Origin of the sequence: Aeromonas sp. 604443 (assembly GCF_049170315.1) — a bacterium.
Classification (GTDB): Bacteria; Pseudomonadota; Gammaproteobacteria; order Enterobacterales; family Aeromonadaceae; genus Aeromonas; species Aeromonas veronii_A.
In genome coordinates this window covers 1-111807 of record NZ_JAAKMI010000008.1, presented here as the reverse complement: position 1 = coordinate 111807, position 111807 = coordinate 1, and the positions used below count along the sequence as shown (strand labels likewise).

General features: G+C 59.2%; 112 protein-coding genes and 2 tRNA genes (1 of these 114 only partly in view). 64 read left to right on the top strand and 50 right to left on the bottom strand.

The window, feature by feature from the left end; genetic code table 11:
* The 3 genes from G5380_RS12830 to G5380_RS12820 form a co-directional block, all read right to left on the bottom strand.
* Positions 1 to 148 carry the start of a LysR family transcriptional regulator gene (locus G5380_RS12830; protein ID WP_216952117.1) on the bottom strand. It extends 785 nt beyond the left edge of the window, so only the first 148 of its 933 coding nucleotides appear in the window; it begins with the start codon at positions 146 to 148; its stop codon lies off the left edge, out of view.
* Positions 149 to 214: 66 nt separating this feature from the next.
* Positions 215 to 1411 carry an aromatic amino acid transaminase gene (locus G5380_RS12825; RefSeq protein WP_033114017.1) on the bottom strand — a complete coding sequence of 399 codons (1197 nt, stop codon included), beginning with the start codon at positions 1409 to 1411 and terminating at the stop codon, positions 215 to 217.
* A 170-nt stretch (positions 1412 to 1581) separates the two neighbouring features.
* Positions 1582 to 1857 (bottom strand): metal/formaldehyde-sensitive transcriptional repressor, encoded by a 276-nt coding sequence (locus G5380_RS12820; RefSeq protein WP_005343089.1) that lies wholly within the window; start codon positions 1855 to 1857, stop codon positions 1582 to 1584.
* 71 nt (positions 1858 to 1928) lie between these two features.
* Here G5380_RS12820 and dmeF point away from each other — a divergent pair, with 71 nt between their 5' ends.
* Entirely contained in the window at positions 1929 to 2888 is a 960-nt protein-coding gene (gene dmeF, locus G5380_RS12815; protein ID WP_227341451.1) for a CDF family Co(II)/Ni(II) efflux transporter DmeF, read from the top strand.
* Between the two features lie 160 nt (positions 2889 to 3048).
* Here the strand turns inward: dmeF and G5380_RS12810 are convergent, their stop codons facing one another.
* The 7 genes from G5380_RS12810 to lpxL form a co-directional block, all read right to left on the bottom strand.
* On the bottom strand, positions 3049 to 3297 hold the full coding sequence (locus G5380_RS12810) for a hypothetical protein (RefSeq protein ID WP_266135317.1): 249 nt from the start codon (positions 3295 to 3297) through the stop codon (positions 3049 to 3051).
* A gap of 66 nt (positions 3298 to 3363) precedes the next feature.
* Entirely contained in the window at positions 3364 to 3936 is a 573-nt protein-coding gene (locus tag G5380_RS12805; RefSeq protein WP_421209310.1) for a DNA-J related domain-containing protein, read from the bottom strand.
* The gene (locus tag G5380_RS12800) at positions 3933 to 5720 is read right to left on the bottom strand and encodes a cation:proton antiporter (RefSeq protein WP_421209311.1); all 1788 of its coding nucleotides are present in this window, start codon (positions 5718 to 5720) and stop codon (positions 3933 to 3935) included. The genes G5380_RS12805 and G5380_RS12800 overlap by 4 nt, the downstream gene beginning before the upstream one ends.
* A gap of 190 nt (positions 5721 to 5910) precedes the next feature.
* A complete protein-coding gene (locus G5380_RS12795; RefSeq protein WP_005335907.1) occupies positions 5911 to 6432 on the bottom strand; it encodes an MltR family transcriptional regulator in 522 nt (173 codons plus the stop codon).
* 133 nt (positions 6433 to 6565) lie between these two features.
* Positions 6566 to 7711, bottom strand: a complete 1146-nt coding sequence (locus G5380_RS12790; protein ID WP_216950116.1) for a mannitol-1-phosphate 5-dehydrogenase — start codon at positions 7709 to 7711, stop codon at positions 6566 to 6568.
* A 37-nt stretch (positions 7712 to 7748) separates the two neighbouring features.
* Entirely contained in the window at positions 7749 to 9671 is a 1923-nt protein-coding gene (locus G5380_RS12785) for a PTS mannitol transporter subunit IICBA (protein ID WP_421209313.1), read from the bottom strand.
* A gap of 629 nt (positions 9672 to 10300) precedes the next feature.
* A complete protein-coding gene (gene lpxL, locus G5380_RS12780) occupies positions 10301 to 11224 on the bottom strand; it encodes an LpxL/LpxP family Kdo(2)-lipid IV(A) lauroyl/palmitoleoyl acyltransferase (protein WP_421209315.1) in 924 nt (307 codons plus the stop codon).
* A gap of 204 nt (positions 11225 to 11428) precedes the next feature.
* On the opposite strand from lpxL, the gene hldE reads away from it, so the two are divergent.
* Positions 11429 to 12856 carry a bifunctional D-glycero-beta-D-manno-heptose-7-phosphate kinase/D-glycero-beta-D-manno-heptose 1-phosphate adenylyltransferase HldE gene (hldE, locus tag G5380_RS12775; RefSeq protein ID WP_421311331.1) on the top strand — a complete coding sequence of 476 codons (1428 nt, stop codon included), beginning with the start codon at positions 11429 to 11431 and terminating at the stop codon, positions 12854 to 12856.
* A 116-nt stretch (positions 12857 to 12972) separates the two neighbouring features.
* Here the strand turns inward: hldE and tolC are convergent, their stop codons facing one another.
* A complete protein-coding gene (gene tolC / locus G5380_RS12770) occupies positions 12973 to 14295 on the bottom strand; it encodes an outer membrane channel protein TolC (protein ID WP_216952108.1) in 1323 nt (440 codons plus the stop codon).
* A 304-nt stretch (positions 14296 to 14599) separates the two neighbouring features.
* Between tolC and nudF the strand changes: the two genes are divergently transcribed.
* The 11 genes from nudF to parC all read left to right on the top strand — a co-directional run bounded on the left by nudF (position 14600) and on the right by parC (position 25827).
* On the top strand, positions 14600 to 15241 hold the full coding sequence (nudF, locus tag G5380_RS12765; RefSeq protein WP_421311329.1) for an ADP-ribose diphosphatase: 642 nt from the start codon (positions 14600 to 14602) through the stop codon (positions 15239 to 15241).
* Positions 15204 to 15692, top strand: coding sequence for a DUF1249 domain-containing protein (locus G5380_RS12760; RefSeq protein ID WP_196783449.1), 489 nt, complete (start codon positions 15204 to 15206; stop codon positions 15690 to 15692). Before nudF ends, G5380_RS12760 begins: the two co-directional genes overlap by 38 nt.
* Before the next feature lie 22 nt (positions 15693 to 15714).
* Positions 15715 to 16533 carry a 3',5'-cyclic-AMP phosphodiesterase gene (gene cpdA / locus G5380_RS12755; protein WP_041202814.1) on the top strand — a complete coding sequence of 273 codons (819 nt, stop codon included), beginning with the start codon at positions 15715 to 15717 and terminating at the stop codon, positions 16531 to 16533.
* A 12-nt stretch (positions 16534 to 16545) separates the two neighbouring features.
* Positions 16546 to 17133: a YqiA/YcfP family alpha/beta fold hydrolase gene (locus G5380_RS12750; protein ID WP_421209317.1), complete on the top strand. Its 588-nt coding sequence runs from the start codon at positions 16546 to 16548 to the stop codon at positions 17131 to 17133.
* A 2-nt stretch (positions 17134 to 17135) separates the two neighbouring features.
* Positions 17136 to 17759, top strand: a complete 624-nt coding sequence (locus G5380_RS12745; protein WP_421209318.1) for an NUDIX hydrolase — start codon at positions 17136 to 17138, stop codon at positions 17757 to 17759.
* Between the two features lie 36 nt (positions 17760 to 17795).
* Positions 17796 to 18197 (top strand): GFA family protein, encoded by a 402-nt coding sequence (locus G5380_RS12740; protein ID WP_421209320.1) that lies wholly within the window; start codon positions 17796 to 17798, stop codon positions 18195 to 18197.
* A 113-nt stretch (positions 18198 to 18310) separates the two neighbouring features.
* Complete coding sequence (locus G5380_RS12735; protein WP_033113020.1) at positions 18311 to 18553, top strand: DUF1656 domain-containing protein; 243 nt, start codon at positions 18311 to 18313, stop codon at positions 18551 to 18553.
* Positions 18546 to 19412: an HlyD family secretion protein gene (locus G5380_RS12730; protein WP_215802040.1), complete on the top strand. Its 867-nt coding sequence runs from the start codon at positions 18546 to 18548 to the stop codon at positions 19410 to 19412. The genes G5380_RS12735 and G5380_RS12730 overlap by 8 nt, the downstream gene beginning before the upstream one ends.
* Position 19413: 1 nt before the next feature.
* Complete coding sequence (locus tag G5380_RS12725; RefSeq protein ID WP_421311326.1) at positions 19414 to 21423, top strand: FUSC family protein; 2010 nt, start codon at positions 19414 to 19416, stop codon at positions 21421 to 21423.
* 115 nt (positions 21424 to 21538) lie between these two features.
* Positions 21539 to 23449, top strand: a complete 1911-nt coding sequence (parE, locus tag G5380_RS12720; protein WP_421192158.1) for a DNA topoisomerase IV subunit B — start codon at positions 21539 to 21541, stop codon at positions 23447 to 23449.
* Between the two features lie 83 nt (positions 23450 to 23532).
* Positions 23533 to 25827 carry a DNA topoisomerase IV subunit A gene (parC, locus tag G5380_RS12715; RefSeq protein ID WP_421206162.1) on the top strand — a complete coding sequence of 765 codons (2295 nt, stop codon included), beginning with the start codon at positions 23533 to 23535 and terminating at the stop codon, positions 25825 to 25827.
* Positions 25828 to 25886: 59 nt separating this feature from the next.
* Here parC and G5380_RS12710 read toward each other — a convergent pair whose 3' ends face one another.
* The 6 genes from G5380_RS12710 to G5380_RS12685 all read right to left on the bottom strand — a co-directional run bounded on the left by G5380_RS12710 (position 25887) and on the right by G5380_RS12685 (position 32381).
* Positions 25887 to 26312 (bottom strand): hypothetical protein, encoded by a 426-nt coding sequence (locus tag G5380_RS12710; RefSeq protein ID WP_143182601.1) that lies wholly within the window; start codon positions 26310 to 26312, stop codon positions 25887 to 25889.
* A gap of 1513 nt (positions 26313 to 27825) precedes the next feature.
* Complete coding sequence (locus G5380_RS12705; RefSeq protein WP_421352790.1) at positions 27826 to 29313, bottom strand: peptide MFS transporter; 1488 nt, start codon at positions 29311 to 29313, stop codon at positions 27826 to 27828.
* Positions 29314 to 29837: 524 nt separating this feature from the next.
* Entirely contained in the window at positions 29838 to 30740 is a 903-nt protein-coding gene (gene atcC, locus G5380_RS12700) for a cold adaptation protein AtcC (protein ID WP_270819166.1), read from the bottom strand.
* Positions 30741 to 30751: 11 nt separating this feature from the next.
* On the bottom strand, positions 30752 to 31519 hold the full coding sequence (gene atcB, locus G5380_RS12695; RefSeq protein ID WP_005335887.1) for a cold adaptation protein AtcB: 768 nt from the start codon (positions 31517 to 31519) through the stop codon (positions 30752 to 30754).
* Positions 31520 to 31531: 12 nt separating this feature from the next.
* Positions 31532 to 32074: a cold adaptation protein AtcA gene (gene atcA, locus G5380_RS12690; protein ID WP_421209331.1), complete on the bottom strand. Its 543-nt coding sequence runs from the start codon at positions 32072 to 32074 to the stop codon at positions 31532 to 31534.
* Positions 32075 to 32096: 22 nt separating this feature from the next.
* A complete protein-coding gene (locus tag G5380_RS12685; protein ID WP_005343121.1) occupies positions 32097 to 32381 on the bottom strand; it encodes a DnaJ domain-containing protein in 285 nt (94 codons plus the stop codon).
* Positions 32382 to 32665: 284 nt separating this feature from the next.
* Here G5380_RS12685 and G5380_RS12680 point away from each other — a divergent pair, with 284 nt between their 5' ends.
* Positions 32666 to 33094 carry an EF-hand domain-containing protein gene (locus G5380_RS12680; RefSeq protein WP_421209333.1) on the top strand — a complete coding sequence of 143 codons (429 nt, stop codon included), beginning with the start codon at positions 32666 to 32668 and terminating at the stop codon, positions 33092 to 33094.
* A gap of 137 nt (positions 33095 to 33231) precedes the next feature.
* On the opposite strand, the gene G5380_RS12675 is transcribed toward G5380_RS12680, so the two are convergent.
* Both G5380_RS12675 and G5380_RS12670 read right to left on the bottom strand, forming a co-directional pair.
* The gene (locus G5380_RS12675) at positions 33232 to 33975 is read right to left on the bottom strand and encodes a DsbA family protein (RefSeq protein WP_216952101.1); all 744 of its coding nucleotides are present in this window, start codon (positions 33973 to 33975) and stop codon (positions 33232 to 33234) included.
* A 218-nt stretch (positions 33976 to 34193) separates the two neighbouring features.
* Entirely contained in the window at positions 34194 to 34571 is a 378-nt protein-coding gene (locus G5380_RS12670; protein WP_421209335.1) for a hypothetical protein, read from the bottom strand.
* A gap of 185 nt (positions 34572 to 34756) precedes the next feature.
* Here G5380_RS12670 and G5380_RS12665 point away from each other — a divergent pair, with 185 nt between their 5' ends.
* The 4 genes from G5380_RS12665 (at position 34757) to pspG (ending at position 36831) form a co-directional block, all read left to right on the top strand.
* Positions 34757 to 35485, top strand: a complete 729-nt coding sequence (locus tag G5380_RS12665; protein ID WP_005335875.1) for a 1-acylglycerol-3-phosphate O-acyltransferase — start codon at positions 34757 to 34759, stop codon at positions 35483 to 35485.
* Positions 35486 to 35695: 210 nt separating this feature from the next.
* A complete protein-coding gene (gene pspA, locus G5380_RS12660) occupies positions 35696 to 36358 on the top strand; it encodes a phage shock protein PspA (RefSeq protein WP_421209337.1) in 663 nt (220 codons plus the stop codon).
* A gap of 2 nt (positions 36359 to 36360) precedes the next feature.
* Positions 36361 to 36567, top strand: a complete 207-nt coding sequence (locus tag G5380_RS12655; RefSeq protein WP_124241612.1) for a PspC domain-containing protein — start codon at positions 36361 to 36363, stop codon at positions 36565 to 36567.
* 45 nt (positions 36568 to 36612) lie between these two features.
* Positions 36613 to 36831 carry an envelope stress response protein PspG gene (pspG, locus tag G5380_RS12650; protein ID WP_216952098.1) on the top strand — a complete coding sequence of 73 codons (219 nt, stop codon included), beginning with the start codon at positions 36613 to 36615 and terminating at the stop codon, positions 36829 to 36831.
* 79 nt (positions 36832 to 36910) lie between these two features.
* Here pspG and G5380_RS12645 read toward each other — a convergent pair whose 3' ends face one another.
* Complete coding sequence (locus G5380_RS12645) at positions 36911 to 37255, bottom strand: GIY-YIG nuclease family protein (RefSeq protein WP_216952097.1); 345 nt, start codon at positions 37253 to 37255, stop codon at positions 36911 to 36913.
* A 45-nt stretch (positions 37256 to 37300) separates the two neighbouring features.
* Between G5380_RS12645 and G5380_RS12640 the strand changes: the two genes are divergently transcribed.
* Positions 37301 to 38035 carry a substrate-binding periplasmic protein gene (locus G5380_RS12640; RefSeq protein WP_421172392.1) on the top strand — a complete coding sequence of 245 codons (735 nt, stop codon included), beginning with the start codon at positions 37301 to 37303 and terminating at the stop codon, positions 38033 to 38035.
* Here the strand turns inward: G5380_RS12640 and rarD are convergent.
* Entirely contained in the window at positions 38017 to 38907 is an 891-nt protein-coding gene (rarD, locus tag G5380_RS12635; protein WP_421295731.1) for an EamA family transporter RarD, read from the bottom strand. The genes G5380_RS12640 and rarD overlap by 19 nt on opposite strands.
* Before the next feature lie 99 nt (positions 38908 to 39006).
* On the opposite strand from rarD, the gene G5380_RS12630 reads away from it, so the two are divergent.
* On the top strand, positions 39007 to 39594 hold the full coding sequence (locus tag G5380_RS12630) for a uracil-DNA glycosylase family protein (protein WP_421254343.1): 588 nt from the start codon (positions 39007 to 39009) through the stop codon (positions 39592 to 39594).
* A 3-nt stretch (positions 39595 to 39597) separates the two neighbouring features.
* Here the strand turns inward: G5380_RS12630 and G5380_RS12625 are convergent, their stop codons facing one another.
* The gene (locus G5380_RS12625) at positions 39598 to 40455 is read right to left on the bottom strand and encodes a DMT family transporter (RefSeq protein WP_421352789.1); all 858 of its coding nucleotides are present in this window, start codon (positions 40453 to 40455) and stop codon (positions 39598 to 39600) included.
* A gap of 91 nt (positions 40456 to 40546) precedes the next feature.
* Here G5380_RS12625 and G5380_RS12620 point away from each other — a divergent pair, with 91 nt between their 5' ends.
* Positions 40547 to 41437, top strand: coding sequence for a LysR substrate-binding domain-containing protein (locus G5380_RS12620; RefSeq protein WP_040067029.1), 891 nt, complete (start codon positions 40547 to 40549; stop codon positions 41435 to 41437).
* Between the two features lie 7 nt (positions 41438 to 41444).
* Here G5380_RS12620 and znuB read toward each other — a convergent pair whose 3' ends face one another.
* Positions 41445 to 42224, bottom strand: a complete 780-nt coding sequence (gene znuB / locus G5380_RS12615; protein ID WP_421209339.1) for a zinc ABC transporter permease subunit ZnuB — start codon at positions 42222 to 42224, stop codon at positions 41445 to 41447.
* 21 nt (positions 42225 to 42245) lie between these two features.
* The gene (znuC, locus tag G5380_RS12610) at positions 42246 to 43022 is read right to left on the bottom strand and encodes a zinc ABC transporter ATP-binding protein ZnuC (protein ID WP_421209341.1); all 777 of its coding nucleotides are present in this window, start codon (positions 43020 to 43022) and stop codon (positions 42246 to 42248) included.
* 93 nt (positions 43023 to 43115) lie between these two features.
* Here znuC and znuA point away from each other — a divergent pair, with 93 nt between their 5' ends.
* Entirely contained in the window at positions 43116 to 44048 is a 933-nt protein-coding gene (gene znuA / locus G5380_RS12605; protein ID WP_421252202.1) for a zinc ABC transporter substrate-binding protein ZnuA, read from the top strand.
* A gap of 67 nt (positions 44049 to 44115) precedes the next feature.
* Entirely contained in the window at positions 44116 to 44790 is a 675-nt protein-coding gene (locus G5380_RS12600) for a transglutaminase-like cysteine peptidase (protein ID WP_042052461.1), read from the top strand.
* Here G5380_RS12600 and G5380_RS12595 read toward each other — a convergent pair.
* Positions 44785 to 45726, bottom strand: a complete 942-nt coding sequence (locus G5380_RS12595; protein WP_421206171.1) for a TAXI family TRAP transporter solute-binding subunit — start codon at positions 45724 to 45726, stop codon at positions 44785 to 44787. The two genes, G5380_RS12600 and G5380_RS12595, sit on opposite strands and share 6 nt — an antisense overlap.
* Positions 45723 to 47021: a LapD/MoxY N-terminal periplasmic domain-containing protein gene (locus G5380_RS12590; protein WP_421209345.1), complete on the bottom strand. Its 1299-nt coding sequence runs from the start codon at positions 47019 to 47021 to the stop codon at positions 45723 to 45725. The genes G5380_RS12595 and G5380_RS12590 overlap by 4 nt, the downstream gene beginning before the upstream one ends.
* 260 nt (positions 47022 to 47281) lie before the next feature.
* Between G5380_RS12590 and mepM the strand changes: the two genes are divergently transcribed.
* The gene (mepM, locus tag G5380_RS12585; RefSeq protein WP_421209347.1) at positions 47282 to 48619 is read left to right on the top strand and encodes a murein DD-endopeptidase MepM; all 1338 of its coding nucleotides are present in this window, start codon (positions 47282 to 47284) and stop codon (positions 48617 to 48619) included.
* 72 nt (positions 48620 to 48691) lie between these two features.
* On the opposite strand, the gene G5380_RS12580 is transcribed toward mepM, so the two are convergent.
* Positions 48692 to 49636 carry a D-2-hydroxyacid dehydrogenase gene (locus G5380_RS12580; protein WP_266135387.1) on the bottom strand — a complete coding sequence of 315 codons (945 nt, stop codon included), beginning with the start codon at positions 49634 to 49636 and terminating at the stop codon, positions 48692 to 48694.
* Between the two features lie 162 nt (positions 49637 to 49798).
* Between G5380_RS12580 and G5380_RS12575 the strand changes: the two genes are divergently transcribed.
* A complete protein-coding gene (locus tag G5380_RS12575; RefSeq protein WP_216952088.1) occupies positions 49799 to 50380 on the top strand; it encodes a YjaG family protein in 582 nt (193 codons plus the stop codon).
* 71 nt (positions 50381 to 50451) lie between these two features.
* Here the strand turns inward: G5380_RS12575 and G5380_RS12570 are convergent, their stop codons facing one another.
* On the bottom strand, positions 50452 to 50931 hold the full coding sequence (locus tag G5380_RS12570; RefSeq protein WP_216952087.1) for a MarR family winged helix-turn-helix transcriptional regulator: 480 nt from the start codon (positions 50929 to 50931) through the stop codon (positions 50452 to 50454).
* 163 nt (positions 50932 to 51094) lie between these two features.
* On the opposite strand from G5380_RS12570, the gene G5380_RS12565 reads away from it, so the two are divergent.
* A complete protein-coding gene (locus G5380_RS12565) occupies positions 51095 to 51622 on the top strand; it encodes a hypothetical protein (protein WP_069526903.1) in 528 nt (175 codons plus the stop codon).
* Positions 51623 to 51631: 9 nt separating this feature from the next.
* The gene (locus tag G5380_RS12560; RefSeq protein WP_421209349.1) at positions 51632 to 53230 is read left to right on the top strand and encodes a BCCT family transporter; all 1599 of its coding nucleotides are present in this window, start codon (positions 51632 to 51634) and stop codon (positions 53228 to 53230) included.
* Between the two features lie 118 nt (positions 53231 to 53348).
* On the opposite strand, the gene G5380_RS12555 is transcribed toward G5380_RS12560, so the two are convergent.
* The gene (locus G5380_RS12555; protein WP_421348257.1) at positions 53349 to 54587 is read right to left on the bottom strand and encodes a multifunctional CCA addition/repair protein; all 1239 of its coding nucleotides are present in this window, start codon (positions 54585 to 54587) and stop codon (positions 53349 to 53351) included.
* A 231-nt stretch (positions 54588 to 54818) separates the two neighbouring features.
* Here G5380_RS12555 and mutY point away from each other — a divergent pair, with 231 nt between their 5' ends.
* From mutY to mltC, 3 genes are all read left to right on the top strand, one after another.
* Positions 54819 to 55871 (top strand): A/G-specific adenine glycosylase, encoded by a 1053-nt coding sequence (gene mutY, locus G5380_RS12550; RefSeq protein ID WP_421209352.1) that lies wholly within the window; start codon positions 54819 to 54821, stop codon positions 55869 to 55871.
* Between the two features lie 8 nt (positions 55872 to 55879).
* The gene (locus tag G5380_RS12545) at positions 55880 to 56152 is read left to right on the top strand and encodes an oxidative damage protection protein (RefSeq protein ID WP_005335828.1); all 273 of its coding nucleotides are present in this window, start codon (positions 55880 to 55882) and stop codon (positions 56150 to 56152) included.
* Positions 56153 to 56269: 117 nt separating this feature from the next.
* Positions 56270 to 57373, top strand: coding sequence for a membrane-bound lytic murein transglycosylase MltC (mltC, locus tag G5380_RS12540; RefSeq protein WP_042052484.1), 1104 nt, complete (start codon positions 56270 to 56272; stop codon positions 57371 to 57373).
* Positions 57374 to 57458: 85 nt separating this feature from the next.
* On the opposite strand, the gene G5380_RS12535 is transcribed toward mltC, so the two are convergent.
* Complete coding sequence (locus G5380_RS12535) at positions 57459 to 57845, bottom strand: YgiW/YdeI family stress tolerance OB fold protein (RefSeq protein WP_075113210.1); 387 nt, start codon at positions 57843 to 57845, stop codon at positions 57459 to 57461.
* A gap of 253 nt (positions 57846 to 58098) precedes the next feature.
* On the opposite strand from G5380_RS12535, the gene G5380_RS12530 reads away from it, so the two are divergent.
* Positions 58099 to 59136 (top strand): SGNH/GDSL hydrolase family protein, encoded by a 1038-nt coding sequence (locus tag G5380_RS12530; RefSeq protein WP_263085376.1) that lies wholly within the window; start codon positions 58099 to 58101, stop codon positions 59134 to 59136.
* Positions 59137 to 59402: 266 nt separating this feature from the next.
* The gene (gene ompA / locus G5380_RS12525) at positions 59403 to 60440 is read left to right on the top strand and encodes a porin OmpA (RefSeq protein ID WP_227341426.1); all 1038 of its coding nucleotides are present in this window, start codon (positions 59403 to 59405) and stop codon (positions 60438 to 60440) included.
* Between the two features lie 130 nt (positions 60441 to 60570).
* Here the strand turns inward: ompA and G5380_RS12520 are convergent, their stop codons facing one another.
* The gene (locus tag G5380_RS12520; protein WP_005343157.1) at positions 60571 to 61593 is read right to left on the bottom strand and encodes a GGDEF domain-containing protein; all 1023 of its coding nucleotides are present in this window, start codon (positions 61591 to 61593) and stop codon (positions 60571 to 60573) included.
* Positions 61594 to 61727: 134 nt separating this feature from the next.
* On the opposite strand from G5380_RS12520, the gene rnr reads away from it, so the two are divergent.
* From rnr to G5380_RS12500, 4 genes are read left to right on the top strand one after another with little or no spacing between them, the layout of a single operon-like run.
* Complete coding sequence (gene rnr / locus G5380_RS12515) at positions 61728 to 64127, top strand: ribonuclease R (RefSeq protein ID WP_421206179.1); 2400 nt, start codon at positions 61728 to 61730, stop codon at positions 64125 to 64127.
* Entirely contained in the window at positions 64124 to 64873 is a 750-nt protein-coding gene (gene rlmB / locus G5380_RS12510) for a 23S rRNA (guanosine(2251)-2'-O)-methyltransferase RlmB (RefSeq protein ID WP_421209354.1), read from the top strand. The genes rnr and rlmB overlap by 4 nt, the downstream gene beginning before the upstream one ends.
* Before the next feature lie 2 nt (positions 64874 to 64875).
* Positions 64876 to 65448, top strand: a complete 573-nt coding sequence (locus tag G5380_RS12505; RefSeq protein WP_266135397.1) for a Crp/Fnr family transcriptional regulator — start codon at positions 64876 to 64878, stop codon at positions 65446 to 65448.
* Between the two features lie 56 nt (positions 65449 to 65504).
* The gene (locus tag G5380_RS12500; protein WP_266135398.1) at positions 65505 to 65960 is read left to right on the top strand and encodes a GNAT family N-acetyltransferase; all 456 of its coding nucleotides are present in this window, start codon (positions 65505 to 65507) and stop codon (positions 65958 to 65960) included.
* Between the two features lie 72 nt (positions 65961 to 66032).
* Here G5380_RS12500 and srmB read toward each other — a convergent pair whose 3' ends face one another.
* Complete coding sequence (gene srmB / locus G5380_RS12495) at positions 66033 to 67256, bottom strand: ATP-dependent RNA helicase SrmB (RefSeq protein WP_421352788.1); 1224 nt, start codon at positions 67254 to 67256, stop codon at positions 66033 to 66035.
* A 119-nt stretch (positions 67257 to 67375) separates the two neighbouring features.
* On the opposite strand from srmB, the gene G5380_RS12490 reads away from it, so the two are divergent.
* The 3 genes from G5380_RS12490 (at position 67376) to brnQ (G5380_RS12480) (ending at position 71286) form a co-directional block, all read left to right on the top strand.
* Positions 67376 to 68086 carry a tRNA1(Val) (adenine(37)-N6)-methyltransferase gene (locus tag G5380_RS12490; RefSeq protein ID WP_266135399.1) on the top strand — a complete coding sequence of 237 codons (711 nt, stop codon included), beginning with the start codon at positions 67376 to 67378 and terminating at the stop codon, positions 68084 to 68086.
* Positions 68087 to 68277: 191 nt separating this feature from the next.
* Complete coding sequence (gene brnQ / locus G5380_RS12485; RefSeq protein WP_266135400.1) at positions 68278 to 69582, top strand: branched-chain amino acid transport system II carrier protein; 1305 nt, start codon at positions 68278 to 68280, stop codon at positions 69580 to 69582.
* Positions 69583 to 70008: 426 nt separating this feature from the next.
* Entirely contained in the window at positions 70009 to 71286 is a 1278-nt protein-coding gene (gene brnQ / locus G5380_RS12480; RefSeq protein ID WP_235699320.1) for a branched-chain amino acid transport system II carrier protein, read from the top strand.
* Between the two features lie 73 nt (positions 71287 to 71359).
* Here brnQ (G5380_RS12480) and G5380_RS12475 read toward each other — a convergent pair whose 3' ends face one another.
* The 3 genes from G5380_RS12475 to zur are packed head-to-tail and all read right to left on the bottom strand — an operon-like array spanning position 71360 to position 72504.
* Positions 71360 to 71590, bottom strand: coding sequence for a hypothetical protein (locus tag G5380_RS12475; protein ID WP_160882368.1), 231 nt, complete (start codon positions 71588 to 71590; stop codon positions 71360 to 71362).
* A gap of 4 nt (positions 71591 to 71594) precedes the next feature.
* The gene (locus G5380_RS12470) at positions 71595 to 72056 is read right to left on the bottom strand and encodes a chemotaxis protein CheX (RefSeq protein ID WP_005343179.1); all 462 of its coding nucleotides are present in this window, start codon (positions 72054 to 72056) and stop codon (positions 71595 to 71597) included.
* Complete coding sequence (gene zur, locus G5380_RS12465; RefSeq protein WP_160882369.1) at positions 72046 to 72504, bottom strand: zinc uptake transcriptional repressor Zur; 459 nt, start codon at positions 72502 to 72504, stop codon at positions 72046 to 72048. The genes G5380_RS12470 and zur overlap by 11 nt, the downstream gene beginning before the upstream one ends.
* A 137-nt stretch (positions 72505 to 72641) precedes the next feature.
* On the opposite strand from zur, the gene dusA reads away from it, so the two are divergent.
* Positions 72642 to 73628, top strand: a complete 987-nt coding sequence (dusA, locus tag G5380_RS12460) for a tRNA dihydrouridine(20/20a) synthase DusA (RefSeq protein WP_088868451.1) — start codon at positions 72642 to 72644, stop codon at positions 73626 to 73628.
* Between the two features lie 69 nt (positions 73629 to 73697).
* Here dusA and G5380_RS12455 read toward each other — a convergent pair whose 3' ends face one another.
* Positions 73698 to 74012, bottom strand: a complete 315-nt coding sequence (locus G5380_RS12455; RefSeq protein ID WP_421206183.1) for a hypothetical protein — start codon at positions 74010 to 74012, stop codon at positions 73698 to 73700.
* Positions 74013 to 74130: 118 nt separating this feature from the next.
* Positions 74131 to 75735 (bottom strand): peptide ABC transporter substrate-binding protein, encoded by a 1605-nt coding sequence (locus G5380_RS12450; protein WP_421209356.1) that lies wholly within the window; start codon positions 75733 to 75735, stop codon positions 74131 to 74133.
* A 184-nt stretch (positions 75736 to 75919) separates the two neighbouring features.
* Here G5380_RS12450 and G5380_RS12445 point away from each other — a divergent pair, with 184 nt between their 5' ends.
* On the top strand, positions 75920 to 76627 hold the full coding sequence (locus G5380_RS12445) for a ParB-like protein (RefSeq protein WP_421352787.1): 708 nt from the start codon (positions 75920 to 75922) through the stop codon (positions 76625 to 76627).
* A 94-nt stretch (positions 76628 to 76721) separates the two neighbouring features.
* On the opposite strand, the gene G5380_RS12440 is transcribed toward G5380_RS12445, so the two are convergent.
* Positions 76722 to 77381, bottom strand: coding sequence for a CatB-related O-acetyltransferase (locus G5380_RS12440; RefSeq protein ID WP_421352786.1), 660 nt, complete (start codon positions 77379 to 77381; stop codon positions 76722 to 76724).
* A gap of 288 nt (positions 77382 to 77669) precedes the next feature.
* On the opposite strand from G5380_RS12440, the gene G5380_RS12435 reads away from it, so the two are divergent.
* Positions 77670 to 78098, top strand: a complete 429-nt coding sequence (locus tag G5380_RS12435; RefSeq protein WP_005335785.1) for a DUF2753 family protein — start codon at positions 77670 to 77672, stop codon at positions 78096 to 78098.
* A gap of 18 nt (positions 78099 to 78116) precedes the next feature.
* Here G5380_RS12435 and G5380_RS12430 read toward each other — a convergent pair whose 3' ends face one another.
* Positions 78117 to 78866 carry an enoyl-CoA hydratase-related protein gene (locus G5380_RS12430; protein ID WP_058059692.1) on the bottom strand — a complete coding sequence of 250 codons (750 nt, stop codon included), beginning with the start codon at positions 78864 to 78866 and terminating at the stop codon, positions 78117 to 78119.
* Between the two features lie 90 nt (positions 78867 to 78956).
* On the opposite strand from G5380_RS12430, the gene G5380_RS12425 reads away from it, so the two are divergent.
* The 3 genes from G5380_RS12425 to G5380_RS12415 all read left to right on the top strand — a co-directional run bounded on the left by G5380_RS12425 (position 78957) and on the right by G5380_RS12415 (position 80846).
* Positions 78957 to 79406 (top strand): copper chaperone PCu(A)C, encoded by a 450-nt coding sequence (locus G5380_RS12425; RefSeq protein ID WP_058059691.1) that lies wholly within the window; start codon positions 78957 to 78959, stop codon positions 79404 to 79406.
* A 95-nt stretch (positions 79407 to 79501) separates the two neighbouring features.
* Positions 79502 to 80134 carry a TIGR04219 family outer membrane beta-barrel protein gene (locus G5380_RS12420; RefSeq protein ID WP_058059690.1) on the top strand — a complete coding sequence of 211 codons (633 nt, stop codon included), beginning with the start codon at positions 79502 to 79504 and terminating at the stop codon, positions 80132 to 80134.
* A 31-nt stretch (positions 80135 to 80165) separates the two neighbouring features.
* Positions 80166 to 80846, top strand: coding sequence for an SDR family oxidoreductase (locus G5380_RS12415; RefSeq protein WP_042052437.1), 681 nt, complete (start codon positions 80166 to 80168; stop codon positions 80844 to 80846).
* 90 nt (positions 80847 to 80936) lie between these two features.
* Here the strand turns inward: G5380_RS12415 and G5380_RS12410 are convergent, their stop codons facing one another.
* Complete coding sequence (locus tag G5380_RS12410) at positions 80937 to 82661, bottom strand: proline--tRNA ligase (RefSeq protein ID WP_075116001.1); 1725 nt, start codon at positions 82659 to 82661, stop codon at positions 80937 to 80939.
* A 274-nt stretch (positions 82662 to 82935) separates the two neighbouring features.
* Here G5380_RS12410 and rlmD point away from each other — a divergent pair, with 274 nt between their 5' ends.
* A complete protein-coding gene (rlmD, locus tag G5380_RS12405) occupies positions 82936 to 84288 on the top strand; it encodes a 23S rRNA (uracil(1939)-C(5))-methyltransferase RlmD (RefSeq protein WP_421312960.1) in 1353 nt (450 codons plus the stop codon).
* Between the two features lie 79 nt (positions 84289 to 84367).
* On the opposite strand, the gene G5380_RS12400 is transcribed toward rlmD, so the two are convergent.
* From G5380_RS12400 to G5380_RS12390, 3 genes are read right to left on the bottom strand one after another with little or no spacing between them, the layout of a single operon-like run.
* The gene (locus G5380_RS12400; protein ID WP_042052434.1) at positions 84368 to 84934 is read right to left on the bottom strand and encodes a PqiC family protein; all 567 of its coding nucleotides are present in this window, start codon (positions 84932 to 84934) and stop codon (positions 84368 to 84370) included.
* The gene (gene pqiB / locus G5380_RS12395; RefSeq protein WP_005335774.1) at positions 84931 to 86580 is read right to left on the bottom strand and encodes an intermembrane transport protein PqiB; all 1650 of its coding nucleotides are present in this window, start codon (positions 86578 to 86580) and stop codon (positions 84931 to 84933) included. The genes G5380_RS12400 and pqiB overlap by 4 nt, the downstream gene beginning before the upstream one ends.
* A complete protein-coding gene (locus G5380_RS12390; RefSeq protein ID WP_421352785.1) occupies positions 86573 to 87844 on the bottom strand; it encodes a PqiA/YebS family transporter subunit in 1272 nt (423 codons plus the stop codon). Before G5380_RS12390 ends, pqiB begins: the two co-directional genes overlap by 8 nt.
* A 176-nt stretch (positions 87845 to 88020) precedes the next feature.
* Between G5380_RS12390 and hfq the strand changes: the two genes are divergently transcribed.
* Entirely contained in the window at positions 88021 to 88380 is a 360-nt protein-coding gene (gene hfq / locus G5380_RS12385) for an RNA chaperone Hfq (protein ID WP_005335772.1), read from the top strand.
* Positions 88381 to 88512: 132 nt separating this feature from the next.
* Here the strand turns inward: hfq and G5380_RS12380 are convergent, their stop codons facing one another.
* From G5380_RS12380 to G5380_RS12355, 6 genes are all read right to left on the bottom strand, one after another.
* Complete coding sequence (locus G5380_RS12380) at positions 88513 to 89103, bottom strand: HAD family hydrolase (RefSeq protein WP_216952070.1); 591 nt, start codon at positions 89101 to 89103, stop codon at positions 88513 to 88515.
* 65 nt (positions 89104 to 89168) lie between these two features.
* On the bottom strand, positions 89169 to 90272 hold the full coding sequence (locus G5380_RS12375) for an EAL and HDOD domain-containing protein (protein ID WP_216952069.1): 1104 nt from the start codon (positions 90270 to 90272) through the stop codon (positions 89169 to 89171).
* Positions 90273 to 90276: 4 nt separating this feature from the next.
* Complete coding sequence (locus G5380_RS12370; RefSeq protein WP_227274451.1) at positions 90277 to 91917, bottom strand: sensor domain-containing diguanylate cyclase; 1641 nt, start codon at positions 91915 to 91917, stop codon at positions 90277 to 90279.
* A gap of 253 nt (positions 91918 to 92170) precedes the next feature.
* Positions 92171 to 94186: an exoribonuclease II gene (locus G5380_RS12365; RefSeq protein ID WP_421209376.1), complete on the bottom strand. Its 2016-nt coding sequence runs from the start codon at positions 94184 to 94186 to the stop codon at positions 92171 to 92173.
* Positions 94187 to 94272: 86 nt separating this feature from the next.
* Positions 94273 to 95172: a LysR family transcriptional regulator ArgP gene (locus tag G5380_RS12360; RefSeq protein ID WP_266135412.1), complete on the bottom strand. Its 900-nt coding sequence runs from the start codon at positions 95170 to 95172 to the stop codon at positions 94273 to 94275.
* A 199-nt stretch (positions 95173 to 95371) separates the two neighbouring features.
* Positions 95372 to 96022 (bottom strand): acyl-homoserine-lactone synthase, encoded by a 651-nt coding sequence (locus tag G5380_RS12355; protein ID WP_266135413.1) that lies wholly within the window; start codon positions 96020 to 96022, stop codon positions 95372 to 95374.
* Positions 96023 to 96084: 62 nt separating this feature from the next.
* Here G5380_RS12355 and G5380_RS12350 point away from each other — a divergent pair, with 62 nt between their 5' ends.
* The gene (locus tag G5380_RS12350) at positions 96085 to 96867 is read left to right on the top strand and encodes a LuxR family transcriptional regulator (RefSeq protein ID WP_216952064.1); all 783 of its coding nucleotides are present in this window, start codon (positions 96085 to 96087) and stop codon (positions 96865 to 96867) included.
* Between the two features lie 194 nt (positions 96868 to 97061).
* A complete protein-coding gene (gene lysE, locus G5380_RS12345; RefSeq protein ID WP_421209378.1) occupies positions 97062 to 97673 on the top strand; it encodes an L-lysine exporter in 612 nt (203 codons plus the stop codon).
* An 82-nt stretch (positions 97674 to 97755) separates the two neighbouring features.
* On the opposite strand, the gene G5380_RS12340 is transcribed toward lysE, so the two are convergent.
* Entirely contained in the window at positions 97756 to 99765 is a 2010-nt protein-coding gene (locus tag G5380_RS12340; protein WP_421352784.1) for a methyl-accepting chemotaxis protein, read from the bottom strand.
* Positions 99766 to 100026: 261 nt separating this feature from the next.
* Here G5380_RS12340 and ruvA point away from each other — a divergent pair, with 261 nt between their 5' ends.
* The 15 genes from ruvA (at position 100027) to G5380_RS12265 (ending at position 111807) form a co-directional block, all read left to right on the top strand.
* Positions 100027 to 100641: a Holliday junction branch migration protein RuvA gene (gene ruvA, locus G5380_RS12335; RefSeq protein WP_216952061.1), complete on the top strand. Its 615-nt coding sequence runs from the start codon at positions 100027 to 100029 to the stop codon at positions 100639 to 100641.
* Positions 100642 to 100649: 8 nt separating this feature from the next.
* Positions 100650 to 101660 (top strand): Holliday junction branch migration DNA helicase RuvB, encoded by a 1011-nt coding sequence (ruvB, locus tag G5380_RS12330; protein WP_005335744.1) that lies wholly within the window; start codon positions 100650 to 100652, stop codon positions 101658 to 101660.
* A gap of 935 nt (positions 101661 to 102595) precedes the next feature.
* The gene (locus G5380_RS12325; protein ID WP_005335743.1) at positions 102596 to 104152 is read left to right on the top strand and encodes a cytochrome ubiquinol oxidase subunit I; all 1557 of its coding nucleotides are present in this window, start codon (positions 102596 to 102598) and stop codon (positions 104150 to 104152) included.
* 11 nt (positions 104153 to 104163) lie between these two features.
* Positions 104164 to 105300, top strand: coding sequence for a cytochrome d ubiquinol oxidase subunit II (gene cydB / locus G5380_RS12320; protein ID WP_005335741.1), 1137 nt, complete (start codon positions 104164 to 104166; stop codon positions 105298 to 105300).
* A 14-nt stretch (positions 105301 to 105314) separates the two neighbouring features.
* Positions 105315 to 105431, top strand: coding sequence for a cytochrome bd-I oxidase subunit CydX (gene cydX, locus G5380_RS12315; RefSeq protein ID WP_005304933.1), 117 nt, complete (start codon positions 105315 to 105317; stop codon positions 105429 to 105431).
* Complete coding sequence (locus tag G5380_RS12310; RefSeq protein WP_041202810.1) at positions 105418 to 105729, top strand: cyd operon YbgE family protein; 312 nt, start codon at positions 105418 to 105420, stop codon at positions 105727 to 105729. The genes cydX and G5380_RS12310 overlap by 14 nt, the downstream gene beginning before the upstream one ends.
* A gap of 105 nt (positions 105730 to 105834) precedes the next feature.
* Positions 105835 to 106242: a tol-pal system-associated acyl-CoA thioesterase gene (gene ybgC, locus G5380_RS12305; RefSeq protein WP_005343212.1), complete on the top strand. Its 408-nt coding sequence runs from the start codon at positions 105835 to 105837 to the stop codon at positions 106240 to 106242.
* A gap of 1 nt (position 106243) precedes the next feature.
* Positions 106244 to 106921 (top strand): protein TolQ, encoded by a 678-nt coding sequence (gene tolQ / locus G5380_RS12300; protein ID WP_216954450.1) that lies wholly within the window; start codon positions 106244 to 106246, stop codon positions 106919 to 106921.
* Positions 106921 to 107367 carry a protein TolR gene (gene tolR, locus G5380_RS12295; RefSeq protein WP_005335733.1) on the top strand — a complete coding sequence of 149 codons (447 nt, stop codon included), beginning with the start codon at positions 106921 to 106923 and terminating at the stop codon, positions 107365 to 107367. Before tolQ ends, tolR begins: the two co-directional genes overlap by 1 nt.
* A 5-nt stretch (positions 107368 to 107372) precedes the next feature.
* Positions 107373 to 108503 (top strand): cell envelope integrity protein TolA, encoded by a 1131-nt coding sequence (gene tolA / locus G5380_RS12290; protein ID WP_216979490.1) that lies wholly within the window; start codon positions 107373 to 107375, stop codon positions 108501 to 108503.
* Positions 108504 to 108598: 95 nt separating this feature from the next.
* Entirely contained in the window at positions 108599 to 109924 is a 1326-nt protein-coding gene (gene tolB, locus G5380_RS12285; RefSeq protein WP_216952059.1) for a Tol-Pal system beta propeller repeat protein TolB, read from the top strand.
* 49 nt (positions 109925 to 109973) lie between these two features.
* Complete coding sequence (gene pal / locus G5380_RS12280) at positions 109974 to 110498, top strand: peptidoglycan-associated lipoprotein Pal (RefSeq protein ID WP_005313284.1); 525 nt, start codon at positions 109974 to 109976, stop codon at positions 110496 to 110498.
* A 158-nt stretch (positions 110499 to 110656) separates the two neighbouring features.
* On the top strand, positions 110657 to 111454 hold the full coding sequence (gene ybgF, locus G5380_RS12275) for a tol-pal system protein YbgF (RefSeq protein WP_216952058.1): 798 nt from the start codon (positions 110657 to 110659) through the stop codon (positions 111452 to 111454).
* Between the two features lie 174 nt (positions 111455 to 111628).
* Positions 111629 to 111704: transfer RNA gene (locus G5380_RS12270), tRNA-Lys, on the top strand.
* 31 nt (positions 111705 to 111735) lie between these two features.
* Positions 111736 to 111807 (top strand) — tRNA-Val (locus G5380_RS12265).

Here is a 111807-nt window from a genome sequence, read left to right as displayed (position 1 = left end):
GACCCCGCAGCTGGTTGAGGGTCTTGCTAACGGTGGAAGGCGTGGTGCAGAGCCGCTCGGCGGTGCGGGTGACGCTCTGGTTGTCGAGCAGCAGATGCAGGGTGACCAGATGGCGACCTCCCAGCCGAGAGAGTGCGATCAGATCCATAAGTACTCCACAAGCGAAGGGAAGAGACAAGACAAGAAAGCCCCGCCAAAGCGGGGCTGATGCGGATTAGCCCTTGAGCACCGCCGCCATGGCGTCAGCCACATAGTCGACGTTGCGGCTATTGAGGCCCGCCACGCACATGCGACCGGATCGCACCAGATAGACGGCGAACTCCTCGCGCAGCCTGTCCACCTGCTCCGGGGTGAAGCCGGTGTAGCTGAACATGCCGCGCTGGTTGATGAAGTAGCTGAAGTCGCGGCCCGGCACCTTGGCGCTCAGCACCTCGAACAGCTTCTGGCGCATGGCCTTGATGCGGGTGCGCATCTCGGTCACTTCGTCGACCCACATGGCGTGCAGCTCGGGCTGGCTCATCACAGCCGCGGTGATCTGGCCACCGTGGGTGGGCGGGCTTGAGTAGTTGCGACGCACGGTGGCCTTCATCTGACCCAGTACGCGGCTGGCTTCTTCGGCATCCTTGCAGATGACCGACAGGCCGCCGCACCGCTCGCCGTAGAAGGAGAGGTTCTTGGAAAAGGAGTTGCTGACGAAGAAGCTTACGCCGGCGGCCACCATGGCGCGAATGGCGTAGGCATCCTCTTCCAGCCCGTCGCCGAAGCCCTGATAGGCGATATCCATAAAGGGGATCAGGTTCTTCTCGACCACCAGCGCGATCACCCGATCCCACTGGGCACGGGAGAGATCCACCCCGGTCGGGTTGTGGCAGCAGGGGTGCAGCAGCACGATGCTCTTGGCCGGCAGGGTACTCAGGCAGTCGATCATCGCATCAAACTGCACGCCGCCAGTGGCCGCATCGTAGTAGGGGTAGTCGTGCACCTTGATGCCGGCGCCTTCGAACATCGCCTTGTGGTTATCCCAGGTGGGATTGCTGACCCACACCTCGGAGGTCGGGAAGTAGCGCTTGAGCAGATCGGCGCCGATCTTCAGAGCGCCGGAGCCGCCGATGGTCTGGATGGTGGCGATACGTCCCGCCTTGACCGCTTCATGGTCGGCACCAAACAGCAGGTGTTGCACTGCGGTGCGGTAGTTGGCGGCGCCTTCCATCGGCTGGTAGGGGCGCGGGGCAGGGGCGGCCGCGCGCTGGGCTTCGGCCTGCTGCACCGACGGCAGCAGCGGAATGCGCCCCTGCTCGTCGTAATAGAGGCCGATCCCCAGGTTCACCTTCTGCTCGCGGGTGTCTTTGTGGAAGGTCTCGACTAGCGTCAGGATGGGGTCGCCAGCATAGGCATCGACGTGTTCAAACATGGGGGATCCTTGAAATTGACTGTCCAGTAAAACCGGCTGTCAGCCGGGCTGGACATCATGGCGCAAAGCTGGCGGTGGCTCAAGCCCGAAAGGGACGGGGGCTGGCGGGCAGACGCCACACAGCCGTAAACGGAATGATGCGGGGTCGCCCGCAGCCTCATTCACCGGTCCTACTTCAGATAGGATCGCAATACCCGCACTACTTGATCCAGATCTTCCAGCCGCTCGGCCGGGGTCGCCTCTTCGGCACCCAGATGCTCACGCATGTGCCCTTCCAGCACCTCCAGCATCAGGCCGTTGACGGCACCGCGAATGGCCGCGATCTGCTGCAAAATGGCGGCGCAGTCGCTCTCCTGCTCCAGCGCGTGCTCCAGCGCACCGGCCTGTCCCTTGATGCGACGTACCCGTGCCAGCAGCTTCTTTTTACCGTGAATGGTGTGTGACATGCAGGATCCTCTCGATCAATAAAACTATACTGGGGTATAGTATATTGCATTGTCGTCCTCAGGAGAAATCCATGTCATCCCTTGCCTCATCCCACTGCCACCAACCCGTCGTCCACGAAGGGAATCCGCTGGCCGAACAGAAGACTCGCTGGGCCGTGCTGCTGACCGTCATCATGATGGTGGCGGAGATCGGCGGCGGCTGGTTCTACAACTCCATGGCGCTGCTGGCCGATGGCTGGCACATGAGTTCCCACGCGCTGGCGCTCGGCCTCTCGGTGCTGGCCTACCGCGCCGCCCGCCACTTTGCCCGCGACCACAGATTCAGCTTCGGCACCTGGAAGATCGAGGTGCTGGGTGGCTTCACCAGCGCTCTCCTGCTGGTGGGGGTGGCCGGGCTGATGCTGTTCGAGTCGGTGTTCAGGCTGCTCGATCCCAGCCCGATCCACTATCAACAGGCGATCGCCATCGCGCTGGTGGGGCTGCTGGTGAATCTGGCCTGTGCCTGGCTGCTCAAGGATGATCACGGCCATCATCACCACGGCCATGGGCATGACCACCATCATGGGCATCACGACCACGATCATCATGACCATGACGATCACCACGGCCATCAGGATCTCAACCTGCGTGCCGCCTATATCCACGTGCTGGCGGATGCGGCCACTTCCGTGCTGGCGATCCTGGCACTGGTGGGGGGCATGCTGTGGGGGGCCGACTGGCTGGATCCCCTGATGGGCATAGTGGGGGCCGTACTGGTGGCGGTGTGGGCCTGGGGTCTGCTGCGCGACTCCGGTCGGGTGCTGCTGGATGCCGAGATGGATACCCCGTTGGTGGGTGAGATCCGTGAGGTGATTGCCGACCTGCCGGATGCCGAGATCCGCGATCTGCACGTCTGGCGGGTGGGCCAGCAGCAGTATGCCTGCGTGCTCTCCCTGCTGATGACTGCGCCTGTCTCCGCCAGCGAGATCCGCGCGCGGTTGGCGATACATGAAGAGCTGGTCCATGTGACCATAGAGATAGCCACTCCATAGCCAGATTTATGGCTGTCTATGCCAGATAGCGTGCAACTTGTACTCTGCAACACGAGTAAATCGAAGCAGTTTTTTCTGGGGAGGCCTGTGGCAGGCACGTGCTGACTATGTGCCTGGTACAAGCCTCACCGGGGCTAGGGGTGAGATGTGACGGTTTGAGTTAACGTTCGAAGAAGCGATAGAGGTGTTCTACCTGCATCGGGCAGTCAGCTACCAGATGCACATGATCGCGGGCCTGCTCGACCGTATCGAAACTGACCGGGCAGCCGAGGGTGTCGGTCAGCTCGTAGAGAGCGCCATCATTGCCTCTGAATTCGATGAGCCAGCCGGGGATGGCCACGTCGTGGAGTATTTCGGCCTCTTGCAGGATCTGTTGTTGATAGAGCTTGCGAAGTTCACTGACTGTCATGATGCTCTCCTGTGAAGGGGGATTCAGCTCCAGTCTATGCCTCTCTTTGTGCGGACGGCAACCGGATCATCCCCGCAGGACCTCCCAGGCCCAGCGGATACGGATAAAGGTCTCGGCATTACCACCCCGATCCGGATGGTGCTGCAATGCCAGCTCCCGCCAGCGGCGGCGGATCGCCTCCTGACTCGCCCCCTCATTCAACCCCAACAGGGCCAGCGCCTCGGCTTTGTGCCCCTCACCGTCATAAGCGCGCCAGAAGCGGTTGAGCAGGGCTTCAACTTCGGCACGGTCGGTCTGCCAGAACACCTGCCAGTCGAGATAGTAGCTACGCAGATTTTCGCCAAGGGCAAAGCCGTGGTTGGCCTCCTGATTCCCGGCCAGCGGTTCGAGCCGGATATCCAGGGTGCTGATTACCAGCCACCATCCCTCTTGCCAGATCTCGGCCTGCAACTGGTAGAGGGCGTTCATGATCAGGAAGTTGACCCGAAACAGCTGTAGTTGCTCATCGTCAGCCAGTACCGGAATTGCCCCCTGCTGGCGCAGGGAGGCCATTAGCTCGTGCACCTTGTAGCTGCCCGCCGCCTGTTGCAATAGCACCAGCAGAGGGGCGATCAGCGGATTATTGTTGGCTTCGCTCATTCGGCGCCCTGTTCTCTGGGCGGTTGCAGGGCGATCAGCAGCTCACCCGCCTGCGGGGTGACGGGGCCGGTAACGATCTGGGGCTTGCCCTTGCCATCCATGATGAACAGCGGGATGGCGCCGGGATTGGCGGTCTGATACTGGGCCCAGTCGAACGCCTCGCTCAGGCGGGTCGCCTTGATCTGGCCACCCCGGCTCAGCAGGCCGCTCAGCCTGGCATAGTTGATATCGGGCCCAAACAGGTTCTGGCGAGCGCGGAAGGTGGCGCTCTCCCGGTTCGCCTTGCCGTGCTGCTCGCTGGAGCGCAGGGAGTAGACCTGCTCCTCGCCATAGAGGTGGGCGAAGTGCAGCACCCCGAGGGCGTTGTTGTGGCGGTTGGGGGAGAGGGCCAGCACGGTACTGATGCTGGTGAGCGGCAGGTGCAGCTCGGCATGTTCCGACTGGGGGTTGCCGAAGTAGCAGGGGAGGTTGCTCATCCGCGCCTGTTTGCAGAACTCCCAGGCGGGATCGCAGAGCTGTACCGGCACCCCCTGATCCGCCAGCGCCTTGCCGATGGCCCTAGCCACCGAGTTGGCCCCTATGATGAGCCAGGTATTGGGGGCGCTCTGGCGCATTTTGAGCAGGCTGGCCAGCGGCGCCGAGGTGAGGCTCTGCAGCACCACGGTGGAGATGATCACCGCAAATACCAGCGGCACCAGCTTGTCGGCATCGGGGATCTCGGCCTGATGCAGGCTGATAGCGAACGAGGCGCTGACCGCCGCCGCGACTATGCCACGTGGGGCGATCCAGCTCAGCAGGGCGCGAGCCCGCCAGGAGAGATCCGAGCCCCAGGTCGAGACCAGAATACAGAGCGGACGCGCCACGAATTGCACCACGCAGAGCAGCGCCAGCACCATGGGGCCGAGTTGCCAGAGCTGGGCCAGATCGAGGCGCGCCGCCAGCAGGATAAACAGGCTGGATATAAGGATGACCGCGAGATCCTCCTTGAACGCCAGCACCTCCTCCAGATCCAGCCCCTCCTGATTGGCGAGCCAGATGCCGAACACGGTCACTGCCAGCAGGCCCGATTCGTGGCTCAGCCAGTTGGAGAGGCTGAAGGTGACCAGCACTAGCGCCAGCACCCCGAACTTGTGCAGGCTGACCGGTAGCCAGTCCTTGCGAATGAGCAGGGTGGTGAGCCAGCCTGCCGCCACCCCGATCAGGGAACCGACCCCCACCGTTTTGGCCAGTGCCAGCAGGGTATGGCTGATGAGATCCCCCTGACTGCCGAGGCGCACCGCCTCGAACACCAGCACCGCAAACAGGGCGCCGATGGGGTCGATGACGATCCCCTCCCAGCGCAGGATGCGGTCCACCTCCCGGGTGGGGCGGATCACGTTGAGCATGGGTGCGATCACCGTCGGGCCCGTTACCACCAGCACAGCGCCGAGCATGGTGGCGACCCGCCAGTCCAGCCCCAGCAGGAAGTAACCGGCGCTGCCGATGACGGCGAAACTGACCAGCATGCCGGTGGAGCAGAGATTGCGCACCACCTTGCCGATCCCCTTGAGCTCGGCCAGATGGAGGGTCAGTGCCCCCTCGAACAGGATGATGGCCACCGACAGGGAGACCAGCGGAAACAGCAGATCCCCGAGCAGGGCATCGGGGTCGAGCAGGCCGCTGACCGGGCCCAGGGTCAGGCCGGTGAGCAGCAGAAACAGGATGGCGGGCACCCGCAGCGACCAGGCAAGCCATTGGGCCAGCACGGAGACCAGGGCGATCCCGGCCAGAGAGAGGGCAATCATGCAGACCTCGATTCAGGCAGTGAGTATGGAGCTAGTGTAGTGGCTAAGTTGGTCAGATTGACACCCGAAGGAGCGTGCGTCATGGCCGGTATGGGGAGATGTGCGACAGTCGGCGTCATGGTGGCTGGCGGTGGTATAAAGGGCGCCAGCCAGACGCCAACCGTGGTGACGGGGTGGCCTTGGGGCCGGATTAGATGGGGCTCTCCTTGTGGAGCTCGCCGACACAGTCGGCCAGCGCCAGTACCAGTGCGGAGCGCACCATCTGATCGAGCCGGTTGAGCTGCATCTGGTAGAAGGCCCAATCCTCTTCGCTGGCGGGGGGCTCCAGCTTCATCATGCCGCCCTGATTGACCCCGTGCAGGCGGTCGAGCAGATCGCGGATCGGCTTGTCGCTGAAACGGTAATCCTTGGGATCGCGCACCAGAAAGTCGCGGATCTTGATATAGGCTTCGATATCCTGATAGCGCTCGAGGGAGATGAGGCCGAGGGCGAAGATGAGCTTGAGGCGCACCTCCAGCTGGCCGAGGGGGCCGCTCTGGTTGAGCAGGGGTTCGATGGCGTATTTGACGGCATACTCCTCCTGACGGAACGCGCGTCGCATCAGGGAGTCGACCGCCTCTTCCAGGATGGTCACGGCTTCGAGAAAGAAGCCGCGGGGGCCATCCTGCTCGTTCAGTCGTTCCAGTACTTCATCTTCCTGGTGTGTGGTCATAGGTGCATTGGGTCCAGCTGACAGGGAGAGAGTCAGCCTCTCTCCCGGTTTTTATCATATGGGGCACATTCCCTTGCCATTCAAGCGCTTGGCGCGCTCTCAGTGGTGGCTGAATGCGCCGCAAGCAGGGTCATTACAGGGTTTCGTAACGGGCGACGATGGCGCGAACCACTTCGCTCTCTGCATCCAGTCCGGTGACGCGGGCCAGCGCTTTGGCCGGGCCCAGCTCCGCCAGCAGGGCTTGCAGCTCCACCGCCTGCGGGTCATCGGCATTGCGATAGTGGAGCGCCGCGGCGATCCCCTCCTGCAACTGATCGCTCGGCAGGCCGTACTCCAGGGTGCCCAGCAGCGGCTTCACCAGTCGATCTCCCGCCGCCAGCTTGCGCAGCGGCTGACGACCGACCCGGTCAATCTCGTCCACCAGATAGGGGTTGGCGAAGCGGGCCAGGATCTTCTCGATGTAGGCGGCGTGCAGGCGCGGGTCGAAGCCGTAGCGTTTCACCAGTACGGCACCGCTCTCTTCCATGGCGCGGCGTACCTTGCTGCGGATCACCGGATCTTCGATCGCCTCGCGCACGGTGCGGTAGCCCCGCAATTTGCCGAGGTAGGCGGTGACGATGTGGCCGGTGTTGAGGGTGAACAGCTTGCGCTCGACGAAGGCCATCAGGTTGTCGGTGGGCTCCATGCCCGCCACCTGTGGCAGCTCCCCCTTGAACTGGGTCTGGTCGACGATCCACTCGCTGAAGCTCTCGACCGTCACTTCCAGCGGGTCATCGTTGGCTGCCGCAGCGGGCGGCACGATGCGATCCACCGCCGAGTCGACGAAGCCGATGCAGGATTCGAGCGTGGCATGATACGCGACCGGCAGGTACTTGAGTACCTCCTGCTTGAGGTGGCTGGTGCCGCGCACCATGTTTTCGCAGGCGATGACGTTGAGGGGGGTCAGGTTGCCGGCATCGAAGCGGGCCTGCAGCCCCTTGGCCAAGGTGCTGGCAATCTTGTCGAGAATGTTGGGGCCGACCGCAGTAGTGACCAGATCGGCGGTGATGATACGGGCGATCACCTCGTGACCGGCGGAGCTCACCGCCGCCACGTTGCGTACCACGTCCAGCTTCTGATCCGCACCTACCACATGGACCTTGTACTCCTGACGGTGGTTGAGCTGATCGATCAGGGTGTCGTTGACGTCGGCGAAGGTGACCTGATGGCTGGCATCCGCCAGCACTTTACCGATAAAGCCGCGACCGATGTTACCAGCACCAAAATGCAATGTTTTCATGATATTAACCTCTTGAACCAAAGACGATGAAAGATGATTACGCAGCCTGTTCAGCACCCAGCAGATCCAGGAAGGCCTGGGGATCCGTGGTGCTGGCCAGCCGGTCGATGAGACCGGGTTCATCCAGTGCATTGGTCAGGCGGGTTATTACCTGCATGTGTTCGTCGTTGCGAGCGGCGATACCGATCACCAGCCGCGCTACCTCATCGGCAGCCTCACCAAAGGCGACCCCGGCCGGGTACTGGCAGATGACGATGCCGGTACGCTTCACAAACTCCTTGGCGGCGATGGTGCCGTGGGGCACGGCGATGGATTCGCCGAGGTAGGTGGAGACCAGCTGTTCGCGCTCCAGCATGGCGTTGACGTAGTCGGGCGCCACATAGCCGCGCTCTGCCAGCAGTCGGCCTGCGGTCAGGATGGCGGCCTCCTTGCTGTCCGCTTTCAGTCCCAGATGCACGTCATGACGGCTCAGGGTAAAGACTTCTGCAGCTTGCGGCTCGTAGCTGTCGTCGTTGGCGGCCACCAGCAGTTGCGGGTTGGCGACGTCATCGTTGGCGGCGCGGCTCAGGCTCTGTACCAGCTCCTGATAGAGGCCGTTGTCGAGGAAGTTGGTGAGCGAGATATGGTGAGCGTTCGGCGCATGGCGACGGGCCCGCTCGGTCAGATCCTTGTGGGTGATGACCCAGTCCACCTGATCGTCGAGCTGATCGATGGCGCGGTTGGTGACGTTGATATCGAGCCCGGCGGCCTGCACCCGCTTGCGCAGCATGCCAGCGCCCATGGCGCTGGAACCCATGCCCGCATCGCAGGCGACCACGATATTGCGCACTGCCATCAGCTCGCCGCCCGGCTTCTTGGCCGCTGCGGTCTCGGGCTTGGCACCCTTCATGGCTTTCATCTTGCGAGTGGCTTCACCGAGGGCATCGGCCTCGTCAGCTTCCGGCTGCTGGGCGCGGACGAACACGGCGGCGACCAGGAAAGAGACCAGAGTAGCGCTGATGATGGAGAGGGCGACCCCGATCAGGGAGGCTTTCGGCGTCATCAACAACACGGCGAAGATGGAACCCGGCGACGCGGGGGAGACCAGACCGGCATTGAACAGGGTCAGGGTAAAGACACCGGTCATGCCACCGGCGATCACCGCCAGAATGAGGCGCGGGTTCATCAGCACATATGGGAAGTAGATCTCGTGGATGCCGCCGAAGAAGTGAATGATGGAGGCGCCAGCCGCGGACTGCTTGGCCGCACCACGACCGAACACCATGTAGGCCAGCAGCACGCCCATGCCCGGGCCCGGGTTCGCTTCAATCAGGAAGAAGATAGAGCTGCCGTGCTCGGTGGCCTGCTGGATCCCCAGCGGCGAGAAGATGCCGTGGTTGATGGCGTTGTTGAGGAACAGGATCTTGGCCGGTTCGACGAAGATGGAGGTGAGCGGCAGCATGTGGTTATCCACCAGGAAGCCGACGCCACCGGCCAGCAGGCCGGAGAGCACCTTGACGAAGGGGCCAATGACGAAGAAGGCGAGGATGGCCAGCAGCATGCCGATAAGGCCGGCGGAGAAGTTGTTGACCAGCATCTCGAAGCCGCTCTTGACGCGACCGTCCATCGCCTTGTCGAAGCGCTTGATGGCCCAGCCACCGAGCGGGCCGACCATCATGGCGCCCATAAACATCGGGATATCGGTTCCCACGATGACACCCATGGTGGTGATGGCACCAACCACGCCGCCGCGCTCACCGCCCATCAGCTTGCCGCCGGTATAGCCAATCAGCAGCGGCAGCAGGTAGGTGATCATGGGGCCGACCAGCTTGGCCAAGGTTTCATTGGGCAGCCAGCCGGTGGGGATGAAGAGGGCGGTGATAAAGCCCCAGGCGATAAAGGCGCCTATGTTGGGCATGACCATATTGGACAGGAAGCGTCCAAAATTCTGTATCTTGACTTTGGTATCCGGTGATAACATGTCGGGACCCCGTTTTAAGCCTGTTTGATTAAAAGTGGTAGTCGGGATGGCCGGTTTTGCCGAACCGCCATCTCGGTCGTCTAAGCAACTTCAATCTACCAGCTTGCGATCAAATTAGGCTGAAAACGGGGTGTCTTGTGATCCAGCTCTCAGATACCCAGCGATACCCCCTCCCAAACCAGTGATCCTGATCACGTTCGAGAGCTGTAATTCGGCTACATTTCGATCTTTTCTGTTTTGAATGACCATTTTTTGTGATTTAGATCACCACTTCAGCTTTGCCGCTCCTTCGTGCAAAGGTGATTTGCATCACAAATTCAGTTTTTGTATTCGAATGGGACAAATCACTCAATTACTCATCAGTGGGTAGTGGCGATGGATCTATCTAAATCTTTCTCTAATAACCAATGAATCAATAGATTTGTAACCCGCTTTCAGTTTTTGCAGGCAGTGATGAGGGCTCTTTTGTGGGAAATGGTCGGCAGATTGCAGGAGGTCGTGCTGGAGGTTATGGTGCGGTTGACGCAGGGGGATCTTGCTTGCCGCACAGGGCTGACAGCAGATAAAAACAAACCGCCAGCAGGCGGTTTGTCGGTTTTTACGAGCTATCCCATGTCGGGGGCTGCGGTTTAGTAGAAACCGGCATCCTCGGGGGAGGGGCGGGTCTTGAAGCGGCGATGGAGCCACATGTACTGCTCTGGCGCCTTGCGCACAGCGGCTTCAATCTCGCGGTTGGCGCGGGTGGCATCGACCATGTCATCCCCGCTCGGGTAGTCGGCGAGCGGCGCCCCGATATGCAGGGTGTAACCCTCGCTGGTGCGGATGTTGTAGCAGGGCAGGGTGACGGTGTTCTTCACCCGCGCCAGGGTGGCTGTGCCGGTGATGGTGGCCGCCTGCTCTACTGCGAAGTAGGGCACGAACACGCTGGCGTGGCTGCCGTAGTCGTGATCCGGTGCATACCAGAGGGCGTCGCCGTTGCGCAGCGCCTTGATCATCCCCTTCACATCCATCCGGTCTACCAGATATTTGTTGGAGGCACAGCGCCCGTGATACTGGGCATACTCCAGCACCGGATTGGTGTTGGGGCGATAGACCCCCACGCCGGGGCGCACCAGCCCGAAACAGCGGGCGTTGAGTTCCAGCGTCAGGAAGTGGCAGGAGAGCAGCAGCATGCCCTGTCCCTTCTCCATGGCGGCGATGACGTGCTCTTCCCCTTCCACCTTCATCAGGTTGCGCATCCGCCAGTCTGGCCAGAACCAGGCGATCCCCACCTCGAACACGGCGCAGCCCACGCTCTCGAAGTTTGCTTTTAGCAGTTTCTCCCGCTCATCCCGGGTCAGCTCGGGCATCGCCAGCTCCAGATTGCGACGGGCAATCTTGACCCGGGACTTCAAAATCCTGGCGGCGAGGCGACCGAGCTGACGGCCCAGCCACATCTGGCTGCGCCACGGCAGCAGGGTCAGCAGCCAGAGCAGGCCGAGGCCGAACCAGCTGGCCCAGTAACGGGGATGAAACAGGCGGGGCTCCAGGCGGGGAGCGTTGTCATGGGCCATGGCTAATCTCTTGTTCGCAAACACAATCGGGGGATTCTAGCCGAAAAGGGGGGGCGGGGGCGAATGGCTGTGTGCTGGTCAGAGGGGTAGCCTGCGTCCGGTTAGCGTGACAGCGGCGGCAACTGCGGTCGGCTTTTTCTACACCGGATAAAAGAGTGTGATAAAATCGCCCGCTGATTTTTCAGGTTTTGAGAGTCGATACAGATGAAGATCACCCTGCCCGATTTTGAAAAAGCCCGCGTTCTGGTCGTTGGCGATGTCATGTTGGACCGTTACTGGCATGGCCCTACCGGTCGGATCTCCCCCGAGGCGCCGGTGCCCGTGGTCAAGGTTGAACACATTGAGGAGCGTCCCGGTGGCGCGGCCAACGTGGCCCTCAACTCCGCTGCCCTTGGCGCCCACGCCGTGCTGCTTGGCCTGACCGGTCAGGACGAGGCTGCCGATGCCTTGGCTGGCCAAATGGCTGGCGTCAAGGTGGCCTGTGATTTCGTTCGTCTGGCCGACTTCCCGACTATCACCAAGCTGCGGGTGCTGTCCCGCAACCAGCAGCTGCTGCGTCTGGACTTTGAAGAGCCCTTCCACTCCGTCGATGCCACCCTGCTGATGAGCAAGGTCGAGCAGGCGCTGCCAAACAGCGACGTGATGATCCTCTCCGACTACGGCAAGGGTGCTCTCAACGACGTGCCCGGCATGATCCTGCGCGCCCGAGCCGCCGGTATTCCGGTGCTGGTCGACCCCAAGGGGACCGACTTCGAGAAGTATCGCGGTGCCACTCTGCTGACCCCCAACATGTCCGAATTCGAGGCCGTGGTGGGCAAGGTGAAGAGCGAAGAGGAGCTGGTCGCCAAGGGGCTGGATCTGGTCAAGCGTTTCGAGCTGGATGCCTTGCTGGTCACCCGTTCCGAGAACGGCATGACCCTGATCCGCGAAGGTCAGGCGGAGCTGCATCTGCCGGCTCAGGCCCACGAGGTTTACGATGTGACCGGTGCCGGTGATACCGTGATTTCGACCCTGGCTACCTCGCTGGCGGCAGGCAAGAGCCTGGACGAAGCTTGTGCGCTGGCCAATACCGCTGCCGGTATCGTGGTCGGCAAGCTGGGTACCTCTACCGTGAGTCCGGTCGAGCTGGCCAATGCCCTCTACACCGAGCAGGAGACCGGCTTCGGCGTCATGTCCGAAGCCCAGCTGAAAGTGGCGGTTCGTGCCGCCCGTCTGCGTGGCGAGAAGGTGGTGATGACCAACGGCTGCTTCGACATCCTGCACGCCGGCCATGTCTCCTATCTGGCCAATGCGGGCAAGCTGGGGGATCGCCTGATCGTGGCGGTCAATACCGACGAGTCGGTTCGTCGCCTGAAAGGGCCGGGTCGTCCGGTCAACCCGACCGAGCGCCGCATGGCTGTACTGGCTGCGCTGGGCGCGGTGGACTGGGTGGTGCCCTTCTCCGAGGATACCCCGCAGCGCCTGATCGCCGAGATCCTGCCGGATCTGCTGGTCAAGGGCGGCGACTACAAGCCGGAAGATATCGCCGGTTACGCCGAAGTGACTGCCAACGGCGGTGAGGTGCGCGTCCTCAACTTCGAGGATGGCTGCTCCACCACCGACATCATCAAGACGATCCGCGAGCGCGGCTAACGTTCTGCTAGCCCCGCAATCTGGCGGGGCTCACTATCGGCGGTAGCAAAACGGCAGAAATACGGATAACAAAAAGGCGACCTTGCGGTCGCCTTTTTCATGTCCGATAGCGGCTATCAGCCTTTGGCTTTTGCCGTGGCAGGCATCAGACCCTGGTTCACTTCCACCAGATCCTGCGCTTCCAGAATACCGGCAGCCTGTTTCAGGCTCAGGATATTGAGAATGTAGTTGTAACGGGCTTCGGAGAGCTTCTGCTTGGCCTCGTACAGCTTGCGAGTAGAGTCCAGCACGTCGACGATGGTACGGGTACCCACTTCGTAACCGGCTTCGGTTGCCTTCAGGGCGCTGTCGGCGGAGACCACAGACTGGCTGTAGGCGCGAACCGAGCCGATGCTGGCGTTCACGTTGTTGTAGGAGGAGCGCACTGTGCTCTGCACCGAGCGGAAGTTCTTCTCCAGCAGTTCACTGGCCGCAACGTAGTTGTATTGAGCCTGTTTTACCTTGGAGCTGGTGGCGCCACCACTGTAGATGGGCAGCTTGAAGGTCAGACCGATATTGGCCTGATTGTCATTGCCGCCGCTCTGAATACTATCCAGCTTGTAATCGGTATTGCTGGTTTGCAGTCCGGCACCCAGATCCAGAGTCGGCTCATGGCCGGTTTTGGCCAGATCGATCTGCTCCTTGGCAATGTCCTTGCTGATGCGGGCACTATGTAGTTGCAGGTTCTTGTCCAGCGCCAGCTCCAGCCACTTGTCGGAACCGAAGGCAGTCTTTTGCGGGCTGAAGCGATCGGTGTTGAGGATGTCCAGGTTGCGGTGATCAACACCGGTCAGCTCGCGCAGGGTCTCGTAGCTGTTGTCCAGCGAGTTTTCTGCATTGATCTCGTCAGCCAGCGCCTGGTCGCGAGAGGCTTCTGCTTCATGGACGTCGGTGATGGCGGTCAGGCCCACTTCGAAACGCTGCTGGGTTTGCTCCAGCTGACGCTCTACCGCAACCTTGTTGGCACGGACGAACTCCAGGGTATCCATCGCCTTGAGCACATCAAAGTAGGCTTTGGCGGTGCGCACCATCAGGTTCTGGATTTCGAGGTTGTAGGCGACATCTGACTGAGTGGCCTGCTTCTCGCTGATATCCAGATTGACCCAGTTACTGCGACGATAGAGGGATTGCGACAGCGTCACCTCACCCTTGGCGTTGGTATTGCTCTGGGTATCGTTCTTGTTTTGCAGATAATTGAGCCCGGCACCCAGATCGATCTGGGGCAGCAGAGGGGCACGGGATTCGTTGATCTTCTCGAAGGCCTGGTCGCGAACGGCTTTGGACTGCAGCAACTGCGGGTCTTTGATCTGGGCTTGCTGGTAGATGTCGAGCAGGTTTTCGGCATGGGCACCGGCACTGACGCCCAGCAACACCATGACTGACAAAAGTGTTCTTTTCATAGATCGTTTTAACCTTATGTAGTAACCCAAACTGGTTGCTGGAGAGGCAAATATTGTCACCGACCAAGCTTGATTGCAGCTTAATCACTCTACTATAAGCAAAATTTAATGCTAAGAGTCTCAGGTCCGGTGACGGGAACGTCAAGAACCGGACGCAGTTTTCTCCCCGCGCGCCTAGCCAAATGGTCTGTGGCTGCTAAAATCCACCCCTCATTACCATGGCACGCCGAGTGAATGAACGTTCATTCATGTTCCTCGGATTTTATGGTCAAACTGATACAAGTCAAGCTGACGGGAGCCCCGGATGTCGCAGCAACCCTTGCCGCAAGATCGGCATTACGCCGCCGATGATGTGAAAATCATTGAAAAATCAGCTGGATATAACGGCTTCTTCAAGGTGAATGTCTATCGTTTGCAGCATCGGTTATTTGCTGGCGGCTGGAATCAGCCCATCGTGCGCGAGCTGTTCGAGCGGGGCCATGCTGCCGCACTGCTGCCCTATGATCCAGTGCGCGACCAGATCGTGCTGGTGGAGCAGTTCCGTATCGGCGCCATGGAGACCAGCCCGACCCCCTGGCTGCTGGAGCTGGTAGCCGGCATCATCGACGAAGGTGAGACCGCCGAGGCGGTGGTGCGTCGCGAAGCGGTGGAAGAGGCCGGTATCGAGGTGACCCGCTGCGAGCATGCCATCAGCTATCTGGTGAGCCCGGGCGGCAGCACCGAGCGGATCGAGGTCTTTGTGGGCGAGGTGGATGCCAGCAAGGCCGAGGGACTGCACGGGCTGGCGGATGAGGGCGAGGATATCCGGGTGCACGTGGTGAGCCGCGAACAGGCCTACGCCTGGCTCAAAGAGGGACGTATCGACAATGCGGCCTCGGTCATTGCCCTGCAGTGGTTGGCCCTCAACCATGGCGAGCTGCGCGCCCGCTGGCTGGCGGATCGCTGAGGTGGCGCTGACCCTGCAACAGAGCAGGCGCTATGTGCCTGATCTGATGTCCTTGCAGCGTACCTGCGAGGTCAATTACATGGCGTTGATGAAACTGCTGCCGCCAGATGGGGAAGTCGGCGCCGAGCGCCGCTATCGGGTCGGCAACGATCTGCAGTTCCAGCTCACCATCATTGGCGAGAGTCGCTTCACCAATCAGGTGATCCTGAGCCAGCACAACCCCGAATTGCCCGAATATTTACAAGCTCAGATAGAGATTCGTTTGTATCATGATGTGCGGATGGCGGAAGTGTGTGCAGCGCAACAGATTTCCCGTTTGCAACCACGTTATGATTATCCCAATAAAAAGATGCACCAGCGGGACGAAAAGGAGCAGGTAAATCTGTTTCTGGCCGAATGGCTAAAATTTTGTCTCAGACATGGTACCAGCCCGATCAATATCTCCAGTTGAACAAATAAAAAGAAGCGTGATTTTGGAAACAGAGCTCCCCCAGGCGCAGGACGGCAGTGTGCGCCTGTTGCAAATTACCGACACCCACCTCTTCGCGAGTGCCGAAGGGCGGCTGTTGGCTGTGCGCACCGCAGAGAGTCTGGCCGCCGTGCTGGAACAGGTGCAGGCCAATGAACACCCCTACGAGGTGATTCTGGCGACCGGCGATCTGTCGCAGGATCACAGCCCGGAATCCTATCAGCGCTTCGCCTCCATGATGGCGCCCCTGGGCCGCCCCATCTACTGGCTGCCGGGTAATCACGATGACAGCCCGCTGATGACCGAATATCTCCATGCCGCCGGGATCAGTGAATCCAAACAGCTGGTGGGCGACCACTGGCAGGTGATCCTGCTCGACACCCAGGTGCGCGGCAAACCCCACGGCATGATTGGCGATCACCAGCTGGCCGCCCTCGACCGTGCCCTGCGTCAATATCCTGATCGCCACGCTCTTATCACCCTGCACCATCAGGCAGTGCCGGTGGGCTGTGCCTGGCTGGATCAACACAATCTCAAGAATGCCGATGACCTGTTCGCCGTACTGGCCCGTCATCCGCAGCAGAAGACCATCCTGTTTGGCCACGTCCATCAGGAGTTTGACGAGGTGCACCGCGGGGTGCGGCTGATTGCCAGCCCATCGACCTGCATCCAGTTCAAACCTCTCTCTGATGGCTTTGCGCTGGATGAATCCGGCCCGGGCTGGCGCTATCTCACCCTCTATCCGGATGGGCGGGTGGCCAGCGAGGTGTGGCGCCTGCCGGTGGGACAGTTTGTGCCCGACCCCAACGCCACCGGTTATTGAGGAGAGCATTGCATGAAGTCGGTTCTCCTTTATCTGCACGGTTTCAACTCCTCACCGGGCTCCGCCAAGGCGCAGCAGATGGCTGCCTGGGTGGCCGCCAACCGGCCCGACATCGAGGTGATCATTCCGGCCCAGCCCAATACGCCAGCGACGGCCTGGGCGGCTATCGAGCAGACCATTGCTGATCTGCAGCGTCGTTATGGTAGTGACTACAAGCTCGGCGCCGTGGGTAGCTCCCTCGGCGGCTTTATGGCGACCCGGGTCAGCGAGCAGTACGGCTGCCGCGCGGCGCTGATCAATCCGGCGGTGTGCCCGCACGAGCTGCTTTGCGACTACCTTGGCCCCCAGACCAATCCCTATACGGGTGAGCAGTACGAACTGCTGCCTCAACATATGGACGAGCTGCGGGCACTGGCGGTACCGGTGACGGCGCCGGAGCGACTCTGGGTGCTGCAACAGCAGGGGGATGAGGTGCTCGACTACCGTAAGGCGCTGGACGAATACCGCTTTGCCCGCCTCTCGCTGGAGTGCGGCGGCGACCACGCCTTCGTGGCGTTCGAGCGCTACCCCGCCCAGATCATCCGTTTCCTCGGGCTTTAATCATGCAACCGCCGTTGGCCGCCTTTCTGGAACAGGTACTGGTCACGGCGCAAGCGGGCCTCACCTACTCCAAAGACCCCTTCGATATCGGCCGTTTCGAGGCGCTGCGAGCGGCCACCGTGGCCCTTATCGCCAGCCAGGGCGAGCTGGCGCCGGAAGCCATCAGCGACTGGATTGCCCTCGACAGTGGTTATCCCACCCCCAAGCTCGATGTGCGGGCCTTCATTCAGAACGATGCGGGCCATATCCTGCTGGTACAGGAGCGCAGCGACGACTGCTGGACTCTGCCCGGTGGCTGGTGCGATATCGGTGACTCGCCGGCGGATGCCGTGGTGCGTGAAGTGGTGGAGGAGACCGGCCTTGAGTGCCGTGCGGTGCAACTGCTGGCCCTGTTCGACAAGCTAAAACATCCTCATCCGCCCCAGCTGCCTCACGCCCACAAGGCTTTCTTTCTGTGCGAGGTGGCCGGCGGCCAGCTGCTGGGCGAAACCGATGAAACCAAAGGGGCGGGTTACTTCCCCATCGACGACTTGCCCCCGCTCTCCCGCCATCGGGTGGTGGCCTCCCAGTTGCGCACCCTCCATGAGCACTTGCAGCAGGGGCGGCGCGATACCCTGTTTGATTGACATCTGAGGAAGTGAACCCGTCTGCAAGGAGGCTGGATGATCAAGCGCATCGGCAATACCCCGATTCAAGAGAAACACAAGGCCAGCTGCCACTGCGGCGCCGTGGTGCTGGAGCTGACCCTGCCGGATGGGGTGGTTGATCCGCGCCGCTGTGACTGCTCGTTATGCCGACGTCGGGGCGCTATCGTCGCCTCGGTGCCGCTGTCCGGCATCCGCATTCTGCAAGGGGAGGAGGTGCTGCGCTGCTACCAGTTCAATACCCGCACCGCCAAACACTACTTCTGCAGTATCTGCGGCATCTATACCCACCATCAGCGCCGCTCCAACCCGGCCGAGTATGGCTACAACCTCGCTTGTCTCGAAGGGGTCAACCCGTTCGAGCTGGGGGCGGTGCCGACGCGCGATGGCGTGCATCATCCAGCGGATCGACAGGTCTGAACAAAAGGGGCTCATATGTACCTGTTGCACCCTGCGGGGCAGTGTTAATCTTTAGCGGCCTGTTTACTTTGCCTCGCCCGGGGCAGGGAATGGCCGAACTCTTCTGAACTTCACTGCCAACAGGGAGCACGTTTGTGACAACTCCTTCTGCGCTGCCGGATCTGGTACTGGGCGCCTCTCTCTACTTTCCGCCGCTGTTCAAGGCGGTGCTGCTCGGCCTGCTCTGCTGGCTGCCGGTGCACCATCTGCTGCGTGACTGGCTCTATGGCGGGGATGTCTGGCACCCCTTGCTGATGGATCTCTCCCTCTTTATCCTCGCCGTCAGCGGCGCTCTATGGATGCTGTTACATGGCTAAATCACCTCTCGCGACCCTCAAATACTTCTCCACCCTGCTGGTCTGCGCGCTGGCGCTGGCGGCGGGCTGGTGGCTGTGGAACTACTACATGCAGGGGCCCTGGACCCGGGATGGCAAGGTGCGCGCCGAGCTGGTCAGCATTACCCCCGAGGTGTCGGGCAAGATCATCAAGATAGCGGTGAAGGACAACCAGCTGGTGAAGGCGGGGGAGGAGATCTTTACGCTCGACCCCGAGCCCTACCGGATCGCCCTCGATAATGCCCGGGCGGCGCTGGCCAAGGCGAAATCGGATCTCGACAAGGCCGAGCATGAGGCGAATCGCCGCAGCGGCCTGTCGCGTAGCGTCATCTCCGCCGAGACGATGGACGAAGCGCGCCTCAATGCCCAGGCGATGCAGGCGGCCTATCAGGTGGCACAGGCCAATCTGGAGAAGGCGGAGTGGTCGCTGGCCAAGACCCGGGTGCATGCCGCGAGCGATGGCTACATCACCAACCTGCAGACCCGGGTCGGCAACTATGCCAGCGCCGGCGTGCCGCTGGTGGCGCTGGTGGATACTCACTCCTTCTATGTGCAGGGTTACTTTGAAGAGACCAAGCTCGGCCACATAGCACCGGGCAAACCGGCTGAAGTGGTGCTCTACAGCGGTGAACAGCGGTTGCGCGGCGAGGTGGAGAGCATAGGGCGCGCCATCCACGATCAGAGCGTCGATGGCGGCAACGGCCTGCTGATCGACGTCAAACCCAACGTGCCCTGGGTGCGGCTGGCCCAGCGGGTGCCGGTGCGGATCAGGCTGCTGGATGTGCCGGCGGACGTGACGCTGATCGCCGGCACCACCTGCACCATCACCATTGGCGAGTAGGGTGAGCGAGTCATTCTGGCTGCGTACCCCCTGGGGGAAGGCGACAGGGGGGCAGTGGCGCTATGCCCTGCGCAATGCGCTGGCCATGTGCCTGTCGCTCTGGCTGGCCTTCGTGCTGCAGCTCGACTCCCCCTACTGGGCGATGAGCTCGGCCGCGGTGGTGAGTTTTCCCACTGTGGGCGGGGTGATCAGCAAGAGTCTGGGGCGGGTGGTTGGCAGCCTGATGGGGGCGATGGCGGCGGTGATGATCACCGGTCTTGGCATCAGCGATCCCTGGCTGTTCAGCTTTCTCATCGCCCTCTGGCTGGGCTTGTGCACCTACATCTCCAACCACTATCAGAACAACGTCTCCTACGCCTTCGCCCTCGGCGGTTACACTGCCGCCATCATCGCCTTCTCCTGCGTCAATGTGGCGGATCCCCACCATATCTTCGATATTGCCCAGGCGCGGGTGAGCGAGGTGATCATCGGCATCCTCTGCGGCGGTCTGATGATGATGATCCTGCCCAGCACCTCCGACAGCGAAACCCTGCTGGAATCCCTGCGCAAGAGCCAAGCCCGCCTGCTGGAGCATGCCCAGCTGCTCTGGCTGGGGGAGATGACGCACGAGGTACGCAGCTCCCACGAGGGGTTGATCGGCCAGATCCTCACCATGAACGTACTACGCATTCAGGCGGTCTGGAGCCATCACCGGCTGCGGCGCCAGAACCGGCTGCTCAACTTCCTGCTCCATCGCCAGCTGCGCCTGATCAGCCTTATCTCCAGCCAGCGCCGCATGCTGCACAACTGGCCAGAACAACCGGAAGGCATTCAGGCGCTGCTCGCCACCCTGCTGGCCGAGCTTGGCAAGCCGGAGTGCGACAAGTATCGGGTCGCGAGGTTGCTGGCTCCCCTGATGCCGACCAGCGAGCATGATTACCGGCTGCGCACCTTTTTGCTGCGGCTGCGCCATTTCTGCTGGAGCTATCTGGAGTGCCAGCGCTGGCTCGACCGGTTGACCCGCTACGACGATCAGGAGTGGCCGGCGCCGCCCCGTCACACCTCCCTCACCAGCCATACCGACACGCTGGAGGCCGCCTACAACGGCGGGCGCACCTTCCTCTGCGTGCTGCTCGGCTGCACTTTCTGGATCAACAGTCAGTGGGATGCGGGCAGCTCGGCGCTCACCATGCTCTCCATCTGCTGCGTGCTCTACTCGGCGACCCCGGCGCCGGCTCAGGGGGCCAACACCATGCTCAGGGCGATCCTGCTGCTCAGCCTCATCTGCTTTACGGTCAAGTTTGGCCTGATGATCCGCATCGACGATTTCTGGATCTTCTGCCTCTTGCTCTTTCCGGCGCTGCTCACCATGCAGCTCTGCAAACAACAGCAGGTGCGGCAGGCGGGCCTCTGGGGCCAGATGATCGTGCTGCTCGGCTCGTTTCTCGCCATCACCAATCCGCCCAGCTACGACTATCAGCAGTTCATCAACAGCAGCCTTGCCCAGATGCTGGGGGTGATGAGCGCCGCGCTGGCGTTTCAGCTGCTGCGACCCAGCTCGGATCGGCGCAAGAGCCGCCGCCTCATCCGCTCCCTGCGCCGCCACTTCATGGAGCAACTGGAGCCCGCCCCGCGCCAGAGCGAGAGCCAGTTCGAGTCGCTCATCTACCACTGCATCAGCCAGCTCGGCCAGAGTCAGGATCAGACCGCCCGCCTCTGGGTATTGCGCTGGGGCGTGGTGCTGCTCAACTGCAGCCATATCGTCTGGCAGCTGCGCCAGTGGCGCGGTGACGAGCACCCCCTCTATCTGGTGCGCGACAACTGTATCCGCAGCCTGAAGGGGATCCTCACCGAGCAGGGGGTGCAGCACGCCTCCTTGGATCGCACGCTGGCCGAGCTGCAGCGGATCAGTCAGGGGCTGGCCAACCATGGCGATGGCACGGCGCGAGAGCTGGCAGGCATGGTGTGGCGGCTGCAAAGTTCGCTCTCCCAGCTGCAACAGGCGCTGCCGGGCCCCGCCGAGGGGAGCTGAAACAGCCTTGGGAGGGGCACAATCCCCTCCGGATCACCCTTTCCCGCAGCCAAGTTTGTCCAATACCCTCCCAACGAGTAAGATTCTCCCCAAACGTCAATTCGCAAGGCCCTCCATGTCTACTCAATACAATGCGGATGCCATTGAGGTCCTCAATGGCCTTGAACCGGTGCGTCGCCGCCCCGGCATGTATACCGACACCACCCGGCCCAATCACCTCGGCCAGGAGGTCATCGACAACAGCGTCGATGAAGCGCTGGCAGGTCACGCCCGCAATCTGGAGGTGATCCTGCATGAAGACCAGTCCCTCGAAGTGATCGACGATGGCCGCGGCATGCCGGTCGATATCCACCCGGAAGAGGGGGTCAGCGGGGTGGAGCTGATCCTCTGCAAGCTGCACGCGGGCGGCAAATTCTCCAACAAGAACTACCAGTTCTCCGGCGGTCTGCACGGGGTGGGTATTTCGGTAGTAAACGCCCTCTCCGATCGGGTCGAGGTGACGGTGCGTCGCGACGGTCAGGTCTACGACATCGCCTTCGAGCGCGGCGAGAAGGTGCAGGAGCTGACCATCACCGGCACCTGCGGTCGTCGCAACACCGGCACCCGGGTGCGCTTCTGGCCGCAGGCGAGCTACTTCGATTCGCCCAAGTTCTCGGTCACCAAGCTGGAGCACCTGCTCAAAGCCAAGGCGGTACTTTGCCCCGGCCTCACCATCAAGTTCCTCGACAAGAACACCGGCATCAAGCTGGAGTGGTGCTACGAAGATGGCCTCAAGGATTACCTGATCGACGCGGTCAAGCAGTACACCTGCCTGCCGGAGCAGCCCTTTATCGGCTCCTTCAGCTCCGAACAGTCGGCGGTGGACTGGGCACTCTGCTGGTTGCCGGAAGGGGGCGAATGCCTCGCCGAATCCTATGTGAACCTCATTCCCACTGCGCAGGGAGGTACTCACGTCAACGGTCTGCGTCAGGGTCTGCTCGACGCCATGCGCGAGTTCTGCGAGTTCCGCAACCTGCTGCCGCGCGGGGTCAAGCTGACTCCGGAAGATATCTGGGATCGCTGCGCCTACATCCTCTCCATCAAGATGCAGGATCCGCAGTTCGCCGGTCAGACCAAGGAACGCCTCTCCTCCCGCCAGAGCTCGGCGTTCGTCTCCGGCGTGGTGAAGGATGCCTTCAGCCTCTACCTGAACAGCAACACCGAGCTGGCAGAGCAGATTGCCGAGATCTGTATCAGCAGCGCCCAGCGCCGGATGCGCGCCGCCAAGACGGTGGTGCGCAAGAAGATTACCCAGGGCCCGGCACTGCCCGGCAAGCTGACCGATTGCGGCTGCGCCGACCCCATGCAGGGTGAGCTGTTCCTGGTGGAGGGTGACTCCGCGGGCGGCAGTGCCAAGCAGGCGCGGGATCGCGAGTTTCAGGCCATCATGCCGCTGCGCGGCAAGATCCTGAACACCTGGGAGGTGGAGGCCGGTCAGGTGCTCGCCTCGCAGGAGGTGCACGATATTTCCGTGGCCATCGGTCTCGACCCCGACTCCAACGACCTCTCCGGTCTGCGCTACGGCAAGGTGTGCATCCTCGCGGATGCGGACTCGGACGGTCTGCACATCGCCACCCTGCTCTGCGCCCTGTTTGTGAAGCACTTCCGTGCGCTGGTGGAGAAGGGCCACGTCTACGTTGCCATGCCGCCGCTTTACCGGATCGATATCGGCAAGGAGGTCTACTACGCCCTCGACGAGGACGAGAAGAACGGCGTGTTGCAGCGGGTCGAAGCCGAGAAGAAGAAGGGCAAGGTGATGGTGACCCGATTCAAGGGCTTGGGCGAAATGAACCCGAAACAGCTGCGGGAAACCACCATGGATCCCAACACCCGCCGTCTGGTGCAGCTCACCATGGATCCGGCAGGGGAGAGTGAAGGGGATGCGGCTGACGAGACCCTGCAGCTGATGGACATGCTGCTGGCCAAGAAGCGGGCGAGCGATCGCCGCGAATGGCTCGAAGAGAAGGGCAACCTCGCCATCATCTAAGCCGTCGGCCGGCCCTGTCGGGGCTGGCAAGTATTTAGCCGGAGTCGCCCTGTGGCGGCTCCCGAACCGAAAGAGAAAATCACATGAGTGATGCTATCGAGCTCAGTCTGGACGGGGTAGAGCGCCAGCCAATGCGCACCTTTACCGAACAGGCTTACTTGAACTACTCCATGTACGTCATCATGGATCGGGCCTTGCCGCATATCGGCGACGGCCTCAAACCGGTGCAGCGGCGCATCATCTACGCCATGAGCGAGCTGGGGCTGTCGGCGCTCTCCAAGCACAAGAAATCCGCCCGTACCGTGGGTGACGTGCTGGGTAAGTACCACCCGCACGGCGACAGCGCCTGTTATGAAGCCATGGTGCTGATGGCCCAGCCCTTCTCCTACCGCTACCCGCTGGTGGATGGTCAGGGCAACTGGGGGGCACCGGACGATCCCAAATCCTTCGCCGCCATGCGTTATACCGAAGCGCGGCTGTCGCGCTTCTCCGAGCTGCTGCTCTCTGAATTGGGACAAGGCACGGTGGAGTGGACGCCGAACTTCGACGGCACCATGAAGGAGCCGGTGGTGCTGCCTGCCCGCCTGCCGCACATCCTGCTCAACGGGGTGACCGGTATCGCGGTGGGCATGGCAACCGATATTCCGCCCCACAACGCGCGGGAAGTGGCCTACGCCTGTGCCGAGCTGCTCGACAACCCCAATGCGGGGCTGGATGTGTTGATGCAGCACATTCAGGGGCCGGACTACCCGACCAACGCCGAGATCATCACGCCGCGCGACGATATCCGCAAAATCTACGAGACCGGCAAGGGCTCCATCAAGCAGCGTGCGGTCTGGAGCGAGGAGGATGGCGACATCGTCATCACCGCGCTGCCTCATCAGGCCTCCGGCGCCAAGATCATGGAGCAGATTGCCGCCCAGATGGTGGCGAAAAAGCTGCCGATGGTCACCGACCTGCGCGATGAATCGGACCACGAAAACCCGACCCGTCTGGTGATCGTGCCGCGCTCCAACCGGGTGGATGTAGAGGGGCTGATGGCCCACCTGTTCGCCACCACGGATCTGGAGAAGAACTACCGGGTTAACCTCAACATTCTCGGCCTCGACAACCGGCCGCAGGTGAAGTGCCTCAAGACCATCCTCAGCGAGTGGATCCAGTTCCGCCGCGAGACCGTGCGTCGCCGCCTGCAGTTCCGCCTGGACAAGGTGCTGGCTCGCCTGCACATCCTCGAAGGCTTGCTGATCGCCTACCTCAACATCGACGAGGTGATCGAGATCATCCGCACCGAGGATGAGCCGGGCAAGGTGATGGTGGAGCGCTTCAACATTACCGAGACCCAGGCCGAAGCGATCCTCGAGCTTAAACTGCGCCATCTGGCCAAGCTCGAAGAGTTCAAGCTGCGTGCCGAACAGAACGAACTGGCCGAAGAGCGCGACAAGCTGGAGCTTATTCTGGGCTCCGAGCGTCGCCTCAACACCCTGCTCAAGAAAGAGCTGCTGGCCGATGCCGAGAAGTACGGCGACGATCGCCGCACCCCGCTGGTGGAGCGGGCTACCGCCGTGGCGCTGACCGAGAAAGAGTTGGTGCCGAGCGAGCCGGTCACCGTCATCCTCTCCGACAAGGGGTGGGTGCGCGCTGCCAAGGGCCACGACGTAGATGTCGAGGGGCTCTCCTACAAGGCGGGGGACAACTACCTCACCCACGCCTGTGGCCGCAGCAACCAGCAGGCGGTGTTCCTCTCCACGTTGGGGAGAACCTACGCCCTCGAATCTCACACCTTGCCATCCGCGCGCAGTCAGGGTGAACCGCTCACCGGCCGCTTTGCGCTGGGGGCTGGGGAAGAGGTGCGTCATCTGGTGATGGGCAACGAAGGCGAGCCCTACCTGATCGCCAGCGACGCCGGTTACGGCTTTGTCTGCACCTATGACGACCTTATCGGCAAGAACAAGAACGGCAAGGCGCTGCTCACCGTGCCGGAAGGGGGGCAGGTGATGGCACCCCAGAAGATCGGCTCGCCGGAGACCGATCTCTGCATGGCCATCTCCAACGAAGGGCGCATGCTGCTGTTCCCGCTTAACACCCTGCCGGTGCTCGGCAAGGGCAAGGGCAACAAGCTCATCAGCATTCCGTCGGCTCGGGTGAAGGCGCGGGAGGAGTTTGTGGTGATGGCCGCCGTCATCCCGCAGGGCCAGTCGGTCACCTTGTTTGCCGGCAAGCGCAAACTGACCCTCAAACCCTCTGATCTCGATTACTACCGCGGCGAGCGCGGTCGCCGTGGCGCCAAGCTGCCCCGCGGTTTGCAGCGAGTCGATCGCATCGAGATTGAACCCGCCGCCGGTGCCGAACCGGCAGCCGGGGAAAATCAGGCAGGGTAATTTATAAATGAAGGGCGCGAAAGCGCCCTCATGAAATCAGAAGTATATTTGGCTGTTACTTAGTTTAAATTTAAGCCATTAACAACTGTTCCTACACAAAGTCTATTGAAAAATGTCCCACTAGTATTTGTATAAGTGACAACTTTTCCATTTATAACTATGGTCGCTATTTCGGTGCCATCATTATAACTCTGAACGAATACTAGCTTATCAGATGAAGAGTTTACATCTACGAATTGGCCTGAATAAAGGTCAGTGGTCATTTTATATCCAGACTTGTCTTGTGTGATCGAAAACTTCATATTGTCAAAGTAGTTTTTTTCAAAGTCACGTGTTTGAAATTCATCATTGGTTGGTTTAAAAATAACTGCGGCACAAGTTAAATTTCTAAACTTACCCTCCATTACAACTCGATTTGCATTTGCAGAAAAAGGTAAGAGAGTTAACATTGTAAAAAGGGAGTGTATAATCACTTTGAGGGTCATTGTTTGTACTTATATCCGGAAATTATTTTACGGTTTATTATAAATAGCTAACGCAGTTATTTCTTCATGCTTAACCTCATGAATTACAACTGTAGTTTTTGAACCATGATATCAATGAGTCAGAGGTCGATGAGTATTTAAGATTGTTTATCTCAACATACTCAATAAAATCATCCCCTATAACTTCGACAGATTTATGCTCTATGCAGTTATATTTTTTTTCATCATGAGATTTCATAATCGAGAAGGTACTTTTATAAATGTCACCTAACTCAGCCTTTTTATTAAAACACGTCTGCGAGTCTATGTAATCATTACAATCCATAGTAAATAGAAGTGCGGCATCCCAAGCATTATTGGGATAATAATATGAAAACTGAGCTGCGGATGGTTTTGCACATCCAGTTATAAAAATACAACAGCTAATGGTTATCAGATATAAACGCATTACATTCTTCCCTCACAGTATGGTTCTGCACCACCAGCTCGGCTATATGCACTTCGTAAGCCACATCGATTTCCTTGGGCATCAAGGTCACCTGGGCAAGCACAGTTACCTGTATAACTTGAAGAGTTGTTGGTATTGTTCTGAGCTGCTCCCGCAGCTCCCAAGATCATCACGGTTACCAATACAACATCAGCTGCGACAGCCGCACTACATTTTGCATAATTGAAACGTTCTTTTTCTGCAGCATATTTCTCATCGCTACAATATGTTTGGCTTACACATCCAAATAGGAAAATTGTGCATGCAGCGACTATGAATACTCTCATCCTCGTCCCATTCTCATTGAGTTATTTGTTTTTTAAATTTTAATTAATCCTGATGAAATTGCAGGTAAAAGTTAAGGTTTTAATTGAGGCTGTTCAGCGTGAATACAGCTTTGTTGGTAACGGTGGAATATATTGTTGGATGTTGTTTTAATTTTGTTTTATCAAAAGGCTGATTAACGAGACATAGCCCGTAGGTCTGATTAGCGAAGTGTAATCAGATGATCGCGAAAACAGGTTGCCGCAATTCTACATGTGCTCCAGCTGATCTCTTTTCTATGTCCATGGCCACCGGGATTGCGGTGCGGACGATTACGCTTCGCTAATCGACCCTACGCGTTCCTGCTTGATTTAACGCTCTGCTGCTTGTCGGTGGTTTGCTCTCCCTCCTCACCGACCTTTCTCCCTTTATCTATGGCAAAGAGTGGGAGAAGGAAGTAGAGATCGCAGCCATTGATAGTGACCGTGGTATGGCGTGATAGCTAAGCGTGACAGCTTCGGCTACAGAGTGGCAGGTGCTGATCCCCTCTCCCTTTGGGAGAGGGTTAGGGTGAGGGGAGCCGACGATAGGGGTAAACACCATAGCAAGCGCAAGGTTGCCAACCTGAAAAAGAGCTATCCATCCCGCCAAAAGAGAGGGCCCCGCCATCCATGATGGCGGGGCCCCTTGCATTATCAGCTGCGTTGCCGATTCAACCGTTCGCACTGGCAGGGGCCACTGAAATGGCTGGCCCGAACCCGATTAGACAGGAATGGCTGTCGCTGCCGGTGACGGGGTGATTTTGGAGGCGATCAGCTGGCGCAGGCGGGACACCAGCAGCAGCAACACCACGCCGCCCGCCAGCGAACCCCAGCCCAGCATATTGAACACCGAGCTGTAGCCCGGGTTGGTGGCGACCGGGGTGCTGCCGATATTTTGCGGCATGGCGCCGGAGACATAGCCCGCCAGCACCGAGGCGACGCCGGTCACCATCATCCAGCAACCCATCATCAAGCCTTGCAGGCTGGCGGGGGCCAGCTTGCCAATCATGGCGTAGCCGATGGGGGAGATGAGCAGCTCGCCAAAACTCTGCAGCACATAGCTGATGGCGATCCACTTGAAGGCGACCAGCCCGTCGGCCCCCGCCAGATGGATACCGAGCGGCAGCACCAGCATCCCCAATCCCATGCAGAACAGGGAGGCGGCAAACTGGGAGGGGATGTCGATATTCCACCCCTGTTCGCGCAGTCGCTTGAACAGCAGCGCCATCAGGGGGCCCCCGATGACGATGACGAGGGTGTTGATGTTCTGGATCCACTGGGGGGCGACCCGCAGCCCGAACACGTTGAGGTTGATGTTGTGCTCGGAGAAGAGCATCAGCCCCATGGGCGCCAGCTGGTAGAGCGACCAGAAGATAAGGGAGCCGAGGGCGAGGATCAGGTAGGCCACCATGCGGCTGCGCTCGGCGGCGTCCGGGTGGCGGGCGGTCATCACGCAGAGCAGCACCAGCACCACGGCCCCCAGGATCAGCACAAAACTGCCGCTGAAGCTGGCGTGGGTCAGCAGCAGGCGCAGCGCCGGCACCAGCATGGCCAGAATGGCGATACCTGCCAGCATGCGGCGGTAGAAGCCGCTCCCTTTGACGTGGCGCAGCGGGGTGCTGATATCCGCCAGAATCGGCCAGCAGGCGAAGGTGGCAATAATGGCGATGATGTTGCCCAGCGTCGCAAACAGGAACAGGGTGCGGTAATCCTCGGTGAGCTGGAAGTAGCCCGCCACCGTGAAGCCGATAAAGAAGCCCAGATTCATCCCGGCGTAGTTCCACAGGAAGGCGCTCTCGCGGCGGTGATCATCCGGGGCGAAGCGCTGGGTCAGCATCATGTTGAGGCAGGTGACGTTGAGGCCGCTGCCGGTAAGGAACATGGCGAGCCCCCAGTAGAGGCCGGTGATCCCCATCTCGGCGATGAAGTAGCAGCCGATCACCTGCAGCACCATCCCCATCACGAACAGGTTGCGGTTGCTGAGGTAGCGCCCGCCGAGATAGCCGCCAAACAGGTGCAGGCCATAGTTGAAGGCACCGAAGACCCCCATCATGGCGTTGGCCTGGGATTCGCTGAAGCCGAGCCGCTTGGTGGCGTAGAGCACCAGGGTGGAGTAGAGCACGGCAAACCCCAGGGTCGAGAAGGTCTGGATAAAGAACAGCGCCCCGGAGCCGGGGGGAATGGTGGGGTGTTGATTCGAAGCGCTCACGGTCTGTCTCCTGTGAGAAGAGAAAATCACAACTCATCCTGAGAGCGTACCGGTCTGCTGCCGGCTAGCCTTGTGCGCTTCCATGCTGGTCTGAAGGCCGGTCTGTCATTTAGCGGCCAAGCGGTGCAAATAGCCATACCTGAAATTTAATCTGGCGCGATTAATTGCTTTTTATTGATCTATTCCGCCTTTTTATGCGTGATTGAGCCGTGGTTTTAGCTCGATTTACCACGTGATTGCGACACGGTTGATGTGATCCAGTCGGCTATTTGGTGCCGATTATGGCGCTGTAACGGGATCTTCGTCCCGCTTTGTTGCCCCGAAACGCAGCTGGTGCCAAGTTGTTGTATTGCAGGTTGTTTATTCATCCTCGGGTCTTGAGTGAATAAATATCGGGAAGAGAAGGGGTTGCCTCAGGGTGACTTGCGCGTGTTCTCTCTTTGCTTGGGAGAGGTGAGGGGAGGATAGAACAACGCCCGGCAGGCCGGGCGTTGTGGTGCGACTGATGGGCGGCGAAAGCGGCCTTAGAAGTCGTGGTAGAGCGGCCAGCCGAGCAGCGGGTGCTTGAGACCAGCGCGCATCTCGACGTTGTCGAGCTTCTCCGGCGAGGCGTTCTCTTTTTGCAGCAGCTGGTACTGGCGCACAAAGCCGAGGGTGTGCAGCAGGTTGGGCACAAAGCCGGGGCTCAGCTCCTGACGCAGGGCGGCGGCCATGTCGGCAGGCAGCGCGCTTAGCATCAGGGCGAGCTGGGCGGCGAGGTAGTCGGTGTCATACCAGCCCTCGTCGAGCTCAATCTCCCGCGCCAGCTTGCGCTTGAGATCCTGCTTCACCTTGAGCGGGGCGGCGCCACTGCCCTTGCCGCAGAGGATGCGGTAGAGCAGCGCTTCGGCCAGCTTGTCCTCCATGGTGGGGTGGTCGCTCTCGCAGGCGAAGAAGTGCTGGTCGATGAGCTCCATCAGGCGGCTCTTGTTGTGCTCGGTCAGCGCCTTCTCGTACTCCTGCCACCCTTGCCACTCCTCCACATCGGGCGGGCTCGAGATCTTGTCCAAGAGGCGCGCATCCACATCACCGTAGAGGCTGTTGCCGCCTTGCTTGGGGCTGACGGTAATGAGCATCGACCAGCCCTTCTGGAACGGCTTGATGGGGCCTTCCGGCGCCTGCAGCAGCGCCAGTGCCTTGGCCGGATCCCGCGCCGAGAGCTCCTGCAGGCCGAGGCTCACCACGCCGATGACGTCGTGGGCCGCCTGCTCCAGCAGGTGCATCTTGTACTTGTTGTAGTACTTGTCGGCGAATTTGAGGCTCATCAGCACCGCCTTGCCCTTGATGGCGGCCAGCTGCTGCTGACTCAAGAGTTCGTTGTCGCGGCCAAAGCGCAGCACCTGAGTCAGAAAGGGGCCCTGGTTGGCATCGCGAATGACTAACTGCATGAATGGGCTCCTTAATCGAGAAAGCTGAACATGTCGTCGACGTCGCCGTACTCGTCTTCCTCGACCTTGTTCTTCTCTTTGGCCTGCATCACCAGCTCGGCGGCAAACTTGTTGATGATGCCGTCCCAAGTGGAGTGCTCGTTGCGCAGCAGCGCCTTGATGGCTTTCTCCACCTCTGGGGCCAGCTCGCGAATGAGCATCAAGAGGCTGCGCGGGTCGTCCAGCGCGTAGTCGTGGACATCCTCGCTCTGCTGGCGCTCGCTGTAGCGCAGGGACTCTTCGAGATCTTCCTCTTCGGCATGCAGCACGTCGCGATAGCCTTCGTCCTCTTCATAGCGATCGCCGCGATAGAACTCGATAAAGGGGATGGCGAGGTAGAAGAGACCGGCCGGGTCTTCGGCCACGCACTCGAGGATCTCGCGCTGTTTGGCCTCGCTATCCTGGGTGCGGATCAGGTAGTTGAGGAAGTCGAAGGTGTGCTGTTGCAGCTCGTCGGCGTTGTTCTTGATCGCCTCTTCCCAATAGAGCGGCTGCTGGCAGACGATGTCGCGGATCCGCTCCGGGGTCATCAGCTCGGAGATGATGGAGGGGAAGGAGATGTCGTGCTGGCCGTTAATCTGGGTCAGGGTAACGATATCAATGTTTTCAATCACTTCTGCCAGCTGGTCGTCAGACATGGTCTTGGCGATCAGCTCGAACTTCTCGCTGGCCTGCTTCGGCTCGATAACGGCCAGCTCTTTGATCTCGATGGCGGTAATTTCTATCAGACTGTTGCTCATGCCTTGCCCCAATTAGAAACGGACTTCGTCGTACATATCCTGATCGCCGTTGTCATCACCATAGCGGTCACTGCCGCCATGGTAGTCGGCGTCGGCATCTTCCCCGTCTTCATCTTCTTCGTCGCGCAGCTCATAGTCGTCATCGCCGCGGTGGCTGCCGCGCGGCAGCGGGTTGTCGAGCAGAAACAGCACGGCGCAGGCTTCCATCAGCTGATCTTCGCTCTGGGCCCGCACCGCCTTGACCAGTGGCAGGGCGGCGTTGTTGAAGCCGACGCTCACCTTGAACTCGTCCCAGCTCGGCTGCTCGCCGCTGGTGAGCCACTTGTTCCACTGCGACTTGGCCTTGGCCGGGAACTGCACCCGGCCATAGAGGGCCAGCGGCAGATACTCGGGCATAAACTCCAGCATGCTCATATCGGCCAGCAGCAGGCTCTTCATCTGGTCGGTGAACTGTTCCAGCCCCTTGGGGTCGTCCTGATCCCGGTAGGATTCGATGTTTTCGCTGGCATCGCTTTGCAGCGACTTGAGCCGCGCCTGGTCCCATCTCTTTTGCATAGTTGCTCTTCTGCCTGCTGTTTCAGGGGTAGAACTGATCCCACATCTCCTGCATGGCGGAGGCGGGGTCGGTCACGATGACGTTGTTGAAATCCTTGATAAAGGCGGCTCGCTGTTTCGGATCGGACAGCACTTCATAGGCCTGCTTTACCTGGTGCAGCTTGATGGCTGCCTGCTCTTTCTCTTCTTCACTGGCCCCGTGCAGCTTGTCGGGGTGGTACTGGTTCGACAGCCGACGATAGGCTTTCTTGATGTCGTTTTCGCTGGCGTTGGACTTGACGCCCAGCACCCGAAAGTAGTTGTTCATGGCAGATCCTGCATCACTGGCATCATAGGATTCACGCTGCGAGTGCCTGATGGTGGGGATTGGCAAACCAGGCACGGCAAAAACCCGTCATTTTAGCGGAAACCTCCCGCCATCGCCATGAATAGGACGCAAGGTCACTGGCAGAAAAGCGTGACGGGGCACCTTGGGATCTGTCTCCCTGTCGGGAATAGCCCAGGGACTACACTACAGGAGGCGCCGGGGATTATCTTGGCGATCGTCAGTTGGCCTCGCGTACCGAGACCCTTACTAAGGAATGGACAGCCATGCTCAAATTTTATCTTCTGCCTATGGTGCTGCTTGGCGGTTTCGCCATCGCTGCCGATGAGAGAATCGATGAGCCCTTGATGTTCATCAAGGGGGACATTACCAAGGCACAGTTTATGGAAAGAGCCGAGCAGCGTTTCACCCGGCAGGACAGTGACAAGGATGGCACCCTCTCGATTGCCGAGAGAGAGGCAGCCATGGCCAAGATGCACGAGGCAATGCAGCAGTCAGGCAAGGCCATGCCTGGCAAGATGGGGAACATGGGCAACATGAGGCCGATGCAGGACACGACCAGGGAACAGTTCATGGCGCATCATGAGGCTCTCTTTACCCAAATGGACAAGAACGGAGATGGTGTGCTTGACGAAGCCGAGCGTACCAGTGCCAGAGGGCGGCTCGGGCAGGGGATGATGGCGCCCGCCCAATAGAGCTGGTTTGTCACCTTTCTTTCCTGAAATAAAGAGCCCGGTAGTGATACCGGGCTCTTTGCATGGAGACGGGGTGACCTGAGGGCTCACCATTGTCGCAGTGCGAGCGCTTCCTGCCCCTGCGGGCGACCCCGACCTTAGCTCTGCCTGGCCAGCTCTGCCTTCACCAGCTGCTCCAGCTCCTCATAGGGGATGGCGCCCGACACCAGCTGGTTGCCGATCAGGGTCGCCGGTGTGCCCTGTACACCCAGCAGGGTACCAATGCGCAGGCTGTTGCGCAGCTCCTCGGTGGCTTTACCCTCCGGTTTGAGTGCCACATTGCCGGTGGCCGCCAGCGCCTTGTTGATGTCCGCCTCGGTCAGCATCCCCTGCTTGCTCATCAGCTTGTCGTGCAGGGCGAAGAAGCGGGCGGGATCCTGTTGCCACAGGGTCAGGCTGTACTGGGCTGCCTTGGCGGAGCTCTGCCCCTTGAACGGCAGCAATTTGATCACCAGCCCCAGATCATTCGGATAGGCCTTGAGCAGCCTGGTCAGCTGGGGATCGAACTGCTTGCAGTAGGGGCAGTTGTAGTCGGTAAACAGCACCAGCGTCAGCTTGGGGTTTTTGGCACCCAGGCGCGGGCTGGTTGCGCTGTTGAACAGCACATCCTTGTTGCCCTTGATGAAGTTGCCAAGCTGGGCCTCCTGGGCTGCGGCATTCTGCTTCTCCCAGGACTCGGCCGCCTCGTCGAGGATCTTGGGGTTGGCGATCAGAGTCTCGCGGATCAGCTCCTTGATGCGTGCTTCCTGTTCAGGGGTGAAGGGGGCCGCGTGCAGGGTCGGAGCCAGCAGGGTTGCGCAGAGAGAGGCCAGCAGGGGCAGGGCGCTCAGAGTCGGTTTCATGGATACTCCTTAAAATCGGGTAGTGCCAGCCTGAAGTGGCCAGCCTTGTGCAAGCTAGTCGGCAGTCGTCGTGGTTGCGTCGGGGCAGCAAGGTATTCCCCTGCAACAACGCCATGCCGTAAATCTGTTTTCAGTACGCCGCAGTCGTGCCCCGTTGGTGCAAGAAGGCGGCGATGGTCTCGCAAACATGAGTCATGACCAATGGCAAAGAGCCGGAATCATTCCCGCCAGATGCAGAGGGTGAGGTGCAGACGCCGTTCGGGTGGCGAGATGACTATGGGTGGGGGCAGTGGCGGTGTGTAGCGCCAAAGGGGGGCCAGCAGGGCGATCAGCACCGCCACGGCAAAGAAGAGCTGTTCGATGCAGAGCAGGGTGGCGGCGCTCAGCCACTTGCCGTTGAGCTGGCAACTGCCTAGCTGCGGGCTGGCCGGTTTGGCATCCTCTTGATCCGTTGCCGAGCCTGGAACGGGCAGTGCCTGACAGCTGAGCGCCTGATCGAGCAGGGCAAGCCGGACCAGCGGCTGGGCCGCACAATTGAGCACCAGCAGGCAGACCAGCAGCAGGAGATGTTTCGCTACCAGTTGTTGCAACATCATGTTCGCCCCGTCCATCAAGATGGGGCCATCCTAACGACCAATGGCGGGTGGGGCAAGTCGGCGGCGTATTGATGAGCAGCACTGTGGGTGGCGTGACGGGGAGGGTGGTCGGTTCTGTTTGGCGAACGCTTGTTCGCTAAAAGGGGGATCAGTATACTGCGCCGAGTTAAAACTCGAGGTGTTCGATGCTCAAAATTGCCCGTGTGCTGCTGCTTGGTCTGCTGCTCATTTTCTGGTTCCTGTTCGGCCTGCTGCTCTGTCTGGTTCGTCCGCGCCATCCCAACAACGTCTATGTCTTCGCCCGCATGTATCACGCGGTCTGCCCGCTGATCGGGCTGCGAGTCAAGGTGACGGTGGCCGATGAGGTCAAATCGGTCGGCCCGGCAGTCTACGTCTGCAACCACCAGAGCAACTTCGACATCTTCACCGTGACCGGTGCGGTGCAGCCTGGCGTGGTGGCAGTGGGCAAAAAGAGCCTGCTCTGGTTGCCGCTGTTCGGCCTTATCTTCTGGCTCTCCGGCAACGTGCTGATCGACCGCTCCAACCGCTCCCGTGCCATCGGCACCATAGGTCAGGTGGTGGATCGCATCAAGAACCGCGGCACCTCCATTTGGATGTTCCCGGAAGGGACCCGCTCCCAGGGACGTGGCCTGCTGCCGTTCAAGGCGGGCGCTTTCCACACTGCGGTACAGGCTGAAGTGCCCGTGGTGCCCATCGTCTGCTCCAGCTACTTCGGTCAGGTCGACCTCAATCGCTGGGACAACGGCGAAGTGCTGGTGGAAGTGATGGCGCCGGTCTGCAGTAAGGAGCACGGTGCCAGCGGCATTCGCGATCTCTCCGATACCTGCCGCGCCCGGATGGAGGCCAAGCTGACTGAACTGGACAGCAAGCTGGGCCACAGCCATGCCGCCTGACGGATAGCGCAGACGAATCGACAAGGGAGCTTGAGGCTCCCTTTTTTGTTGGTAAAAATCACCACCAGGTTGGCTATTCTCACCAACAATCCCTTCTTGAATTTCCTCAGTAAATTCCCATCTATATGTAAAACAACAATAATTTTTCTTGGCACGGCTCTTGTAATGCAATGGGAAGAGATAGCCATCCCATCAACAAGGAGCCAGACCATGAGCGTATTCAGCCGCCTGACCGACGTGATAAATGCCAACCTGCATAGCCTGCTCGACAAGAGTGAAGAGCCGGAGAAGATGCTGCGCCTGATGATCGAAGAGATGGAGCAGGTGCAGGTCGAGATGCGTACCCAGGCCGCCCGCGTGATTGCCGAACAGAAACAGCTGGAGCGTCACCAGCAGGGGTTGCAGGCGCAGATCCTGGAGTGGTCGGCCAAGGCCGAGCTCGCCATCCAGAAGGGTCGTGAGGATCTGGCCCGCGCCGCCCTCACCGAGAAGCTGGCGGAGGTCAAAAAATGTGAACAGCTGGAGCAGGACAAGGCTCGGGTGGCCGAGGTGCTGGCCCAGCTCACCGCCGACAGCGAGCGACTGGCAGCCAAGCTGACCGAGGCGCGGGAGAAGCAGAAACTGCTGACCCTGCGCGAGCAGACGGCCCACAGCCGCATTCGTGCTCGCGCTCAGGTGGACAACCAGCGCATGCATGAGCTGATGGCGCGCTTTGACGGTTTTCAAGGCCGGGTCGAACAGCTGGAAGCCCAGCTGGAGGCGGCCATTTTGGGGCAGAATCCCTCGCTGGAGGCCCAGTTCCGCGAGCTGGAGCTCAATGACGAGATCGAGCGCGAGCTGGCCCGTCTCAAGGGGCAGAAGGTGGAGGTATAACCATGACTCCCTGGCCCAAGGATCTTGTCCATCGCAAGCTGACTGGCGTTTGCGCCGGCATTGCCCAACGGCTGGGGATCTCCAGAGTGACGGTGCGAGTGGTAGCCCTGCTCGCCCTGATCCTGGTGCCACCGCTGGCACTGGCTGCCTATCTGCTGGCGGTGCTGGTGATGCCGCCCCGTTATGAATTGAAACGCTGGCTGGATTGACCGCAAGGCAGCCCGGCGGCACAGAGAGCCCGTAAGGAGCAAGTTATGCTGGAATTTTTCATATTGCTGGGAGTGTTGCTGGTCATGGCGCTGACCGGCTTTACCCTGGTAGCCATGCTGCTGGTGAGCGGCGTGTTTGTACTACTGGGGCTGCTGAGCGGCATGCTTGCCCTGATCGTCAAGTTGGCCCCCTGGCTGCTGGTCGCGCTGGCAGTCTGTTGGCTCATCAGCCACCGTCGTCAGCGCAACAATACCTATCTGTAGTTGTGCAACAAGTTATGAAATGCTCCCTGATTTCCCCTTTTCGGCCACTCATCGAGTGGCCTTTTTTTAGCTGTAACCCTTAAGGTCGGGTCGTTTCGGGTAACCACTGCGGGCTCCAGCTCTGCCAGAGTGCCGGGCTGTGGATCAGCTGCTCCTTGAAGGATTTTGGCTGCTGCTTGAGGCGATATTCGAGGCGCAGGGCTGCCCCCTTCTCGCCGACCTCCTGCTGCCAAGCCAGCGTCAAGGGGCCCTTGCCGCGCAGGGCGCGAGCCCCCTTGCCGCTCTGGTGCTGACGCAGACGACGTTGAGGATCCGTGCTGACCCCGGTATAGAGCAGGCCGGTGGCGGTGCGCACCATATAGATAAACCAGCGAGAAGAGGGGGGAGAGGCGTGCGGGGATATCCCGTCAGGAGGTTTTATCATTTGTACTTCTCTGTGCCAAACTCAAAAGCAGTGCAAGGAGGTGCGATGAGAGTCTGGTTCTGGTTGTGGTTACTGTTGTCGGTTCCGGCTCTGGGGGAGACGATCCGTCTCTACGATTACCATCAGCATCCGCCCTTCAATACCGGAGTGGATGCCGGACTGAGCCGCGAGCTGGTCAAGTATCTCAATGAAAAGTTGGGGGGGGAACCCAGAATCGAGCTCTGGCTGGTTAATCGCGCCCGGCTGGCGCTGGAGATGGCGGATCCCGACTTTGACGGTCTGGTGGTCTGGGTCAATCCCGCCTGGGTAGGGGATCCCCATCGCGAGCGTTATCTCTGGACCTTTCCGGTGATGCGCGACACCAACGAGCTAATCTCGAACATCGACAAGCCGATCACCTATCGCGGACCCGACTCCCTCAAGGGATTGGTGTTCGGCGGGGTGGAGGGCTACCGCTATCAGGGGATCGACGATGCGGCAGCAAGGGGAGAGCTGGAGCGTCACGATGCCAAGAAGGTGAAGACCAATCTTGAGCTGCTGGTGCGCGGCCGCATCGATGTGACCATGGTGCCTGGCTCCGCGCTAGGCTTTTTCATCGACTCAAACCACTATCAGGGCAAGCTGTTTATCTCGCCCTTCCCCCAATCCAGCTATACCCGCCATATCCTGCTGCCCAAATCTCGCCCAGAGCTGCATGCCACCCTCAACGACATCGCCGAGCAGATGGACAAGGATCCCCGCTGGCACAAGGTGCTGGAGTCCTATCGCGGTACGCCCTGAGGGCGGCGCTTGAGCCGGTGCAGCGGCAACAGGCTCACCAGCAAACCTGCCCAGACGAAGGCAAAACCGACCGCCTTGATGGGGTCCGGCGCTTCACCAAACCAGTAGATGGCGAGCAGGAAGGCGAGGCTGGGCTCGATATATTGCAGCAGCCCCACAGTGCTCATCCGGGTTCTCGCCACTGCGTAGCAGAACAGCCCCACCGGCAGCAGGGTGGCGGGGGCACTGCCCATCAGCAGCAGCTTGTCGGCCAGATCCCTGTTCACGAATGCCCCTTCCCCGTGCCACGCCAGCGTGCCGATGATGATGAGCGCGACGGGCAGTTGCACCATGGCTTCCAGATAGAGGCTGGTGCCGGTGTCGTAGTGGATCTTCTTCTTGATAAGGCCGTAGCAGGCGAAGTTGGCCCCCATGATGAGGGAGAACCAGGGGAGCTGGCCGTAGCAGAACAGCATGTAGGCAAGCCCCGCCAGCGCCAGGGCGACTGCCAGATGCTTTTGCGGGGTGAGTCGCTCTTTGAGGAAGATGACGGCGAATACGATATTGAACAGCGGGGTCATAAAGAAGGCGAGGCTGGTGGTCAGTACCTGTCCGGTGGTGAGGCACCAGGTGAACATGCACCAGCTGATCGACATCACTGGACCCGCCAGCAGAATGAGGCCGAGCTGGCGCGGCTCGCTGCGCAGTTGTGCCCAGGGCACCTTGTGGCCAAGCAGCAAAAACAGGGCACCCAGCAGCACCACAGACCAGAGCACCCGGTGGGAGATCAGCTCCCACATGTTGACCTCGGGCATGAATTGATAATAGAGCGGCAGCATCCCCCACAGGATGAAGGAGAGGGTCGCGGTGCCGGTACCTAGCCAGTTTTTCATTATTGTCCGTTTATTAAATTAAACATCCATGGCGATAGTAGGGGGAGTGCCCTGTTTCCACAAGAGGGAAAGCAGGGAAATGCTGGTACTATCAACGTCATGCAGCGAATCGATAAGTTGTTTGAGCAAATCAGGGCCTGCCGTCTGTGCGAGGCTCATCTGCCGCTGGGGCCTCGTCCGGTGATCCGCGGGGCCGAGAGTGCCCGCTTGCTGATCATCGGTCAGGCGCCCGGCACCCGGGTGCATGCCAGCGGTATCCCGTGGGATGACCCTTCCGGTGACAGGCTGCGCCATTGGCTCGGTGTCGATAAGGCCACCTTTTACGACGAATCCCGCATCGCCATCATGCCGATGGGGCTCTGCTATCCCGGCAGGGGAAAATCCGGCGATCTGCCGCCGCGCCCCGAATGTGCACCCACCTGGCACGACAAGGTATTGATGCTGTTGCCCAATATCGAACTGACCCTGCTGATCGGCCAATATTCACAAGCCTACTATCTGCGGGGGGCTGCCAAAGGGTCACTCACCGACACGGTGCGCAGCTGGGCCGACTATGGCCCCGGCTGGCTGCCGTTGCCGCATCCCTCCCCACGCAATACCCTCTGGCTCAGGAGGAATTCCTGGTTCGAGGAGGAGATCGTCCCCCATCTGCAGCAAAGGGTCGCCCCGCTTCTGGGGAGACCCTGAGTATTAGAGCGCTGGCTCGGCCAGCGGTTTTGGCTTGCTGCGCGCCATGGCGATAAGTGGCAGGACGATGCAGATACAGCCCAGCAGCAGCGGCAGGCCCGGCTGCTCGTCAAACAACCATACCCCGATGGCCACCGCCATCAGCAGACCGGTGTACTCCGCCGAGGCGATCTTGCTAGCCTCCGCCTTGCGATAGGCCACCACGCACAATCCCGCATAGACCATGATCAGCGCCGAAGATCCGAAGGCGGGCCACCACATCTGCCACTGCCAGTCGCCCCCTTCCCACAGTGCCAGCGCCAGAATGAAGGGCATGCTCAGCACGTTGGTGAAAAACAGGGTCTGGGCGATGGGCTGCTTGAGCGGGATCCGCTTGATCAGCAGATTGTTGAGCGCCATCGACAGCGCTACCCCGAGCGCCGCCAGTGCGGCCCAGTTCACTTCGGTCGGGCGCAGCACGATCAGTACCCCGATAAATCCGATGACTGCGGTCAGCACCTTCTGGCGCGAGATCGCTTCCCCCGCCATCCACACCGCCAGCGGTACCATCATCAGCGGCGCGACATAGAAGAGGGCGTTGGCAGTGGCGAGCGGCAAGCGGGTGAGGGCCACTACCATCAGACAGACGCCGACCGCCCAGATATGGGCCCGCAGCAGGTGCCACTTGATGGCCACCGGCGGGTTGCGGCGCCATGACCAGAGCAGCCAGGGCATCAGCAGAATGGCGGCCGAGAGCTGGCGGAAAAAGACAAACTGGAAGATGGGCTGATCCGGCTCCAGCACCTTGACCAGCGCATCGGAAAAAACCGCCACCATATTGCCCAGCACCAGATAAAGGATGCCGATCCCTACTGCATTCATACCACCTCCCACTTCAGATGAGGGGAGGGTAGCGTGCCGGTTGATATCCAGTAAAATGATAAAAAATGACCATTCATGAGATATTTAGATAATGAAGCTTCCTCCCCTGCGTGCGGTGCAATATTTCGAGGTGGTGGCCCGGCTGCTCAGCTTCTCCCGCGCCGCTCTGGAACTGAACGTCAGCCAGAGTGCGGTCAGCCACCAGATCCGTCTGCTGGAGGATTTTCTGGGTGAGCGCTTGCTGCTGCGTCAGGGGCGGTTGCTCTCGCTGACAACCCAGGGGGAGAGCTACTTCGAAGGGATTGCTGCCGGGCTTAGCCAGATTGCCCAGAGCAGCGAACAGCTGCGCGGTGGCGGCGAGATGCGGTTGCGCCTCGCGGTCTACAGCTCGTTTGCGGTTAAGTGGCTGATCCCGCGGTTGGCTGGATTGCGCCAGCTCTACCCCGAGCTGGATTTGAGTCTGGAGATGGTGGCGGAAGATCCTGAGCTATCTGATAGGGTGGCGGATTGCTTTATCACAGTCTCACCCCACGGACGGGGCTACTGCCACGATCTTATCTATCAGGAGCGGCTCTTTCCGGTCTGTAGTCGCCGCCTGTTGCAGCAGATCAGCGGGGAGTGGCCTGAGGCCATCTGGCAGTTGCCGCTGCTGTCGGTGCAGTCCATCTACAAGGCGCGGGGGGAGGATTGGCAGCGCTGGGCCAAGGCCGGCGGGCTGGTTATTCCGGACGAGGCACGGATGCACCACTTCAGCCATGTGCTGTTGGCGATGGAGGCGGCGGCCTGGGATCAGGGGGTGGCATTCGTGAATGATTACATGCTGCGGCCCGATGATCCCCAGCTGGTGGCCTTGCCGGTACACCAGCTGGAGACGGGGGATGCCTTCTACTTTACCTGCAAGCGCTCGCGGGCCCATGAGCCCGCCATCAGCCGGTTGCGCCAGTGGCTGATGATGGAGACACGCCAGAGCATGCCGCTCTAGCGCGGCATCAAGCGTTCTTGAACTGGCTTAGGACAAACAGGCTGGTGGCGCAGACGACGACAGAGGGGCCTGCCGGAGTATCTTGATACCAGGAGAGGGTCAATCCACCCAGCACGGCGAGACAGCCAATCAGCGCGGCAAAGCCGGCCATCTGCTCCGGTGTCTGGCTAAAGCGGCGGGCGGTAGCGGCAGGGATGATCAGCAGGGAGGTGATGATCAGCGCCCCGACAAACTTCATCGCTACGGCGATCACCAGCCCGATCAGCAGCATCAGCACGCAGCGCAACACGTCGACCCGGATCCCCTCGACCCGCGCCAGCTCTTCCGAGATGGTCATGGAGAGCAGGGGATCCCAAAGTCGCCACAGGGTGAGCAGCACCAGCGCGCCACCGCCGTAGATCCAGAGCAGGTCCATCGGTTGTACCGAGAGCAGGTCGCCGAACAGGTAGGCCATCAGATCCACCCGCACGTTATCCATAAAACTCAAGGTAACCAGACCGAGAGACAGGGCGCTGTGGGCCAGAATGCCGAGCAGGGTATCGGTCGCCACCTGCTGGTTGCGACTCATGATCACCAATAGCATTGCCATGGCGAGGCAGCAGACCACTACCGCCAGGGTGAGATCGACCTGCAGCAGAATGCCCAGCGCGATGCCGAACAGGCAGGCGTGGGAGAGGGTGTCGCCAAAGTAGGCCATCTTGCGCCATACCACGAAGCTACCTAGGGGGCCGGCCAGCAGGGCAATGCCGAGACCGGCCGCGAGGGCGTATAACAGAAAGCTGTCCACTTGAATGTCCTGTTGCTTGCGCTATTTACTGTGAGCGTTGTTGCGAGAAGGCAGGCGGATGACGGGGGCCTGCGGTTCATGATGATGGTGTTCGCCGTCGCAGTGGTGATGGTGGGTATAGACCGCCAGCACCTCCTGCTCCGGGCGCCCGAACAGGCGGGCAAATTCGGGATGGCGGGCCACGCTTTCCGGCTCGCCATGGCAGCAGACGTGGCGATTAAGGCAGATCACCTCGTGGGTGCTGGCCATCACCAGATGCAGGTCGTGGGATACCATCAGCACGGCGCAATTGAACTCGGCGGCGAGCTGACCGATGAGGGCATAGAGTTCAATCTGGCCGGTGATATCAACCCCTTGCACCGGTTCGTCCAGCACCAGCAGCTCGGGCTTGACCAGCAGGGCGCGAGCCAGCAGCACGCGCTGCATCTCGCCGCCGGAGAGTTTTTGCATCCGGTTTTCCAGCAATCCCTCTGCGCCCACCCGGGTCAGTGCCTCCTCGATGGAGAGGCGGCTATTTTTGCCCAGTTGCAGGAAGCGTCGCACTGTCAGCGGCAGGGTGGGATCCAGATAGAGGCGCTGTGGTACATAGCCGACTCTCAGATCGCGGCTGCGGGTGATCTTGCCCGAATCCGGCGTGAGCAGGCCCAGCACCAGCTTGCTCAGGGTGCTCTTGCCCGCCCCGTTGGGGCCGACGAGCGTGGTGATTTTGCCTTTATTGAGGGTAAAGGAGACCTTGTCGAGCACAGAGCGTCCATCAAACGAGAGAGAGACCTCTTTCAGCTCTACCAGTTGGTTCATGACAACTCCGGGGTTTACAGCCAGTGAGAGTTATAATATAACAAAAAGCGGCTGTTATATTATCACATACTCACCCCCTGACGAGATTCACCAATGAGAATTATTGTGCTTTTCACTGCCCTGCTGGCGGTGAGTTTGCCTGTTCGTGCCATTGAGGTTCTGACCACCATCAAGCCCCTTGGCTTCATCGCTGCGGCGATCACTGACGGGGTGAGCGAGCCCAAGGTATTGCTGCCGACCGGTGCCTCTCCCCACGATTTCTCCCTGCGCCCTTCCGATATTCGCAACATCAACAGTGCTGGGCTGGTGGTGTGGGTTGGCCCCGAGCTGGAAGGTTTTATGGCCAAGCCGCTGGCCAATCATCCCCATGCTTTGGCCCTGACTCAGGTTGAGGGAATGCCGCTGTTCAACTACGCGACTCAGGATAGTCATGACTCCCATGACCATGATGATCACGATCATGCCGCCCACGAGCACGGTGACCATGATGAAGGGCATGAGGGGCATCATCACGAAGGGGTCGATCCCCACATCTGGCTTGGCCCGACGCAGGCCAAGGTAATTGCCAAGGCGATCGCAAGTGAATTGGGCAAGCTGGATCCGACCAATCAGGCTCGCTATGACGCCAACCTCGCGGCATTTGATACCAAGGTGGATGCCAAGGACAAGGTGATTGCCGGCCAGATGAAGGCAGTGAATGAGAAGGGGTACTTTGTCTTCCACGAGGCGTATGGCTACTGGGAGCGCCATTACGGCATGAGTTCAAAAGGTCACTTTACCGTGAGCCCTGAGCGTCGCCCGGGCGCCAAGACCCTGGTGGATATCCGCAAGGCACTGGAAGAGAAGCAGGCGAGCTGCATTTATGCCGAGCCGCAATTTTCACCGGCAGTGATCGAATCGGTGGCACGCAATACTGGCGCCAAGGTGCTGTTGCTTGATGAGGTGGGTGAACAGGTGCCGCTCGGCCCGGATGGTTATCCCCAATTCATGCAACAACTGGCAGACGCATTTGCCCAATGTCGCTGATTAGCGGCTGAGTCTCTCATCCGGACGGACTATACTGACCTCCAGCATCTGACATGGAGTGTCCGGTATGAAATGGTTGTTGATCCCGGCCTGCACACTGGCGCTATGTTGCGCCAGTGTGCAGGCTTCGCGCCTTTCCGAATATATTGCCAGCCCCGATCTGCGGGCCAAACTGCAGGAGGTGTACGGTGGCCGCGCCATCCAGCGGGCCGAGGCATTCTCTCGTCTGCTCACTCCCAGAGCGGGAACCACGGATCAGCAGAAGATCGAGCTGGTGAACAACTACTTCAACAATCTCACCTACAGTGAAGACCCCAAGCTGTGGGGAGATGAGGATTACTGGGCCAATCCGCTGGAGTTCATCGGTGCCCGGGGTGGGGATTGCGAGGATTACAGCATCTCCAAGTACTACACCCTGATGGAGCTGGGGGTGGATGAGAAGAAGCTGCGGTTGGCCTACGTCAAGGCGGTGCGTTACAACCAGTTCCACATGGTGACGCTCTACTTCCCGACACCCAAGGCTGATCCACTGGTGCTCGACAACATCAACAGCCGGATCCTGCCGGGTAGCAAGCGTACCGATCTCATTCCCGTTTACAGTTTCGATGCCAAAAGCATCTGGATCATGAAGTCACGGCGGGAAGGGACGCTGGCGGGGAGTGCCGATCGGCTGGCGCAGTGGACATCGATGAAGACCCGTTTCTCCAGCGAGCAACTGCGCTCTCCCCGTCGTCAGCTATAGCTTGCCCGCCGCCTTCAACTCATCGAAATATTTCGCCGCGCCCGGATGCTGTTCAATGCTCAGCACAGGGCCGGTTTTATTGCGTGCCCGGTGAAACATATTGGCGTAGCCATAAGTTTGCTCATTGAATTTGGTTTGCTGGGTCAGCATGGCCTTGGTCAGGCGATAGACAGACTCTTCCGGCATGGTGGCATTGGTAACCAGGGTGGCGGCAATAGCAAAGGTGGGCGTCGCCTTCAGATTGCCGGGGTAGATGCGGGCAGGCACCTGACTGCGTTGGTAATATTTGACACCCTTGAGTAGCTGATCCCGGGTGGCCCCATCGATGGGGAGGAAAGTGACCGCGCAACGTTTGGCGGTGTCGAGCACAATCCGGTTAGGGTGTCCCATCACCAGTGCAAATGCATCGATCTGCTTGCTACAGAGCGCATCCGGCAGGTTGGCCATGCTCTTCAGATCGAGATCCTGTTCTTTCGCTCCCAAGATGTTGAACAGGGCCAGCGCCGTCTGGCGGGTACCCGAGTTCTTCAACCCCATATCGATGGGGGCGAGCTTGAGCTGTTCCAGTGACGTGATATCTCCATCGGCACGTATCACTATGGTGAAGGGCTCTGCATGGGTGGCAAATAGTGCGCGCAGCTCAGGTTGCGGCTGCGTGGCAAAAGGGCCCAAGCCCTTGCTTGCCTGATACAGCCAGTCTGACTGCACCATGGCGTAGGAGGACTCGCCACTCTTCAGTCGCTTCAGGTTTTCTATTGAACCCGATGAGCTCTGCAGCTTGCACGCAAGTTGCTCGTCGACCTCATGAGCCAGACGGCAAAATTCTTTGGTTATCTGGTGATAAATCCCCTGCTCACCCCCGGTGGTTATAGTGACGGTTTCAGCCATCAGGCAGGGTTGCCACAGCAGGGGCAACAGCATGGCGAGCTTCTTCATGATTGCGTCTCCTTGGCATAACCATCGATACCCCAGGTCCGCAGTTTGTCGATGTCGCGACACTCTCCCGATTCTGCCAGCAGGGTATAACCGGCGGCATGCATGGTCTGGGAGAGCAGATTCCAGTAGAGCGGTTCATCGGTCAGCTGACAGCTGATAAAGATGGGATTGAGCGGGTCAAGTTGATTGAAGGTATCCGCATTGAGGGGAATGGCGCTGAAGGCGAGCTCACACCCCTTTTCCTGCAACGCAGCCAATGTGACTTGGCCATGGGCAGGGAATGTGGCCACATCCCAGCGCCAATCCAGTGTTTTGCCGCGGCCCTGGCTTAGCAGAGGGGCGATTTCTGACCATTGCGGATGATTGAGCAGGGAGAGGGGTAGCAAGATCCCCTCTATATGGGAGCGCTGCCATAACTCCAGGGTGCTATGGATGGTCGCGAGATCGCTGTCGGCTCCGAGGGGCTGACTGGGCAAGAAACGCTGATAGAGGGCGATTTCCCCTTGTGTGGAGACAAATTTTTGCAGTTGCCCGCCTTCTGGCAGCGGGCTTAGCCCTTGCAGTGGCTGTGGCATGGTTGGGGCAAGCTGTTTTCCCAGTTGGGTGATCTTGAGCCGTTGTTGCAGCAGATCCCGCTTGCGTTCGGAGACCAGTTGGTTGATGGAAAGTGCCACCTCTTTAAGGTCTTGCAACCAAGGGGTGGGCAGGGTGCTGTTGAACTGGTGTTTGCGCAGTCGGATCAGCTGCACATTGATCTGCTCCAGTGGTTGCAGCAGGCGCTTGCACACCAGAGAGATGACCAGGGTAAATACGACGAGCCCCGCCAGCAGGGCTATGCCGGTGCGACTGATGGCATTCCACAGATGCTGATAGGCGTAGCCGCTATGTCCCTCAAGGGTCAGAGTGCCCAGCATGCGCCAGCCATCGGTCAACTCTTGCTCAATCTTGACGGGGGGCATGCCGATAACCGAGGGAAGCCAGCCGGGAACATTCTGCTGGGTAGAGTGGAATACCTTCTGAAACAGCACCTGACCATCCGGATCCACCAGCATGACCGAGCTGACGAAACCGCCATCGAACATGGCATTGACGATGGTTTCGGCCAGCACCTGATCATCATTGAGCAGGGTGCCTTGCAGTACCAGTCCAAGGGCTGTGATGGCGGTCTCCAGATTGGCCGACATCTGATCAAGGATTGACTGGCGGACTGTCGTGACTTCCAGTGCAAACAGCAGCGCTGCACCGATCAGGAACAGGACGACAATTATTCTGATTAACAGTTTTGCTAACGACATATCCACTCCATGGAAAAATTATCGCAACATTTGAATTTTTAATGCCGAATCGAGTCCGACCCGGCTCTTAAAAATAGGAAAAAATAGTTAAAAAAGGCGATCATTTCTGCCCATCAGGGCGTGTTATGCATAAAATGTGAGGTTCATGCAGATTGTGATGAACTATTTGTAACTATTTGTGTCCAACAAACAGTTTTATACGGTTTTGTCACAACTGACATCGCAACTCACACTCTTTAGATCTAAATACAGGATAGCGGATGAAACGTCTCCGTCCCTTGGTAGTACAGGCTGCCAATTGGGAACCACCGGTTCCCCGCAAACACTTTTACGCCATGCTGATGCTGACGGCCATGACCCTGTCAGCAGTGGCATTATTGCCAGCTCCGGGTGACATCCTCGAGCGGCCGCTGCGTCTTGAGTTGCCCATTGATACCGCCGGTACGGCAACCAACGAAAACAACACCGACTTTAACGAAATCCCCGATCACGAACTGGTTGATCAGAGTGCGCCGGATGACGACATCCCTGTTGATACCGCACCGCAGTGGCAGGATTACCGGGTGCGTAATGGTGAGAACCTGACCGCCATTTTTAACAATCTGGGACTCTCTACCACTACTCTCTACAAGGTACTTGATGCGGACAGCAAGAACTATCTGGCCAGATTGAAACCGGGCCAGACCATAGAGCTGCTGATCGATCAGGACAACATCCTGCAGCAACTCAAAATCCGCCTGAACATCAAGCAGACTCTGGTGATGGCACGCAGCGATGATGCCTATACCGCCTCCATGATCAATGAGAAGGTCGAGTGGCAACCTCAGCGTTACAACGGCGTGATCAACGGCAGCTTCTATGTCAGTGCCCGCAATGCGGGGATTCCGGCCAATCATATCCAGAAGATTGCCAACCTGTTCCAGTGGCGGATGAACTTTGCCCAGGATCTGAAAAAGGGCGATAAATTCAAGGTGTTGGTACGCCAGGAGACAGTCGAGGGCAAGAGCACCGGTAACAGCCAGCTGCTGGGTGTGGAAATGATCAGTCAGGGCAAGACGGTGTCGGCCTGGCTCTCCGATGATGGCAACTATTACGATGGTCAGGGCAACAGCCTGGAGCGTGGTTTCCGCCGTTATCCGACCCACAGTCGTTACCGGATCAGCTCAAACTTCAACCCCGCGCGCAAGCATCCTGTGACTGGTGCTATCCGTCCCCACGAGGGGACCGACTTTGCCGTTCCGGTGGGTACCCCGGTACTGGCCACGGGTGACGGTGTGGTCCAGAAGGCGACCAGCCACCCGCTGGCGGGTACCTATATCGTCATCAAGCACGGTCGAACCCTCTCTACCCGTTATCTGCACCTGAGCAAGTTGCTGGTCAAAACCGGTCAGCGGGTGAAGATGGGCGACAAGATCGGCCTCTCCGGCAATACCGGTCGCTCGACTGGTGCTCACTTGCATTACGAGCTGCGGATCAACAACCGTCCGGTTAATGCCATGACCGCCAAGCTGCCGATGGCTGAACCGCTCAGTGGCAAGGAGCGTCGCCAGTTCCTGGCCAAGGTGAAGAGCTACCGCAAGGAGCTGGCCGCCGGTTAATCGCTGTAGCCACTAGCTGAAATGAAAAAGCCCCGCCAGACTGGCGGGGCTTTTTTGCATGCGCAGTGTTGGTCAGTAACCCTTGTCGAAGTCAATCTTGCCATCCAGTGGCTGGCCATCGATAAAGCGAATGTAGTTGCGTACAAATATCTGGGCCACATCCTCTGGAAAGCTGTAGGCGCTGTTGTGGGGGGTGACGATGAGGTTGGGTTGTCCCCACAGTGGACTGTCGGCGGGCAGCGGCTCCTGCTCGAATACATCCAGCACCGCCATTGCCAGCTTGCCGGTACGCAGTGCGGTGAGCAAATCGCCCGAGTGTACAGCGCTGCCACGACCGACGTTGAACAGGATGGCGCCCGGTTTGCAGTGTTCGAAGCGGGCGGCATTGAAGAGATGACGGGTATCGCGGGTGGCAGGCAGCACGCTGACGATGACATCGGCCTGCGCCAGCATCTTGTTGAGCGCAGGCAGCTGATAAACCTGGTCAAACCCGGCACGCTCCCGACCACTGCGGCTGATGCCCAGCACCTTCATACCAAAATGTTTGCCGGTGTGGGCGATATGCTGGCCAATGCTGCCGGTACCCAGGATCAGCATGGTTTTCCCTTTGAGCCCCTGATAGGGGTGACTCTGCCAGAGTCGTTGTCTTTGTTGTTCCCGATAGAGAGGAAGTTGGCGTGTCAGACTGAGCAGATGACCAAAGACATACTCGCTCATCAGCGGGCCGAAGATGCCGCGCACGTTGGTGAGCTGATAGTTGCGACGACTGTCCGGATCGAGCAGCACGTCGACCCCGGCATAGGTGGACTGGAACCAGCTCAGCTTGTTGGCTTTGGGCAGCAGTGGCTTGGCGCGGGCTGGCTCTGCCAGCAGAATATGGGCCTCGCCGATAAGTTGTTCGGCATCGCTCGGGTTGTCGGCCCGCAGAATGCGCAGATGAGGGAGGTTGGCCGCCTTGAGCAGACGTTCGTAGTGAGCATTATCCTGGCTGAGCAAAAGAAGGGTACGTTGGCTCATACTCTTGTTCCTTATCAGAATTTGCGGCGCGACAAGATGCCGCTCTCGTCCCATCTTACCCGAGTTGCCAGCGCAACATAGCCGACCAGGGCGCTTTTTCGTTTTCGCCACGCCCCTCGTGGGCTACAATCTGCCCCACATTTTGCAAAGGATCCGACTCCAGTGTTTGGTGACAAGTTTTATAAGCGACTGGCCGAGCTACAGCCTTGGCAACAGACCGTCTACACCCTGGCGCTGGCAGAGCGCATGTACCCCAACTATGCCCTGTTCAGCCAGGCTTCCGGTTTTGGCAATGCAGATGCCTTCCGGCACGCGCTGGATCAGATGTGGAACTATCTGACCGTCAAGGGTTCCCGGGTCAATCTGGGAGCCATTCTCGAAGAGTTAGAAGCCCATATCCCGGATCCCCGCAAGTTTGAATCCTACGGCGCCTATCCGGCGCTGGATGCCTGTGTGGCACTGGGCTGCGCCTACAACTCGGTGATCTGCCGGGTTGGCGAAGAGGCCAACGATGCCAGCCATGCCTCCGTTGGCACTGTGGCCGGTTTTATCGAGCTGCTGGAGGAGCGGGATCTGACAGAAGAGGAGCTCTACGAGCACGAGTACATGGAGGCCGAGCTGGAGTTTCAGGTCGAGTTGCTCAAGCGGGTTGCCCATGAGCGCGACAGCGATCGTATCCTGGCTATCAGAGCATTCGCCTCTCAGGATGGCGTCTCCAATATCGGTATCAGCCTGGAAGAGTAATTATCTCCGGTGCCTGATAGACAAAAGCTCCCGGTCGGGAGCTTTTTTTATGTCTGTCATTCTGTGGCTGTTTAAGCTTGCTCTTCGGTCAGGGGTCTGACGCTCAGCACCGGGGCAGCGTCGATTTCATCTGCATTCATCATGGTGGAGATGCGTTGCAGGGAGGAGAGCAGCAGGGTCTGTTCCCACGCTTCCAGCGCCTGAAAACGCTGGATGAAGCGCTCTTGCAGCGGGGTCGGGGCCTGGGCCAGCAGGGCGCGGCCTGCGTCAGTCAGTGTCGCGTGAACCTTGCGCTTGTCGGTATTGCTGCGAACGCGCTGCACCAGTTGACGGCTCTCCAATCGGTCCATGATGGTAGTGGCGGTGGCCTGGCTCATGTTGGTGTGATCGGCCAGCTGACGCATGGAGATCTGTCCCAGCTCGTCGATCCCTTTTAGCAGCAATAGTTGCGGGGAAGTGAGCCCGGCTTCTTTGATCAAGCGCCTGGAGTGCATGTCGATGGCACGAATAATCTGGCGCAGGGCGACCAGCACTTCATCATGTTTTTCCATTGGGTGTGCGTCATTGGAAGGCTATGGAGAGGAGCAAAATTTTCCGCCTAATTCGTCACAAGGTCAATATGGTTTTTGATGTAATAATTTCTGCTCTAACTAATTCTGTGTTAGGTTGACGGGCATTTCACGGAATTCACCCTGACATTTGAGGAGCGAAATGATGAATGACGAGCTGGATATCAAGTCTCTGGTGGCCGAGTTACGTGTGGTCAGAGTGCGCTATGAACTGCCGGATACCTCGGCTTTTGTGCGCTATCAGCCTGCCTATGATGAAGACCCCAACAACCTCAAAGTACACCACTATGATGGTGAGTTACCCCTCTCTTGCAGTGAGACAGGTACTTTCAACCTAAAGGAGTTGGTGAATGAATTGCGCTACGCCTATGTGCTGGTGCACCTCTTTCCTGACGAAAGTGCCATGAACTTCTATCTGACCGGCCTCGATACCGGCCTGGCCCAGCTGGAGTTCATCGGTGGCTCTTACGACTTCAACCGCCTTTGGATCACCAGCGGTGTCTCCAATCTGGGTGTCCCCATGGCCATCTTCCTCGGCAAGCGTCACGCCGTGAACGGCCAGCCCTCGGTTTCGCTGGTAGATCACCGCGAACAGGCGGCTGGCAAACTGGTCTATCGCGCCATCGGCGGTGCCGGTGATCATGTGGGCGAAGACTTTTTCAACAACGACTAAGGAGGCTGGATGCGAGCAAGCAAAGGGCTATTGAAAGGCCTCAACCCGACCATGGCCATGACGGCCCTCACCGTGATCACCCTGTTTTTGCTGTTTGGCGTATTTGTTCCCGATACCGCGGCCGCCTGGTTTGTCGGTGCCAAGGATCAGATTATTGCCGGGTTCAAGTGGTACTACATTCTGGTGGTCGCCCTGTTCCTGTTCTTCGCTGTCTACCTGATGTTCAGCCGTTTTGGCAGCATCCGGCTGGGTGACGACGACCAGGTACCGGAGTTCGGCTACTTCGCCTGGTTCTCCATGCTCTTTAGTGCGGGCATGGGGATCGGTCTGGTGTTCTGGAGCATCGCCGAGCCGATGAATCATCTGCAGGGCAATCCGTTCATTACCGAAGGGATGACCCCGGAGGCGGCCCAGATCGCCATGCGCCTCACCTTTTTCCATTGGGGCCTGCACCCCTGGGCCATCTATGTGATCGTCGGCCTGTCACTGGCCTTTTTCAGCTACCGGCGCAAGTTGCCGCTGGCGATCCGCTCCGTGCTCTACCCCATCCTTGGCGAGCGGATTTACGGTTTTTGGGGCCATGCGGCCGATGTGCTGGCCGTGTTCGGCACCGTGTTCGGGGTGGCGACCTCCCTTGGTCTGGGGGTCTCCCAGATGAATACCGGCCTCAACCAGATGTTTGGTATGGCGGTATCGCAGTCCAACCAGCTCTGGCTGATTGGTGGCATCAGCCTGATCGCCACCCTCTCGGCGGTCTCCGGGGTCGGGCGCGGAGTGAAGATCCTCTCCGAGCTCAATATCTGGCTGAGTGTCTTCGTGCTCGCACTCTTTCTGGTGCTGGGGCCGACCACCTATATCCTCAACGCCTATGTGCAGAACATCGGTGATTACCTGCAGAACATCGTCAAACTGAGCTTCTGGACCAACACCGAGGCCAACGGCACCTCGGCCTGGCAGTCGAGCTGGACGGCGTTTTACTGGGGCTGGTGGATTGCCTGGGCGCCGTTTGTCGGCATGTTTATCGCCCGTATCTCCAAGGGGCGTACCATTCGCGAGTTTGTGCTAGGTGTGCTGCTGGTACCCTCGCTGCTCGGCATGTTCTGGCTCACCGTGTTTGGCGGCACGGCGATGAATCTGGAGCTGTTTGGCGGTGGCGGCGTGGTCGCTGCGGTCAATCAGGATGTGACGCTGGCGCTCTACAAGACGGTCGAGCTGCTGCACTGGGATACCTTCGGCTGGATCACCAAGGCCGTGCTGACCCTACTCATCTGCACCTACTTCATCACCTCCAGTGATTCGGGCACGCTGGTCATCACCACACTGCTCTCCATCGGTGATCAGGAGCCGCCGGTGCTGCACCGCGCCGTATGGGGTCTGGGGCAGGGGCTGGTCGCTGCGATTTTGCTGGTCTCTGGCGGTCTTGCTGCCCTGCAGGCGGCCAGCATCATAGCCGCGCTGCCCTTCTCGGTGATCATGCTGGCCATGTGTTATTCGCTGATGCTGGGGCTTAAACAGGAGAGCCAGCGCCAGTTCGAGTATCGTCAGAACCTCAAGCGCCACGATGGCTCATCCCATATGAGCCTGATGGAGCGAATTGGTCCTGCATAACGGCACCAGCAGGGGTTAGCGTCCCCTCACATATCAATCTGGATGCAAAACGGCCGCCCTGGCGATGCTCTCCTTGCGGAGCTCATCATCAGGGCGGCCGTCTGTTATGGGGCCGAGGTTACTCCTCGATAAAGGTCCACTCATCCTTGATGCGGCTAATGGCATCGGTCCGCTTTTTGGCGAGCTGCTCCTTGATCTCTTCTCCCTTGTAACCGGCCGCCACTATATCTTTCACCGGCACCGCCTGGGCGGCAGCCAGCGCTTCTGCCACATAGTCCGGCTCGGCGTAGACCCGCTCCTCGAAACCGGTGCGGCCGTGGAAGTCGGCGCGGCAGGCATCCAGCAGCTGGGCAAAGCGCTCGGGGCGACGCCAGGCATCAGCCTTGTCGAACACCTTGAGCAGGGTGGCGGGCTTGAGCTCAAAGGCGATATGGATGTGGGTGTGCAGATCGCTCACCAGCAGCGCCAGATCCCGGCACTCATTGGGTACCCGGAACCGCTCGCACAGAGCGCGAATAAGCGGCAGCCCTTTCTGGCCGTGACCGTGATGGCTTGGCCAGAACTCCTTGGGGGTTACTCCCTTGCCAAGGTCGTGGCAGAGGGCAGCAAAGCGGACGGTCAGCTCGGGGGAGATCCGGCACGCCTGCTCCAGCACCATCAGGGTGTGGATGCCGGTGTCGATCTCCGGGTGCCACTTGGCCGGGGCGGGGACGCCGAACAGAGCGTCGATTTCGGGGAAGAGTGCCTTGAGGGCGCCGCACTGGCGCAGCACCTCGATAAAGATCTGCGGGGTTGGCCCCAGCAGCACTTTTTCCAGCTCCTTCCAGACCCGCTCTGGCGTGAGGTGGGCCAGCTCGCCAGCGGCCGTCATCTCGCTCATCAGGGCGAGGGTCTCCGGCGCTATGGTAAAGCCCTGAGCGTGGAAGCGGGCGGCGAAGCGGGCGACCCGCAAGATGCGCAGCGGGTCTTCGGCAAAGGCAGGAGAGACGTGGCGCAGCAGCCGCTTTTCCAAATCCTCGATGCCACCGTAGGGATCGTGGAGCTGGCCCTGATCATCTTCGGCGATGGCGTTGATGGTGAGATCCCGGCGCAGCAGATCCTGTTCCAGCGTCACATCGGGGGCGGCGTGGCAGACAAAGCCGGTGTAGCCCTGACCCTGTTTGCGTTCGGTACGGGCGAGGGCATACTCCTGCTGGGTTTTGGGGTGAAGAAATACCGGAAAGTCACGACCGACCTGGGTAAACCCCAGCGCCAGCATCTGCTCCACGGTGGCGCCGACCACCAGATGATCCCTGTCGCCCTGCGGCAATCCCAGCAGGCGATCCCGCACTGCGCCCCCAACCAGATAAGTCTGCAAACCGTCTCTCCCGTCATCAATCGTGGGCCCGAGTATATCGTCTTTGTTACCGCTTTGCTGCCTGACCACCACCTGCCCGCAGCGCCAGTCAGCGCGGCTTTGACTTGGGCGTGACGAGGCCTTACGCTGCCGCACCAGACAGCTGGCGTGCCGGATGACTTTATGCCCGCGCAGGCCAGATGAGCCGAAGGAACCGCAGAGTTCCCCATATATCAACGACATGAGAACAACGTGAATCAATCAACCTTCGCAAGCAGGGTTCTGGAGTGGTACCAGCTTCATGGCCGCAAAACCCTGCCCTGGCAGCAGGAGAAGACCCCTTACCGGGTCTGGGTCTCGGAGATCATGCTGCAGCAGACTCAGGTCGCTACCGTGATCCCCTATTACCAACGTTTTATGGCACGCTTCCCCGATGTGGTGGCACTGGCTGATGCCCCCGTCGACGAGGTGCTGCACCACTGGACCGGGCTTGGCTACTATGCCCGGGCCCGCAATCTGCACAAGGCGGCCCAGCAGATCCGCGATCACCACCACGGCCTCTTTCCCGAGCGCTTTGACGAGGTGGTGGCGCTGCCGGGCATTGGTCGCTCAACCGCCGGGGCCGTGTTGTCGCTCTCTCTTGGTCAGCCTCACGCCATCCTTGATGGCAACGTGAAGCGGGTGCTCACCCGCTGGCTGGCGCTGCCGGGCTGGCCGGGCCAAAAACAGGTGGAGAATGAGCTGTGGGAGATCGCCATCCGGCTCACTCCCAAGCTGGGTGTGGCGCAATACAATCAGGCGATGATGGATATCGGGGCGACAATCTGCACCCGCAGCAAGCCTGCCTGTGATCGCTGTCCGGTGCGGACCGATTGCCAGGGGCTGTCGCAAGGCAAGCCCACCGCTTATCCCAACAGCAAGCCGAAGAAGAGCATTCCGGCTCGCGATGGCATCATGCTGCTGATCCGTCACGGCGATGAGCTGCTGCTGGAGAAGCGGCCGCCGCAGGGGATCTGGGGCGGGCTCTACTGCTTCCCGCAGGTGGCTTCGCTGGCGGAGGTGGATGGTCTGCTGGCGTCCCTTGGCCTGAGCCATCACGGCTATCGGGAACTGGCCGGTTTTCGCCATACATTCAGCCACTTCCATCTCGATATTCGGCCGCTGCTGATTGACATTGATGAGGCGCAGCCGCTGCGGCTCATGGAAGCAGATAACCGACTCTGGTATAACTTACGCCATCCTGCCGAGGTGGGGCTGGCGGCCGCCACGGCCCGTCTGCTCGCCTATCCAGAGTTACAACCATAGAGGTCAACATGAGCCGTACTGTATTTTGCCAACGCCTGAAAAAAGAGGGCCCGGGTCTGGATTTCCAACTCTATCCCGGTGAGCTCGGCAAGCGGATTTTTGACAACATCAGCAAGGAAGCCTGGGCCGAGTGGCAGAAGAAGCAGGTGATGCTGATCAACGAGAAAAAGCTCAACATGATGAATCTTGAGCATCGCCAACTGCTGGAAAAAGAGATGGTCAGCTACCTGTTTGATGCAGGTGAAGTGCAGATCGAAGGTTACACCCCGCCTGCCCAGTAAGCTCTCCGGCTGTTGTACGTGTGAATAGGTGCGGGAATGGCGCCACACTGGCGTGACCGCTCCTGAAGTCGCAGCAAATGAATGATGGGCAGCTCTGCTGCCCGGTTTGAGGATCCTATGGGCCGAATTTTTTGGCTGCTGTGCACCCTGCTGTTTCTCTCTGCCTGCTCATCCTCCCCCAAGCCCAGCGGGAGTGAGGATGACGATCTGGTCAACGGCAAGGACATCCGCGGTTTTGAACACATGATCAGCGCGCTCTCCCATAACGTGAACGAGATATGGGGGCGGGAGGCGCTGTTTGCGGGCAAGTTTGACTACGTCAAATACACGGATCAGTACAAGAGCCGGGCCCACATCGACTTCTCCAGCGGTCACATCATGGTGGAGACGGTCTCGGGCATCGATCCCCGCGCTCACCTGCGTCGCGCCATCATCGAGACCCTGCTGACGCCGGACGATCCGGCCGAAGTGGATCTTTACTCCGACCGGGAAATTCTGACTGGTGGCGAGCCCTTCCTCTACGGTCAGGTGCTGGACAATCAGCGCCAGCCAATCCGCGCCTCCTGGCGCGCCGAGCGTTATGCCGATTACCTGCTCAACACTGCGATGAAGAAGCGCACTTTGGGGATTCGCACCATCTTCTTCGTCGATATTCCCATGGTGGCCAACCATGAAGATCGACGGGGCTACAAGTATGCGGGGATCATCCGGGAAGCGTCGCGCAAATACGGCGTGCCGGAGAGCCTGATCTATGCGGTGATCAAGACCGAGAGCAGCTTCAACCCCTATGCGGTGAGCCATGCCAACGCTTATGGCCTGATGCAGGTGATCCCGGCTACCGCCGGTCGTGACGTCTATGTTCGGGTCAAGGGCAAGAATGGCCAGCCGACCCGGGAGGAGCTGTTCAACCCGGCCTACAACATCGATGTCGGTACCGCTTATCTGCACCTGTTGCAGACCGTCTATCTGGCGGATATCGAGGATCCGCGCTCCCGTCGCTATGCGGTGATCTCCGCCTATAACGGTGGTGCTGGCGGGGTACTCAATACCTTCTCCAGCGATCGCAAGGCGGCGCCGGGTCGGATCAACCGGCTCTCCCCCGAGGCGGTCTATCAGGTGTTGACCGAGCAGCATCCCAAAGAGGAGGCGCGCCGTTACCTCTACAAGGTCAATCAGGCCGAGAAGGGGTTCAAGAGAGCCTTTGCCAGTCGGGCCGGTTAAGCGGTGACGCTGGGTTAACCATGCAAAAGGGCGCTTGATATCAAGCGCCCTTTTAACGTCTGGCCAGTTCGTCGTTGAAGTGGCCTTATTTGGCGATAAAGCCGCCCTTGGTCTGCGGGGCCGCGCCCACTTTCTCCAGGGTTTTCACTTCCACTTCGGTCTTGTTCCAGCTGTGGTCCACTTCACCACGAATGCGGATCAGGTCGTCCGGGCCCACTTCGGTGCCACGCCACACATCCTGATCCACTTCGACCTCCACTTCACCGCTGGCATCACGGAACAGATAGTTCTCGCCGCCCAGGTGCTTGACCAGTTTCCCTTCCAGGGTGGCCCAGCTGTCATCTGCCAGATCTTTCAGTTGAGCAACGGAAACCTTGTTCTGCTCTTGCGGGCCGGTATAGGCCGCCATGGCAAAAGAGGAGACAGACATCAGGGTCAACAGTCCGATTACGCTTGCGCTTGCCTTGTTCATTTCATACTCCTGTCGTTGGTATGAGGGCATTGTGCCGGGGGGGGCGTGAAACAAGCGTGAAAGAATAGGCTGGTGTGATTGTCTGTTTTGTGAGCGCAAGCGATTTCATCGGTGTCGGAACATGTGTGATTTCATCTGGAACTGTAATCTGTCGCCTTCACCAGAAGTCAGTGGCAGCAGACTCTTCCCATGCCTGTCGCCACTCGAGGAGAAGTCCGCAGGTCTCACCTGCTTAATCGAAGAGCATAACAATATGAAAAAATGGCTTGTTTGTTTATTGGGGTTAATGGCATTGACCGCGCAAGCGGCAGAGGGACGCCAACCTTTTTCCCGGGTTGTGATGTTTGGTGACAGCCTCTCCGACACCGGCAAGATGTACAAAAAGATGCGGGGGTATCTCCCCTCCAGCCCACCCTACTTCAATGGGCGCTTCAGCAACGGCCCGGTGTGGCTGGAGCAGTTGGGTGACGAGCGTTTCCCCGGTCTGGTCGTGGCCAACGAGGCGGAAGGCGGTGCGACCGCGGTGGCCTATAACCATCTGGGGGCTCTGAACGGCTGGCTCGGTTTCTGGTCCTGGGATCCCAAATATCAGGTGATCAACAACCTCGATTACGAGATCGATCAGTTCCTGAAAAAGGACAAGTTCCGCCCCGATGATCTGGTGGTGATCTGGGTCGGTGCCAACGACTATCTGGCCTATGGCTGGAACAGCGAGCGGGATGCGGATCGGGTGATCGATACCATCCGGCTGGCATCCAACCGGTTGGTGCTCAACGGCGCGCAGCAGATCCTGCTGTTCAACATTCCTGATCTGGGGCAGACCCCGTCAGCCCGCAGCATGAAGGTGGTGGAGAAGGTGCGCCATGTGGCCAGCTACCACAACCAGAAGTTGCAGAACCTCACTCGCGAGCTGGCTCCCCTTGGCATCGTGAAGCTGTTCGAAGTGGACAAGCAGTTTGATGAGATGATGCGCGATCCTCAGCAGTTCGGGCTGAGTGACACAGAACACGCCTGCTACGGTGGCGGCTATACCTGGAAGCCATTCTCCGGCAGCGCCGCCGAGGTGGCTGCGACCCCGGCTTTAAGTGTCTCCGAAAGAGTGGCTATTGCCGGTAACCCGATCCTGGCGCAGGCGGTGGTGAGCGGGCAGGCAAAAGGGCGAGCAGCGACTCTCAACTGCGATGAGCATATGTTCTGGGATCAGGTGCATCCGACCAGGACGGTGCACAAGGTATTGAGCCAGCGAGTCGCTGATTTTATCGATCAGCACTACGAGTTTATCCATCGCTGATACATGCAAGGGCTGGCGGAGGCTGGCCCTTTTCTCACCCGTCAGTCTGGGTAGAACGCTCGTTTTGCGACATTGTACGCTCAAATAACAGACGCTTGTTGCTGTTTTTGTAACAAGTTTGCGTTACAGTGTTTTTTGTTAATTGATATCAGGGACTTGAAAATAGGCTAACGTTTATCTGCAGTGATCGCTTTTGGGCGATTGCGCCTAGAAGACGAGTTGATATCAATCAACCTCCTCCTACACAAAGTTGCAGAGGCTCAGATATGAAAAAATCATTGATTACCTTGCTGGTTACCGGCTTGCTGGCGGCCAATGCCCAGGCGGCCGGTCAGGACAACACCTGGTATGGTGGTGCCAAACTGGGTTGGTCCAACTTCTACGGCATTGATGAAAGCAATGCCCTGACGCTTGGCAATGAGACCAACGATGCCCTGGGTGCGGGTGTGTTCGGCGGCTATCAGATCAACAAAAATCTGGGGCTGGAGCTGGGTTACGACTACCTGGGCAATTACAAATACGATGCGACTACGGCGGCAGGCGCTTTCAGTGATGAAGTGAAAGCACAGCTGGCCCAACTGACCCTGAAACTGGGTTTCCCGGTTACCGATAATCTGGATCTGTATGGTCGTGTCGGTGGCGGTTATGGCTGGGCTGATACCAAGAGCGATCTCTACAAGGATGACAGCCGCTTTGTCATGGTCGGTGCTCTGGGTGCCGAGTATGCGTTTAACCTCGACTGGGCTGCTCGCCTAGAGTACCAGTACACCACCCCGTATGGCAGCCGTGATGATACCGGCCTGAGAATGGATAACGGCTTGCTGTCGTTGGCAGCGGTTTATCGCTTTGGTCAGGTTGCCCCCGTGGCACCCGCTCCGGCACCAGCCCCGGCTCCCGAGCCTGTGATGGTCGAGAAGCAGTTCACCCTGAGCTCTGATGTGCTGTTTGACTTCAACAAGGCGACCCTCAAGCCAGAGGCCAGTCAGGCTCTGGATAGCCTCTACAGCCAGATTGAAGAGGCTCGACCCAAAGATGGCGTGGCAACCGTAATTGGTCACACCGACCGTATCGGTTCCGATGCCTACAACCAGAAACTCTCTGAGCAGCGTGCCCAGACCGTCGCCAACTATCTGGTTGGTAAAGGGATCCCGGCCGCCAAGATCAATGTGGAAGGGCGTGGTAAATCCTCACCGGTTACCGGCGACAGCTGCGTCAGCAAGTCCAAGCGTGAGCTGATCGTCTGCCTGGCTCCGGATCGCCGTGTTGATGTGAAAGTCGAAGGTGTCAGCGAGGTGCAGGAGTAATCTTTCACACTGAGCAGCTCTCCACAGGGGCTGGAATTAACAGCCCCTGTTGGAGCAAGAGAGGCCAAAAAGCCAGTCAGTTGAGCTGACTGGCTTTTTACATTGGCATTGCGGTCGGACAGAGGACAAATCAGGAAGGGAGCGGCATCACCCGGTTGCGCCCCAGCTCCTTGGCCTTGTAGAGCAGCTTGTCGGTACGTTCGACCAGACAGTCTGCACTCTCCTGACCGTTGAACTCGCCCACGCCAAACGAGGCGGTGATGTGGTCGATGCGGCGGCCAGATTTGCGATCCAGAATCGACATCCGCTCTATGGAACGGCGCATGCTCTCCGCCATCTGTCTGGCCAGCGCCAGCGAGCGATGGGGGACCAGCATGGCGAACTCCTCGCCACCCAGTCGATAGGCGGTGACCCCCTCCTTGCAGGCATCGCGCAGCCGTTTGCTGAAGGCTCGCAGCACCTGATCGCCGAGCAGGTGCCCATATTCGTCGTTGAAATTTTTGAACCGATCGATATCGGCGAGGATCAGTGAAAAGGGGTGCTGACTGCGGATCAACCCCTCCAGCTCCAGATCGAAGGCGCGGCGGTTGAGCAGGTTGGTGAGTGCATCCTCGTTGGCCAGTTTGCGGGTTTCGTTGAGCGCGGCACGCAGCTCCTTGATCTCCTTCTCGGCATTGCTGAGCTGGCTGCGAAAGTGCATGGTGGACATGCGTACATCCCGCGATTCGCGCACCAAGTCTCGCAAGATGCCCATGGTATCTTCCAGGCTCAGCCCCTCATCGTCGATCTTACTTAACTTGTCGAAGCTCTTGTCGAGCATCTCCTGAAACATACCGGTATCGGAGATGGCATCCTGCATGGAGTGGCCGAGCTCGTTGGCCATGGCTGCAAGGTTGAGCTTCATCGCCTCCATCTGCTGTTCGTCCTGCGCAGCCAGATATTGGTGATAGAGGCGCTCGCAGGTAGTGAGCGAGCAGGTTCCCTGCAGTTTGATGGCTTGATCGATCGCCTGGTTGAGTTCGGGCATGCTGGCCGAGACATAGTTGTACCACAGGTGGTAGTTGTCCGGCGTAGTTGGGATTTGGTACTTGATCATCAGGGGAACTGCCTGTTTGAGATAGGCGGCGGATTGGGCAAATGTGTCCTTACTCATGAGTTCTGTGTCTCATCATGCCAGCGAACTGAAGATAGTATGACAGAGAGATTGGCCAAAAGGCAGCCGATGGATGCCATTCGCCCCCCCCTCCGATATAATGGCACCGTTACCACCTACCCTAAGGCCTGCTTATGTCTCAAAAAGATCCTTTCCTCGAACGCGAGGCCGAAAAATACGATAACCCCATCGCCAGTCGCGAGTTGATCCTGGAACTCATCAAGGGCCATGAAAAGCCCATGTCCCGTGAAGAGTTGGCCAAGGTCCTCAAGCTGAAAGATGAAGAGCCGTTGGAAGCCTTGCGTCGTCGTCTGCGCGCCATGGAGCGTGATGGACAACTGGTATTCACTCGCAACCAATGTTATGCCCTGCCGGATCGCCTGAATCTGGTCAAAGGTTATGTAATCGGCCACAAGGATGGCTTCGGTTTTCTGCGTCCGGAAGGTGGTGGTCCGGATCTGTATCTGAACAACCGAGAGATGCAACGCCTGATGCATGGCGATTACGTGCTGGTGCAGCCGACCGAGATCGACCGCAAGGGTCGTCAGGAAGCGCGTCTGGTGCGCCTGCTCAAGTCCCGTGAGGCAGACATTGTCGGCCGTTACTTCGTCGAGAATGGCGTTGGTTTCGTGGTGCCGGATGACAGCCGTATCGGCCAGGACATCATCATCCCGGAAGGGGAAAACAAAGGGGCTCGTCAGAGCCAGGTCGTGGTTGTGCGCATCAACCAGCGCGCCACCTCCCGTATCAATGCCGTCGGCACCGTACTGGAAGTGCTGGGCGAGAACATGGCGCCGGGCATGGAGATCGAAATTGCCCTGCGTACCCACGGCATTCCGCACACCTGGCCGGAGGAGGTGACCAAAGAGGTTGCCGGTCTCGGCGAGCAGGTGCCGGAGAAAGCCAAAGAGGGCCGCATCGACCTGCGCGCCCTGCCGCTGGTGACCATCGACGGCGAAGATGCCCGCGACTTCGATGACGCCGTCTTCTGTGAAGCCAAACGCGGTGGTGGCTGGCGTCTGTGGGTTGCCATTGCTGACGTCTCCGCTTACGTTAAGCCCGGCACGGCGCTGGATGCCGAAGCGTATCAGCGTGGCAACTCCGTCTACTTCCCCGAGTTTGTGGTGCCCATGTTGCCTGAGGTGCTCTCCAACGGCTTGTGTTCCCTGAACCCGCAAGTTGACCGCCTCTGCATGGTGTGCGAGATGACCATCTCCGCCGCTGGCCGCATGTCCGGCTACAAGTTCTACGAAGCGGTAATGAATTCTCACGCCCGTCTGACCTACACCAAGGTTGCCGCGATCCTCGATGGCGATCCCAAGCTGCGCCAGCAGTATGATCCGCTGGTGGGCCATATCGAGGAGCTGAACAACCTCTACAAGGCGCTCAAGCATGCCCGTCATCAGCGCGGTGCGGTGGAGTTCGAGAGCGAGGAGACTCGCTTCATCTTCAACGCCCAGCGCAAGATCGACCGCATCGTGCCGCTGGTGCGCAACGATGCCCACAAGATCATCGAAGAGTGCATGATCCAGGCGAACGTGGCTGCTGCCCGTTACATCGAGAAGAACGAAGCCTTTGCCCTGTTCCGGGTGCACGACCGTCCGGGCGAAGAGCGTCTGACCGGTTTCCGCGATTTTCTGGCCGAACTGGGTCTGGAGCTCAAGGGCGGACTCGAGCCCGAGCCGAAAGACTTTGCCGAGCTGGCTGCCAAGTTTGAGGGGCGCCCGGATGCGGAGCTGCTCTCCACCATGCTGCTGCGCTCCATGCGTCAGGCCATCTATCAGGCCGACAACATCGGTCACTTCGGTCTGGCGTTGAAGTCCTATGCGCACTTCACCTCGCCGATCCGTCGCTACCCCGACCTCATCCTGCACCGCGCGATCAAGTACCAGACTGCCAAGGAGCAGCAGGCCAACCTGCGCCACAAGTGGACCCCGAGCGGTGGTTACCACTACCAGCTGGAAGAAGTGGATCCGATGGGCGAGCACTGCTCCATGACCGAGCGCCGTGCCGACGATGCCACTCGCGATGTGGCCGACTGGCTCAAGTGCGAGTACATGCTGGATCACGTGGGTGACGAGTTTGACGGCGTTATCGCCAGCGTCACCGGCTTTGGTTTCTTCGTCCGTTTGGCGGAGATCCACATCGACGGTCTGGTGCACGTCAGCACCCTCACCAACGACTACTACCAGTTTGATCCCCTGCACATGCAGCTGATTGGCGAGAACTTCCGCCGTCGCTACCGTCTGGGCGACAAGGTGCGGGTCAAGGTGATGGGCGTGAACCTGGATGATCGCAAGATCGACTTCGTGATGGTGGAAGAGCCGCTCAAGGCCACCGGCAAGAACGCCAAAGAGATGGCGCGCAAGCAGGCCGAGATCAAGAAAGAGAAGGCCAAGAGCGCCGAGCGCCACGAAAAGCGCAAGGAGAAAGGGGGCAAGGACCACGGTAAACCCGCCAAGGGTGGCCGTGCCAAACCCAGCAACAGACGACCGGGCAAAAAAGCTCACGATAAGGCCAAGAGCACTAAATGAGTACTGAACTGATCTACGGCATTCACGCTGTATCCGCGCTGCTGGAGCGCACTCCCGAGCGCTTTATCGAAGTGTGGGCCCTCAAGGGGCGGGATGACGACCGGCTGCAACCCCTGCTGGCTGAGCTGGAGTCCCTCGGCTTGCGCGTGCAGAGCGTGAACCGCAAGACCCTTGATGACAAAGCGGAAGGCAACAATCACCAGGGCATCATGGCCCGGGTGAAAGAGGCGCCGAAGCTGGCCGAGCACGATCTGGCCAGCCTGCTGGACGAGTTGGCGGCACAACAGAGCCAGCCCTTCCTGCTGGTGCTGGATGGCGTGACCGATCCGCACAACCTCGGCGCCTGCCTGCGCAGCGCCGATGCCGCCGGGGCTCATGCGGTGATCGTGCCGCGCGACAAGGCCACGGGTCTCACCCCGATTGTGCGCAAGGTCGCCTGTGGCGCGGCCGAAGTGGTGCCGCTGATTCAGGTCACCAACCTGGCCCGTACCCTGCGCGAGCTGCAGGAGCGCGGTGTCTGGATCGTCGGCACCGCTGGCGAGGCCGATCACGACCTCTATCAGGCCAAACTGACCGGCCCGATGGCGCTGGTGATGGGTGCTGAAGGTAAAGGCATGCGTCGTCTGACCCGAGAACATTGCGACGAGCTGGTGAGCATCCCGATGGCGGGGGCGGTATCCAGCCTCAACGTCTCGGTGGCGACCGGCGTTTGCCTGTTTGAAGCTGTGCGTCAGCGTCGCTGTTAATCATGCTGACTGACAGACCCCCCTTCGATTGGGCGCAGGTCGCAGATAGAGAGGAGGCCGCGCGCCTCCTCTCTTTTGCCCGCCCGCTGACCCTCCGCCCGAAAAGCTGCCTCTGGCACGCCGGCGACAGCCCGGATCTGCTGGTCAGGGTGGAGCAGGGGCTGCTGCGGGCCAAGCTGGTGCTGGAGGATGGCCGCGAGTACATCAAGGAGTTCTACTGGGAGGGGGACGAGTTTCTCGACTTCCACCACCTGCTTAGTGGCGAGCCAGCCCGCTACAGCGTGGAGGCGCTGGAGTCTTGCCGTCTGCAGCTGTTCAGTCTGGCCGACCTGCGCCAGCTGCCCGGCTGGCCGCGCTGGTATCAGCACTTGCTGGAGGTGCAGTTGCGCATCAAGGAGGAGAAGGAGCTGTTGCTGCTCACCGGCAGCCCGCAGGCGCGCTATCAGCACTTTCTCGACAGTTTTCCCGCGCTCGATGCCAGAGTGCCCGACCACCAGATCGCCGCCTATCTCGGCATTACCCCCATCAGCCTGAGCCGCATTCGCAAACGGCTGAAAGAACTTAACAAAGGTTAATGCAGGGCGCTGGCGCCACGATTATGCTGGCAGGCCGAACTGATAAGGAGTTGCCGATGAACTGGATCCTGAAACCCTGGTCTGAACTGACCACAGACGAGTTGTATGAGTTGCTGGCGCTGCGGGCCGAGGTGTTCGTGGTGGAGCAGACCTGCCCCTTTCAGGATCTGGACGGGCTCGATCGCCGCGAAGGGGTCTGGCACCTGCTCGGCTATCAGGGCGATCTGCTGGCCGCCTATGCACGGATCATGGCGCCCGGTATCGGCGATGAGAGCGGCGCCGCCATCGGTCGGGTGGTAACTTCACCCAAGGCGCGCGGCGGTGGTCTCGGTCACCAGCTGATCGGCGAGGCGGTCAAGGCGTGTGAGGCACGCTGGCCGACCCACAGCATCTGGCTGGGGGCGCAGGCCCATCTGCAGGGCTTCTATGGCCAGCACGGTTTTGTGGCGGAAGGGGAAGGCTATCTCGAAGATGATATCCCCCATATGGGAATGCGCAGAGTGGCGGCATAACCACTCGTCAGAGTGATGCAGAATGCAGAAGGGCTATCCCGCGGGATGGCCCTTCTCTTTATCGCCAGGCGATCACTTCTTCTTTTTCTTCTTGGCGGACTTCTTCTTGTCGACCGGCTTTTTCTTCTTCACCGGTACCCGCGCCTCTTTATGTTTCGGGCGCAGCTCGTCGATCACCCGGCGCTTGAGGCGCTCTTCGGTGTAGCGCTCGATCTTGGCGACCATCGCCATGTCGTGGGCCTCCACCAGGCTGATGGCGCAGCCACGATTGCCGGCGCGGCCGGTACGGCCGATACGGTGAACGTAAACGTCGGCGCCGTAGGGCATGTCGTAGTTGATGACATGGCTGACGTTCGGCAGGTCGATGCCACGGGCGGCGACGTCGGTGGCGATCAGGAAGGGCACTTCCCCTTCGTGGAACTTGCGGATCGACTCGATACGCTTGCTCTGCTCCATCTCGCCACGGATCCAGGCGCAGCAGATACCTGCAGCCTGCAGCTGGCCGGAGAGCTCCGCCAGACGCTCGCGAGTCTTGACGAAGATGATGGCTTTCTGGGTTTCCGGATCTTTCAGGATATGGGTCAGCAGCGCCAGCTTGTGGGTGGCGTCATCGGCCAGATGGATCCACTGGGTGATGGGGCGACGTTCGCTGCGGGGCGGCTCGGCGTGCAGCTCCACCGGATCCTTGAGGATCTCGTTGGCGAACTTCTCAAGGCCGGCCCCTTCCAGGGTGGCGGAGAAGAGCATGGTGTGCTTGCGGTAGCGCGCTTCGGCCACGATGCGGTTCACATCCTTGATAAAGCCCATGTCCAGCATGCGGTCCGCTTCATCCAGCACCAGCACTTCGATGTCGTGGCTCTCGAACTCCTCTTTCTCGATGTACTCGAGCAGACGGCCCGGGGTGGCCACCACTATGTCGGTGGTCTTGGTCAGGGCAGGCAGCTGCTCTTCATGGCTGACGCCGCCGATGATGGTTTCGATGCTGAGGTTGGTATGGGCCGCCAGCGCCTTGGCGTGGGCGGTCACCTGCAGCGCCAGCTCGCGGGTCGGGGTCAGGATCAGCATGCGGCAGGGGCCCGGCTTGCGGCGCGGGAAGTCCAGCAGGTGCTGGAGTGCCGGCAGCAGGAAGGAGGCTGTCTTGCCGGTACCGGTCGGAGCGGATGCCAGAATATCGCGGCCGTCCAGGGCTGGCTCCAGCACCATCTGCTGGATGGTGGTGGGGCGGGTGAATCCCATCTCGGCCAAGGCCCGGTTGAGGGCTGGGTGCAGGTCGAAATCATCAAAGGACTGGCTCATGGCAATACTCGGTCATTAAGGAAACGGCAGATTATAGGCGATTATCTCGTCGGCTCCTATTGGTGAGTGTGTCTTAGCCGCTATAATCGCCCACCATTTTTGCAGATGACGGGGGCCAGATGGGACGTAGTCGCGGATTTACCTTCAAACAGTTCCATATCAATCACGATCGCTGCGCCATGAAGGTGGGTACCGATGGCATTTTGCTCGGTGCCTGGGCGCCGGTCGAACAGGCGCGTCGAGTGCTCGATATCGGCACCGGCAGCGGCCTGATCGCCCTGATGCTGGCCCAGCGCAGCAGATCTGACTGCCGTCTTGATGCGGTCGAGCTGGATATTAATGCGGCCAGCCAGGCGCGGGAGAATGCGGCGTCCTCTCCTTGGGCAGATCGGGTGACCATCATAGAGAGTGCCATTCAGGATTATCAGGCCGCCCCTTACGATCTTGTCGTCTCCAACCCTCCCTATTTCGTGGCAGGCCAGTCATTTAGCGATCCGGCGCGGGCGTTGGCCCGCCATACCGGCGCCCTCGACAGCCCCGCATTACTGGCGGCCTGCAATCGTTTGTTGAGCCCGAACGGGCAGGTGGCGCTGGTGCTGCCGACGGCGATGGCCGATGAAATTTTATGCATTTCGGCGAATTATGATCTGCATGGCATTTGTTATACAGCTGTTATCACCAGAGAGGGTAAAGAGGCAAATCGTGTTTTATTGCTACTTGGCAGAGGATTAAACAGGTGTGAGAGGGGTGAAATTGTGATCCATTCTGCTGATGGGGCCTATTCCGACAGATATATCCAACTGACCAACCCCTTCTATTTGAAGATGTAAATTTCGTCTTGAACTATTTTTTCACGCCATTATGCTGGTTCCAGATCGAGCGCCCGCTCCAGACCAGCTAAAACCACTGGTTGCGATGAAAAAACATGCGGGGCTCTTTTTTTATACCCCCTGAACACACCCGGTCAGCGACCGATAAAAACTATAACAAGCAATAATTTACAAGACAGACGAGGTTGAACTTGACGAAATCACTCACATTGTCCGATGTACTCGGATTAGGGTTTATGACCTTCGCCTTCTACTTGGGCGCCGGTAACATCATTTTCCCGCCGTTGGCCGGTTACATGGCTGGTGAGCACCTCTCCCTGGCGATGTTTGGCTTCCTGGTCACTGCCGTGGGCCTGCCTCTGGTAACCATTCTGGCCGTGGCGAAAGCCGGTAACGGTTGGGCTGGCATGACCAAACTGCTGCCTGCCGGTGTTGCGACTGCGCTGGCCGTTGCCATCTATATCATCATAGGCCCGGCCTTTGCCGCGCCCCGTACCGGTCTGGTTGCCTACGAAATGGGCCTCAAGCCGTTCATCGGTGATATGGGGCAAGCGGGTCTGGCGGCCTATACCGTGATCTTCTTTGGTGTGGCCATTCTGGTCTCCATGAACCAGGGCAAGCTGATGGACGCCATCGGCAAATACCTGACTCCGGTACTGATGCTGCTGCTGCTGACTCTGGCGGTCGGGGTATTCGTAGCGCCGCAAGGCGCCATGCCTGACGCGTCCGGTGACTATCAGAACAGCCCCTTCGTGAAAGGGATCCTGGAAGGTTACAACACCATGGACACCCTGGCGTCCCTGATGTTTGGCGCCCTGATCGTCGATCTGCTGCGCCAGAAAGGCATCAACGATTACAAGAGCCAGTTCAAGTATCTGGCCATTGCCGGCCTCATCTCTGCCGTTGGTCTGAGCGTGGTGTACGTCTCCCTGTTCCAGCTGGGTAACACGGCAGCCGGTGTGGCGACGGATGTCAGCAATGGTGGCGCCATCGTCAACGCCTACGTACTGAGCCTGTTTGGTCAGCCGGGTCAGTTCATTCTGGCGGCCATCATCACTCTGGCGTGTTTTACCACTGCAGTCGGTCTGATCTCCGCCTGTTCCGATTTCTTCCACAATCTGACCGGCATGGCTTACAAGAAGCTGGTGGTGTTGCTGGGCGTTATCTGTGCCGTGGTGGCCAACGTGGGCCTGAGCCAGCTGATCAGCCTCTCCATTCCGGTGCTGGTTGCCATCTATCCGGTTGCCGTGGCGCTGGTGCTGGTCACCTTCCTGAAGGGTTACTTCGGCCGTCCCCGTCTGGTGTTCCGTGGCGTGTTGATGGTTGCCTTCCTGTTCGGGTGCCTGGATGGTCTGGGTGCTGCCGGCATGAAGATGGATGCGTTTGCCTTCCTGCCGCTGTTCGACAAGGGCCTCGCCTGGCTGATGCCGACCCTGCTGGCCTGCGTAGTTGGCGTGATGGTGCGTCCGACACAGATGGCTGCCGAAGCTGCCTGATCACGCCCGATGTGATATTGCCAAGAGCCTGCCCCGTGCAGGCTCTTTTGTTTTTCTGTTCTGCTGGCGGTTTGCCCGGTGGATGGTATCCGGCCATCCTCACAGGCTAATTTCAGCTCCCTTGCGGCCCTATCCCCTGTTTATCTGCGCGTTTACACCCAGTCTGGGTAATTCGGTCATTCGGTGATTAATTTTGAGCGGATAAATTGTTTCAAGATATTAATGTGTGATTGAGATCACGCATCTCTTCTTTATGCTAAAGGTGGTGCTCCTCATCCGGTCTGCTGACCGCAGGGGAGCGAGCAGTATTGTTATCCGGTTATCTGCCAGGCAGTGGGTGCAATCAACAAAAACAAGCTGACAAGGCAGATGAGGTTGGGTTTGACGAAATCATTGAAGTTGTCCGACGTATTCGGACTGGGGTTTATGACGTTTGCCTTCTATCTGGGGGCTGGCAATATCATTTTTCCGCCGCTTGCGGGTTTTATGGCTGGTGAGCATCTGCTGGCCGCCATGTGCGGTTTTCTACTGACGGCGGTGGGGCTGCCGTTAATCACCCTGATTGCGGTTGCCAAGGGGAGTTCGGGGGGCCGCGCGAGTGGCTGGACCGGAATGACCCGCTATCTGCCCGCCGGGGCGGCGACGGCGCTGGCCATCGCTATCTATATCATCATGGGGCCCGCCTTTGCCATTCCCCGCACCGGTCTGGTCGCCTACGAGATGGGGCTCAAGCCCTGGCTCGGCGATGCCGGTCATGAGGGGCTGCTGATCTACACCCTGAGTTTCTTTGCGCTGGTGATCATGGTGGCGCTCGATCGGGGCAAACTGCTCGATGCGGTTGGCAAGTACCTGACTCCCGCCCTGATGGCGATGCTGCTCATTCTGGCGGTCGGGGTCTTTATCGCGCCACAGGGTACCATGCCCGATGCCAGCGGTGACTACATCAGCGCTCCGCTCACCAAGGGGATGCTGGAGGGGTATAACACTATGGATACCCTGGCATCCCTGATGTTTGGCGCACTGATCATCGGGTTGCTGCGCCAGAAGGGGATCGAGGACTATCGCAGCCAGTTCAAATACCTCACCATTGCGGGCCTGATCTCGGCGGTCGGGTTGTCGGCGGTCTATCTCTCTCTTTTCCAGCTTGGCAACAGTGCCGGCGGAGTGGCGAGCGACATCAGCAACGGCGGTGCCATCGTCAATGCCTATGTGCTGAGCCTGTTTGGTCAGCCAGGGCAGCTTATTTTGGCGGCCATCATCACTCTGGCCTGTTTTACCAGTGCAGTAGGCCTGCTCTGTGCCGGAGCCGATTATTTCCAAGATTTGACTGGCTGGACTTACCACAAGTGGGTGATGCTGCTGGGGGCACTCTGCGCGCTGGTGGCCAATGTGGGGCTGAGTGAGCTTATCAGTCTCTCCATCCCGGTGCTGGTAGCCATCTACCCGGTTGCCATTGCACTGGTGCTGGTGACCTTCCTCAAAGGGTGGTTTGCCCAGCCACGGCTGGCGTTTCGTGGCGTGCTGCTGGTCGCCTTCCTGTTTGGCTGTCTGGACGGACTGGGCGCTGCTGGTATGGCGATGGACGGCTTTGCCTTCCTGCCGCTGTTCGACAAGGGACTTGCCTGGCTGCTGCCAACTCTGCTGGCCTGCATCGTCGGCATCTTGATGCGACCAAGCGGTAAGCTGGCTGCCGAAGCGGCTTGATTCAGGATCAACGAGATAGCAAAGAGGCCAGCATCTGCTGGCCTCTTTTGTTTCTGCCGGATCCGTTACCGGATCAGATTTGCGGGCCTGCCGGCTTGGGTTTGCCATCCAGACCATACCAGTGGGTTTCTACCCGTCCGGCATGCCACTCGAAGGTGCCCCAGGGCTGTTTGGTTTCCCAGCGCGGGAAGTTGATGAGAACCCGGTTATCTTCGTACTTGTAGAGGGAGGTGCTGATCTGAATGTCCGACAGGATCAACAGTAGTGCCCAGCAGATGAAAATCCATTTCAATGCTTTCCACATAGGATTACTCGAAGCAAATTTCGATAGTGGCGCGACCGAAATCGGATTCGAATGGCATCATTATCTTGGTGCCATCGGCCCTGTGGGTGATGGTGTGGTTGGGGCCGGAGACGATGATGGGGGTCGCCATGTCAAACTCGTAGCCCTTCTCGCCCAGCATCCGCTTGGCACCGCCGGTCACCATGTTGGTGATTTCACCGACCATGTCGGTCACCTCTTCATTGATGGAGGCGGGAGCTTCCCCCAGCATGCGACGCATGATCTCCAGCGCCAGCCCCTTCTCGAAGCTGATGGAGAGGGAGCCGCGGGTCTGCGGGCCGACCATGCCGATCAGACCGGAGACGTCGCCGCGCGCCAGCTCATCCATCTTGCGTTTCGGTTTGCCCGGTTTTAGTTCCAGCTGCGCCATGGTCGAGAGCACATTGAGCAGAGATAGCAGGAACGGATTTACAAAATCAGCCTTCATGATGACTTCCTACAGTGGGCGTACAGCGAGCACATTGGCCATGTGCCTCTATTGTCTTATTGGTAATCGTAAAGCCATGCAAGTGGGCCTGCTCGGAAAACGCGCTATCTATTGCACTATCGTGAAGTTCGACCACATCCCCGCACTCGTCGCAGATCAGCAGCTGCATCGGGTGAGCGTGATCGAAGTGGCAGCAGAAGATAAACGCGTTGAGCGATTCCACTTTGTGAGCAAAGCCCTGTTCGAGCAAAAAATCGAGTGCCCGATAGACGGTTGGCGGCTTGGCATTGGCTTCGGTTTGTTGCAGCTGGGCCAACAAATCATAGGCGCTGATGGCGTTGCCGTGTGCCGCCAGCAGGCGAAATACCTGACGTCGGGTCGGGGTGAAGCGGATCCCTCGCTGTATACAGAGTCGCTCGGCTCGTTGTAAAAGTTGGTCTTGATTCATGATCGCGCAGATACCCTTTCTATTAGCCGGATACTATCACAGGGCCTCGCATGGCGCGGCGACAAAATTCATTTTCTGGGGCTGCTTCACGTTGTGATAAAATCCGCCCCTTTCTTTAGCCAACCCGGATGATTTTTATGCAGGCGCAGCGTTTTTCCATCGCCCCCATGCTGGACTGGACTGATCGGCATTGCCGTTACTTTCATCGACTGATGAGTCGCCAGACCTTGCTCTATACCGAAATGGTGACCACCGGTGCCATCATCCACGGCAAGGGGGATTATCTGGGTTACAGCGAGCAGGAGCATCCCATCTCCCTGCAGCTGGGGGGCAGCAATCCGGCCGATCTGGCGCGCTGTGCCAAGCTGGCCGAGGAGCGCGGCTATGACGAGGTGAACATCAACGTCGGCTGCCCCTCCGATCGGGTGCAAAACGGTCGCTTTGGCGCCTGCCTGATGGGCGAACCAGCGCTGGTGGCGGACTGCGTCAAGGCAATGCGCGATGTGGTCGATATTCCGGTGACGGTGAAGACCCGTATCGGCATCGACGATCAGGACTCCTACGAATTTCTGCAGACCTTTATCGAACAGGTGCGCGATGCCGGTTGCGATACCTTTATCGTCCATGCCCGCAAGGCGTGGCTGAGCGGCCTGAGCCCCAAGGAGAACCGCGAGATCCCGCCCCTCGATTATCCCCGCGTCTATCGGGTCAAGCAGGATTACCCGGAGCTGACCATTGCCCTCAACGGCGGCGTCACCTCCATGGAGCAGGCTCTCGAGCACCTGCAACACGTCGATGGCGTCATGATGGGGCGTGAAGCATATCAGAACCCCTACATTCTGGCGCAGGTGGACAATCTGGTGTTCGGCCAGAACAACGCCGTGCCGAGCCGCCACGAGGTGGTGCGGATGATGCTGCCCTATATCGAGCAGGAGCTGGCCAAGGGCAACTACCTCTCCCATATGACCCGCCACATGCTGGGGCTGTTCCAGAACATGCAGGGGGCTCGCGCCTGGCGCCGTCACCTGAGCGAGAACGCCTGCAAACCGGGCGCCGGTATTCAGGTGGTGCTGGATGCCATGGCCAAGGTGCCGGAGTTTGCCAGCAGCGAGACGGCCGAATAAGCCGCTTTGTCAGGGCAAGAACCACAAAAAGCGCGTCAATCGACGCGCTTTTGGTTTTTCTGGTCAGGGTCACCCTGATGTGTTGTCAGAAGCCGTACTGTAGTCGTGTATCTCTCCGGGGCGCGGAGTAAAACGTGGATCGCCATCTTTGTATTCACGAACAAGCTGCATGGTCTTGCAGAAGCTGGCCTGCTTGTCGTACTCCTGCCGGGCAAGATCGATGGCCCGTTCGGCCCGGCGCCGCTCCATCTTGTCAGACTTGCGATCGCTGAACTGTTGCTGCTGATGCAGCATCCAGCCGACAAACTCTTGCTGGCATTGGGATTCGCTACTGGCCTGCGCAGGCAGGGTCCACAACAACGAGAGCAGTATCAAATAACGCATGTCTGACTGGGTATTGAAGATTAATTGAACAGAAGGGGCGGCATTTTAGGCTGGAAATCGGGATGTGAACAGTATCAATAGCGAGGCCCCGCAGGGCCTCGCATCGTTGTGGCCGGTCTCAGTGTTTGACGAGGTAGAGTTGGCGGCTGTAGGCCACATCTTCCGGGTTGTTGATGGGGTAGCCCTTGAGCCATGGCTTGATGAGGCGGGCATTGGTGTACTGGTAGATGGGGGCGATGGGGGCTTGATCCAGCAGGATCGCCTCCGCCTCGCCAAACAGCTTGCTGCGGCTGGCGGCATCCTGAGTGCTGGCAGCCTCTGCCAGCAGCTGGTCATAACGGGCATTGGCAAAGCCTGCCATATTGCCGCTGTGACGGGAGCCCCACAGGCCGAGGAACGCTGAAGGGTCGTTGTAATCGGCGACCCAGGATGAGCGGATCACCTCGAACTGACCGCTCTGGCGGCTGTCGAGATAGGTTTTCCACTCCTGATTGGTCAGCTCGACCTCGGCGCCCAGCTTCTGCTTCCACATGCTGGCAATCGCCAGTGCCATCTTCTTGTGAATTTCCGCGGTGTTGTAGAGCAGGGTCAGCTTGAGCGGCTTGTCCGGGCCGTAACCGGCTTCCTTGAGCAGGGCCTTGGCCTTGCTGTCCAGCTCCGGCTGGCTGCTGGTGGAGAGCAGGTTGGCGGTTGGGGTAAAGCTGGCGGTCACATCCGGAGTGAAGTGATAAGCCGGTTTCTCGCCAGTGCCGAGCACCTTGTCGGCGATCAGGGCGCGATCGATGGTGTAGGAGAGCGCCTTGCGCACCCGCACATCGTCGAGCGGCGCCTGCTTGGTATTGAAGGCGTAGTAGTAGGTGCCGAGCTGATCCGGGGTGTAGACCTCATTCGGGATCTGCTGCTTCAGCTTGTCGTACTGCTCCTTGGGGAAGGATTCGGTGATATGCAGATCGCCAGCCAGGTAGCGGTTGGTGGCCGCGCTTTCCTGATTGATCGGCATGAAGATCACCTTGGTCAATACGGTATGGGCCCGATTCCAGTAATAAGGGTTGGGGGTCAGCTCCAGCTTTTCGTTGACCACCCGGTTGTTCAGCACAAAGGCACCGTTACCCACCAGTTTGCCGGGCTGAGTCCACAGGTTGCCGTACTGTTCGATGCTGGCCTGATGGAGCGGCGACAGGCTGGGGTGGCTCAGCAGGTTCAGGAAGTAGGGCACCGGCTGGGAGAGGGTCACCTGCAGGGTGTGGTCATCGAGGGCCTTGACCCCCAGCTCGCTGGCAGGCAATTTGCCAGCGACTATCTCGTCCACCTTGTCGAAACGGGCCAGTTGGGCAAACCAAGCGAAGGTGGCCGCCTCTTTCGGGTCGACCAGCTTGCGCCAGCCGTAGACGAAGTCGCCGGCCTTGACCGGATCGCCGTTGGACCAGCGCGCATCCGGGCGCAGATGGAAGGTAAAGAACTGGTTGCCCTTGTTCTCCCAGCTGGCCGCCACCCCGGCAACCGGTTTGCCATCCGGCCCCTGGGTCAGCAGCCCCTCGAACAGATCCCGCAGTACCTGCAACTCCGGCAGGCCGACCAGCTTGAGCGGGCTCAGGCTGGCAGGTTCATCCTTGAGGTGGCGAACGACAATCTGCTCGGCGGCGAGTTGTGTTCCGGCGGGAATATCGGCAGCCTGGACAGCAGCACAGCCCAGCAGGGCCAGCAAGGGGGTCCATCCTTTCATGGGTCGGATCCTTCAAATAGTGTGAAGCGGGGAGAAAACTCGGCGAGAAAATATCGCCGACAGATGGGAAATCATGATATCCCGTTTGCTGGTCTGACCGCCAGCATTCGACTCTCACTCCCAATCGGGGTAGAAGAGCGTTCCCGGCGTCTGTGCAGTTCAATGTGGTGAGGAGTGTCAAACGATGAAAGCATGGTTATTGCTGGCCTGTGTGTTGAGCCAGGGCGCCTGGGCGTTGGCCCCGTGCCAGAGCGACACGGCGGTGGGCAACTGGTGCGAGATCGGCATCGATGCCTTGCACCCGACTCAGGGGGGCGTCGGCCAGATCCAGGTTGATGAGACCCAGGCCACATTGGCGGGCATGAGTGCAAAGCAGCTCGACAAGTTGATGAAAAAGAAAGAGATCCCTGTAGTGATTGCACCGGATGGCAGCTACTGGCTGGTGGACAGACACCATCTCACCAAGGCGTTGTGGCAGCAGGGCGTCAAGGATGCGCGGGTCAAGGTGATTGGCCGTCTGCAGGACAAAGCCAACTTCTGGAGCCAGATGCAGAACAACCACTGGGCCTGGCTCAAGGATGAGAAGGGGCAGCCGCTGACCCCGGAGCAGTTGCCGACCAGTATCGACAAGCTGCCTGATTACCCCTATCGCACCCTGGCCGGACTGCTGCAGGATGCGGGCTACTTTCGCAAGGACAAACAGGTCTATTTCGTCGAGTTTGCCTGGGCCAGCTGGCTCGGCAAGCAGATGCAGTGGATGCCTGTCGATAACTCCAATCTGACCGCCCGCCTGCAACAGGCCAAACGGCTCGCCTGCGGCAGCGATGCCAGTGACTTGCCCGGTTATCCCGGCAAGCAGTGCAGCCTCAACCAGTCCAAAATCGCGCAGTGAGTGGATGTGCGATGACGGCATCCAGAGCATGCCGGAGATAAAAGAGGGCGACCCCAGGGTCGCCCTTATGCTGTCAGCTACTGGTTAGCGGTGGTCACTCATGGCGCACCGCCCAGTGGGCAGCCGCCTGTTCAAGCAGGGCGACGTCACCTTGCTGGATCAGCGCTAGCAGATCGTTGACCTGTTGATCCCGCCAATCCCACCAAGCGAGGGCCTGTAGCCGGGCAATTTCCTCCTCGCCAAAGCGCATTCGCACCACCCTGGCCGGGGTGCCCGCCACCATGGCATAGGGTGGTACATCCTGATTGACCAGCGAACGGGCGGCGATGATGGCGCCGTCGCCGATGGTGACGCCGGGCATGATCATCGCCTCCATGCCGATCCAGACATCGTTGTCGATGCGGGTATCGCCAGCGGGGCGGTAGCTGCGCTTGAGCGCCGCCAGATCGGCGAACGGATAGGTGCTGATGAAGGCCGTGTTGTGGGTGTGGTTGCCGCCCATGATGATCTTTACCCCAGCGGCAATTTGCACATAGTCGCCGATATGGAGCCGGTCGATATGCCAGAGCGGCTCCCAGCCGGTTTCCGGGCTGCGGCTGAAGGGATCGCCATGGAGGTAGCGCACCGCCACCTCTTCGAAGGGGCCATCCCAGGCACCCGAGTAGTAACTGTGCTGCCCTTTGAGGCAGATATTGGGGTTGGTCACCGTCAGGTGCAGGTATTCGACCTGCGACCAGTGTTGGCAGGGGTTCATATTGGTACTCCTTTGCTGAATGGATCGGATGGGTTGCGTTCGCTTGAGCGCAGCTAATAGATCCAGACCAGCATGCGGGGCACGCAGAGCAGGGAGCAGCCCAGCATCTGCGGGAGGCGTGGTCGCATTGTGGTGTGCTCCAAAGAACTAAGAGGGAAGGGCGCGATCATAAGGTCGGGCGCCGGGTTTGCCAAGGTTGCGCAGAGATCCTGCACTAACCCTCTGGTTGATATTTATTCTCAATTAGCCATGATAACACTCCCACCATGACGGATTCGGGAGAGCGAGATGACACCGCAAAGTTGGCAACGATACATGCTGGAGGCGGAGCGTGCCTGGCAGGCCGGTTCGCTAGGGGCGGCGATCTGCTTTTATCAGCAGGCGCTGGGGGATGTTTACGAGATGACCCAGGTGGAGTTGACCGAGCTGGCCACCATGCGAGTCGCCACCTGTCACCGGTTGGCCGACTTCTGGCGGGCGATGGATGAGCCGACTTACGAGCTGCGCTACCTGAAACTTGCCTCCGAGCTGGTGACTGCGCTGGTGCCGCAGTGCCCCAATCGGGAGTGCGAGGCACTGATCAGCGAGTTGGGTTGCTGTCGTGGTGCCCTGCTCGCCTTTCTCAAGCGCCACCCCAATCCGGAAATTGCCCGGCTGATCCAGCTGCAGGACAAGGTGCAGGGTTGCGAGCTGATCGGCCGTTTTCGTCTCAACTGACCGGCGTTGAGCGGCAGCTCAGCCCCGCCGTTTGAGTTTCTGGGCGATGCGCTGTTGCGCCTCTTCCCCTTGCAGTGCCTGGGCGAAGGCGCGCGCCTCCAAATCGATGACAAAGTGCACTGCTTGTTTGAGCTCCTGTTTCAGCAGTGTTTTGCTCTTTTGCAGCGCTCTGGGCGGTTTGGCCGCCAGCTTCAGTCCCTGCTCGCGGGCAAAGGAGAGTACTCCATCGGCCGCCACCACCTTGTTGGCGAGCCCGAGTCGCTGCGCCTCCTCGGCATCCATCGCCTCGGCCAGCAGCAACAGCTCGGCCGCCTTGAGGTGCCCCACCAGACGCGGCAGCAGCAGGCTGGAGGCGAACTCCGGCACCAGTCCCAACTCGACAAAGGGAAGCTGCAAGCGGGCGTTATCCGCCAGATAGACCAGATCGCAGTGCAGCAGAATGGTGGTGCCAATCCCTACTGCAGGACCTGCAACAGCGGCGATCACGGGTTTGGGGAAGTCGGCAAGGGTGTGGAGGAACTGCAGGATGGGGTCGTCGGGCTCCAGCGAGCTCTTGCCCATAAAGTCGGCCAGATCATTGCCCGCGGTAAAGCAATCCTGCTGCCCCTGCAACAACAGGACATGCACCTCCTCATCGGCTGCCGCCTCTCGCAGCGCTGCCACCAGTTGCTTATAGATCTCGGTATTGAGGGCGTTGCGCTTGTCGGGGCGGTTGAGGGTCAGGGTGAGCAAGCCATCCTGCTGCTCGGCAATGAGAATGGGGGCCATGTCTAAATCCTTGTTATTGAAAGGTGCAAAAAAGGTTGCTGCTGGGGTAACCTTGGCGCCGTTTAACAACATCATAAAAGGATTTCAACCATGTTTAAACGTGCGTTTTATTCTCTGCTGGTTCTGGGTATGACGGCGCCTGCACTGGCCAAGGTCGAGGCTGTCGACGGCTATGTGCGGCTGCTGCCGCCGGGCTCCCCCAACACTGCCGCCTTTATGGTGCTCAAGAATGACGCCGACCAGCCGGTCAAGCTGGTGGCAGCGGCTTCTGCTGCGGCCGGGCGTGCCGAGCTGCACACTCATCTGCACGAAAATGGTGTGATGAAGATGCGTCAGGTCGAGAATATCGAGATCCCGGCCAAGGGCGAGGCGGTGCTGAAACCGGGCAGCCTGCACATCATGCTGTTCGAGGTGGGTACGCTCTCCGAGCAGACTCCTTTCCCGCTCACCCTCACCATGGACGATGGTCAGAAGCTGGAGCTGTCACTGCCGGTGAAGCCGATTGAGCCGATGGCAGAGATGAAGCATATGAAGCACTGACATTTGTCGTCGTTTGTTCAGGATTGACGCTGGGTATTTTGGCTGCACCGAGTAAAATAGTGCTCTTTTCCATGTATGCAAGAGGAAGTGACGTAATGAAAAAGACGCTGATTGCCGGTTTTGTGCTGGCTCTGTGCAGCCAGAGTGCCATGGCCGCTGACGACTGGCGTTTTGCCGCCGGTGCCGACGTATGGGCAGCCAAGGGCAGTGGTCAGGCTTATGGCACCAGTGCCGATGGCAGCTATGACGACAGCTACAACTGGAACGGCTATCTGCAACTGGAGCACGGCATCATCCTCCTGCCGAACGCCAAGTTTGAAGTCTCCGATTTCAGCACCTCCGGCGGCAACTTCAAGAACGACCTGACCGCCTACGATCTGAGCCTCTACTACCGTCTGTTCAACAACGATCTGTTCAAGATCGATCTGGGTATGACCGGTCGTCACTACGATGGCGAGCAGGTCTATGTCGGTCGCAAGGGCTATAACGAAGATACCCTGATGGCTTATGCCGGCAGCGAAGTGAAGATCCCGGGCACCGGCATCGCCTTCTTCGGTGATCTGCGCACTCACGATGCGGACAACTATGACTACCGTCTGGGCGGTTCCTACAAGTTCTCCTCCATGCCGATCAAGCTGCGTGCCGGCTGGCGTGAAGCCAAGGTCGACTTCGACAACGTTGACCAGCGTATCGATGGCTGGTTCATGGGCGGCGAATTCACTTTCTAATCTGACCGTCAACTGACGACGAGGAGCGATAATGGGCCACATCATAGTGACAGGTGCCGGTTCTGGTCTCGGCCGGGCGCTGACCATCGGACTGGTTGAGCGGGGCCATCAGGTCTCCATGATGGGGCGCCGTTATCAGCGACTGCAGGAGCAGGAACAGCTGCTCGGCAGCGCGGTGATCGGCATCGCGGCCGATCTGGCGCACCATGAAGAGGTCGACGTTGCCTTCGCCGCTGCGGTGGAGTGGGGCGGGCAGCCCGACATGGTGATCCACTGCGCCGGGGTGGGCGAGTTTGGCCCGGTCGGTGTTTACACCGCCGAGCAGATCCGCCGGGTGGTGGAGAGCAATCTCATCTCCACCATTCTGGTGGCCCAGCAGACGGTGCGGCTTATCGGGGAGAAAGGCGGAGTACTGGCCAATGTGCTCTCCTCCGCCGCGCAGGTGGGCAAGGCTAACGAGAGCCTCTACTGCGCCTCCAAATGGGGGATGCGCGGCTTTCTCGAATCCTTGCGCGCCGAGCTGAAAGGCTCGCCACTGCGGCTGGTCAACCTCTACCCGAGCGGGATCCGCAGCGAATTCTGGGACAACTCGGATCACGTGGACCCGAGTGGCTTCATGACTCCGGAAGATGCGGCGGCCTATATGCTCGACGCACTGGAAGCCAGAAGCAGCTGCCACGTGACCGATCTCTTTATCGGTCGCAATCCCTGAGGCAACCCTTCATCCGGTTGCCGTCGTCAGCACACAGAAACAAAAAGCGCGCCAAATGGCGCGCTTTTTTATATCGGGAAGAGGGCGGAATTAACGGCCCAGCTTGGCCTTGAGCATGGCGATGATGTCGCTGATGGCCACTTCCTGCTTCTCGCCGGTGCGGCGGCACTTGTACTCCACCACGCCGTTGTCCAGACCGCGATCGCCGATGACGATGGCGTGCGGGATGCCCAGCAGCTCCATGTCGGCGAACATCACGCCCGGGCGCTCTTTACGGTCGTCGAACAGCACGTCCACACCAGCGGCTTTCAGCTCGGCGTAGAACTGTTGTGCCTGCTCGGCCACGCGCTCGGACTTGTGCATGTTCATCGGCACGATGGCCACTTCGAACGGGGCGATGGCGTCCGGCCAGATGATGCCGTACTGGTCGTTGTTCTGCTCGATGGCGGCAGCCACCAGACGGGAAACCCCGATACCGTAGCAACCCATCTCCATGGTGACGGACTTGCCAGCTTCGTTCAGCACGCTCGCCTTCATCGCTTCGGAGTACTTGGTACCCAGCTGGAAGATGTGGCCCACTTCGATACCGCGCTTGAGCAGCAGCTTGCCCTGGCCGCACGGGCTCGGGTCGCCTTCCACCACGTTGCGCAGGTCGGCAACTTCGTAAGAAGCGATGTCGCGATCCCAGTTGGCACCGGTCAGGTGGAAGCCGGTTTCGTTGGCGCCGCAGACGAAGTCCGCCAGATGGGCGGCGCTGCGATCGACGATGATGCGACCGGCAAAGCCGACCGGGCCGATGGAACCTGCATCGCAACCGGCGGCAGCTTTAATCTGCTCGTCGTTGGCGAAGGTCAGCGGGTTGGCTACGCCAGCCAGTTTCTCGGCCTTGATCTCGTTCAGCTCGTGGTCGCCACGCAGTACCAGCGCGATGACGGCCTGCTTGCCGTGCTCATCTTCCTCTGCCAGTACCAGCAGGGTCTTGGCGATGGCGGTCGGAGCCACGTTCAGGAAGGCAGCCACTTCGTCGATGGTGTGGACGTTCGGGGTGGCAACCTTGGTCAGGGCTGCGGTGGCGGCAGCGCGCTCACCAGCCGGTGCCAGTGCTTCGGCCATCTCGATGTTGGCGGCGTAATCGGAGCTATCGGAGAAGGCGATCAAGTCTTCACCGCTCTCTGCCAGCACCTGGAATTCGTGGGAACCGGTACCCCCGATGGAGCCGGTATCCGCCTGCACTGGACGGAAGTTCAGACCCATGCGGGTGAACGCCTTGCAGTAGGCGGCGTGCATCTTCTCGTAGGTATCGACCAGAGATTCCTTGTCGATGTGGAAGGAGTAGGCATCCTTCATCAGGAATTCGCGGCCGCGCATCACGCCGAAACGGGGGCGCACTTCGTCGCGGAACTTGGTCTGGATCTGGTAGAGGTTGAGCGGCAGCTGCTTGTAGCTGTTCACTTCGTAACGTACCAGCGCAGTGATCACCTCTTCGTGGGTCGGGCCCAGCACGAAGGGACGGTTGTGACGGTCGGTCAGACGGCACAGCTCGGGACCGTAATCATCCCAGCGGCCAGACTCCTGCCACAGCTCGGCAGGCTGCACCACCGGCATGGAGACTTCGACGGCACCAGCATTGTTCATCTCTTCGCGAACAATGTTCTCGATTTTCTTCAGTACCCGCAGACCGGTTGGCAACCAGGCATACATGCCGGAGGCCAGTTTACGGATCATCCCGGCGCGCAGCATCAGCTGGTGGCTGACAACTTCAGCGTCGGAGGGGGTTTCCTTGAGAGTGGAAAGCAGATATTGGCTGGTACGCATCGCGGTAGACCTTAGCTAGAACGGGCGCGGGGCCCAGGATAATTTCAAGGGCGGAATTTTAACAGGCTGGGCGTTGCGGCCCAAGGGCTAAATTTGCCGCAACCCGAAAGGTGGCCACGCCCGGCAGATGGCCAGGGGCAATGACCATTGCAACAAGCAGGCTTTTTATGCCTGCAATTTGGCCGGATCTCCGCTAAACTCTGCCACCTTTTCTCGATGGGCATGGCTCTGCCGCGTTCATCACCCCCCATTTTTAGTACTTTTGGAGCCGCTCATGCCGTTAGTGGGACATCAACACCAGATCGAGATCCTGGAACTGACCGACAAAGGAGATGGCAAAGGACGCCTGTTCGATCGCCCCCTGTTTGTCGAAGGTCTGCTGCCCGGTGAGCAGGCGCTGGTGGAGCTGACCGAGGTCAAGCCGAACTATCTGCACGGCAAGGTTGCCGAGCTGCTCCAACCTTCAGCAGATCGGGTTGCCGATTTCTGCCCCAACACCGAGTGCGGTGGCTGTCAGGTACGCCCGCTGGCCTATCCGGCTCAGCTCAAGCTCAAGCAGGCACTGGTGCAGAGCGCACTGGAGCAGGCCGGGCTGGGTGACACCCCGGTCAAGGATATCCTTGGCATGGAAAGCCCGTTCGCCTATCGCAACAAGGCGCAATATGCGGTGCGTGGCTGTGACGCCGGTGCCGAGATCGGTTTTTATCGCAAGCACTCTCACGATCTCATCACCGCCGATGATTGTGCGGTGCAGGATCCGCTGCATGTCGAGCTCAACGCCCGGGTGCGCAACTGGATGCGCGCGCATGACATCGCCGCCTATGACGAAGTAAACCACAGCGGCTGCGTGCGCAACCTGATGACCCGCAAGGGCTTCAAGAGCGGTGAGCTGATGGTGGTGCTGGTCACTTTGGGCGAGGAGTTACCGTTCGAAGCCGAGCTGCTGGCAGCCCTGAGCGATCTGCCGGTCACTACCCTGGTGCAGAACATCAACGATGAGCGCACCAACCGCATTCTGGGCGCCACCAACCGGGTGCTGCTCGGCGAAGGGGTGATCCGCGACAAGATCCACGAACTCGAGTTCGAGATCTCGCCGCTCTCCTTTTTCCAGAACAACCCGACCCAGACCGATGTGCTCTACTCCAGCGCCCTCGAGTATGCCGAGCTGACCGGCAACGAGACGGTGTTCGACATCTATTGCGGTATCGGCACCATCTCCCTGTTCCTGGCTGGCAAGGCCGCCAAGGTGGTGGGGATCGAGTCGGTGGAGAGCGCTATCAGCGATGCCCGTCGCAACGCCGCCCTCAACGGCATCGAGCACACCGAATTCCACGTCGGCAAGGCGGAGCAGCTGATGCCCGAACTGCACGCCCAGGGTGTGACCGCTGATGTGGTGGTGATGGACCCGCCCCGCAAAGGCTGTGACAAGGCGGTGCTGCAGACCCTGGTCGCCATGGCGCCCCGCCGTCTGGTCTATGTCTCCTGCAACCCGCAGACTTTGGCCCGCGACCTTGCCTGGCTGGTCAAGCAGGGCTTCGTGCTGGACGAAGTGCAGCCGGTCGATATGTTCCCGCACTCCATGCATGTGGAAGCAGTGGCTCGTCTGAGCTTGCCCGCCCAGGCATAAGTCGCCCCGACTCTTGCCCATAAAAAACGACGCCAGCTGGCGTCGTTTTTTTCTATCTGATACTCGCAGGTTGATGTGCTCAACCTTGCTTGCGCACCTCGGCGGCGATCTGGTCGAGCAGCTGTTGCCAGCCCTGACCCAGCTCGTTCACCAGTGCGTTGTAGCCATCGGCCGGCAGCACCCGCTCCTGACGGAAGGGAGCATCGCGCAGCACGGTGCCATCTTCCGCCAGCAGGCGCCAGCGGCCGCTCAGCACGGCGCTGCCGTCATGACGGCCCTGAAAGCGCTCCACCAGAATGGTCAGCACCGGCCCCTTGCGGGCGCCATCCTGCCGTACCACCCAGCCCGGCAGGCGGGTGGAGAGGCCATTGAGGGTGAGCTGGTTGAGCTGATCGTCCAGCGCACCGGCCCAGCGATGGTACTCGGTGAAGTGGAGCTCTTGCCCTTCCAGCTGATAGACCAGACTGATCCGGTCGAGCTGGCTGGCCAGCGCCACCGGGCGCAGCACCAGCTGGTGCTGCGGTTGGGCCGGGGCCGTCACGGGTTGCTGGTTGTCGGCATCGAGCGAGTAGTAGTGCAGGCTTGGCTGGCTGCTGCAGCCCGCCAGCAGGCCCAACAGGGCCAGCGTCAGGATCTCTTTTTTCATTGTTTGCCTCGCTTGGGCTCAGGGTCCGATGGATGCGCGCGATCGAAGATCAGCGAGCTGGGCTGCTCGTTGAGGGAGTGCACCAGCGGCTGCAGTTCGCGCATCAACTGATTGAGGGTCTGCACCGACTGACGCAGGTCCTGATTGGTCTGCGACTGGGCATCATAGGCCTGCAAGGTCTCCTGCAACTGCTTGAGGCTCTCGTTGAGCGAGGCCGGCAGCTGCTGGGTGGAATCCTTGGCAGTGAGCTTGTTCAGGTTGGCGCTGACTGCACTGATGTTCTTCAGGGTGCCATCCAGGGTGGTGAGTGACCCGTTGACCTTGGTCAGGGTGGTTGCCATGTCCATGTCGACAAACTTGTCGAGGATGAGGTTCACCTTGCGCTCGATCTGATCCAGCCCGCCCTGCACGGTAGGGAAGACCTGATAACCGGCCAGCTTGGCCTGTTCGAAACGTGGCGCGTCCGGATAGAAGTTGAGGTCGATGATCTTGCCGCCAGTCAGCAGGCTCGAGGTCTTGAGGCTGGCACGCAACCCCTCCTTGAACTGCTTGCCGAACAGGGCACGCCACTGATCCTTCTCCGCCTTGGCATAGCGGTGGGAGAGGCGCTGTACCTCGATGCGAGCCAGCACCGGGATCTGGCGGCTCTTGAAGATCTGCACGCCCTTGTCCTCGATGAGGTAGGGGGCGGAGATGACGGTACCGACCCGAATGCCGCGATACTGCACCGCCGCGCCCGGGTGCAGACCACCCACGTTGTCATCGAACAGGAAGACGTAGTCGATGAACTGATCCAGACTACCGGCCAGCACGCTCGCCTCATCCTGGAACAGGGTGAACCCTTCCATCTGTTTGACCGGTTCGCCAGGCGCCCAGCCGGGTGGCAGACCCATGGTGATGCCGCCATCGATCAGGCTCTCCAGCGAATCCATCTTCACCTTCATCCCCTCGCTGCTCATGGAGACCTCGAAGCCCGGGGTCATCCAGAAGCGGGAGTTGCTGCTCACCAGAATGTCATAGGGGGCGTGGATGAAGATTTGATACTGCATCTCGCTCTTTTCCGGCAGGAACTTCGCCTCTTCCACCTGACCTATGGTGAAGCCCTGATAGTTGATGGGGGAGCCTTCCCCCAGCGCGCGAGTGTCGCGACTGCTGAGGGTGAGACGCAGCCCCTTGGCATCGAGGGAGGCGAGCGGCGGTTTGTCGAGCATGGCGTATTCGTCCCGCGCCCGACCTTTCTTGCCGGGGGCGAGCTCGATATAGGCGCCGGAGAGCAGGGTGCTCAGACCCGATACCCCTTCACGGCCCACTCTGGGCTTGACCACCCAGAACTGGCTGTCACCGCGCAGCATGCCGGAGGCGGCATTGGTCAGCCGTCCTTTCAGCACCGCATGGCTGTAGTCATCGCTCAGCTCGACGGCCTCGATGCGGCCGACGTCCACTTCGCGGGAGCGGATCACCGTCTTGCCAGCGACTATGCCCTCGGCAGTGGCGACTGTCAGGGTGAAACTGGGGCCCTGGGAGTACCAGTGCTGGAACAGCATCCAGAGACCGATGAACAGCGCCAGCAGGGGCACCATCCAGATTGCGGCGGCAGAGCTCAGAAAGTCAGAGCCCGGTTTCCACCTTTTTTTACGCTCACTCACGTTCGCGTTCTCCTTGTTGTAAATCCCAGATCAGGCGGGAGTCGAAACTCATGGCGGCGACCATGGTGATCAGCACCACACCTGCAAATGCGACGGCCGCAGGGCCGGGATAGATGGTCATCAGATTGTCGAGCCGGATCAGGCCCGCCAGAATGGCCACCACGAAGACGTCGATCATCGACCAGCGTCCGACAAATTCGGTCATGCGATAGAGTTTGAGCTTGCCGAGGGGGGAGGTGACATTGCGGCGCTGCACCATATAGCAAAGCCAGAATAGCGCCAGTATTTTCACCAGCGGCACCACCACGCTGGCGAAAAAGATCACCGCCGCTATGGGGTAGGAGCCCATGGCCCAGAGCAGCACCACACCGCCGAGGATGGTGGAGGGGCTGTCATCACCGAGGAACACTGTATCCATGATGGGATAGACGTTGGCCGGAATGTAGAGAATGGCGGAGGTAAACAGCAGCGCCCAGGTACGGTTCAGGCCGCCCGGCTTGCGCGCATGCAGCTTGCCGCCGCAGCGGGAGCAGCTGTGGCTGCCCACCTCGCTCAGAGCGCCACAGATATGGCAGCCCACCAGACCTGATTCCAGCGCGCCCGCCTCCGGGTCGATATCCCGCGCCTCGGTCGGGCCGAACAGCCGCTGCCACAGCCACATCTGATCCAGCGAGGAGATCATCTTGATGAGCAGCACGGTGTAACCGACGAAAGCCCAGAACGACAGCCCCATCTTGATGTCGGCCATCCCCATCAGCTTGACCAGCGAGATGAGCACCCCCACCAGAAAGACATCCACCATCAGCCAGGGTTTGATCCGGCAGAGCAGACGGCCGAGGGAGCGCAGGGCATTGCTGTGCAGATCTTTATCGATCCGCCACAGCACCAGCATGATGGAGCCCATATAGACCAGCGGCAGGCCGATCAGGGTCAGGCTCAGTACCGCGCCGAGAAACAGATAGCCCTCATCCACCAGGGTGGTGATGCTCTGCAAAAAGGTCATCTCCTGGCCCACCCCTTTGGCCGAGAAGGACATAAAGGTAAAGGCATTGGCGAGCACGAACATGATAAGTGCCGCGAACCCGTAGGAGATCGGCAGCAACTCCTGCTGTGGCAGGTGGCGACTCAGGGTGTGTCCGCAACGGGGGCAGCAGCTGGCCTGTCCCACCTCGAGCGGTGTGGCCGGTATCAGCAGGTCACACTCTTCGCAGGCAGTGGCATCATGGACATAGGTGGTGTGGTGTTGGTGTGAAACCGGATGCAAGATAAAACCCCAGATAAGGCCCGTGGTAGAGCCAGAGCTGGCGATTATCGCAGTTGTGCCGGTCAGCGACCAGCCCCCGGAGGCCGCTATTGCTGGCGGGAGTGAGAATGACTTTGACAAGCCAGTGCCCATTTAGCACAATCAAACGCCACTTTTTTTCCGCGGGACAATAATTTATGACAACTGAATCCCCCAGCTACTCCACGATTGAGCAAGCCTTCTCCCTCGGGAACGGGCAAGATTCTGCCCTCAACTGGTTGCGCAAGAATCGCAGTCAGGTCGCTATTTTTCTGGTGAGCGGCATCAAGCTGGAAGGCACCATCAGCGGGTTCGACCAGTACAGCGTGCTGCTGACCGATGCTCATGGTAACCAGCAGCTGGTCTACAAGGCCAAGATCTCCACCATCGCCATGCACACCGGCCGTCCGCAGGTGAATATCCAGCGTGCTCGCAAGCCACGTGTCTCCATGGCGCCGCGCCCCCACGGTGCGCCGGGTCGTTATGACGACAATCAGGGCGGCGGCAACAACGAGTAATCGTCTGCCCCGCACTCCCCGTTGACGCGCCCTGCGTCAGCGGCTGACGGAACCTGCTCTCATTTTCATTCATGTCCCGTATGAGAGTCGGTTTCGGTTATCGCCCCTTGCAGGGCGATATTTTTTTACGCACTATGCGGTTATGCCGACAGGTTGACCCTCTTTGACCATGCAGGTCTGCATACCCGCCGCCTCTCCGGCCTGTACCCCGATACCGGTATCTTCAAACACCAGACAGCCTGATGGCGCGACCCCCAACTTGCTGGCGACCAGCAGGAAGGTGTCCGGATTGGGCTTGTGCAGCTCCACATCGTCTGCGGTGACTACCACTGAGAAGTAGCGATCCAGCCCGGTGTTGCGCAGCACTGCCTCGGCGTTGACGCGAGGCGAGCCGGTGCCGATCCCCATCGGGATGACGCCATGATAGCGCTCGACCAGCGCCTGCATGGCCGGAAAGACGGTCGCCTTGTGCAGGTTGGCCACATAGTGGGCGGTCTTGCAGCGGGTGACTTCGAGCGGATCGAGGGGGATCTGCTGCTCCTGTGCCACCAGCAGGGCTATCTTGCGGCTCGGCATGCCACCCAGTTCATAGAACCAGTCGGCATCGAAGCGAAAGCCAAACTCACGGGCGGTATGTTCCCAGGCGGCGAGGTGCAGCGGCATGGAGTCGACCAGGGTGCCATCAAGGTCAAAGACCAGGCCTTGGAATCCGGAAAGAGTCATGGTGCGGGTCAGTCTCTGAAAAAAGGGAGCCCATTCTAGCCAGTGGCTCCCCGCCTCGCCATCACCTAGCAGGTGAGAAACGCTTGCCCCCACATTTGCGCCTGAAAATAGACGGGGGTGAGTCTGGTCGGGTCGAGCTGGTATTTCGGTGCCAGCTGCTCCAGCAGGGCCCAGTTGCCCTGTTCGTAGGTCCTGACCAGCTGGAACAGGTGGAACAGCGGCCCTTCGTGCCGCTCGATGGCTCGTTTTACGTTGTTGGGCAGGTGGGCCTTCAGCGACTCCGATAGCAGGGAACCATCGAGTACCAGCCCTACCAGAAAAGCCCAGCTTGCTTCGCGTTTGTCTAGGGCGGTGAGGGCGATAAGTTCACAGAAGCGACCGCGAGCGATGGCCATCCGGGTAGAGGCCTCCGGCATATGCTGGCTTACCCGGGCCAGGCCGTTGATCAGCACAAACTTGCGGATCTCCTGCTCTCCCAGATAGGAGAGGGCGCGGGAAACCGAGGTGATGGGGGCGGCATGATCGAAGCCGGGGGCGTTGACATAGGTGAGTAGCTGGCCTGGGAGCAAGGCATCCTGCTCCAGCAGGCGGGCCACCTGGGCAAAGGAGAACTCTTCGTGGCAGATGAGCTGGAGGATCTGCTGCACAAGTGCCATGTCGGGCTGGGTGGCACGCTGATTGACCAGCTCGGGGCGGGCGAGAAAACCACCGGCAAAGAAGTCGACTCCGGCCTCTCGCAGCGGGAGAAAGTCTTCCCAGGTTTCGATATCGAGGGCCATCCGCTTGTGTTCGGTGGGCTGGCAGATCCCCTCTTCGCCCATCCAGAATACCAGCAGACGGCTGGCACCGAGCCAGCGTGGCTCACGGCTGACCCCGTGTACGGCAAGCCGGCGTCGACTGTCTCGCCACTGTTCCAGCACCGGAAAGGAAGCTGGTAGCCGTTCGCTGGAGGCTTCGACCAGCGGGATCGCATCCTGATCAAACAGCAGGGGGCGCTGTTCATCGAGCTGTTCGTGGGTGAAGGGCACCAGATATTGGCGCCCTTGTGCCAGCAGGCGGCAATGTTGTGCCAGCGAGGGCCACTCGTCCGGTGAGCCGAGCAGATAATCGATGCCGTAGGCCACCAGGGCCAGGCGACGATTGAAGATAGGGTAGCGACGCAACAGCATGGGATCACCGATAGGCCAGAGTGCGGGCCCTCCCTTGTGACTTGGCGTGGTAGAGCGCCTGGTCAGCCTGTTCGGTCAGGGTCTGCCATGCTCCGTCCTGGGAGGGAACCAGATAGCTAAAGCCTATGCTAACCGTAATGAAATCAGCAACCCGCGAGGCGGGATGGGGCATTTTCAAGCGGGCAAGACCATCGTGGATCCGTCCGGCCAGCTGTTCGGCCTCACCGGGTTGGGGGGCGCAGAGCAGAATGACGAACTCCTCCCCGCCGTAACGGGCGACCAGATTGGTACAGCGCCGCTCTGCATCCCGCAGCACATGGGCCACCTGTTGCAGGCAGAGATCCCCCTTGGCATGGCCGAAGTGGTCGTTGTAGGCCTTGAACTCGTCGACGTCGATCATCAATACCGCCAGCAGGTTCTGGGTGCGTCGTGCCCACTCCCACTCCCGCTGCATGGTGATGTCCCACTGGCGCCGGTTGGCGATGCCGGTGAGGGGATCTTCCAGCGACAGCAGGGAGAGGCGGTGATTGGCCTCCTCCAGCGCACGGTTGGTCTCGGCCAGCTGCATGGTGCGCTCGGCGACCCGGGCCTCCAGCTGGCGGTTGAGGGTTTCCAGCTGCTCCTGAGTACGCTGGCGGATCAGCAGTTGTGACAGAATGGCGGCGTACTGTTTGAAGATCTCGCTCTGATAGGCCTTGAGCGGACGGTGCCAGAGCAGGTTGTCGGCGGCGATCCAGCCGATGGGAGTGGTGCCATCCCATAGCGATACCATGGCGTTCCAGCCACGGCCCACCTGCTGCTTCTCGTAGTAGAGGGGGGTATCTTCCATCACCAGCACGTAATCCTTGCGCCTGAGCGCCTCTTGCACCGTGGGGTGATCCGGAATGGGGCTGATGAAGTTGTGTTCATCCATCAGCTCGCCCTCTTCGCTGGTGCCCCAGGTGCCGCGCATGGTCTTGCCATCGGGTTCGATCAGGAAGATGGCAACCCGATCGAACTGCAGCTCCTTGCGGGCCAGCAGCACGGCATCCCGCAGCAGATCGTTCTCGCTGCGACTGCGGGAGAGGGTGACGCTGACCATGTGCAGCGCCTGCAACATGGTGAGGAAGGAGCCCTGCAGTGCCTGACTCTGTACCAGGTCGGTCTGGGTATGGAGCCGCTGGTCCCGCTCCTGATTGACCTGGCTGGAAAGCAGGTGATTGCTGAGCTCGGCTGTCAGATAGTGGATAAGGAGCTGGATGCCCTGACGCTGGTGGGAGGAGAGGCGATCGATGCGGCGGCGGGTCTCCAGATAGATGACCCCTTCCAGTTTCATGTGACGTTTGAGAGGGAAACAGGCGCGTAACTGCGGCTGGGCGGGCTCCACATTTTCGCCGGGGTCAGGCGGTGGCTGGAGTTGTTCGATTACCAGTTGTCCCTTCTCCATCGCCTTGTCGATCAGGTGGTGGGGCAGGGTCAGTTGACTGAGATGGGCGAGATCCAGCGTGGTCAGCCCCTGATCGAGCTGAAAGCTGTAGAGCTGCGGTTCGGGGGCTTTCAGCCAGAGGTAGAGGCGTTCGGCATCGGTTTTTTCACGGATGGTGGCGAGGCTCACTTCGCATAACTGAGCGAAGTTGGTGAAGTGTTCCGGGTCCCATTCCTGCATACCAGCATCCCTTGGATTGTACCCAAGCGAGTATAAACATATTTCTCTTTGATTAATATGTCAGAAAGGAGAGGTGTCGCACATATTGGTTGCATTCCACGTTATGCGTGGAAACATTCACTGCTTTTACTGCCAACTGTGGCGAAAACTGTGCGTAGTGGCGCCACTTGTGGCAGCGTGTATGGCAGATGCGGGGCAAAAAAGAGCCCGCGCAATGGCGGGCTCTCGGGCAGATGAGATGACTCTGTGCGGCTTACTCAGCCTTGGGGGCTACGTCCGCAGGTGTGCTCTCGGCGACCGGGGCTTCCGGTGCCGGACCCGGTACCAGATCCACAGCCGGTTTGGCGATAAGGGAGCGGGTCTCTTCCACCGCTTCGGTCAGCTTGACCTCGATGAGCTGGCCGAGCTCGTAGACCACCTCAGTCTTGTCCAGATAGACGCGGCCGTTGTCCCAGTTGCACTCCAGCCGATCCTTGTTGTCGAGAATATGACGGGCAGGCAGGAAGACCACTGCTCCGTTCTCCTGCAGACGCAGCTTGAGACCGGCACGCATCACGTCGATGATCTCGGCGTTGAATACCTGATCGGTGCCAGCGGCGGCTTTCAGGTAGCGAACATAGAGCCAGTCGCCGATGTCACGCTCCACCATGCGGTGCAGGCGGCGGCAGGCGGTCAGATGCTCGGTGAGCTCCTGACTCGGGCGCTCACCCGGGGTTTTGCCCGCGATGACCGCTTTGAGCAGACGATGGTTGACCATATCGCCGTATTTTCGAATAGGTGACGTCCAAGTGGCGTAGGCATCCAGACCCAGACCGTAGTGGGCGCCCGGTTCGGAGGACATCAGCGCATAGCTCTGGAAGCGGCGGATCTTGCCATCCAGCCAGCGGGTGTCGAGGTTGTCGATCCAGCGGCGCAGGGCGCAGAAGCCGGAGAGGCTGGCGATCTCGTCGCGCTCGAACGGGGCTTCGGCACTCTTCAGCAGGTCGATGGCGCCGTCGAGGGACTCTTCGTCAAAGCCGGTGTGAACGTTGAAGATGCCGTAACCGACGCTCTTGCCCAGCACGCGACCGGCGCAGATGTTGGCGGCGATCATCGACTCTTCTACCATGCGGTTGGCGATGCGGCGCGGCTCGACGTGGATAGCCAGCACTTCGCCATTCTCGCCCAGCTCGAAGTCGTAGTCGGGACGATCCGGGAATACCAGCGCATGCTCGGTGCGCCACTTGATGCGCGCTTCGGTCATCGCTTTCATCAGCGGCAGCTGGGCCAGCACACCTGCGTCGATGGCCAGCTCTTTGCCGTGCTCCGCCCAGTCGGAGACGTCGTCATAGTTGAGACGGGCGTGGGAGCAGATGCGGGCGGCGAAGAACTCAGTCTCCTCCAGTAGCAGACCATCTTCGGCGATGAGCAGACGGGCACACAGGGTGTTGCGCTCCTCGCCCTCTTTCAGGGAGCAGAGCTCGTCGGAGAGGGTGCGTGGGATCATCGGCACGTTGCGGCCCGGCATGTAGACGGTAAAGGCGCGCTGGGCGGCCTCTTTGTCCAGCTCGCTCCCTTCGGCCACATAGGCGGTCGGGTCAGCGATGGCGACCAGCAGCTCCCAGCCGTTGTCCAGCTTGGTGATGGCCAGCGCATCGTCCATATCCTTGGTCTTGGCACCGTCGATGGTGAAGAAGGGGACTGCGGTCAGATCGCGACGGGGCAGCTCTTCCTCTTCGATCACCTTCCACTCCGGCAAGTCAGCCGGCTCGACCTGGGCCAGATTGTGGCGCGCCAGCACCACCCACCAGGGCACATTGTGATCTTCTTGGGCGGCGATCTTCTGGATAATCTCGGCAGAGAAGTTGCCGTCGACCAGCGCATGGCGCTTGAGGGTCGCCACCACCCAGTCACCTTCCTTGAACTCTTTCTCATCCAGACCCTTCTTGACGCGGGCCTTGATGGCATCCTTGATCAGCGGATGGTCGGCAACCACGTTGAGGCGGTCACGGAACATCTTGACCCGGGCCACGAAGCGGGTGACGGACTGCTCCAGCAGGGTATCCGGCTCGGCCACTTCCTTCTCTTTTTCGGTGCGGATCAGGGCGGTCACCCGGTCACCGTGCATCACCTTCTTCATGTAGGGAGGCGGCACGAAATAGCTGGTCTTCTCATCGACTTCCAGAAAGCCGAAGCCCCGGTCCGAGGCGCGGATCACACCCTCTTTCTTCGGGATGTTTTCGCGGATTTGTTGCTTGAGCTGGGCCAGCAGCGGATTGTCTTGGAACATAAATGGGGAACCTGAGTGGAGACCTGATGAAGAAACGCCCAGCACTATACGTTTTTAGCCCTGCAAAGCCAAGGTGAATGGCCTGATCAGCGTGGTTTCAGAGAGCTGCGGGCATAGTCGATGAGCCGTAAAGAGAGCTGTTTGTGTACCCCTTTTTCCAGTACCCAACGGTGCCAGTAGAGTCGCTCCGTCAGGATGCGCTCTGGGCTGAGGTTGACCAGTGAGCCACTCTCCAGTTGTCTCCTGATCTGTAATTCCGGGATAAGACAGTAGGCCACTCCCTGTTCGGCCATGGCGACAAAGGCCTCCGACGAATGAACCGTATGGCAGGGGTAGCCGCCAGGCTCCAGCCCGAACTGCTCCCTCATAAAGCTTACATGCATGTCATCTCGCTGATCGAACGCTACTGCCGGTGCCTTGGCCAGTGCTTCCCGGGTCAGACCGCGAGGAAAATGGCGAGCCACAAAGGCCGGGCTGGCGGTGAGCAGATAGTTCATCTCACCCAGCTCGTCGACACAGCAACCAGCCAGCGGTTGGGGGCTCAGGCTGACCGCGCCGAAGGCCTGTCCCTCGCGCACCTTGTCGAGGGTGCGGCACTCGTCATCCACCAGCAGGTTGAGTTCGATGGGATGCTGCTCAAGCAAGGGAGTAATCGAGGGCAGAAACCAGGTGGCCAGGCTGTCGGCATTCACGGCGATACTGATCCGGATGGGTGCTTGTGGTGTGGCGGGAGCCAGCTCACCAGCCAGTTCCAGCTCTAGCTGGTGGACCTGACGATAGTGTGCCAGCAGCTTCTGGCCGAGCGGGGTCGCTTGCAGCGGCTGGCTGCGGATGAGCAGCGGCTCGGCAAACTGCTGCTCCAGCTGCTTGATCCGCTGGGAGATGGCCGACTGGGTGATATGGAGCGACTTGGCCGCCCGCTCGAAGTTCTGTTCCTGCAGTACCGCATCCAACGCCCGCAGCAGTTTGTAGTCCAGCTCTTTCATCTTCCCTCCCTTGCGTTGCTTCTGGGCTGACTCTACGTCACTCGGCAGGGGACAACAATGAGTGGTGACAGGGACGTTATGCTGTGATTTCTGACAGTAGTGATCAGGTTGTTGAGGGAGGATACTGCCCGCTGATCCGTGGGTTAGCCTGCGGGCTCATAGCGATCTGTTTATCCCGGGTCTGTTTTCCCGGGATTTTTTATGACTGCGCTGTCAGCGCCCTTGATGGTTGCTGCAGTAGAATGTGGCTGGTTTGATAGTGGCCCAGCAGAGGTTGGCCAACGGCACGGGCGAAACGTTCATCCAGATGGAAGCGGATCCCCACCCCGCGCACGGCCCCCAGATCCACCGTCTGGCGGTGACCGAGCCGCTCGATGGGCAGTCCGAGACGACGAAAGATGCGCTCTACCGGCAGGCTGACGACAGCGACCAGCTCCCGGATCCCGTGAGCATGGGCGAAGGCATAGACTTCGCGAAAGATAACGCAGGTGAGCTCGCTGACGCCATTGACCATCCGCGGAGCACGGCTGGCATCGATGGCTAGACGGGTCAGTTCCCAGACATCGGGGGTGCGTGGTGCACTTTCACCGGCAAGGGCGGTGGGGAAGATGGTGGGCAGCATATAGGCATCGGCACAGTTGAGCAGGCGAATACAGCCGCACAGCCCTTGTTTATCCTCGATCAGCACCCAATGGGTGTCTGGCGTATCAAAGCTGTCACGCTCGAGTCCCCGATGGGACTCTACATCCCAGCCGAGCCGGTCGGAAAAGACGCGATTTCGAAAGCGATAGAGTTCCTCCTCTACCTCATTTCGTGGATGCTCTCTCAATTTTCCTTTGAAAACCAACATTATGGGCCCTCTGTCTTGCTATTCGCCGTTATAATCACATGTCTGGCCAAGGGGGCTTTCATATGAAAAGAGACCAACTGCTTGAGTATCTCGAACATTTCACTTCGGTGACGGATGGCAACCGTCTGGCCGAGCTGATCGGTCACTTCACGCTCGGGATGGGCTACGACTACTACCGCTTCGCGCTGATCCTGCCGATGTCGATGCAAAGACCCAAGGTGGTGCTGTTCAATCACTGCCCTGACTCCTGGGTGCAGGCCTACACCGAAAACAACATGCTGGCATGTGATCCGGTGATCCAGCTGGCGCGCAAGCAGACTCTGCCCATCTACTGGAATCGCCTCGATGAGCGAGCCAGTTTTCTGCAAGAGGGAAGCATGGATGTGATGGGGCTGGCAGCCGAGTTCGGGCTACGCAATGGCATCTCCTTCCCCCTGCACGGTGCAGCCGGGGAGAACGGGATCCTCTCCTTTATCACGTCCGAGCGGGCCTCGAGCGATCTGCTGCTGGAGTCGTCGCCGATCCTCTCATGGATGTCGAACTACATCTTCGATGCCGCAATCCGGGTGGTGCGTTTCAGCATGATGGACAGTGCGGGCAAAGAGCCCCTGACCGAGCGCGAAACCGAGTGTCTGTTTTGGGCCAGCGAAGGAAAGACCTCCTGCGAGATAGCCTGCATCCTCGGCATCACGGAGCGCACGGTCAATTACCACCTCAATCAGGTCACCCGCAAAACCGGCTCCATGAACCGCTACCAGGCCATTGCCAAGGGGGTGGGGACCGGCTTGCTGTTGCCCAATCTGGAGCAGGTGGTGGTCACCAATTTTCCCCGAGTGTTGCAGTAGTCCGAGTCTCACATGCCACAGATTCTCCTGCTGCTGTATGAGGGTCACAATTGTCAGATCCGGTAATTGACAAGGGATTGAATAGAAAAGCTTCATCATTAGCAAAATGAATGAACCAGTAAATCAATGAATTTCTAAGAGGGAACAGGGCTCGCTATAGTGCCGTTCATTCATCACTTCGAACGGAACTTTCCATGCTGCTGACCACGACCCTGCAAGGCTTCACCATAGGTCTTGCCATGATCATCCCCATTGGCGCCCAGAATGCCTTTGTGCTGAGCAGAGGCATCCATCGCAATCACCATCTGCTGAGCGCCACACTCTGCAGTTTCTGCGACCTCATTCTGATCGCTATAGGGGTATTTGGCGGAGCCAATCTGCTGGCTGCCAGCCCGATTGGCATGATGCTGCTTACCTGGGGCGGCGTGCTGTTTCTCGGCTGGTTTGGGGTTCGCTCCCTGCGCAGCGCCTGGCATGGACAGGAGGGCGGACTGGCCGACTCTTCGCAACGGATGAGAGCCAGAAGCGTACTGGCCATGACGCTAGGGGTCACCCTGCTCAATCCCCATGTCTATCTCGATACCCTGATGCTGCTCGGCTCCCTTGGCAGTCAGGTGAGCGAGTCCCTGCGTCCGGCCTTTGCTGCGGGGGCCATGCTGGCCTCGCTGGTGTGGTTTTACTCGCTTGCGCTGGGAGCGGCCGCATTGGCGCCCTGGCTAGCGCGAGGAGGGGTGCAGCGGGGGATCGATCTGCTGGTCGGCATCATCATGCTGAGTCTGGCTATTCAACTGGCCATAGGAAGTTGAGGAAGTTAAGGCGGCAGGAATGAGCGACCGGTAACAAAAAGATGCCACTCGCAGGGAGTGGCATCTTCGCTATTGGAGGGGGTCAGACTCGGAACTGGGAGAGCAGGCGCTGTTGCAGCAGGCTGGCTTGATGGAGCGAGGAGGCGAGCTGCAGGCACTCCTGCGCCTCCTGTTCGCCGGTTCTGGCTTGCAGACTGATGCCGGAGACCTTGTCAGAGGAGTGGCTCAGGGTGTGTGACAGTTGACCTGTGGCTACGGCCACCTGCTGCACCATGTCGGCCAGCTGGTCGATGGCGCCTTCCACCTTGAACAGGATCTGCTTGGTGTTCTCGGAGTCTTGCATGCCGGACTCCACCGTCTTGAGGTTGCGCTGCATCATCAGGTAGGCGCTCTCGGTCTGCTGCTGGATGCTGCTGATCACCTGGCTGATCTCGGCGCTTGATATCGCCGTGCGATTGGCCAGGGTGCGCACCTCGTCCGCGACCACAGCAAAGCCACGTCCCATCTCCCCCGCGCGGGCTGCTTCGATAGCCGCATTGAGGGCCAGCAGGTTGGTCTGCTCCGAGATTTCGCTGATGGTGGAGATGATCTGGCCGATCTGGCCCGCCTGCTCCTTGAGGGCGTTGATGGCGATGGCGCACTCGCCCACCTCCTGCACCACCCGCTGCATGCCCGCACTGGCAGAGGCGACATATTGGCTACTTTCGGTGGTTAGCTGGCGCACCTCGTTGGCATTGTGGGCCGCCATGCTGCAGTTGTCAGAAATACCGGTAGCGACTTGTACCATTTGTTCACTGTCCTGATGCAGGGCCAGCGCATGTTCGGCGGTCTGGCGGCTGCTCTGGCTGATCGCCTCCACCCGGTTGACCGAGGTGTGAACGTGTTCGCTGATGTGCCGGTTGTTGTCCATGGTGGAGCTGATCATCTTCTGCAATTTCTCGATGAAGCGATCCACGCTGTTGGCCAGCGAGCCTATCTCGTCATCCCGCAGCAGGTTGATGCGGGCGTTGAGATCCCCCTCGCCGGCGGCGATATCCTGCATCCGTTTGTCCACTTGCAGCAGCGGGGTGACCAGCTTGCGGGTCAGCCAGAAGCCACAGAGGGTGACCATGATCAGGCTAAGCAACAGGCCGCCCAGCAGCAGGGTGCGGGTTTGGCTGATGATGCCGTTGAGCTGGACTACCTGATCCTCGACGGTGGCATCACCGCTCGCCTCGATGGCAACCAGTTGTTGCTGTAGCTGGTCGGCACTGGCCTCATAGAGAGCCTGCTGGGCCTGATAGCTGCCGAGCGCCTCGATCCACTGCCCCATCAGCTGCTGATGTCGGGCCAACAGGGTGCGATACTGTGTCGCCAGCGGCTTGCCGGCAAATTTGCCGGTTCCCTCGATATCGAACAGCCCGGTACCGAGCATGCTGTCGATCGCTTCGTGATAGAAATCGGTCGCCTCTTTCAGCTCGACCTTGATCGCCTCCGTTACCCCTTGTCTGCGCATCTTCTCCAGCGCATAGAGCTGGCGCAAAAAGCCGATATTGGACTCCATTCCCCCGTCGGCCGCTTCCCAGCGGGTGGAGAGGCCGCTGTTCCAGCTGATGGTCTGGTCGGGGGCCTGGGTCAGCACCTCTACCGCCCCATCGCCAATCACCTCCAGCTGGGTCGAGAGTCGTGCCATCAGCTCGGCGTTGTGATGCAGGGCCTGATCCACCTCGGTATAGGCGTGATAGAGCGTCAACAGCTTCTCTTGTTGTTGTTGATAGGCCAGCTTCTGCTGCTCCATAGTGGCCAGGACTGCGCCATCAATGAGCTGACCCTGGCTGACCCGGGCCAGCGCATCATCGGTCGCCGCCTTGGCGGCATCAAGCTCGGTGCGATTGAGCGGGGTGCCGTTTTGCATCTTCTGAATCTGTAACTGTTGATTGCCCAGTTCGATGGAGCCTTCCATGGCGCCATCGGCGGTCTGCCAGGCGCTTCCCAACACATAGGTGAGCAGGCCGGCCAGCCGCTGGCTGCCATACCAGCCCACGACCCCCATCCCCAGCGTGCAGCCGAGCAAGATGGCAAGACCCAGATTGGCGGTGGTAACAATTTTCATATGATGGCCTTCCTTGGTATCTGCATTGGCATCAATTTCGGTTCCGAACGGATTTAGTGTAGTGGCTCATGCCCAGTCGGAGTCCGGTACGGTGCAGAAACATCCCGTACACGCAGGCTGAACCAGATCAAGCATGGTGGCCAATTTGCGAAAAAGCTTCTCCGGATACCAGAGGGTTGCTGCCCTATGCTGGATACTTATCCAGTTATTCTTTATGCTATGAGCCAATTTGCGAATAGCTGTATTGGTGAGGAGAGAGCCGTGATTGGTCGCTTGAGAGGCATTGTCATTGAGAAGCAGCCCCCCGAGGTCTTGCTGGAAGTAGGCGGGGTTGGTTACGAGGTTCATATGCCGATGAGCTGCTTCTATGATTTGCCGGAGATCGGCAAGGAGGCGACCATCCACACTCACTTCGTGGTGCGGGAAGATGCCCAGTTGCTCTATGGTTTTAACCACAAACAGGAGCGGGCGCTGTTCCGCGAGCTGATCAAGACCAACGGAGTCGGCCCCAAGCTGGCGCTGGCTATTCTCTCCGGCATGACAGCTACCCAATTCGTGCTGAGTGTCGAACGTGAAGAGATAAGCTCTTTGGTCAAACTGCCGGGAGTCGGCAAGAAGACCGCCGAGCGTCTGGTGGTGGAGATGAAGGATCGCCTCAAGGGCTGGGTCAGTCACGACCTCTTCTCCCCGGCCATGGTCACCCTGCCAGCCAGTGAGCCAGAATTGCGGGCACCGGATGTGACCGAAGAGGCGGCCAGTGCGCTGGTGGCCCTCGGTTACAAGCCGCAGCAGGCGAGCCAGATTGTCAGCAAGATCGCCAAAGAGGGGATGTCGGTGGAAGATATCATCCGTGAATCCCTGCGTAGCCTGGTATGAGGTAGTTGATGATTGAAGCAGACCGCCTCATTTCGGCCAGTGCCGCCCGTGAGGATGACATTATTGACCGGGCTATCCGCCCCAAGAAGCTGGCTGATTACACCGGTCAGGATACCGTCTGCGAGCAGATGGAGATCTTTATCGAAGCGGCCCGTCAGCGGGGTGAAGCGCTCGATCACCTGCTGATCTTCGGTCCGCCGGGCTTGGGTAAGACCACCCTCGCCAACATCGTCGCCAACGAGATGGGTGTCAATATCAAGACCACCTCCGGCCCGGTGCTGGAGAAAGCGGGGGATCTGGCGGCGCTGCTCACCAACCTTGAACCGAACGATGTGTTGTTCATCGACGAGATCCACCGTCTCAGCCCGGTGGTGGAAGAGGTGCTCTATCCGGCGATGGAGGATTACCAGCTCGACATCATGATCGGGGAGGGACCAGCGGCTCGCTCCATCAAGCTGGATCTGCCTCCCTTTACCCTGATTGGCGCTACCACCCGGGCCGGTTCACTCACCAGCCCGCTGCGGGATCGCTTCGGCATCGTCCAGCGGCTGGAGTTTTACAACGTCAAGGACCTGACCGATATCGTCTCCCGCAGTGCCCGTTGTCTGGGGCTCGACATGACGGAAGATGGTGCCATTGAGGTCGCCCGTCGCTCTCGCGGTACGCCGCGGATTGCTAACCGTTTGTTAAGACGAGTGCGTGACTTCGCCCAGGTCAAATCCGATGGCCGGATCGATGGCCCCATCGCGGCCCGCGCCATGGACATGCTGGATGTCGATAACGAAGGTTTTGACTTCATGGACCGCAAGTTATTGTTGGCTGTCATAGACAAGTTTATGGGGGGGCCGGTGGGTCTCGATAATCTGGCCGCCGCGATCGGGGAAGAGAAAGATACTATCGAAGATGTGCTTGAGCCTTATCTGATCCAGCAAGGGTATCTGCAACGTACACCCAGAGGACGGATTGCGACCACACGAGCATATGCTCATTTCGGTCTTCAGCGACCAGATGAGAAGTAAAAACAGTCGTTTGAACAAAAAACCGCCGTCAAAGGCGGTTTTTTGTTATTCGGGCAAAAAAAAAGCCCACGGCTGATGCGGTGGGCAAAGACAATTCAGGATGGATGTTCACAGACAGTGAGTGCGTCTGGACACAGACCGGAAAATAAACAGGTGAGCCGTCGCGAGCTCTCAGAGTCGGTTCAGTTGATAGAGCTGAACAAAGGAAAGCTTGTAGTAACGGATGGTTTTAGCAACAAACTTTTTCATCTTCGATTCCAATAGACAGGTTCAAATTGATGGTCGAATACGTACCGTGAACCCTGATTAACCGGCCTGTATCCAAGGGTATGCCCTCACTGCGAGGCGCATTGTAGGAGCTCGTATCGGCCCGGGCAAACAAGAAAAATTGCAACCTTCAAATTAGTTTATCTAATGTAGTGATTGATGAAATTGGTTCGCATGAGTATGCATTGTTTGTAGTTTTAAATTGAGTTTTCGAATCAGTTCGCCTGACCTGGATAACATGGAAAAAGGCGCGTCATCGACATTTTTCAAATTAAATGGGGTGGCCGGATGTTAAATTCTTAAATTGATTTAAATCAATATTTTACGCATTGTCATCTTTTGTGATCTGGCTCGCTTCAATAATCGTGAAATAGATTAAACATGGCTTTGAAAGCCATGTATGGCGGGTCCTTTTACATTGATTTCAATCAAATAAAGGTGATATAAAAACCCGGTCATAATGAGCGAGAATAAATTGAAGCTTATTGTTTTTTAATTGTTAAACATTAGCTTTGTTTGTGTTTTCGCGTTGCCTTGTTGTTAATATTGGTGGTTACTGAAAGTGTTTTGTTGTGATGCGTCTCAACGGGGCCCATTCGATAACCCCCAACGGAAGCTTTGTGCTTAAAACTTAAAATAGCCGTGCCAATAATCGGTGAGGAAACATCATGATTGCTGAGCATGTGGTAGACCTATCGCGGTTCCAGTTCGCTGCGACGGCCCTTTATCACTTTTTGTTTGTACCCCTGACGCTGGGAATGGCCTTTCTCCTGGCGATCATGGAATCCGTCTATGTGATGACCAACAACACCATCTACCGGGACATGACCAAATTCTGGGGTAAGTTGTTTGGTATCAACTTTGCCCTGGGGGTCACCACAGGTCTGGCCATGGAGTTCCAGTTCGGGACGAACTGGGCGTACTACTCCCATTATGTCGGCGATATCTTCGGGGCCCCGCTGGCTATCGAAGGGCTGATGGCCTTCTTCCTGGAGTCCACCTTCGTCGGTATGTTCTTCTTTGGTTGGGATCGTCTGAGTAAGCATCAGCATCTGGCTGCCACCTGGTTGATGGCGCTGGGTACCAACCTCTCCGCCCTCTGGATCCTGGTCGCCAACGGCTGGATGCAGAACCCGGTCGGGGCAGAGTTCAACTTCGAATCCATGCGGATGGAGATGATGAGCTTCGCTGACGTGGTGCTCAACCCTGTTGCTCAGGTCAAGTTCGTTCACACTGTGGCGGCTGGTTATACCTGTGGCGCCATGTTTGTGCTGGGTATCTCCTCCTACTACCTGTTGAAGAATCGTGATGTGGCGTTTGCCCGTCGCTCCTTCGCCATTGCCGCTGCGTTCGGTATGGCTTCCATCGTGTCCGTGCTGATCCTCGGTGACGAATCCGGTTACGAGACCGGTGAAGTGCAGAAGGTGAAACTGGCCGCTATCGAAGCTGAGTGGGAAACTGAACCTGCTCCGGCCGCCTTTACCCTGTTCGGTATTCCGAATCAGGAAGAGATGCGCACCGACTACGCCATCAAGATCCCCTATGCGCTGGGCATTATCGCGACCCGTTCTCTGGACGGTCAGGTAACCGGTCTGAAGGATCTGAAGAGCGAGCACGAACTGCGCGTTCGTAACGGTATGACCGCTTACGACCTGCTGACCAAGCTGCAATCCGGTGACAAGTCTGACGAGACCCGCGCTCGCTTCGACGAAGTGAAGCAGGATCTGGGCTACGGTCTGCTGCTCAAGCGCTACACCAGCAACGTGACCGATGCTACCGACGAGCAGATAAAGGCCGCAGTGGATGACTCCATCCCGCAGGTTCTGCCGCTGTTCTTCGCCTTCCGTATCATGGTTGCCGTCGGCATGCTGATGCTGGTGCTGATTGGTATGGCCTTCTATGACAGTGCCCGCCACCAGATCGGCAAGCGCAAGTGGCTGCTCAAGGGTCTGCTGTGGGGTATCCCGCTGCCGTGGATCGCCATCGAAGCAGGCTGGTTTGTGGCTGAATATGGTCGCCAACCGTGGACCATTGCAGAGGTGTTGCCGACTTCCCTCTCTGCATCCAATTTGCCTGCAGCCGAGATCTGGTTCTCTCTGATCGGTATCTGCCTGTTCTATACCGTACTTCTGGTTATCGAGATGTACCTGATGTTCAAGTATGCCCGTCTTGGCCCCAGCAGCCTGAAGACTGGCAAGTATCACTTTGAACAGATCAAGGCATAAGGAGAGCGACCATGTTTGATTACGAAACTCTGCGTGTCATCTGGTGGGCTCTGGTCGGCGTACTGCTGATCGGTTTTGCCATCACTGACGGCTTCGACATGGGGGTAGGCGCACTGCTCCCGTTCGTCGGCAAGAAAGATGTCGAGCGCCGCGTGATGCTCAACACCATGGGGCCGCACTGGGAAGGTAACCAGGTTTGGCTGGTCACTGCCGGTGGCGCCTTGTTCGCCGCCTGGCCGATGGTGTATGCCGCGACCTTCTCCGGCTTCTACATCGCCATGATCCTGACCTTGATGGCGCTGTTCCTGCGTCCGGTCGGTTTCAAGTACCGCTCGCTGCGTGCTGATGCAAAATGGCGCAGCAACTGGGACTGGGCCTTGTTCGCCGGTAGCGCCGTACCGCCCATCGTCTTTGGTGTGGCCTTTGGCAACCTGCTGCAAGGCGTTCCGTTCGAGTTTAACCAGTTCATGATGTTGACCTATCACGGCAACTTCTTCGGCCTGCTTAACCCGTTCGGCATTCTGGCTGGTCTGGTGAGCCTGTTCATGCTGCTCACCCAGGGCGCAACCTGGTTGATGATGAAGACCGACGGGGAAGTGCTGGCACGTTCCCGTACTGCCGCCATGATCTGCTCACTGCTGACCCTGGTGCTGTTTGCTGCCGCGGGTTGGTGGGTAAGCGGTATGGAAGGGTATGTCATCGTCAAGGCTGCCGCGACTGACGCAGTATCCAACCCGATGAACAAGGAAGTTGTCCTGCAGGCTGGTGCCTGGATGAACAACTACACCCTCTATCCGTGGATGGTGGCTGCCCCTGTACTGGGTCTGGCCATGAGCCTGCTGACTGCGCTGTTTGCCCGCATGAACATCGGCTGGCTGGCGTTTACCAGCTCCTCGCTGGCGATTGCCGGGGTCATCCTCACTGCCGGTTTCTCCATGTTCCCGTTCGTGATGCCCTCAAGCCTTGAGCCGTCACTGAGCCTGACCATGTGGGATGCTACCGCCTCTTTCAACACCTTGCAGGTGATGACTGTGGCTGCAGCGATCTTCGTACCGATTGTGCTGGGTTACACCATCTGGACTTACATCAAGATGTTTGGCCGGGTAACCAACAAGCACATCGAAGATAACCAACAATCTCTCTATTAAGAGGTGCGCTGACAATGTGGTATTTCACCTGGATCCTGGGGCTGTTGCTGGCCTGTGCATTTGGCATCATCAATGCGCTGTGGCTGGAACACACCGAGAACATGGATCGTCAGATCGATGAAAACAAGTGATCGACTCGCCAGGCTGGCCGCTCCACTGGAGCGGCAGCCGTGGCAGGGGTTGATGTTACTCGCGGCGGCCTTGTTGGCCGTCGCTATTTTACAGGCCCCCAATCTGATCGCGGCCAACACCAGCGAGCATGGTCTCTGGCTTGCTCCCTGGCTGATGTGGGCCGTCTGTTGTGGCGTACTTAACGGGCTTGGCTTTCATCTGAAAAGCCTGCCCGGACGTGTGCTGTTCAACCCCTGGCTCGCCTGGCCCAGTTTGTTGTATGGCCTCTGGCTGACACATTCATATTTCCTTTCATAAAAAACGGGGGGAGGCAGGATTTCCCTGTCTCCCCCTGCTTCTTTCCTATTCAGCCCTGCGCTATGATAGCCCCCCATCTGACTGTCGAATGGATCACAGATTGTTATGGGGGAAGTCTTTGAGTTTCCGGTACGTGTCTACTACGAAGACACCGATGCCGGGGGCATCGTCTACAACGCCAATTATCTCAAGTTTATGGAACGTGCTCGCACCGAGTTTCTTCGTGCCAAAGGGGTCGAACAGGACGTCTGGCTGCAGGAGGGATATGCCTTCGTGGTGAGCCGAACTGAGATCGATTTCCGCTCGGCGGCCCGTTTTAATGAACTATTGAATGTATTAACGCAAGTGATTGAAGTGAAACGCGCATCCCTGCGTTTTTCGCAGCAGATCCTGGCGGCTGATGGACGACTCGTCACCCAGGCTTTGGTACAGATAGCCTGTGTAAGTCATCCGCAAATGAAACCTGTAGCTATACCTGAAAAAATCAAGGGAGTGCTGTTAAGTGCACGCTGAAATTTCGTTTATTGGCCTGTTTTGGCAAGCCAGCCTGTTGGTAAAACTGGTCATGATCACCCTGATGAGCATGTCTATTGTCTCCTGGGCGCTGATTATCCAGCGTTCCAAGGCGATCAAGGCGGCCAATCTCGCATCGGAACAGTTTGAAGATCGCTTCTGGTCAGGGGTCGATCTCAATCGCCTCTATCAGGAGTCCTCTTCCCGCCGCGATGATATCGAAGGCATGGAAGATATCTTCTACTCCGGCTTCAAGGAGTATGCCCGCCTGCTCAAGGCCGGGGCCCGTGGTCAGGATGCGGTGATGGATGGTACCTACCGTGCCATGCGCGTCTCCCTCTCCCGTGCGGTGGATGATCTGGAATCCAACCTGCCGGTGCTGGCGACCATCGGCTCCATCAGCCCCTACATCGGTCTGTTCGGTACCGTATGGGGGATCATGAACGCCTTTATCGCCCTGGGTCAGGTGCAGCAGGCCACCCTGCAGATGGTGGCACCGGGTATCGCGGAAGCGCTGATTGCGACCGCCATGGGTCTGTTTGCCGCTATCCCGGCGGTAATCTTCTACAACCGCTTCTCCAACAAGGTCGAGCGGCTGGAGAACGCCTACGCCAACTTCATGGACGAGTTCACCACCATTCTGAACCGTCAAATTGCTCAGCAGCAGGGTGATCAGTAATGCAAACCTATCAGCGGATCCGGCGCAAGAAGGTGGCCGAGATCAACGTGGTTCCCTATATCGACGTCATGCTGGTGCTGCTTATCATCTTTATGGCGGTCACGCCGGTGATCACGCAAGGGGTCAAGGTGGATCTGCCGCAGGCTGAGTCCGAGCAGTTGCCGGAAGATGCCAAGCCGCCCTTCATCGTAAGCGTCAATACCGAAGGCGAGTATGTCATCAAGGCTGGCGAAGCCGATGACGAGCCGGTGCCAAGTGGCACGCCAGAGGCGATGCAGCAATACATCACCGAAAAAGCCATGGGCTATCTGGCGATCAACCAGAATGCCCCCGTGGTGGTCGCGGGTGACAAGGCCGTGCGCTACGAAGAGGTGATCCTGTTGATGGTGGCCCTCAAGAATGCGGGTGTGCCTCAGGTTGGCCTGATGACAGATCCGGTGAACTAACGGAGATGGATGTGAAGCGTGGTATTTCCGGTTATCTCATCGCGTCGTTTCTGCTGCACCTGATCATCGGCATCATCCTGTTTGTCGGGCTCGATTTCAGCAAACCGAAACGACCCGAATCGAAGGGGCAGATCGTCAATGCCGTCATGCTTGATGAGAACTTCCTCAACGAGCAGGCCAAGCAGATCCAGCAGCAGAAAGCTCAGCCCAAGCCGCAGAAGGTAGAGAAAGAGAAGGATAAGGAAGATACGGATCTTGCCAAACGCGAACTAGCCCAGCAGCAGGAACGGCTGCGTATTGCCGAGGCCAAGCGGAAAGAAGCAGAAGAGGCGACCCGCAAGGCCGAGGCTGAGAAGCAGAAAAAAGTTGCCGAGCAGAAGCGGGCGGAAGAGAAGGCGCAGAAAGCCGAGGAGGCCCGCAAGCTGGAAGAGCAGAAGGCCAAGAAGGCGGAAGCCGAGCGCAAGGCTGCTGAAGAGGCCAAGGCACTGGCGCTGAAGAAAAAGAAAGAGCTCGAGAAAAAACAGGCGGAAGAGAAGGCTAAAGCCGAGGAGGCCAAAGCCAAGAAAGCGGAAGCTGACAAGAAGGCCAAGGCTGAGGCAGAGAAGAAAGCCAAGGCAGAGGCTGAGAAAAAAGCCAAAGCCGAGGCTGAGAAGAAGGCCAAGGAAGAGGCAGCCAAAAAGGCAAAAGCTGACGCAGAGAAGAAAGCCAAGGCTGAAGCCGAGAAGCAGGCCAAGATCGCGGCAGAACGCAAACGCAAAGCGGCCGAGGAGGCCAGACTGCAAAAAGAGATGGAAGCCATGATGCAGCAGCAGCTGGCGGCTGAAGCCAATGCCCGCAGCCAGGCTGCCTCTGCAGCGGCACAAGGTGAGGTCGACAAGTATGCGGCGCTCATCAAGGCCACTGTTGAGCGGTATATGATTTTGGATCCCACCATGCGGGGCAAAACATGTACTATCGGCGTACGTCTTGCGAGCAGTGGCTTTGTCATATCGGTAGATAACGGCCAGGGTGACCCGGCGGTCTGTCGTTCGGGTAAGGCGGCTGTCTTGAAAGCCAATCAACTGCCAGTGCCCAAGGATCCTGCGGCATTCGAGATGTTGAAGGAATTTAACCTGAAGTTAGAACCGAGTATCTAAGCGTGATAAAACGAGGTTGCTTGCCTCCGGTTGGCAACCTCTCGCCGAGAAAGGAATTTAACCTCTCATCTTTATTGGAACCGAGTATTTAAGCCATGATCAGAAAAGTATTTTTTGCTTTGGTTGGCTGTTTGTTGCTGGGCCAGAGTGCCCAGGCGGCCCTGGACATCGTCATCACCGGCGGTATTGATAGCGCACGCCCCATCGCCGTCGCCCCCTTCAAGTGGGAAGGCAACGGGCAGTTGCCGCAGGACATCGCGGAAGTGGTCTCCAACGACCTGATGCGCAGTGGCAAATTCAAGCCGCTGGCCCGTGGCCAGATGCCGCAGACTCCGAGCAGCAGCAGCGAGATCAACTTCGCACCCTGGGCCGCTCAAGGGGTTGAGGCCGTAGTCGTCGGTTCCATCTCGGCGGTGGGTGACGGCACCTACAAGGTCAACTTCGAGCTGGTCGATGTGCTGAAGGGTCAGCTGGCCAAGGCACAAGGCGGCGAGGCGAACGGTTACATCCTGGATAGCCGTATGGCGACCATCCCGGGTGCCCAGATGCGCCAGTTTGCCCACCGTATTTCCGACATCGTCTATGAGCGTCTGACTGGCGAGCGCGGTGCCTTCCTGACCCGTCTGGCTTACGTCTCCGTACAGCAGGGTACCCAGTTCCCGTACCAGCTGCGCATTTCTGACTACGACGGTTACAACGAGAAGACTCTGCTGCGCTCTCGCGAGCCGTTGATGTCTCCCTCCTGGTCACCGGATGGCAGCAAGCTGGCCTACGTGAGCTTCGAGAACCAGAAGTCCGAAATCTATGTGCAGGATATCTACACCCAGCAGCGCAGCCTGATCACCAGTTTCCGTGGCATTAACGGGGCCCCTGAGTGGTCTCCTGATGGTCGTCGTCTGGCTATCGTTCTCTCCAAAGATGGTTCACCCAACCTCTATGTGGTTGATGTGGCTAGCAAGCAGCTTACCCGCGTCACTACCAGCCGCGTGATCGACACCGAGCCCTCCTGGATGCCGGACGGGCAAAATTTGTTGTTCACCTCTGAACGTGGTGGCAAACCCCAGATTTATAGCGTAAATTTGGCGACTGGTATGACTCGCCGGATGACTTGGGAAGGTGAATCCAACCAGGGGGCATCCATCACTCCTGATGGCAAAATCATGGTGATGGTGACCCGTGTTCAGGGACAGTATCGTATTGCCCGTCAGGACATGGAAAACAATGCCCTGCTGGTCCTGACCCAGAGTGCTCTGGATGAGTCGCCAAGTGTGGCTCCCAATGGCAGCATGATCATTTATGCCACCATCTATCAGGGTCGTAAGAGTCTTGCGTTGGTGTCGACTGATGGTCGCTTCAAGGCTGTGCTTCCGACCAGTAGCGGTGAAATTCGTGCACCAGCTTGGTCGCCCTTCTTGAATTGATAAAAATCCAATTGTTTTTTGTTTTGTTATAAAGGTTTAAGGAAATAGCATGCAACTCAATAAACTGCTCAAGGGTTTGGCCATCGCACTGCCACTGTTCACCCTGGCCGCTTGTAGTTCTTCTTCTGATTCCGACGCCGCTGGCGCTGAATCAGGTATGACCGACGGCATGGGCGGTGTACAAACCGGCGGCGCCAACGGCATGTTGTCCCCGGAAGAGCAGATGCGTCAGAAGTTCGAAGCACTGCAGCGTGACAACGTGATCTACTTCCCGTTCGACGGTTACGATATCCAGGGTCAGTACGCTGATCTGCTGGATGCCCACGCCAGCTACCTGCGCGAGCGCCCGAGCGTGAAAGTCCTGATCGAAGGTCACGCCGATGAGCGCGGTACTCCCGAGTACAACATTGCTCTGGGCGAGCGTCGTGCCAAGGCTGTTGCCAAGTATCTGCAAACCCTGGGTGTGCAGGCCGAGCAGCTCTCCATCGTCAGCTATGGCGAAGAGAAGCCGCTGGATCTGTCTCACACCGAGGATGCCTTTGCCAAAAACCGCCGCGCGGTTCTGGTTTACTAAGGTTTAAACCGAACGAAGTTCGTTTATATGCAAGCGGCCATTTCGATGGCCGTTTTATTTGCACTAAACGCCAAGGTTTGATCCGAATGAAATCTGTATATGCGAGCGACGATGGCGCTGGCCGTTTTATCTGTACTAAACGCTAAGGTTTGATCCGAATGAAATCTGTGTACAAGCAAGCTGTCGTTGCGCTGGCCGTAATGGTTGTTCTGAATGCGCAAGCTGCGGCACCGGTCAGCGATCTGGGCGGTGACTCAAGTGGTGGGGTTGTCCTTAGCGGCAACAACGGCGCCATCGTGCCCACCGGTAGCCTGGAAGATCGGGTTGCCCTGCTGGAGCGCACCCTCAATGCCCGTCTGCGACTGCAAGCTGAATTGCAGCAACAGGTCGACTCCCTGCAAGGTGAGGTTTCCGAGCTGCGTGGTCAGCTGGAGCAGCAGACCTACCAGATGGAACAGTCGCAAGAGCGCCAGCGTCAGCTCTACCAGGAGCTCGACAAGGTTGCCAGCAGCCAGCAAGCTGCTCCAGCCACCCCGGCCCCTGCTGCTACACCGGCTGCTGCCGCCAATTACTCAACCAATCAGGATGAGAACCAGGCCTACGACGCAGCGGTCAACATGGTGCTCAAAGAGAAGAACTACGACAAAGCGATTCCGGCTTTCCAGGGCTTCATCAAGCAGTACCCCAATTCGGGCTATGTTCCCAATGCACACTACTGGCTCGGCCAGTTGCTGTTCAACAAGGGTGACAGAGCCGGTGCCTCGGCCCAGTTTTCGACCGTGGCCAACAAATACAGCAAATCCCCCAAGCGAGCCGATGCGCTGCTGAAGTTGGGTATGCTGGCGCAACTGGATGGCAAGAAGGCGGAAGCCAAATCCTTCTATGAGCAGGTGATCAAGGGCTATCCCAACACCTCGCCAGCCCAGTTGGCCAAACAGAGTCTGGCCAAGCTGTAACATTGCTGTATGTCACTGTTTTCGTAACGCTACTGTAAAAACAGCCTGCATTTGTACGCACAGTGAGCAAACGGATTTAAATTACGAATTTTCTGTTGCACCGGAAATTTAAATCCGTAATATAGGCCGCCGTCAGAGCCGAAGCAGTAATGCAGTCGGAACTGGTCGTGGTGAGGGTCGTTAGCTCAGTCGGTAGAGCAGTTGACTTTTAATCAATTGGTCGCTGGTTCGAATCCAGCACGACCCACCATTTTCTCCACTCGGTGGAGACAGAATTCCCAGGTCGTTTAGCTCAGCTGGGAGAGCACCTCCCTTACAAGGAGGGGGTCACTGGTTCGATCCCAGTAACGACC

Excerpts from the sequence above, each read along its gene's own strand:
- G5380_RS12825 (WP_033114017.1), bottom strand. The coding sequence starts at position 1,411 with ATGTTTGAACACGTCGATGCCTATGCTGGCGACCCCATCCTGACGCTA.
- G5380_RS12820 (WP_005343089.1), bottom strand. The coding sequence starts at position 1,857 with ATGTCACACACCATTCACGGTAAAAAGAAGCTGCTGGCACGGGTACGT.
- dmeF (WP_227341451.1), top strand. The coding sequence starts at position 1,929 with ATGTCATCCCTTGCCTCATCCCACTGCCACCAACCCGTCGTCCACGAA.
- G5380_RS12810 (WP_266135317.1), bottom strand. The coding sequence starts at position 3,297 with ATGACAGTCAGTGAACTTCGCAAGCTCTATCAACAACAGATCCTGCAA.
- G5380_RS12805 (WP_421209310.1), bottom strand. The coding sequence starts at position 3,936 with ATGAGCGAAGCCAACAATAATCCGCTGATCGCCCCTCTGCTGGTGCTA.
- G5380_RS12800 (WP_421209311.1), bottom strand. The coding sequence starts at position 5,720 with ATGATTGCCCTCTCTCTGGCCGGGATCGCCCTGGTCTCCGTGCTGGCC.
- G5380_RS12795 (WP_005335907.1), bottom strand. The coding sequence starts at position 6,432 with ATGACCACACACCAGGAAGATGAAGTACTGGAACGACTGAACGAGCAG.
- G5380_RS12790 (WP_216950116.1), bottom strand. The coding sequence starts at position 7,711 with ATGAAAACATTGCATTTTGGTGCTGGTAACATCGGTCGCGGCTTTATC.
- G5380_RS12785 (WP_421209313.1), bottom strand. The coding sequence starts at position 9,671 with ATGTTATCACCGGATACCAAAGTCAAGATACAGAATTTTGGACGCTTC.
- lpxL (WP_421209315.1), bottom strand. The coding sequence starts at position 11,224 with ATGGCCCATGACAACGCTCCCCGCCTGGAGCCCCGCCTGTTTCATCCC.
- hldE (WP_421311331.1), top strand. The coding sequence starts at position 11,429 with ATGAAGATCACCCTGCCCGATTTTGAAAAAGCCCGCGTTCTGGTCGTT.
- tolC (WP_216952108.1), bottom strand. The coding sequence starts at position 14,295 with ATGAAAAGAACACTTTTGTCAGTCATGGTGTTGCTGGGCGTCAGTGCC.
- nudF (WP_421311329.1), top strand. The coding sequence starts at position 14,600 with ATGTCGCAGCAACCCTTGCCGCAAGATCGGCATTACGCCGCCGATGAT.
- G5380_RS12760 (WP_196783449.1), top strand. The coding sequence starts at position 15,204 with ATGGCGAGCTGCGCGCCCGCTGGCTGGCGGATCGCTGAGGTGGCGCTG.
- G5380_RS12750 (WP_421209317.1), top strand. The coding sequence starts at position 16,546 with ATGAAGTCGGTTCTCCTTTATCTGCACGGTTTCAACTCCTCACCGGGC.
- G5380_RS12745 (WP_421209318.1), top strand. The coding sequence starts at position 17,136 with ATGCAACCGCCGTTGGCCGCCTTTCTGGAACAGGTACTGGTCACGGCG.
- G5380_RS12740 (WP_421209320.1), top strand. The coding sequence starts at position 17,796 with ATGATCAAGCGCATCGGCAATACCCCGATTCAAGAGAAACACAAGGCC.
- G5380_RS12730 (WP_215802040.1), top strand. The coding sequence starts at position 18,546 with ATGGCTAAATCACCTCTCGCGACCCTCAAATACTTCTCCACCCTGCTG.
- parE (WP_421192158.1), top strand. The coding sequence starts at position 21,539 with ATGTCTACTCAATACAATGCGGATGCCATTGAGGTCCTCAATGGCCTT.
- parC (WP_421206162.1), top strand. The coding sequence starts at position 23,533 with ATGAGTGATGCTATCGAGCTCAGTCTGGACGGGGTAGAGCGCCAGCCA.
- G5380_RS12710 (WP_143182601.1), bottom strand. The coding sequence starts at position 26,312 with ATGACCCTCAAAGTGATTATACACTCCCTTTTTACAATGTTAACTCTC.
- atcC (WP_270819166.1), bottom strand. The coding sequence starts at position 30,740 with ATGCAGTTAGTCATTCGCGATGCCAACCAGGGCCCCTTTCTGACTCAG.
- atcB (WP_005335887.1), bottom strand. The coding sequence starts at position 31,519 with ATGAGCAACAGTCTGATAGAAATTACCGCCATCGAGATCAAAGAGCTG.
- atcA (WP_421209331.1), bottom strand. The coding sequence starts at position 32,074 with ATGCAAAAGAGATGGGACCAGGCGCGGCTCAAGTCGCTGCAAAGCGAT.
- G5380_RS12685 (WP_005343121.1), bottom strand. The coding sequence starts at position 32,381 with ATGAACAACTACTTTCGGGTGCTGGGCGTCAAGTCCAACGCCAGCGAA.
- G5380_RS12680 (WP_421209333.1), top strand. The coding sequence starts at position 32,666 with ATGCTCAAATTTTATCTTCTGCCTATGGTGCTGCTTGGCGGTTTCGCC.
- G5380_RS12675 (WP_216952101.1), bottom strand. The coding sequence starts at position 33,975 with ATGAAACCGACTCTGAGCGCCCTGCCCCTGCTGGCCTCTCTCTGCGCA.
- G5380_RS12670 (WP_421209335.1), bottom strand. The coding sequence starts at position 34,571 with ATGATGTTGCAACAACTGGTAGCGAAACATCTCCTGCTGCTGGTCTGC.
- G5380_RS12665 (WP_005335875.1), top strand. The coding sequence starts at position 34,757 with ATGCTCAAAATTGCCCGTGTGCTGCTGCTTGGTCTGCTGCTCATTTTC.
- pspA (WP_421209337.1), top strand. The coding sequence starts at position 35,696 with ATGAGCGTATTCAGCCGCCTGACCGACGTGATAAATGCCAACCTGCAT.
- G5380_RS12655 (WP_124241612.1), top strand. The coding sequence starts at position 36,361 with ATGACTCCCTGGCCCAAGGATCTTGTCCATCGCAAGCTGACTGGCGTT.
- pspG (WP_216952098.1), top strand. The coding sequence starts at position 36,613 with ATGCTGGAATTTTTCATATTGCTGGGAGTGTTGCTGGTCATGGCGCTG.
- G5380_RS12645 (WP_216952097.1), bottom strand. The coding sequence starts at position 37,255 with ATGATAAAACCTCCTGACGGGATATCCCCGCACGCCTCTCCCCCCTCT.
- G5380_RS12640 (WP_421172392.1), top strand. The coding sequence starts at position 37,301 with ATGAGAGTCTGGTTCTGGTTGTGGTTACTGTTGTCGGTTCCGGCTCTG.
- rarD (WP_421295731.1), bottom strand. The coding sequence starts at position 38,907 with ATGAAAAACTGGCTAGGTACCGGCACCGCGACCCTCTCCTTCATCCTG.
- G5380_RS12630 (WP_421254343.1), top strand. The coding sequence starts at position 39,007 with ATGCAGCGAATCGATAAGTTGTTTGAGCAAATCAGGGCCTGCCGTCTG.
- G5380_RS12625 (WP_421352789.1), bottom strand. The coding sequence starts at position 40,455 with ATGAATGCAGTAGGGATCGGCATCCTTTATCTGGTGCTGGGCAATATG.
- G5380_RS12620 (WP_040067029.1), top strand. The coding sequence starts at position 40,547 with ATGAAGCTTCCTCCCCTGCGTGCGGTGCAATATTTCGAGGTGGTGGCC.
- znuC (WP_421209341.1), bottom strand. The coding sequence starts at position 43,022 with ATGAACCAACTGGTAGAGCTGAAAGAGGTCTCTCTCTCGTTTGATGGA.
- znuA (WP_421252202.1), top strand. The coding sequence starts at position 43,116 with ATGAGAATTATTGTGCTTTTCACTGCCCTGCTGGCGGTGAGTTTGCCT.
- G5380_RS12600 (WP_042052461.1), top strand. The coding sequence starts at position 44,116 with ATGAAATGGTTGTTGATCCCGGCCTGCACACTGGCGCTATGTTGCGCC.
- G5380_RS12595 (WP_421206171.1), bottom strand. The coding sequence starts at position 45,726 with ATGAAGAAGCTCGCCATGCTGTTGCCCCTGCTGTGGCAACCCTGCCTG.
- G5380_RS12590 (WP_421209345.1), bottom strand. The coding sequence starts at position 47,021 with ATGTCGTTAGCAAAACTGTTAATCAGAATAATTGTCGTCCTGTTCCTG.
- mepM (WP_421209347.1), top strand. The coding sequence starts at position 47,282 with ATGAAACGTCTCCGTCCCTTGGTAGTACAGGCTGCCAATTGGGAACCA.
- G5380_RS12580 (WP_266135387.1), bottom strand. The coding sequence starts at position 49,636 with ATGAGCCAACGTACCCTTCTTTTGCTCAGCCAGGATAATGCTCACTAC.
- G5380_RS12570 (WP_216952087.1), bottom strand. The coding sequence starts at position 50,931 with ATGGAAAAACATGATGAAGTGCTGGTCGCCCTGCGCCAGATTATTCGT.
- G5380_RS12565 (WP_069526903.1), top strand. The coding sequence starts at position 51,095 with ATGAATGACGAGCTGGATATCAAGTCTCTGGTGGCCGAGTTACGTGTG.
- G5380_RS12560 (WP_421209349.1), top strand. The coding sequence starts at position 51,632 with ATGCGAGCAAGCAAAGGGCTATTGAAAGGCCTCAACCCGACCATGGCC.
- G5380_RS12545 (WP_005335828.1), top strand. The coding sequence starts at position 55,880 with ATGAGCCGTACTGTATTTTGCCAACGCCTGAAAAAAGAGGGCCCGGGT.
- mltC (WP_042052484.1), top strand. The coding sequence starts at position 56,270 with ATGGGCCGAATTTTTTGGCTGCTGTGCACCCTGCTGTTTCTCTCTGCC.
- G5380_RS12535 (WP_075113210.1), bottom strand. The coding sequence starts at position 57,845 with ATGAACAAGGCAAGCGCAAGCGTAATCGGACTGTTGACCCTGATGTCT.
- G5380_RS12530 (WP_263085376.1), top strand. The coding sequence starts at position 58,099 with ATGAAAAAATGGCTTGTTTGTTTATTGGGGTTAATGGCATTGACCGCG.
- ompA (WP_227341426.1), top strand. The coding sequence starts at position 59,403 with ATGAAAAAATCATTGATTACCTTGCTGGTTACCGGCTTGCTGGCGGCC.
- G5380_RS12520 (WP_005343157.1), bottom strand. The coding sequence starts at position 61,593 with ATGAGTAAGGACACATTTGCCCAATCCGCCGCCTATCTCAAACAGGCA.
- rnr (WP_421206179.1), top strand. The coding sequence starts at position 61,728 with ATGTCTCAAAAAGATCCTTTCCTCGAACGCGAGGCCGAAAAATACGAT.
- rlmB (WP_421209354.1), top strand. The coding sequence starts at position 64,124 with ATGAGTACTGAACTGATCTACGGCATTCACGCTGTATCCGCGCTGCTG.
- G5380_RS12505 (WP_266135397.1), top strand. The coding sequence starts at position 64,876 with ATGCTGACTGACAGACCCCCCTTCGATTGGGCGCAGGTCGCAGATAGA.
- G5380_RS12500 (WP_266135398.1), top strand. The coding sequence starts at position 65,505 with ATGAACTGGATCCTGAAACCCTGGTCTGAACTGACCACAGACGAGTTG.
- srmB (WP_421352788.1), bottom strand. The coding sequence starts at position 67,256 with ATGAGCCAGTCCTTTGATGATTTCGACCTGCACCCAGCCCTCAACCGG.
- G5380_RS12490 (WP_266135399.1), top strand. The coding sequence starts at position 67,376 with ATGGGACGTAGTCGCGGATTTACCTTCAAACAGTTCCATATCAATCAC.
- brnQ (WP_235699320.1), top strand. The coding sequence starts at position 70,009 with ATGACGTTTGCCTTCTATCTGGGGGCTGGCAATATCATTTTTCCGCCG.
- G5380_RS12475 (WP_160882368.1), bottom strand. The coding sequence starts at position 71,590 with ATGTGGAAAGCATTGAAATGGATTTTCATCTGCTGGGCACTACTGTTG.
- G5380_RS12470 (WP_005343179.1), bottom strand. The coding sequence starts at position 72,056 with ATGAAGGCTGATTTTGTAAATCCGTTCCTGCTATCTCTGCTCAATGTG.
- zur (WP_160882369.1), bottom strand. The coding sequence starts at position 72,504 with ATGAATCAAGACCAACTTTTACAACGAGCCGAGCGACTCTGTATACAG.
- dusA (WP_088868451.1), top strand. The coding sequence starts at position 72,642 with ATGCAGGCGCAGCGTTTTTCCATCGCCCCCATGCTGGACTGGACTGAT.
- G5380_RS12455 (WP_421206183.1), bottom strand. The coding sequence starts at position 74,012 with ATGCGTTATTTGATACTGCTCTCGTTGTTGTGGACCCTGCCTGCGCAG.
- G5380_RS12450 (WP_421209356.1), bottom strand. The coding sequence starts at position 75,735 with ATGAAAGGATGGACCCCCTTGCTGGCCCTGCTGGGCTGTGCTGCTGTC.
- G5380_RS12445 (WP_421352787.1), top strand. The coding sequence starts at position 75,920 with ATGAAAGCATGGTTATTGCTGGCCTGTGTGTTGAGCCAGGGCGCCTGG.
- G5380_RS12440 (WP_421352786.1), bottom strand. The coding sequence starts at position 77,381 with ATGAACCCCTGCCAACACTGGTCGCAGGTCGAATACCTGCACCTGACG.
- G5380_RS12435 (WP_005335785.1), top strand. The coding sequence starts at position 77,670 with ATGACACCGCAAAGTTGGCAACGATACATGCTGGAGGCGGAGCGTGCC.
- G5380_RS12430 (WP_058059692.1), bottom strand. The coding sequence starts at position 78,866 with ATGGCCCCCATTCTCATTGCCGAGCAGCAGGATGGCTTGCTCACCCTG.
- G5380_RS12425 (WP_058059691.1), top strand. The coding sequence starts at position 78,957 with ATGTTTAAACGTGCGTTTTATTCTCTGCTGGTTCTGGGTATGACGGCG.
- G5380_RS12420 (WP_058059690.1), top strand. The coding sequence starts at position 79,502 with ATGAAAAAGACGCTGATTGCCGGTTTTGTGCTGGCTCTGTGCAGCCAG.
- G5380_RS12415 (WP_042052437.1), top strand. The coding sequence starts at position 80,166 with ATGGGCCACATCATAGTGACAGGTGCCGGTTCTGGTCTCGGCCGGGCG.
- G5380_RS12410 (WP_075116001.1), bottom strand. The coding sequence starts at position 82,661 with ATGCGTACCAGCCAATATCTGCTTTCCACTCTCAAGGAAACCCCCTCC.
- rlmD (WP_421312960.1), top strand. The coding sequence starts at position 82,936 with ATGCCGTTAGTGGGACATCAACACCAGATCGAGATCCTGGAACTGACC.
- G5380_RS12400 (WP_042052434.1), bottom strand. The coding sequence starts at position 84,934 with ATGAAAAAAGAGATCCTGACGCTGGCCCTGTTGGGCCTGCTGGCGGGC.
- hfq (WP_005335772.1), top strand. The coding sequence starts at position 88,021 with ATGACAACTGAATCCCCCAGCTACTCCACGATTGAGCAAGCCTTCTCC.
- G5380_RS12380 (WP_216952070.1), bottom strand. The coding sequence starts at position 89,103 with ATGACTCTTTCCGGATTCCAAGGCCTGGTCTTTGACCTTGATGGCACC.
- G5380_RS12375 (WP_216952069.1), bottom strand. The coding sequence starts at position 90,272 with ATGCTGTTGCGTCGCTACCCTATCTTCAATCGTCGCCTGGCCCTGGTG.
- G5380_RS12370 (WP_227274451.1), bottom strand. The coding sequence starts at position 91,917 with ATGCAGGAATGGGACCCGGAACACTTCACCAACTTCGCTCAGTTATGC.
- G5380_RS12365 (WP_421209376.1), bottom strand. The coding sequence starts at position 94,186 with ATGTTCCAAGACAATCCGCTGCTGGCCCAGCTCAAGCAACAAATCCGC.
- G5380_RS12360 (WP_266135412.1), bottom strand. The coding sequence starts at position 95,172 with ATGAAAGAGCTGGACTACAAACTGCTGCGGGCGTTGGATGCGGTACTG.
- G5380_RS12355 (WP_266135413.1), bottom strand. The coding sequence starts at position 96,022 with ATGTTGGTTTTCAAAGGAAAATTGAGAGAGCATCCACGAAATGAGGTA.
- G5380_RS12350 (WP_216952064.1), top strand. The coding sequence starts at position 96,085 with ATGAAAAGAGACCAACTGCTTGAGTATCTCGAACATTTCACTTCGGTG.
- lysE (WP_421209378.1), top strand. The coding sequence starts at position 97,062 with ATGCTGCTGACCACGACCCTGCAAGGCTTCACCATAGGTCTTGCCATG.
- G5380_RS12340 (WP_421352784.1), bottom strand. The coding sequence starts at position 99,765 with ATGAAAATTGTTACCACCGCCAATCTGGGTCTTGCCATCTTGCTCGGC.
- ruvB (WP_005335744.1), top strand. The coding sequence starts at position 100,650 with ATGATTGAAGCAGACCGCCTCATTTCGGCCAGTGCCGCCCGTGAGGAT.
- G5380_RS12325 (WP_005335743.1), top strand. The coding sequence starts at position 102,596 with ATGATTGCTGAGCATGTGGTAGACCTATCGCGGTTCCAGTTCGCTGCG.
- cydB (WP_005335741.1), top strand. The coding sequence starts at position 104,164 with ATGTTTGATTACGAAACTCTGCGTGTCATCTGGTGGGCTCTGGTCGGC.
- cydX (WP_005304933.1), top strand. The coding sequence starts at position 105,315 with ATGTGGTATTTCACCTGGATCCTGGGGCTGTTGCTGGCCTGTGCATTT.
- G5380_RS12310 (WP_041202810.1), top strand. The coding sequence starts at position 105,418 with ATGAAAACAAGTGATCGACTCGCCAGGCTGGCCGCTCCACTGGAGCGG.
- ybgC (WP_005343212.1), top strand. The coding sequence starts at position 105,835 with ATGGGGGAAGTCTTTGAGTTTCCGGTACGTGTCTACTACGAAGACACC.
- tolR (WP_005335733.1), top strand. The coding sequence starts at position 106,921 with ATGCAAACCTATCAGCGGATCCGGCGCAAGAAGGTGGCCGAGATCAAC.
- tolA (WP_216979490.1), top strand. The coding sequence starts at position 107,373 with ATGGATGTGAAGCGTGGTATTTCCGGTTATCTCATCGCGTCGTTTCTG.
- tolB (WP_216952059.1), top strand. The coding sequence starts at position 108,599 with ATGATCAGAAAAGTATTTTTTGCTTTGGTTGGCTGTTTGTTGCTGGGC.
- pal (WP_005313284.1), top strand. The coding sequence starts at position 109,974 with ATGCAACTCAATAAACTGCTCAAGGGTTTGGCCATCGCACTGCCACTG.
- ybgF (WP_216952058.1), top strand. The coding sequence starts at position 110,657 with ATGAAATCTGTGTACAAGCAAGCTGTCGTTGCGCTGGCCGTAATGGTT.